The sequence below is a fragment of the Thiosulfatihalobacter marinus genome (assembly GCF_016019955.1).
Taxonomy (GTDB): domain Bacteria; phylum Pseudomonadota; class Alphaproteobacteria; order Rhodobacterales; family Rhodobacteraceae; genus Shimia; species Shimia marinus_A.
Window position 1 is genome coordinate 276221 of sequence record NZ_JAECRZ010000003.1, and the last position, 107242, is coordinate 383462.

General features: G+C 63.3%; 99 protein-coding genes and 1 riboswitch (1 of these 100 only partly in view). Of the genes, 38 read left to right on the forward strand and 61 right to left on the reverse strand.

Going from position 1 to position 107242, the window contains the following annotated elements:
- The 6 genes in view from I3253_RS06645 to I3253_RS06670 are tightly spaced (at most 56 nt apart) and all read right to left on the reverse strand, a layout consistent with a single transcriptional unit that may run on beyond the window.
- Nucleotides 1-769, reverse strand: partial view of a glycosyltransferase family protein gene (locus I3253_RS06645; protein ID WP_197916854.1) — the 5' portion only. The gene continues 374 nt to the left of window position 1, outside the view; only the first 769 of its 1143 coding nucleotides appear in the window; the start codon lies at nucleotides 767-769; the stop codon falls past the left edge of the window.
- Nucleotides 766-1353, reverse strand: coding sequence for a histidine phosphatase family protein (locus I3253_RS06650; RefSeq protein ID WP_197916855.1), 588 nt, complete (start codon nucleotides 1351-1353; stop codon nucleotides 766-768). Before I3253_RS06650 ends, I3253_RS06645 begins: the two co-directional genes overlap by 4 nt.
- Nucleotides 1350-2354 carry a glycosyltransferase family 4 protein gene (locus I3253_RS06655; RefSeq protein WP_332262117.1) on the reverse strand — a complete coding sequence of 335 codons (1005 nt, stop codon included), beginning with the start codon at nucleotides 2352-2354 and terminating at the stop codon, nucleotides 1350-1352. Before I3253_RS06655 ends, I3253_RS06650 begins: the two co-directional genes overlap by 4 nt.
- 56 nt (nucleotides 2355-2410) lie before the next feature.
- The gene (locus tag I3253_RS06660; protein WP_197916857.1) at nucleotides 2411-3664 is read right to left on the reverse strand and encodes a glycosyltransferase family 4 protein; all 1254 of its coding nucleotides are present in this window, start codon (nucleotides 3662-3664) and stop codon (nucleotides 2411-2413) included.
- Complete coding sequence (locus I3253_RS06665) at nucleotides 3661-4866, reverse strand: glycosyltransferase family protein (protein WP_197916963.1); 1206 nt, start codon at nucleotides 4864-4866, stop codon at nucleotides 3661-3663. Before I3253_RS06665 ends, I3253_RS06660 begins: the two co-directional genes overlap by 4 nt.
- Nucleotides 4867-4908: 42 nt before the next feature.
- The gene (locus tag I3253_RS06670) at nucleotides 4909-6186 is read right to left on the reverse strand and encodes a nucleotide sugar dehydrogenase (RefSeq protein ID WP_197916858.1); all 1278 of its coding nucleotides are present in this window, start codon (nucleotides 6184-6186) and stop codon (nucleotides 4909-4911) included.
- 226 nt (nucleotides 6187-6412) lie between these two features.
- Between I3253_RS06670 and I3253_RS06675 the strand changes: the two genes are divergently transcribed.
- The gene (locus tag I3253_RS06675) at nucleotides 6413-8761 is read left to right on the forward strand and encodes a mechanosensitive ion channel family protein (protein ID WP_197916859.1); all 2349 of its coding nucleotides are present in this window, start codon (nucleotides 6413-6415) and stop codon (nucleotides 8759-8761) included.
- A 298-nt stretch (nucleotides 8762-9059) separates the two neighbouring features.
- Here the strand turns inward: I3253_RS06675 and I3253_RS06680 are convergent, their stop codons facing one another.
- The 4 genes from I3253_RS06680 to I3253_RS06695 are packed head-to-tail and all read right to left on the reverse strand — an operon-like array spanning nucleotide 9060 to nucleotide 14918.
- Nucleotides 9060-10211: an ABC transporter permease gene (locus tag I3253_RS06680; RefSeq protein WP_197916860.1), complete on the reverse strand. Its 1152-nt coding sequence runs from the start codon at nucleotides 10209-10211 to the stop codon at nucleotides 9060-9062.
- Nucleotides 10208-11236 carry an ABC transporter permease gene (locus I3253_RS06685; protein ID WP_197916861.1) on the reverse strand — a complete coding sequence of 343 codons (1029 nt, stop codon included), beginning with the start codon at nucleotides 11234-11236 and terminating at the stop codon, nucleotides 10208-10210. Before I3253_RS06685 ends, I3253_RS06680 begins: the two co-directional genes overlap by 4 nt.
- Before the next feature lie 9 nt (nucleotides 11237-11245).
- Nucleotides 11246-13147, reverse strand: a complete 1902-nt coding sequence (locus I3253_RS06690) for an ABC transporter substrate-binding protein (RefSeq protein ID WP_197916862.1) — start codon at nucleotides 13145-13147, stop codon at nucleotides 11246-11248.
- A complete protein-coding gene (locus I3253_RS06695) occupies nucleotides 13140-14918 on the reverse strand; it encodes an ABC transporter ATP-binding protein (protein WP_197916863.1) in 1779 nt (592 codons plus the stop codon). The genes I3253_RS06690 and I3253_RS06695 overlap by 8 nt, the downstream gene beginning before the upstream one ends.
- A gap of 224 nt (nucleotides 14919-15142) precedes the next feature.
- Between I3253_RS06695 and I3253_RS06700 the strand changes: the two genes are divergently transcribed.
- The 8 genes from I3253_RS06700 (at nucleotide 15143) to I3253_RS06735 (ending at nucleotide 22745) form a co-directional block, all read left to right on the forward strand.
- Nucleotides 15143-15634 carry a class I SAM-dependent methyltransferase gene (locus I3253_RS06700; RefSeq protein ID WP_197916864.1) on the forward strand — a complete coding sequence of 164 codons (492 nt, stop codon included), beginning with the start codon at nucleotides 15143-15145 and terminating at the stop codon, nucleotides 15632-15634.
- A gap of 176 nt (nucleotides 15635-15810) precedes the next feature.
- Complete coding sequence (locus I3253_RS06705; RefSeq protein ID WP_197916865.1) at nucleotides 15811-17037, forward strand: aminotransferase class I/II-fold pyridoxal phosphate-dependent enzyme; 1227 nt, start codon at nucleotides 15811-15813, stop codon at nucleotides 17035-17037.
- 50 nt (nucleotides 17038-17087) lie between these two features.
- Nucleotides 17088-17675 carry a DUF4833 domain-containing protein gene (locus I3253_RS06710; RefSeq protein WP_197916866.1) on the forward strand — a complete coding sequence of 196 codons (588 nt, stop codon included), beginning with the start codon at nucleotides 17088-17090 and terminating at the stop codon, nucleotides 17673-17675.
- Nucleotides 17672-18793 (forward strand): inositol-3-phosphate synthase, encoded by a 1122-nt coding sequence (locus I3253_RS06715; RefSeq protein ID WP_197916867.1) that lies wholly within the window; start codon nucleotides 17672-17674, stop codon nucleotides 18791-18793. The genes I3253_RS06710 and I3253_RS06715 overlap by 4 nt, the downstream gene beginning before the upstream one ends.
- Nucleotides 18793-19587, forward strand: coding sequence for an SDR family NAD(P)-dependent oxidoreductase (locus tag I3253_RS06720; protein ID WP_197916868.1), 795 nt, complete (start codon nucleotides 18793-18795; stop codon nucleotides 19585-19587). Before I3253_RS06715 ends, I3253_RS06720 begins: the two co-directional genes overlap by 1 nt.
- On the forward strand, nucleotides 19584-20465 hold the full coding sequence (locus tag I3253_RS06725) for a phosphatidate cytidylyltransferase (protein WP_197916869.1): 882 nt from the start codon (nucleotides 19584-19586) through the stop codon (nucleotides 20463-20465). Before I3253_RS06720 ends, I3253_RS06725 begins: the two co-directional genes overlap by 4 nt.
- 40 nt (nucleotides 20466-20505) lie before the next feature.
- Nucleotides 20506-21621, forward strand: coding sequence for an LptF/LptG family permease (locus tag I3253_RS06730; protein WP_197916870.1), 1116 nt, complete (start codon nucleotides 20506-20508; stop codon nucleotides 21619-21621).
- Nucleotides 21618-22745: an LptF/LptG family permease gene (locus tag I3253_RS06735; protein ID WP_197916871.1), complete on the forward strand. Its 1128-nt coding sequence runs from the start codon at nucleotides 21618-21620 to the stop codon at nucleotides 22743-22745. The genes I3253_RS06730 and I3253_RS06735 overlap by 4 nt, the downstream gene beginning before the upstream one ends.
- Here the strand turns inward: I3253_RS06735 and I3253_RS06740 are convergent.
- Nucleotides 22742-23488: a phosphocholine cytidylyltransferase family protein gene (locus I3253_RS06740; RefSeq protein WP_197916872.1), complete on the reverse strand. Its 747-nt coding sequence runs from the start codon at nucleotides 23486-23488 to the stop codon at nucleotides 22742-22744. The genes I3253_RS06735 and I3253_RS06740 overlap by 4 nt on opposite strands.
- 89 nt (nucleotides 23489-23577) lie before the next feature.
- On the opposite strand from I3253_RS06740, the gene I3253_RS06745 reads away from it, so the two are divergent.
- From I3253_RS06745 to I3253_RS06760, 4 genes are all read left to right on the forward strand, one after another.
- Complete coding sequence (locus tag I3253_RS06745) at nucleotides 23578-24246, forward strand: hypothetical protein (protein WP_197916873.1); 669 nt, start codon at nucleotides 23578-23580, stop codon at nucleotides 24244-24246.
- Nucleotides 24243-25376: a glycosyltransferase family 4 protein gene (locus tag I3253_RS06750; RefSeq protein WP_197916874.1), complete on the forward strand. Its 1134-nt coding sequence runs from the start codon at nucleotides 24243-24245 to the stop codon at nucleotides 25374-25376. Before I3253_RS06745 ends, I3253_RS06750 begins: the two co-directional genes overlap by 4 nt.
- Nucleotides 25377-25442: 66 nt before the next feature.
- Complete coding sequence (locus I3253_RS06755) at nucleotides 25443-26966, forward strand: xylulokinase (protein WP_197922239.1); 1524 nt, start codon at nucleotides 25443-25445, stop codon at nucleotides 26964-26966.
- 25 nt (nucleotides 26967-26991) lie between these two features.
- The gene (locus tag I3253_RS06760; RefSeq protein ID WP_197916876.1) at nucleotides 26992-27603 is read left to right on the forward strand and encodes a CDP-alcohol phosphatidyltransferase family protein; all 612 of its coding nucleotides are present in this window, start codon (nucleotides 26992-26994) and stop codon (nucleotides 27601-27603) included.
- On the opposite strand, the gene I3253_RS06765 is transcribed toward I3253_RS06760, so the two are convergent.
- From I3253_RS06765 to I3253_RS06775, 3 genes are read right to left on the reverse strand one after another with little or no spacing between them, the layout of a single operon-like run.
- On the reverse strand, nucleotides 27588-28340 hold the full coding sequence (locus I3253_RS06765) for a hypothetical protein (RefSeq protein WP_197916877.1): 753 nt from the start codon (nucleotides 28338-28340) through the stop codon (nucleotides 27588-27590). The two genes, I3253_RS06760 and I3253_RS06765, sit on opposite strands and share 16 nt — an antisense overlap.
- On the reverse strand, nucleotides 28337-30097 hold the full coding sequence (locus I3253_RS06770) for a cyclic peptide export ABC transporter (protein ID WP_197916878.1): 1761 nt from the start codon (nucleotides 30095-30097) through the stop codon (nucleotides 28337-28339). The genes I3253_RS06765 and I3253_RS06770 overlap by 4 nt, the downstream gene beginning before the upstream one ends.
- Nucleotides 30094-31059: a hypothetical protein gene (locus tag I3253_RS06775; RefSeq protein WP_197916879.1), complete on the reverse strand. Its 966-nt coding sequence runs from the start codon at nucleotides 31057-31059 to the stop codon at nucleotides 30094-30096. Before I3253_RS06775 ends, I3253_RS06770 begins: the two co-directional genes overlap by 4 nt.
- A 107-nt stretch (nucleotides 31060-31166) precedes the next feature.
- Between I3253_RS06775 and I3253_RS06780 the strand changes: the two genes are divergently transcribed.
- The 3 genes from I3253_RS06780 (at nucleotide 31167) to I3253_RS06790 (ending at nucleotide 35412) form a co-directional block, all read left to right on the forward strand.
- Entirely contained in the window at nucleotides 31167-32732 is a 1566-nt protein-coding gene (locus tag I3253_RS06780) for a glucosamine inositolphosphorylceramide transferase family protein (RefSeq protein WP_197916880.1), read from the forward strand.
- Between the two features lie 96 nt (nucleotides 32733-32828).
- The gene (locus I3253_RS06785) at nucleotides 32829-34376 is read left to right on the forward strand and encodes a trimethylamine methyltransferase family protein (protein WP_197916881.1); all 1548 of its coding nucleotides are present in this window, start codon (nucleotides 32829-32831) and stop codon (nucleotides 34374-34376) included.
- A gap of 85 nt (nucleotides 34377-34461) precedes the next feature.
- Nucleotides 34462-35412, forward strand: a complete 951-nt coding sequence (locus I3253_RS06790) for a GlxA family transcriptional regulator (protein ID WP_197916882.1) — start codon at nucleotides 34462-34464, stop codon at nucleotides 35410-35412.
- A 2-nt stretch (nucleotides 35413-35414) separates the two neighbouring features.
- On the opposite strand, the gene I3253_RS06795 is transcribed toward I3253_RS06790, so the two are convergent.
- From I3253_RS06795 to I3253_RS06840, 11 genes are all read right to left on the reverse strand, one after another.
- A complete protein-coding gene (locus I3253_RS06795; protein WP_197916883.1) occupies nucleotides 35415-37421 on the reverse strand; it encodes a sensor histidine kinase in 2007 nt (668 codons plus the stop codon).
- The gene (locus tag I3253_RS06800) at nucleotides 37414-38799 is read right to left on the reverse strand and encodes a sigma-54-dependent transcriptional regulator (RefSeq protein ID WP_197916884.1); all 1386 of its coding nucleotides are present in this window, start codon (nucleotides 38797-38799) and stop codon (nucleotides 37414-37416) included. Before I3253_RS06800 ends, I3253_RS06795 begins: the two co-directional genes overlap by 8 nt.
- Before the next feature lie 5 nt (nucleotides 38800-38804).
- Nucleotides 38805-38930 (reverse strand): hypothetical protein, encoded by a 126-nt coding sequence (locus I3253_RS20585; RefSeq protein ID WP_269648228.1) that lies wholly within the window; start codon nucleotides 38928-38930, stop codon nucleotides 38805-38807.
- Nucleotides 38927-40231, reverse strand: a complete 1305-nt coding sequence (locus I3253_RS06805) for a c-type cytochrome (RefSeq protein ID WP_197916885.1) — start codon at nucleotides 40229-40231, stop codon at nucleotides 38927-38929. The genes I3253_RS20585 and I3253_RS06805 overlap by 4 nt, the downstream gene beginning before the upstream one ends.
- The gene (locus I3253_RS06810) at nucleotides 40232-41419 is read right to left on the reverse strand and encodes a formate dehydrogenase subunit gamma (RefSeq protein WP_197916886.1); all 1188 of its coding nucleotides are present in this window, start codon (nucleotides 41417-41419) and stop codon (nucleotides 40232-40234) included. It lies immediately after the preceding gene.
- A gap of 128 nt (nucleotides 41420-41547) precedes the next feature.
- On the reverse strand, nucleotides 41548-42141 hold the full coding sequence (fdh3B, locus tag I3253_RS06815; RefSeq protein ID WP_197916887.1) for a formate dehydrogenase FDH3 subunit beta: 594 nt from the start codon (nucleotides 42139-42141) through the stop codon (nucleotides 41548-41550).
- Nucleotides 42142-42153: 12 nt separating this feature from the next.
- Nucleotides 42154-45048: a formate dehydrogenase subunit alpha gene (locus tag I3253_RS06820; RefSeq protein ID WP_197916888.1), complete on the reverse strand. Its 2895-nt coding sequence runs from the start codon at nucleotides 45046-45048 to the stop codon at nucleotides 42154-42156.
- A 150-nt stretch (nucleotides 45049-45198) separates the two neighbouring features.
- Nucleotides 45199-45393, reverse strand: coding sequence for a ubiquinol-cytochrome c reductase iron-sulfur subunit N-terminal domain-containing protein (locus I3253_RS06825; RefSeq protein ID WP_197916889.1), 195 nt, complete (start codon nucleotides 45391-45393; stop codon nucleotides 45199-45201).
- Nucleotides 45394-45446: 53 nt separating this feature from the next.
- A complete protein-coding gene (locus tag I3253_RS06830) occupies nucleotides 45447-46055 on the reverse strand; it encodes a TorD/DmsD family molecular chaperone (RefSeq protein ID WP_197916890.1) in 609 nt (202 codons plus the stop codon).
- Entirely contained in the window at nucleotides 46052-46705 is a 654-nt protein-coding gene (locus tag I3253_RS06835) for a DUF3306 domain-containing protein (protein ID WP_197916891.1), read from the reverse strand. Before I3253_RS06835 ends, I3253_RS06830 begins: the two co-directional genes overlap by 4 nt.
- Nucleotides 46702-47259 carry a DUF3305 domain-containing protein gene (locus tag I3253_RS06840; RefSeq protein WP_197916892.1) on the reverse strand — a complete coding sequence of 186 codons (558 nt, stop codon included), beginning with the start codon at nucleotides 47257-47259 and terminating at the stop codon, nucleotides 46702-46704. Before I3253_RS06840 ends, I3253_RS06835 begins: the two co-directional genes overlap by 4 nt.
- 338 nt (nucleotides 47260-47597) lie before the next feature.
- Between I3253_RS06840 and I3253_RS06845 the strand changes: the two genes are divergently transcribed.
- Nucleotides 47598-49559 carry a 4Fe-4S binding protein gene (locus I3253_RS06845; RefSeq protein ID WP_197916893.1) on the forward strand — a complete coding sequence of 654 codons (1962 nt, stop codon included), beginning with the start codon at nucleotides 47598-47600 and terminating at the stop codon, nucleotides 49557-49559.
- Here the strand turns inward: I3253_RS06845 and I3253_RS06850 are convergent.
- Nucleotides 49553-50326 carry a hypothetical protein gene (locus I3253_RS06850; protein ID WP_197916894.1) on the reverse strand — a complete coding sequence of 258 codons (774 nt, stop codon included), beginning with the start codon at nucleotides 50324-50326 and terminating at the stop codon, nucleotides 49553-49555. The two genes, I3253_RS06845 and I3253_RS06850, sit on opposite strands and share 7 nt — an antisense overlap.
- Nucleotides 50327-50413: 87 nt before the next feature.
- On the opposite strand from I3253_RS06850, the gene I3253_RS06855 reads away from it, so the two are divergent.
- From I3253_RS06855 to I3253_RS06870, 4 genes are read left to right on the forward strand one after another with little or no spacing between them, the layout of a single operon-like run.
- Complete coding sequence (locus I3253_RS06855; RefSeq protein WP_197916895.1) at nucleotides 50414-50614, forward strand: DUF6494 family protein; 201 nt, start codon at nucleotides 50414-50416, stop codon at nucleotides 50612-50614.
- Complete coding sequence (locus tag I3253_RS06860) at nucleotides 50615-51679, forward strand: Mrp/NBP35 family ATP-binding protein (RefSeq protein ID WP_197916896.1); 1065 nt, start codon at nucleotides 50615-50617, stop codon at nucleotides 51677-51679. It abuts the gene before it with no gap.
- The gene (locus I3253_RS06865; RefSeq protein WP_197916897.1) at nucleotides 51676-52401 is read left to right on the forward strand and encodes a biotin/lipoate--protein ligase family protein; all 726 of its coding nucleotides are present in this window, start codon (nucleotides 51676-51678) and stop codon (nucleotides 52399-52401) included. Before I3253_RS06860 ends, I3253_RS06865 begins: the two co-directional genes overlap by 4 nt.
- Before the next feature lie 2 nt (nucleotides 52402-52403).
- Complete coding sequence (locus tag I3253_RS06870) at nucleotides 52404-52883, forward strand: DUF6505 family protein (protein ID WP_197916964.1); 480 nt, start codon at nucleotides 52404-52406, stop codon at nucleotides 52881-52883.
- Nucleotides 52884-53051: 168 nt separating this feature from the next.
- On the opposite strand, the gene I3253_RS06875 is transcribed toward I3253_RS06870, so the two are convergent.
- Complete coding sequence (locus I3253_RS06875) at nucleotides 53052-54020, reverse strand: sodium-dependent bicarbonate transport family permease (RefSeq protein WP_197916898.1); 969 nt, start codon at nucleotides 54018-54020, stop codon at nucleotides 53052-53054.
- Nucleotides 54021-54118: 98 nt separating this feature from the next.
- Between I3253_RS06875 and I3253_RS06880 the strand changes: the two genes are divergently transcribed.
- Nucleotides 54119-55066 carry a LysR substrate-binding domain-containing protein gene (locus I3253_RS06880; RefSeq protein ID WP_197916899.1) on the forward strand — a complete coding sequence of 316 codons (948 nt, stop codon included), beginning with the start codon at nucleotides 54119-54121 and terminating at the stop codon, nucleotides 55064-55066.
- Here the strand turns inward: I3253_RS06880 and I3253_RS06885 are convergent.
- From I3253_RS06885 to I3253_RS06895, 3 genes are read right to left on the reverse strand one after another with little or no spacing between them, the layout of a single operon-like run.
- A complete protein-coding gene (locus tag I3253_RS06885) occupies nucleotides 55050-55853 on the reverse strand; it encodes a substrate-binding domain-containing protein (RefSeq protein ID WP_197916965.1) in 804 nt (267 codons plus the stop codon). The two genes, I3253_RS06880 and I3253_RS06885, sit on opposite strands and share 17 nt — an antisense overlap.
- Nucleotides 55853-56572, reverse strand: coding sequence for an ATP-binding cassette domain-containing protein (locus I3253_RS06890; RefSeq protein ID WP_197916900.1), 720 nt, complete (start codon nucleotides 56570-56572; stop codon nucleotides 55853-55855). The genes I3253_RS06885 and I3253_RS06890 overlap by 1 nt, the downstream gene beginning before the upstream one ends.
- Nucleotides 56566-57270: an ABC transporter permease gene (locus I3253_RS06895; RefSeq protein ID WP_197916901.1), complete on the reverse strand. Its 705-nt coding sequence runs from the start codon at nucleotides 57268-57270 to the stop codon at nucleotides 56566-56568. Before I3253_RS06895 ends, I3253_RS06890 begins: the two co-directional genes overlap by 7 nt.
- 412 nt (nucleotides 57271-57682) lie before the next feature.
- Between I3253_RS06895 and I3253_RS06900 the strand changes: the two genes are divergently transcribed.
- The 10 genes from I3253_RS06900 (at nucleotide 57683) to I3253_RS06945 (ending at nucleotide 68058) form a co-directional block, all read left to right on the forward strand.
- The gene (locus I3253_RS06900; RefSeq protein WP_197916902.1) at nucleotides 57683-58726 is read left to right on the forward strand and encodes a TRAP transporter substrate-binding protein; all 1044 of its coding nucleotides are present in this window, start codon (nucleotides 57683-57685) and stop codon (nucleotides 58724-58726) included.
- A gap of 252 nt (nucleotides 58727-58978) precedes the next feature.
- Nucleotides 58979-60517 carry a benzoate-CoA ligase family protein gene (locus I3253_RS06905; protein ID WP_197916903.1) on the forward strand — a complete coding sequence of 513 codons (1539 nt, stop codon included), beginning with the start codon at nucleotides 58979-58981 and terminating at the stop codon, nucleotides 60515-60517.
- Nucleotides 60517-61338, forward strand: a complete 822-nt coding sequence (locus I3253_RS06910; protein WP_197916904.1) for an alpha/beta fold hydrolase — start codon at nucleotides 60517-60519, stop codon at nucleotides 61336-61338. The genes I3253_RS06905 and I3253_RS06910 overlap by 1 nt, the downstream gene beginning before the upstream one ends.
- Nucleotides 61335-61766 carry a DUF309 domain-containing protein gene (locus I3253_RS06915; protein ID WP_197916905.1) on the forward strand — a complete coding sequence of 144 codons (432 nt, stop codon included), beginning with the start codon at nucleotides 61335-61337 and terminating at the stop codon, nucleotides 61764-61766. The genes I3253_RS06910 and I3253_RS06915 overlap by 4 nt, the downstream gene beginning before the upstream one ends.
- Nucleotides 61767-61930: 164 nt before the next feature.
- Nucleotides 61931-63592, forward strand: a complete 1662-nt coding sequence (boxC, locus tag I3253_RS06920) for a 2,3-epoxybenzoyl-CoA dihydrolase (protein ID WP_197916906.1) — start codon at nucleotides 61931-61933, stop codon at nucleotides 63590-63592.
- 87 nt (nucleotides 63593-63679) lie between these two features.
- Complete coding sequence (gene boxB / locus I3253_RS06925; protein WP_197916907.1) at nucleotides 63680-65131, forward strand: benzoyl-CoA 2,3-epoxidase subunit BoxB; 1452 nt, start codon at nucleotides 63680-63682, stop codon at nucleotides 65129-65131.
- A gap of 53 nt (nucleotides 65132-65184) precedes the next feature.
- Nucleotides 65185-65355 carry a hypothetical protein gene (locus tag I3253_RS06930; RefSeq protein ID WP_197916908.1) on the forward strand — a complete coding sequence of 57 codons (171 nt, stop codon included), beginning with the start codon at nucleotides 65185-65187 and terminating at the stop codon, nucleotides 65353-65355.
- 57 nt (nucleotides 65356-65412) lie between these two features.
- Nucleotides 65413-66600 (forward strand): benzoyl-CoA 2,3-epoxidase subunit BoxA, encoded by a 1188-nt coding sequence (gene boxA / locus I3253_RS06935; protein ID WP_197916909.1) that lies wholly within the window; start codon nucleotides 65413-65415, stop codon nucleotides 66598-66600.
- Entirely contained in the window at nucleotides 66601-67035 is a 435-nt protein-coding gene (locus I3253_RS06940) for an acyl-CoA thioesterase (protein ID WP_197916910.1), read from the forward strand.
- A gap of 105 nt (nucleotides 67036-67140) precedes the next feature.
- Nucleotides 67141-68058 carry a helix-turn-helix transcriptional regulator gene (locus I3253_RS06945; RefSeq protein ID WP_197916911.1) on the forward strand — a complete coding sequence of 306 codons (918 nt, stop codon included), beginning with the start codon at nucleotides 67141-67143 and terminating at the stop codon, nucleotides 68056-68058.
- Between the two features lie 30 nt (nucleotides 68059-68088).
- On the opposite strand, the gene I3253_RS06950 is transcribed toward I3253_RS06945, so the two are convergent.
- The 5 genes from I3253_RS06950 to I3253_RS06970 form a co-directional block, all read right to left on the reverse strand.
- Entirely contained in the window at nucleotides 68089-68874 is a 786-nt protein-coding gene (locus I3253_RS06950; protein WP_197916912.1) for an enoyl-CoA hydratase-related protein, read from the reverse strand.
- Between the two features lie 66 nt (nucleotides 68875-68940).
- Nucleotides 68941-69633, reverse strand: a complete 693-nt coding sequence (locus tag I3253_RS06955; RefSeq protein WP_197916913.1) for a thiamine ABC transporter ATP-binding protein — start codon at nucleotides 69631-69633, stop codon at nucleotides 68941-68943.
- Nucleotides 69620-71173 carry a thiamine/thiamine pyrophosphate ABC transporter permease ThiP gene (locus I3253_RS06960; RefSeq protein ID WP_197916914.1) on the reverse strand — a complete coding sequence of 518 codons (1554 nt, stop codon included), beginning with the start codon at nucleotides 71171-71173 and terminating at the stop codon, nucleotides 69620-69622. Before I3253_RS06960 ends, I3253_RS06955 begins: the two co-directional genes overlap by 14 nt.
- Nucleotides 71149-72126 (reverse strand): thiamine ABC transporter substrate binding subunit, encoded by a 978-nt coding sequence (gene thiB / locus I3253_RS06965; RefSeq protein ID WP_197916915.1) that lies wholly within the window; start codon nucleotides 72124-72126, stop codon nucleotides 71149-71151. Before thiB ends, I3253_RS06960 begins: the two co-directional genes overlap by 25 nt.
- 34 nt (nucleotides 72127-72160) lie before the next feature.
- Nucleotides 72161-72271, reverse strand: a riboswitch (TPP riboswitch).
- A 115-nt stretch (nucleotides 72272-72386) separates the two neighbouring features.
- On the reverse strand, nucleotides 72387-73079 hold the full coding sequence (locus tag I3253_RS06970) for a COQ9 family protein (protein ID WP_197916916.1): 693 nt from the start codon (nucleotides 73077-73079) through the stop codon (nucleotides 72387-72389).
- Nucleotides 73080-73187: 108 nt separating this feature from the next.
- Here I3253_RS06970 and rpsU point away from each other — a divergent pair, with 108 nt between their 5' ends.
- Entirely contained in the window at nucleotides 73188-73394 is a 207-nt protein-coding gene (rpsU, locus tag I3253_RS06975) for a 30S ribosomal protein S21 (RefSeq protein WP_005614280.1), read from the forward strand.
- A 153-nt stretch (nucleotides 73395-73547) separates the two neighbouring features.
- Here rpsU and I3253_RS06980 read toward each other — a convergent pair whose 3' ends face one another.
- The 13 genes from I3253_RS06980 to I3253_RS07040 form a co-directional block, all read right to left on the reverse strand.
- Nucleotides 73548-74876 carry an APC family permease gene (locus I3253_RS06980; protein ID WP_456300820.1) on the reverse strand — a complete coding sequence of 443 codons (1329 nt, stop codon included), beginning with the start codon at nucleotides 74874-74876 and terminating at the stop codon, nucleotides 73548-73550.
- 190 nt (nucleotides 74877-75066) lie between these two features.
- Entirely contained in the window at nucleotides 75067-75768 is a 702-nt protein-coding gene (locus tag I3253_RS06985) for a ferric reductase-like transmembrane domain-containing protein (RefSeq protein WP_197916917.1), read from the reverse strand.
- A 19-nt stretch (nucleotides 75769-75787) separates the two neighbouring features.
- The gene (locus I3253_RS06990) at nucleotides 75788-76930 is read right to left on the reverse strand and encodes an NAD-dependent epimerase/dehydratase family protein (RefSeq protein WP_197916918.1); all 1143 of its coding nucleotides are present in this window, start codon (nucleotides 76928-76930) and stop codon (nucleotides 75788-75790) included.
- Nucleotides 76930-77382 carry a c-type cytochrome gene (locus tag I3253_RS06995; RefSeq protein ID WP_197916919.1) on the reverse strand — a complete coding sequence of 151 codons (453 nt, stop codon included), beginning with the start codon at nucleotides 77380-77382 and terminating at the stop codon, nucleotides 76930-76932. Before I3253_RS06995 ends, I3253_RS06990 begins: the two co-directional genes overlap by 1 nt.
- Before the next feature lie 116 nt (nucleotides 77383-77498).
- Nucleotides 77499-77936 (reverse strand): hypothetical protein, encoded by a 438-nt coding sequence (locus I3253_RS07000; RefSeq protein ID WP_197916920.1) that lies wholly within the window; start codon nucleotides 77934-77936, stop codon nucleotides 77499-77501.
- A 135-nt stretch (nucleotides 77937-78071) separates the two neighbouring features.
- Entirely contained in the window at nucleotides 78072-78554 is a 483-nt protein-coding gene (locus I3253_RS07005; RefSeq protein WP_197916921.1) for a c-type cytochrome, read from the reverse strand.
- 84 nt (nucleotides 78555-78638) lie between these two features.
- Entirely contained in the window at nucleotides 78639-78929 is a 291-nt protein-coding gene (locus I3253_RS07010; RefSeq protein WP_232236946.1) for a DUF2933 domain-containing protein, read from the reverse strand.
- On the reverse strand, nucleotides 78926-79519 hold the full coding sequence (locus I3253_RS07015; protein WP_197916922.1) for a hypothetical protein: 594 nt from the start codon (nucleotides 79517-79519) through the stop codon (nucleotides 78926-78928). The genes I3253_RS07010 and I3253_RS07015 overlap by 4 nt, the downstream gene beginning before the upstream one ends.
- Nucleotides 79516-81825, reverse strand: a complete 2310-nt coding sequence (locus tag I3253_RS07020; RefSeq protein WP_408647782.1) for a copper-transporting P-type ATPase — start codon at nucleotides 81823-81825, stop codon at nucleotides 79516-79518. The genes I3253_RS07015 and I3253_RS07020 overlap by 4 nt, the downstream gene beginning before the upstream one ends.
- Nucleotides 81826-81913: 88 nt before the next feature.
- Nucleotides 81914-82828: a ribose-phosphate diphosphokinase gene (locus I3253_RS07025; protein ID WP_197916924.1), complete on the reverse strand. Its 915-nt coding sequence runs from the start codon at nucleotides 82826-82828 to the stop codon at nucleotides 81914-81916.
- The gene (locus tag I3253_RS07030; protein WP_197916925.1) at nucleotides 82825-84333 is read right to left on the reverse strand and encodes a thymidine phosphorylase family protein; all 1509 of its coding nucleotides are present in this window, start codon (nucleotides 84331-84333) and stop codon (nucleotides 82825-82827) included. The genes I3253_RS07025 and I3253_RS07030 overlap by 4 nt, the downstream gene beginning before the upstream one ends.
- Nucleotides 84330-85712: an MBL fold metallo-hydrolase gene (locus I3253_RS07035; protein ID WP_232236947.1), complete on the reverse strand. Its 1383-nt coding sequence runs from the start codon at nucleotides 85710-85712 to the stop codon at nucleotides 84330-84332. The genes I3253_RS07030 and I3253_RS07035 overlap by 4 nt, the downstream gene beginning before the upstream one ends.
- Nucleotides 85709-86074, reverse strand: coding sequence for a DUF5676 family membrane protein (locus tag I3253_RS07040; RefSeq protein WP_197916926.1), 366 nt, complete (start codon nucleotides 86072-86074; stop codon nucleotides 85709-85711). The genes I3253_RS07035 and I3253_RS07040 overlap by 4 nt, the downstream gene beginning before the upstream one ends.
- Here I3253_RS07040 and I3253_RS07045 point away from each other — a divergent pair.
- Nucleotides 86073-86330 carry a hypothetical protein gene (locus I3253_RS07045; protein ID WP_197916927.1) on the forward strand — a complete coding sequence of 86 codons (258 nt, stop codon included), beginning with the start codon at nucleotides 86073-86075 and terminating at the stop codon, nucleotides 86328-86330. The genes I3253_RS07040 and I3253_RS07045 overlap by 2 nt on opposite strands.
- 116 nt (nucleotides 86331-86446) lie before the next feature.
- Here the strand turns inward: I3253_RS07045 and I3253_RS07050 are convergent, their stop codons facing one another.
- The 11 genes from I3253_RS07050 to I3253_RS07100 all read right to left on the reverse strand — a co-directional run bounded on the left by I3253_RS07050 (nucleotide 86447) and on the right by I3253_RS07100 (nucleotide 94815).
- Nucleotides 86447-87142, reverse strand: coding sequence for a CBS domain-containing protein (locus I3253_RS07050; protein ID WP_197916928.1), 696 nt, complete (start codon nucleotides 87140-87142; stop codon nucleotides 86447-86449).
- Nucleotides 87143-87184: 42 nt separating this feature from the next.
- Nucleotides 87185-87784: a ubiquinol-cytochrome c reductase iron-sulfur subunit gene (petA, locus tag I3253_RS07055; RefSeq protein ID WP_197916929.1), complete on the reverse strand. Its 600-nt coding sequence runs from the start codon at nucleotides 87782-87784 to the stop codon at nucleotides 87185-87187.
- Nucleotides 87781-88626: an enoyl-ACP reductase FabI gene (gene fabI / locus I3253_RS07060; protein ID WP_197916930.1), complete on the reverse strand. Its 846-nt coding sequence runs from the start codon at nucleotides 88624-88626 to the stop codon at nucleotides 87781-87783. The genes petA and fabI overlap by 4 nt, the downstream gene beginning before the upstream one ends.
- A complete protein-coding gene (locus I3253_RS07065) occupies nucleotides 88619-88792 on the reverse strand; it encodes a hypothetical protein (protein WP_197916931.1) in 174 nt (57 codons plus the stop codon). The genes fabI and I3253_RS07065 overlap by 8 nt, the downstream gene beginning before the upstream one ends.
- 6 nt (nucleotides 88793-88798) lie before the next feature.
- The gene (locus I3253_RS07070) at nucleotides 88799-90589 is read right to left on the reverse strand and encodes a DUF3141 domain-containing protein (protein ID WP_197916932.1); all 1791 of its coding nucleotides are present in this window, start codon (nucleotides 90587-90589) and stop codon (nucleotides 88799-88801) included.
- Entirely contained in the window at nucleotides 90586-90915 is a 330-nt protein-coding gene (locus I3253_RS07075) for a hypothetical protein (RefSeq protein WP_197916933.1), read from the reverse strand. Before I3253_RS07075 ends, I3253_RS07070 begins: the two co-directional genes overlap by 4 nt.
- A gap of 93 nt (nucleotides 90916-91008) precedes the next feature.
- Complete coding sequence (locus I3253_RS07080; RefSeq protein WP_197916934.1) at nucleotides 91009-91632, reverse strand: RNA polymerase sigma factor; 624 nt, start codon at nucleotides 91630-91632, stop codon at nucleotides 91009-91011.
- A gap of 28 nt (nucleotides 91633-91660) precedes the next feature.
- Nucleotides 91661-92584 carry a prolipoprotein diacylglyceryl transferase gene (gene lgt / locus I3253_RS07085; RefSeq protein WP_197916935.1) on the reverse strand — a complete coding sequence of 308 codons (924 nt, stop codon included), beginning with the start codon at nucleotides 92582-92584 and terminating at the stop codon, nucleotides 91661-91663.
- Nucleotides 92585-92725: 141 nt separating this feature from the next.
- Entirely contained in the window at nucleotides 92726-93412 is a 687-nt protein-coding gene (locus tag I3253_RS07090; RefSeq protein WP_197916936.1) for a TVP38/TMEM64 family protein, read from the reverse strand.
- A 196-nt stretch (nucleotides 93413-93608) separates the two neighbouring features.
- Entirely contained in the window at nucleotides 93609-93995 is a 387-nt protein-coding gene (locus I3253_RS07095) for a DUF302 domain-containing protein (protein WP_197916937.1), read from the reverse strand.
- Between the two features lie 139 nt (nucleotides 93996-94134).
- Nucleotides 94135-94815 (reverse strand): EF-hand domain-containing protein, encoded by a 681-nt coding sequence (locus I3253_RS07100; protein WP_197916938.1) that lies wholly within the window; start codon nucleotides 94813-94815, stop codon nucleotides 94135-94137.
- A 370-nt stretch (nucleotides 94816-95185) separates the two neighbouring features.
- On the opposite strand from I3253_RS07100, the gene I3253_RS07105 reads away from it, so the two are divergent.
- The 4 genes from I3253_RS07105 (at nucleotide 95186) to I3253_RS07120 (ending at nucleotide 98541) form a co-directional block, all read left to right on the forward strand.
- Nucleotides 95186-95362 (forward strand): SHOCT domain-containing protein, encoded by a 177-nt coding sequence (locus I3253_RS07105; RefSeq protein WP_232236949.1) that lies wholly within the window; start codon nucleotides 95186-95188, stop codon nucleotides 95360-95362.
- 201 nt (nucleotides 95363-95563) lie between these two features.
- Complete coding sequence (locus I3253_RS07110) at nucleotides 95564-96577, forward strand: YncE family protein (protein ID WP_197916939.1); 1014 nt, start codon at nucleotides 95564-95566, stop codon at nucleotides 96575-96577.
- A 468-nt stretch (nucleotides 96578-97045) separates the two neighbouring features.
- Complete coding sequence (locus tag I3253_RS07115) at nucleotides 97046-97279, forward strand: hypothetical protein (RefSeq protein ID WP_197916940.1); 234 nt, start codon at nucleotides 97046-97048, stop codon at nucleotides 97277-97279.
- Complete coding sequence (locus I3253_RS07120; protein WP_197916941.1) at nucleotides 97279-98541, forward strand: AAA family ATPase; 1263 nt, start codon at nucleotides 97279-97281, stop codon at nucleotides 98539-98541. The genes I3253_RS07115 and I3253_RS07120 overlap by 1 nt, the downstream gene beginning before the upstream one ends.
- Nucleotides 98542-99255: 714 nt before the next feature.
- On the opposite strand, the gene I3253_RS07125 is transcribed toward I3253_RS07120, so the two are convergent.
- Nucleotides 99256-99537, reverse strand: coding sequence for a hypothetical protein (locus I3253_RS07125; protein WP_197916942.1), 282 nt, complete (start codon nucleotides 99535-99537; stop codon nucleotides 99256-99258).
- On the reverse strand, nucleotides 99534-107129 hold the full coding sequence (locus tag I3253_RS07130; RefSeq protein WP_197916943.1) for an LPD38 domain-containing protein: 7596 nt from the start codon (nucleotides 107127-107129) through the stop codon (nucleotides 99534-99536). Before I3253_RS07130 ends, I3253_RS07125 begins: the two co-directional genes overlap by 4 nt.
- Between the last annotated feature and the right edge of the window lie 113 nt (nucleotides 107130-107242).

The window sequence follows — 107242 nt, forward strand, 5'->3', positions numbered from 1 at the left end:
CTTTCAGCGCCGCAACCCGCGCCACCCTGTCACCCCCGCCAACAAGCAACCGCCAGGGCAAGGGTGACTGGCGCGCCGCCTCCAAAGCACATTCAAACAGCCCCTGCCCGACCGAACCGCCCCCTGCGCTGACCAACACTTCGCCCCACCCCGCCCCCAGCGGATGCAGGTCTGCCGCAGGAGGGGCGACATAGCCGGTATAGTGCAACATGGGCGCAACATCTTTGGCCACCGGCCAGCTTTGCCCAAGCTGCGTGATGGCCGGGTCGGAATGAACCAGAACGCCGTTATAAAGGCTGGTCAGGATCTCGCGGGTGCGCTCTGCCTTGGCCGGTTTGGAGGGCGGCGCAAGAATATCGCGGATCGACGACAAAACCACCGGGCGTGGCGTCTGGTCATGGGCCGCGCCGAGCAGGGCAAGGAATTCGCCCGCCAAAGCGCGGCGGCCAAACGGAAACAGCTCGGTGATCACGGCATCCGGCGCCACCTCCTGCAAGCACGCGACCATCCGGGAGGAGCGATCTTGCAAATAGCGCGCGTCCGCCTCCTTTCCACCCTCGTCAAGCAGGCGTGTGAAATTCGTGCCGTCCGAGGCCAATGGCGGAACCTGCACAAATCTGAAACCGGTCATGTCCAGATGATCTGCGCCGCGCCCGCCCGATACCAGCGTCACATCATGCCCGGCCTGTGCAAACGCCCGTGCCAGTGTGGCGGCCCGCGACAGATGTCCGGCGCCCAGAAGATGGGTGACGGCGATCAGAACCTTCATTGTGCCACCATGTCCAAACGCCGGATATCGGGGGTTGCCACGCGCAAACCCTGATCCGATATTTCCACCACGAACAGCCGGTTGCGCTTGATCCGGAACGGCGCGGGACCATCGAAATTCCACCCCGCTGCGCGCGCCAGAACAATCCGCATCGTGCCGATATGGCACACGGCAACGGTGTCACGGCTAAGTGAAAACAACCACGGTTCCAGCCTGGTCCAGACATCGACCGGGCTCTCCCCATTGGGTGGCCGATAGTCCCAGCCCCACTGTTCTATATCCCGGAAACCGGACAGGGGGTCGGCGCGAAGATCGCCGCCCTTCATCCCTTCCCAATCGCCCCAGTCCATCTCGATCAGTTCCGGTGCGGTGTCCGGCTCCCTGCCGGCCACGATCCGGGCCGTTTCCTGCGCGCGCGACAGCGGGCTGGCCAGAAGATCGGCGTGGCGCCAGTCTTCCGGCAGGCAGAATCCCGCCAGATCGGCGCGGGCCTGATCATCCAGCGGAATATCCGTGCGGCCCTGTATCCGGCCAGCCCGGTTCCATTCCGTATGCCCGTGTCGCATCATGGCAAATCGTATCATGTGGCCTCCGGTATCAATGGCGACAGAGCGCTCCATAGCGTGTCGCGGGCGCCGCCCAGCAGGTGCCGCGCGGCGATCCTCTCGCGCGCGGCGCGGACACGCGCGGCCCTGTGGACCGGATCATTCAACAGCGCCTGCAAACGGTCGGCAACGGCCTGTTCATCTCCGACCGGACAAAGCCCATCCGGGGCGACCACGTCGCGCACCCCATCGCGGTTTTCGGCGATAACCGGCACGCCGGCCGCCTGCGCCTCCAGATAGACCATCCCGAACGCTTCGTTCACGCCCGGCCAGAGAAAAGCACAAGCTCGCCGATACGCCAGATCAAGCCCGCCCCGATCCAGCTGCCCCAGAAAACGGACCCTGTCGCCCAGAGGGGACATTGCCGCCTGCACCTGTGGCCGGGCAGGGCCATCTCCGGCGATCTCCACCTGCCAGTTGCCAGGCGGCAGGCGGCGCAATACGCGGGCCGCGATCTTATAGGATGCCAGCTTGTCACCTTCGCGCATCATACCCACCAGAAGGATCGTCGGGCCATCGGGCCTTGCCTGTTCCGGTAAGTCCGTACGCGCCAGGAACGGCGCCAGAGGCACCAATTTCTGGCCCGAACGCAAATGCCGGCGCAAAGCCACGGCATCGCGCGCGGTCACATGAAACAGCACATCCGCACGATCACATGCCCTGGCGGCATAGTGTTCGAACCGGTCCCATGGCCCACCCAACCGCTTGGAGGCGCGGGTGGCCTCGATGGCCAGATAGGGCAGGTTCAGCGCATCACACACGGCTGGTCCGATCAGGTCGGGCGCCTTGTAATAGCTGTGATATGTTACCCACGCAGCAAGGTTTCCGGCGGCGATCAGCCTGCCGGCCTCTTGCGTGGCGTCCTTGATCAACGCGGCCTGCGCCCTGGCATCGCCGCGCTTTTCCAGGCTGCGAAATTCGGACACAAGAGCGATTTCGTGACCCCGGCCCTCCAATGCCTGAAACAGGTTGCGGGCCATTTCACGCTCGCCCGAGGGGACCGGATGACGGGGCGACTTCAACGTTGCGTAAAAAGCTAATCGCGCCATGCGCCCTGGTTCCGTTGCATCTGTTGCAAGCGCGCATCCAGTTGACGAATGCCCGGCTGCATCAGGAAATCCGCCGTCAGGCGGGCATAGGCGGCCTCGGCCAAACGGCTGCGCAGCGCGGGATCCAGCGCAAGCCGTGACAGGGCGGCGGCAATTTCGGCAGGATCGTCCCCGGACAACACCCCATGTTGCCCGTCCGTAATGAACTCGGGTATCGCGGAAACCGGGGTCGACAACAGGCACAGCTTTTGCGACGCGGCCTCCATCAATACGTTTGGCAGCCCGTCACGGTCGCCATCGGCGGCAATCCGGCTGGGCAGAACAAAAACATCCGATCGCCGCATGGCCTCGATCACCTCGGGCTGATCACAGGCGCCGCGCCACGTGATCCTGCGGTCAATTCCCAGTTTGACAGCCTGCGCACGCAGTTGATCGCCAAGCTCCCCGCCCCCGATATGCTCCCATCGCCAGTCCAGGCCGGCGGGCAACTGCGCAAAGGCCTCCAGAAGGCGGTCAAAACCCTTCTTTTCCACAAGACGCCCCACGGACAGAAACCGTATCACATCAGTTTCAGAGCGGGCTATCGGCGGGGCCGGAAAGCGCGTCAGGTCAAGCCCATGATAGATCAGTTCTACCCGCCCGGGCCGATCGGCCAGTTCTTGCAGATGGCGCGCACCGACGCCGGTACAGGTGGCCAGGAACCGCGCGCCGTGGGTGGCATCCTGCAACTTTTCGCGCTTTTCCCATTCGGGCGATGTCCAGATGTCCTTGGCATGGGCCGATACCGCCCAGGGGGTGCCGCGAATAACGGCCGTGTAGCGGGCAACGGATGCCGGGGTGTGCAGGAAATGGGCATAGATCGCCGCCGTGTCCCGTGGCATTTCGGCAGCCATCACACAAGCCTGCCCAAAGCGGCGCACGCGATTGCGGGTTGGATCGCGGCGCAAATCGCGCATCCACAACCGGGCCGCGCGCCAGAACCCCTTGTGAAACATGGTGCGCAGCACGGCGCGCAGCACCCTGACCGGCTCTTGGTGCAGATATTCCGGCAGGTAGCGTACCCGGGCCTTCAACCGGTCATGCAGCGGGTGGCGCTTTTTGTCGGTCGGGAACCGCAAAGACCACAGATCCAGCTCATGGCCCGCCTCTTCCAACGCAACCAGTTCCTGGGCGATGAACGTCTCGGACAGGCGGGGCCAGCCCTTGACGACCACCGCCAGCTTGCGCGTTGTGGAAGTCATGCAACGCCTTGGGATTTCTCGAGCCCCAGCAGAGTTTGCGTCCGGCCCGACACAAAATCCAGTCCATCCAGCAACCCCGGCACAAAGGCCGAAGAGGGCCTGGCCTGTGTTGCGAGGCCACGAATGGCGGCAATCATGGATTCTGTCGTCAGACCGTCGCGGTTCCGATCCAGCACGCGCACAAGACCCAGCGCCTCGGCCTGGCTGGCGCGGATATATTGTTCCATGCGCGGGCGCGTGCGCGGCACGATCACCGCCGGTTTGTCAAAGCTCAGGACTTCGCAGAACGTGTTGTAGCCGCCCATGCAAACTATGCCCTGTGCACCCGCGAACAGGTTTTCCATCCGGCTTTCAAAACCCACGGCCTGGACCCGGCCATTCAGGCGGGCCACACGTTCCTCGAATTCGGCGCGCTGCGCGCCGGACAGGAAGGGGCCATAAACCAAAAGCGCGTTCGGCCCCAGCCCGGGGTCGCGCTCATAGGCGGACAGCACCAGATCGACCATCCCCGCCCCGTCACCTCCACCACCCGGTGTGACCAGGATATAGGGGTCCAAAGGCGCTTCTCCGTCCGGCAATTCTTCGCGCCGCAGATATCCGGTGAACTTCATGCGGGATCGGAAACTCGCGGAAAGGTTCAATCCGGCAGTCGGGTCACAAATTGACCGGAGGCCATAGACCCACGCTTCGTCATAGTAGGTTTCCGCCGCCTTCAGTGCCTCCTTGCGGTCCCATTCCACCGCCAACACCTCGGGATCGTCCAACACGTCGCGCAGTCCAAGAACGATACGCGCCTTGCGTTTGCGACGCAGCCAGTCCAGTGCAGGCAGCAGCTCGCCACGAAACCCCGTGGGTTCCTTGTCGACAATCAGAAGGTCCGGATCGAAATGCTCGACCGTAGCCTTGATCAGCCCGGCCCGGAGCGCGGTTGTTTCATCGATATGCAGGCCCAGCCGCTCGGACCGGTAATCGCCGTCCGGCGTCTTGGTCACGCCGGGAAGGCGGATATGGTCTACCCTTTCGGGGAACACAAAACGCCCCGCGACCGGCGAGCCGGTCATGATCAGGGCCGAAATACGCTCGTCCGCCTGCGTGATGGCACTGGCAAGCGCGCGCGACCGGCGCAGATGCCCAAGGCCATAGGTGTCATGGCTGTAAAACAGCACCCGAGGCGATGTGCCCAGGGTGCCATTGACGGCCATGGAATACGCTTCAGACAAATCTTCGCCCCGCATCACGCAAATCTACAACCGCAAATCCGACTCGGATTTGGGCAATACCCCCTTGATATCGTAAAGCAAAGCTTCGGGTTTTCCGAGTGCCCTAATTGCCTCGCTGCCCATTTGGATAAAATCGGAATGTGCAACAGCAATCACGATGCCGTCATAGCTCCCGGCATCGGGTGCCGACACCGGCGCGATTCCGTATTCGCGCTGCACATCTTCCGCGTTTACATGCGGATCCCAGACATCCACCCGAGCAGAGTAACTTTGTAGCTCGTCCACGATATCGGCCACGCGCGTGTTGCGGGTATCCGCGCAGTTTTCCTTGAACGCAAAGCCCAAGATCAAGACACGCGCGCGCACCGGATTTTCCTTGCGCGCCAGCATCGCCTTGATCAGTTCCTGCGCCACGTGACGGCCCATGTGATCATTGATCCGCCGTCCGGCCAGAATGACCTCGGGGTGATAGCCAAGCTGTTCGGCGCGAAAGGTCAGATAGTAGGGATCCACCCCGATACAATGCCCACCGACAAGGCCAGGGCGGAACGGAAGAAAGTTCCACTTGGTACCTGCCGCTTCAAGCACCTCCAGCGTATCCAGACCAAGACGAGAGAAGATCAGGGCAAATTCATTGACCAGCGCAATGTTCAGATCGCGTTGCGTGTTCTCGATCACCTTGGCGGCTTCGGCCGTCTTGATCGAACTGGCTCGGTACAATCCCGCAGTGACAACAGGCGCATAGATCGCCTCGACCCGGTCTAACGTCGTGTCATCCTGGGCTGCGATCACCTTGATCACACTTTCCAGAGAATGTTCGGCATCGCCCGGGTTCACCCGTTCGGGCGAATAGGCCAGCTTGATATCCCGGTACATGGCCAACCCGGTCGCCCGTTCCAGTTCGGCCCCGCAAACCTCTTCGGTCACACCAGGATAGACAGTGGATTCCAGGATCACCAGATCGCCGCTCGCCAAATGCGGCGCGATGGTGGCGCAAGCCGAGCGCACCGGACCAAGATCCGGGGCTTTTGCATCGGTGATCGGGGTTGGGACCGAAATAATGTAAACGCTGGCGTCGCTCAGGTCGTGCGCCTTGTCCGAGAATCTGGCCCGGCTGGCCTGGATCGACTCGGGCACCACCTCGCCATTGGTGTCATGCCCGTCGCGCAACGCCTGCACATGCTGGCTGTCGGTATCAAAGCCAACTACGTCGAAACCAGCGCGGGACAGAGCCAGCGTCAATGGCAGCCCCACATAGCCCAGCCCCAAAACGGCAATTCTGTCGTGTTTCGTTTTGTCCATGGGTTGCCCTGCCCCAACAGTGGATAGGTGTCTGTCCGGCTCTCTTCGTGCGCTACAGAACTTGGCAGGGATTGTCACGTGCAAAGGGAAATTTTCCAGCGCCGCTCTCCGGTGACAAGGTGTATTGCACCCGATACAGAGGTTCCTCCCGGGACGATCTGGATTTGCCCGTCTGGCAAAGTCACTGTAGTGCTGAGGGAAACCTGGACAGGGATTCATGACCGTGATGCGCCGTTTTACACTTGCCCTGCTGACAGTGATCCTCCTTCCGTTGCAATTTGCAGCGGCGCAAGCCACGAATGATCCAGCGCCCGCCGATCCCATGGCGCGGATTATCCGGGAAGCCTCCGAGGCCGGGATGAGCGTGATCATCCTTGATGCCGAAGGCAATCCCGCATCTGTCGAACCCAAGCCGGCCGCCCCAGGGCAGGCAGCGCAGGACAAGGCACAGAAAACGGCGTTGATGGAAGCGCAGTCCAAGGTTGACGATTTTCGCGCGGTGCTCGCCAACCGGCTGGAGGCGTTACCCGCGGCGATCAACGAAGTGCTGTACATATTGCGCGCCAGTAGCCCGGACGGCACCATTACCGCCTTTGTGCGCACCCTGATCTGGATGCTGGTTCTGTTGGGTGTGGGCATGGCGTTCGAACGGTATGTCTACGGGCCGAAGCTGGCAGGACGCTTCATTGTCCCGTTGATCAAGGACACCCCCCAAGGCTATTCCGAGAAGCTGCCCTTTCTGGTGTACCGCTTTGTCGGTGGTGTCGTCGGCGCTGCAAGCTCGATGCTGATTGCCTTTGTCCTGTGGCTGATCCTGCATGGCCCGGCCGAGGACACAGCGATCCGTTTTACCATCGTGACGATAAACGCCGCCTACGCACTGTGCCGGGTGGTGTCGCTGGCCTGGCGCATGATCCTGTCTCCCTATCTGGAACAATACCGCATTCCGGCGTTTTCGACGCCAGATGCGAAACGTCTGCACAACTGGGCCTTTTCCATCGCGATACTGGATATTTGTTCCATGTTTCTTGGCGAATGGCTTAAGGAACTTGGGCTGAACTACGATGTTTACGCGTTGATGTCTCTGGCCCTGGCAATCGCGCTGGCAATGGCCAACATCGCCCTGGTTCTGGTCAACAAGCGGGCGATCTCGCGCGCGCTTCGAAATGGGCGGGCGCCGGAAAATGTAAGCCCGCCGACCAGATGGATCAGCGTGTTGTGGGCCCCGGTCTTCATCCTCTACATACTGTACGGCACCGCTGAAATCGCATTTGACCTAGTGCTGGGGCAACCCACGTCGATCCCGTTGATTGCCGGAGCCTATTTCATTCTGACATCGATCGCGGTTGTCTATGCCACGATCAATTTCGCCATCGAGCGGTATTTCGCGCGGCGACGCGGGATGCGCAGCATGACGGAAACCGCCGAGGCGCTGCGCGACTCGGTCGCCGAATCCGATGGGAATTCAACGGATCAAGCCGAAGAACTGCGGACGATCGAGCGGCTTCTGGATCACCGCCAGATCAGCACATTCGAAGATCTGGCGCGACGGGTTTCTGGAATCATCGCCGTTGTTGCGGGGCTTTACGCCGCGTTGCGCATCTTTGGGGCACAAGGCATCATGGCGACAGGCAACCAGGCGTCAGACCGGTTCCTGGATGTCGCGGTCATTATCTTCATCGGGTACATCATCTTTCATGCCTTCCGCATCTGGGTCGACACCAAGATCCGAGAAGAACAGGGCGACGACTTGGACGAGGCCGAACTGGGCGACGAAGGCGGGGCCAACAGCGCCAGCCGCCTGGCCACCCTGCTGCCGCTGTTCCGCAGCGTGATCCTGCTGGTGATCATTGTGACCATCGCCCTGATTGCGCTGATGGAGCTGGGTGTCAACGTCAGCCCGCTTTTTGCCGGTGCGGGTGTTGTTGGCCTGGCGATCGGGTTCGGCGCGCAATCGTTGGTGCGCGACATCTTTTCCGGCGCGTTTTTCCTGTTCGATGACGCCTTCCGCAAAGGCGAATACATCGATATCGGCAGCGTCAAGGGTACCGTCGAGAAGATATCGGTCCGCTCGTTCCAGCTGCGCCATCACCTTGGGCCTCTGCACACGATCCCCTTTGGGGAAATCCAGTTTCTGACCAACTATTCAAGGGATTGGGTAATCATGAAACTGCCTTTGCGGGTGACATACGACACCGATGTCGAGAAGGTGCGCAAACTGATCAAAACGCTGGGGATCGAGCTTCTGGACGATCCGACCATCGGGCACAACTTCATTCAGCCATTGAAATCACAGGGCGTGGTCGAGATGCAGGACAGCGCCATGATCATCCGGGTAAAATTCATGACGAAACCCGGCGACCAGTGGTTGGTTCGCAAGAAAGTGTTCCAGGATATCCGCGACCTGTTCGAACGTGAGGGCATCAAGTTCGCCCATCGCGAAGTCACTGTGCGCCTGGCGGATGGCAACGCCGAAAACCTGTCCGAGCAACAGCGCGAGGCCATCACCGGGGCCGCGCAGGCCGCCATTGACGAGGATGATCTGATAGGCGACGAAGGCGGCGATGACCGCTGAAAGGCGGTTCGATGGTTAACGGCCCTGTTTTGCAGATATTCGCGCGTCGGTATCGCGTCGGTATTGCGTCCGCATCATGTCGGTCCGCACCCTTTTTTCGCCTGGCGTGAACGCTACGACCCTCGTGTTAACGGGGGCCAGCCCCCGCCGCCGCAAGCGGCGACTCCCCCGGGATATTTTCAGCCAAAAGAAGCATGGGCGGCCTTGGCTTCTTTTGGCAATAAATATCCCGGGGGGCTCCCGAGCTTGTCTCGGGAGGGGGGCAGCGCCCCCTCTTGGTTTCTTTTTCAGGCGAAACTCAGCTGCGGTTCGGATCAAGCGCGTCGCGCAGCCCGTCACCAAAGAAGTTGAAGGCAAGAACCACCACGATGATCGGCAGCATGGGGATGGCGGTCCAGGGATAGATCTCGATCGACGCCAGGTTCTGCGCATCATTCAGCATGACTCCCCAGCTGACAGCCGGAGCGCGCAGGCCAAGGCCTAGGAATGACAGCGCGGTTTCCCCAAGGATCATCGCGGGGATCGACAGGGTGGCCGACGCGATCAGGTGGCTGAGGAAGTTGGGCAGGAGGTGTTTTCTGATCACGCGGCCGGGTTTCGCGCCCATCATCTCGGCGGCGCGCACGAATTCCTCTTCGCGTAGGGACAGGAATTTACTTCGCACCGCGCGGGCCAATCCTGGCCAGTCGAGAATTCCCAGGATGATCGAGATGATGAAGAACACCGAGACCGGCCCCCAATGCGAGGGCACCGCGGCCGAAAGCGCGAGCCAGAGCGGCAACTCGGGCAGGCTTCGCAGGATTTCGATCACCCGGTTGATGATCCAGTCCAGGAAGCCGCCGAAATACCCGGCGATGGAGCCAAGTACGATACCAATCACGAAAGACACGGTGATACCGACAAGGCCGACGGTCAGCGACAGTTGCGCCCCGTAGAAGATCCGGCTGAACACGTCGCGGCCCAACCTGTCGGACCCCCACAGGAAAATGGTGGCACCCTCGGGGGCGCAGAAAAGGCGGGTGTTGGCCTTGAACAGGCCGGCAAAGCGGTAATCCGAGCCTTCGCAGAAAAACTCCAGCCTGGCCGGCTTGTCGGTGTCGGGCACGTATTCCCAGGCGAACTCTTCCAGGTTCATTTGGGCAGTGGTTTCATAAACGTAGGGTCCGATGAATTTGCCGTCGTAAAAGAACCGCACCATCTGGGGCGGGTGATACAGATAATCCTCCAGCCGCTCGTTGGGTGTGTAGGGCGAGATGAACCCGGCGAAGGGCAGGATCAGGTAGGAGAACAGAAGAAACAGCCCCGCCACCAGGCCCAGCCGGTGCTGTTTGAAACGCAGCCACAGAAGCCGGGTGTTGGACATGTCCAGCTCGGCGTGGCGCACCTCGGCACCGGTATCGCGTTCATAGGGGGTGTCATCAACATACCGTCCGTCGGGCAAGGTGGTCATTTCTCACGCCCTCCGAAGCGAATGCGGGGATCGAGCAATGCCAACAGCACATCCGACACGAGTGTTCCAATCAGGGTAAGCAGGGCCACGAACATCAGCACGAAAGCCGACAGGAACAGATCCTGCGATTTCAACGCCGTCAGAAGCACGGGACCGATGGTTTGCAGGCCCAGCACCACCGACACCAGAACCGAGCCGGATACCAGCGAGGGCAGCAACGTGCCGATATCGGCCACGAAGGGATTGAACGCGACGCGAAGCGGGTATTTCACCAGCATCGCGCTTTCTTTCATGCCCTTGGCGCGGGCGGTTTCGACATAGGGTTTGCCCAATTCGTCCAGCAGGTTGGCGCGCAGGCGCTGCATCATGGCCGCGGCACCGGATGTCCCGATGACGAAGGTGGGAATGATCAGGTGGACCAGGACCGATTTCATCTTTTCAAATGTCATCGGCTCGCCTTCGAATTTCGGGTCCATCAGCCCGCCGATAGGCAGATTCAGGTACCGGTTGCCGTAGTAGAACAGGATCAGCGCCAGCAGGAAGTTGGGCGTGGCAAGCCCGAGGTAGCCGACAAAGGCCGAGGTATAATCGATCCACGTCTTGGAGCGGGCCGCCGCGATGACGCCCAATGGGAGCGCGATGGCATAGATGAACAGCACGGCGGCAAGGTTCACCAGCACAGTCATCCACAGCGCCCCGCCCACCAGATCGGCAACCGGTTTGTCGAATTCGAAAGACCAGCCGAACTCCCCCTGGATCATCCCGGCAAATCCGTAGGGGCCGGGCAGAAACCCCATCCAGATCATGTATTGTTTCCACAGCGGTTGATCGAGCGAGTATTCGCGGCGCAAAAACTCGGCCTTGTCGATACCCGAGGACTGCCCGGTGGCGCGCAATTCATTGATCTGGTTGGACAGGTAGTCGCCCGGTGGCAGGTTGATGATGATGAAGATCATCACCGACACCACCAAAAGGGTGATCAGCATGGTCACAAGTCGAAAGACTGCAAAGCGCAGTATGGCCATCATGCGCTCCTAGTCGGTCATGAAGAATTCGTCGGGACGGTGCATCCCGAAATGTGCCCCCGGCGACCAGGCCCAGATCGCCTTTTCCGGGACGTTCCTGACGCGGTTGGAAACAACGACCGGCTGTGGTGCCTGGTTGAGCAGGCCAATGGCAAAGACCTGATCGGCGTGGATATCAACCATTTCCTGCCAGATCTGCCCCCGTTCCACGGCCGAGTAGGCGCGGTTCCAGGCATCGGCCAATTCGTCGAGCCGGATCGCGGCGGGCAGGTCGGGCGGCTCGCCTGCATCGCCATTGGTTTGATGATACTGGCCCCATTTCGGCCAGGCGAAGAACTCTTGCTGGCGCGGCGCGACATAGGCGGGCGACGTATAGGTTTGGGGAAGGCCATTGTCCCAGCCGAACCACACAGAGGCCATGGATTCGCCAGAGTAGACCCGGTTGCGCAGAATGTCGCGTTCAAGCGGGCGCATGATCAGCTTGATGCCGATGTCCTTCCAGTTGTCGATGACGATCTGAAGCGCGTTTTCAACCTCTTGCCGCTCGCCGGCGGTTTCGACCACGATCCACATCGGACGCCCGTCGGGCAAAACGCGAAAACCGTCTTTGTCACGGTCGGTCAGGCCCATTTCATCCAGAATGGCATTGGCGCGGGCCGGGTCATAATCGGCCCAGGCCCGACGGTTTTCCTCTTTGTAGAACGGGCTAAGGGGCAGCACGGTCATCGCGCCCTCTTTTGCAAGACCGAAATACAGGCTTTTGTTGATGATCTTGCGATTGATCGCCAGCGACAGGGCGCGGCGCAGGCGCGCATCGCGCATGATCTCGCGCCAGCCATCGTCATTGTAGTTGAGATTGAGGTAGATCGCGATCTGCGAAGCGGTACCGTTGCCCCAGAGATAGGTCGTGTAGTTCCCGCCGGCCTCGCCCTTTTTCAGGATGGCGGTGTCCTTGAAATCCAGCCCGCGGGCCTGAAGATCGACCTCGCCCGCATTGGCCTTGGCCGCGACAAGACCCGGCGCGACGACCTGCATTTCCACAACGTCGATATAGGGCAGTTGCACGCCATTCGTATCGGCCCGGTGGTAATAGGGGTTGCGTACGAAGAGGAAGCGGCTTTTGCCGTCCTTGGTGGCCAGCATCCAGGGTTGCAGCGTTGGCAGGTCCGGGTTGTCGAACTTGTACATATTGTCGCTGCGATTGTGCAGCGCGGGCCAGCTGCGCACGCGGGCCTCGTAGAGCAATTCGCTCAGACCCTCTTCATCGGCATATTTGGCGTGCAGTTTCTTGAGAAAATGCGACGGGCGGTAGATGAAGGGCGGGCGGGCCTCGGCCAGCATTTGCAGGAATTGCGGGTTGGGTTTCTCCCATTCGTAAATGATGGTGGTTTCATCAGGGAACGTGACAGTCGGCAGCTTGCCATCGACCCGCAGGAAATCGATCGGGCCGGAGGGCGACAGAAGCTCGTTATTGGCCACGTCCTCCCACCAGTAGCGGAAATCCTCGGATGTGAAGGGCGCGCCATCCGACCAGCGGTGCCCCGGACGCAGGCGCATGGTGAACTTGCGGTCATCGACATTGTCGAGGGATTGCAGGATATCGGGCACCAGTTCGTAGCGTTCATTGTAACCCACCAGGCGCGCATAGCCGTAGACCACCATCTGGCGCACATCCTTGGCGCGCGTGACCATGGTGCGCAGCGTCCCGCCCTGTTGGCCGAACTCGCGCCCTTTCAGGCTCAGATCGACCAGCAGCGGCGCAGAGGGCATACGTTCGGCCACTGGTGGCAGGTTGCCGGTGTCCACTTCGCTCTGCCAGAAGGCGCTTTCCTGCAACTCCTGGGCGGACAGGGGTGCGGCCGACAGGGTTGCCAGGGCAAGACCAGCGGCAATCAGATAACGTTTAAGCATAGCGGCGTACCTTATGTCCGGGCCCCGTCACCGTGAGCGGCGGTGTGTCCAGCCCGTCAAAACGGAAGGCCTCGGGCCAGCTTGAGGGCTCGCCCGCGCCCTGGGCAACGATCCGCAGGTTGATCGGACGGTTGATATCCGGTTCCGGCTGGGCGGCAATCAAGGCCTTGGTATAGGGATGCTGGGGATTGTAGAACAGCTGATCGGGTGGCCCCTGTTCCACCACCAGACCGGCGCGCATGACGGCGACCTCGTCGGCGATGCGGGCCACGACGGCCAGATCGTGGCTGATGAACAGGTAGCTGAGATTAAGCCGATCGCGGATTTCTTCGAGCAGTTGCAGCACCTGTTCCTGCACCGACACGTCAAGCGCCGATGTGGGTTCGTCGCAGACCAGGAAGGTTGGCCCAAGCATCAGCGCGCGGGCGATCGACAGGCGCTGGCGCTGACCGCCGGAAAAGGCGTGCGGATAACGGGTGAGCATGTTTTCCGACAACCCCACCCAGCGCAGCATTTCAACGGCGCGTGCGGTGCGGTCGGCATTTGTTCCAATGCCGTGAATTTCCATCGGCTCGGTCAGCGCGTCCTTGACCCGCATCCGCGGGTTCAGCGTGGAATACGGATCCTGGAACACCATCTGCGCCTTGCGCTGAAAGGCAAGCCGATCGGCATTGTCGAGCTTTTGCAGATCCACGGTTTCGCCACCGGTTTGCGCGCGAAACAGGATTTCGGCCCCCGGATCGGCCCGTTCGGCGGCCAACGCCATGCGCGCGCAGGTGGTCTTGCCCGAGCCGCTTTCGCCGACCACGGCCAATGTCTTGCCGCGTTCAACGCCGAATTCGATGCCGCGCACGGCGTGAACGACGGTCCTGGGTTTCCAGGGCGAAGACCCCTTGAGCGTGAACGTCTTGGACACGTTGCGCATTTCCAGGATGTAGTCGCGATCGCTTTCCTTATCCTTGTCCATCGGCGTGGCAGGGATTTCCGGCGCGGCGGCCATCAGATCGCGGGTATAGCCATGCCGGGGATCGTTGAGGATTAGCGGCGCCGGGCCGGATTCGACCACCCGGCCGCGATTCATCACCACAACGCTGTCGGCCATGTTGGCGACAACGCCCAGATCGTGCGTGACAAGGACCACGGCCATGCCGAAATCCTTTTGCAGATCCTTGATAAGGCCCAGCACCTGGGCCTGGGTCGTCACGTCCAGCGCGGTTGTCGGTTCGTCCGCGATCAGCAGTTCGGGTTTGCCCACCATCGCCATCGCGATCATGGCGCGTTGCCGCATCCCGCCGGACAGTTCGAACGGGTATGAATCGTAAACGCGGTCAGGATCCTTGAAGCCGACGCGCTCGAACATGGCCAGAACGCGCTTGCGCTGTTCGGCCCTGTCGATGTTCTTGTGCAGGCGCAGCACCTCTGTCACCTGATTGCCGATCCGGTGCAGTGGCGACAACGAACGCATGGGCTCCTGGAAAATCATCGAGATGCGTTCACCCCGAATGCGGCACATATGACGTTCGCTGACATCCATCAGGTTGATCAGCGCCCCGTCACCGCGCCCCGGAAACAGAACACGGCCGGACCGGACCTGGGCCATTTCAGGCAGAATGCGCAGGGCGGCACGGCAGCTGAGTGTCTTTCCAGAGCCGCTTTCCCCGACAAGGGCAAGGGTTTCGCCCGGCTGCACCGAGAAATTGACATCATCGACGACGGGCGCGGCATCGCCAAAACCGATCGTCAGGTTTTCAACAGTCAATAGTGCCGACACGCCCAATTCCCCTGCCTCGCCCCAAATTCCTTCCCGTTCCGGGGCGAGGCGCTGTTTCCGAGTGAACATGATTATCCGCATTGTCGCAAGCGTCTAGGACGGTCCGGGCGCGAACCCATGAAGTTCCGTGCATTTGCACGGTTTCCCGACACCCGGACGCGGCGGGGGTGACATCGACCGCAAAACCGGTATGAGGAAGCGGCAAGAGCACTTGAGGAAACCTGATGAGCCGACTGGATGTCTTTATCAACCGTATGGCGTCACAACGCGCCTGTATCGATTTCGCGGCCCGACAGACCCGCGAACGGGGCGGGCCGGTGTTCGAGTTGGGGCTGGGCAATGGCCGCACCTTCGATCATCTGCGCGAGCAAATGCCCGAGCGCGATATCTATGTATTCGAGAGGGAAGTTGCATCGAACCCGGCCTCAACCCCGGCCCCGGAAATGACCATTCTGGGCGACGTGCGCGAGACACTGCCGGCGGCGCTTGCCCGGTTCGGCGCCACGGCCAGCGTGATCCACGCCGATCTGGGTGGACATGACCTGGCCAGGAACGACCGGTTCGCGCGCGATATTTCGCCCCTGATCGAGCCCTTGCTGGGTCCGGGCGGCATCATGGTGTCGTCGGACCGCATGTATTTCGCCGGCCTGCGCGAACTGCCGCTTCCGCCCGACGCGGTTGAAGGGCGGTGCTTTGTGTACCGTCGGGACGCGTAGAACTGTCTGGATTCCGGGCGGTTGCACCGGTAATAGGCGCAAAATTGTAGACCGTGCTGATTTGTACCTTCATATTGGCGGAACACCGGTTTAAGGGTGTAGCCGTTAAATGGGATACTCAGCGGCGCGTTCGAGCAGGCGCCACAAGCTTTAGTCTGTCCAGGACGGTGAGGGACATGGAAGAAAACAAATCCAGCTTTCTGACGTTTGCCGAGCGGTTCTTCCGGCTGGGCGGCGGATTCCTGGTTGCCGAAGACAACCCGTATTTCGTTCCGACCGATGCCCTGGAGGACAGGAGCGGCGAGTGGCCCGACGGCTATCTGTCGATGGCGCATTACGATTACCTTGGCCTGCTGCATCACCCCGAAACCACCGCCGCCGCAAAGGCGGCGATTGACCGTCACGGGACCGGCGTGGGGGCCTCGCGGCTGGTGGGCGGAGAGCGCCTGGCGCATCGCGCCTTTGAAGAAGACATGGCGGATTTCCTGGGAGTCGGCGGCGTGCTGACAATGATCTCGGGCTATCTGACGAATGTCAGCGTGATCGGTCTTTTGGCGCACCACAAGGATCTGATCATTGTGGACGAGCTGGCGCATAATTCGATCATGGTCGGGGCGCAGGGGGTCAAGGCTGATCTGCTGTCGTATCCGCATAATGATCTGGACGCGTTGGACAAGCTGCTGGGCGAGAAACGCGGCAGCTATAACCGGGTGTTGATCTGTACCGAGGGCCTGTTCTCGATGGACGGCGACATCACTGATCTGCCCAGGCTGCTGGAGATCAAGGATCGCCATGACGCGTGGCTGCTTTTGGACGAAGCGCATTCCTACGGCGTGCTTGGTCCCACGGGGCGCGGCCTGTGCGAGCATTTCGGCATCGACCCGGAGCGCGTGGAGCTTTCGATCGGGACATTGTCCAAGAGCTTTGCCTCGGCCGGTGGGTTTGTGGCGGGCAACAAGAAGGTCATCGAGTGGATGCGGTTCGGCATCGCCGGGTTCATCTATTCGGTGGGCTTGCAGCCGGCAACGGTGGCCAGTTCGCACCAGGCCCTGAAGATCTTGCGCGACGAGCCGGACCGGGTGACACGGCTGCGGCGCAATTCCAAGCTGTTCCTGCGCAAGGCGCGCGAGGCCGGGCTGAACACCGGCACCGCGATCGGCGAGGCGGTGGTGCCGGTATTGTTCGAGTCGCCCATGGAATGCATGCTGGCGGCCAAAGCATTGATGGATCAGGGTATTTATGCCCCGCCTGTCATCCAGATCGGCATTCCCAAGGACTTGCCGCGCATCCGCTTCTTCCTGTCGGCCACCCATACCGAAACTGATATCGACCGCGTGATCAACGCGCTGGTCGCGGCGTCAGGCGGGGTGCATTCCGTACGGAACCGATTGAGCGCGGAATAATCCCGATGCTGCGCATGTGCCTGTCCCGACTGCCGTTGCCGTGCGTTTTTATGCTGGTGGGTCTGATGGTCGTTGCGGCGGCGCTGCCCGCCCAGGCGCGGCCGGGCATCCGGCTGACGGAAAGCAGCGTGTCATACTCCCTGCCCCGGGCTCGCGCCGAGTTCCCGCATCCTGACGAACCGCGCCAGCTGTTCTTTGTTCAGCGCACGCCAAACGCCAACACCGTTGTCTATGCCGCCCGGTTCACCGCCGACGGGCGTCTCGACCCGCGCCGCCCGGTGGTTGCCTATTGGCGCCGCTATGCCAGCCAGGGGCAGACCATGCGGCTGCGCTGGTACGAACGGTTGTTCGGCTATGGTGTCTGGAGCCGGCCGAACCGCAATGGATCGGGCTATCTTGTGGGCGTCAACGCGATGCGGAACACAAGCGTGGAGCTGCGCCAGACCGGTCCGTTTCAAGCCGCGCTATGGACACGGGTCGACAATCGTGATTTTCAGCTGGTCTATGGCTACCTGGACCTTGACGAAAGTGGGATGCTTCCCAGGGTCGAACGCCTGCGCCTATACACCACGGACCCGGAAACGGGCCGCTATGTCACACATTTTTTTGCAGTTTCCGGTGGAGAATACCACGAATGACTTCGCAGACGACGAAAACCCCCATCCGCACCGTGATCGTGGGGGTTGGCAATTGTGCCAGTTCGCTGATCCAGGGCGTTTCCTATTGCAAGGCGACGGGCGCTGAGGCCGTGGGGGTGAGCTTTCCCGAGCTGGGCGGCTACCGGCCCGAGGATATCGAGCTGGTTGCCGGGTTCGACGTGGATCTGCGCAAGGTTGGCAAGCCGCTGGGCGAGGCGGCTTTCGCGGCGCCCAACTGCACCGAACGGTTCCACACCGATCTGGAGGACCAGACCGCACCGATCCATCGCGGGCCCGATCTGGACGGGGTGGCCTGGCATATGTTGCAGAACCCCGAGGATCGTTCGTTCCGCCTGTCGCAGGAACCGGCGCTGAGCAAGGACGACGTTGTGGCCACGCTGCGCGCGCTGGAAGCAGAGGTCATGATCATCTTCCTGCCGGTGGGATCGCAGAAGGCCGTGGAATTCTACGTGGAATGCGCATTGGAGGCCGGGGTGGCCGTGGTAAACGGCATCCCCGTGTTCATCGCCTCGCATCCGGTCTGGGCCGCGAAATTCCGCGCCGCGGGCGTGCCGATCCTGGGCGATGATTTCAAGGCCCAGTTCGGCGCCACCATCGTGCACCGCACATTGGTCAATCTGGCCCGGATGCGCGGTGTCGAGATCGACCGCACCTATCAGCTGAACGTGGGCGGCAACACCGACTTTCTGAACATGACCGAGCAGGAACGGCTGACCAACAAGCGCGAGAGCAAGACCGAGGCGGTACAGGCCGCGTTGAACAACCGACTGCATGAAAATGACATCCGCATCGGCCCGTCCGACTATGTGCCCTGGCTGAACGACCGCAAGGTTGCCTATGTGCGCATGGAAGGCCGCCTGTTTGGCGGGGCACGCACCAATATCGAGGTACGGCTGGATGTCGAGGACAGCCCCAATGCCGCCGCCGAGGCGCTGGTGGCGATCCGGCTGGCGCGGATTGCGCGTGATCGCGGAATGGCCGGGCCAATCGCGGATGCCAGCGCGTTTCTGTTCAAGCACCCGCCAGAACAGATCGAAGACACTGATGCCCATGACGTGATCCTGAATTTCGTCAAAGGGGACGGGGCAGGCGCCTGATGCGCCCGGCCTTTGTCACCGGCGGATCAAGCGGCATCGGACTTGCCGCTGCTGTACTGCTGGCGAAACGAGGCCATGACATTGCGCTTTTCGCCCGCGATCCGGGCCGGCTGGCGGCGGCGCGGCAGGTCATTCTTGACGCGGCGCCCGACATATCCGTGCGCGAGTTTCCCGTTGATGTCAGCGATCGCGCCGCGGTGGAAAGCGCCGTGGCCGAGGCCGTTGCGGCGATGGGCGTGCCGGGATTCGCCATTGCCAGCGCGGGCATAGCCGAACCGGGCCTGTTTGCCGAACAGCCAGTCGACCTGCACGAACGCCATATGGCGATCAACTATTTCGGAGCGCTCTATTTCGTCAGAGCCCTGACCGGCCCGATGGCCGATGCCGGCGGCGGCAAGGTCGGGCTGGTCTCGTCGGGGGCGGCATTTTTCGGGATCTACGGCTATTCCAGCTATGCGCCGTCGAAATTCGCGCTGCGTGGATTGGGCGAAGTGCTGCATGTGGAACTGGAACCGCGGGGCATCGACGTGACGATCTGTTATCCACCCGATACCCAAACGCCAATGCTGGAGGCCGAGATGGCCACCAAGCCCGCCGCGACGGTCGAGATTACCAGGGGAGGCGGGCTTTGGCAGGCCGAGGCCGTGGCCGCCCGGCTGATCGCCGGGATGCAGGCCGGACGGCTGGTGGTGGCGCCGGGTTTCCAGATGGCGGGGCTAAACCGGTTCACAAGCCTGATCGCGCCGATCCTGCGCTGGCATCAACGGCGGCTGATCCGCAAGTTCAGCGAATGAACGGGCTGAGCGCCGAAGGTCTGGCGCTGACCGGGGCCGTGCTTTTGGCGGTGGGTTATGGCGTTTTGGGTGCGCTGTGGCTGATCCCCGCGACCCGGGCGATTGCACGCGATCTGGCGCGGGTGTTTTTCAGTGCCACGATTGTGGCCGTGGTGCTGATCGCCGCCCTGCTGGCGGGCACGGCGGGGCTGGTTCTGTTGATGGTGGCCGTATCGCTGCGCGTCGGGTACGAGGCGGGCCATGTTCGTCTTGGCGCGGGGCGCCCAGCCTGGGGCATGGCGATTGTGGCATTTGGTGTGACAGCGGCGGCCATGGCAGAGCCACTGGCCGCGGTGGCGCTGGCCGGAGTGTGGCCGCTGTTATTGTTGCGCGCCCTTATGGCACGAGGCGGCGGGACGGGACGGGGTTTGTTGGATTTGCTGGTCTTCCCGGTGATCCCGATGGCGTTGCTGGCGCATGGATTGACCGCGCCGGAATGGCGTATTGCCAGCGCCGGGGCCTATGCGCTGGTCGAGATTTTCGACAGTTGCGCGCTGCTGGCGGGCAAGCTGTTCGGCCGGCGCAAGGCGTTTCCGGTGCTGTCACCGGGCAAAACCGTCGAGGGGCTGATCGGTGGCGGGCTTGGGCTATTGGCGCTCAGCGCGGGGGGGGCGGTTCTGCTGGGGTTGGATGGTGGTGCGCTTATCCTGACGGCATCGCTGGTTGCCGGGCTGGCGGTGGCGGGTGATCTGGCCGCCTCGCGGCTGAAACGCATGGCCGGGGTCAAGGATTACCCGGTCCTGATGCGGCGCCAGGGCGGCGTGCTGGATTCGCTGGACAGCTGGATTGCCGCCGGCGCCGGGCTGGTGGCGTTGAATATTATCCTGACGTGGCTGTGACGGGCTTGCACCGGGGGATCGCAGGGGGAATGGTTGCGCCATGAGAGTTCTTCGCCCCCTCATACGGATTCTGGCGTGGCCGGTGCTGGCGCGATTGCTGGTGATCCTGGCGGTGGTCGAGGCGATTTTCCTGGCCGAGAGTTTCACGACGCTGCTGGAAGAGGCGCTGCGCAACGATGCGTTGGCGGCGGATGTGGGGATTTTGCTGGTGTTCCGAATGCCCCAGATCCTGGATCTGGCACTGGCGGTCGGGGTGTTGATCGCGGTCTATTTCGTGATCTCGGATGCGCGCAACCGGGGCGAATTGATCATCCTTGCCGCCAGCGGCATCCGGTGGCGGCAGGTGGTGATGCTGATGGTGCTGCTGGGCCTGATCGGCGGCGCGGTAAGCGTGGCGACGGCGGGATATCTGTCGCCCTTGGCGCGCTATGCCAGCCGCATCAAGATGGCCGAGCTGAAAACCGAATACATCGTGTCGCGCATCGAACAGGCCGGGCCGTTGAACAGCCGGCAGACGATCCGCGATGTAACCTTCATTGCCACCCCGCCCAGGGATGAAAAATTCCGGCGCGGACAGTTGTTCGTGTTCCAGCCGGATGTGGACGGCCAGTGGCGCGCGGTGCAGTCCAGCAACTGGCGCGTGACCGATCCGGACAAGGACGGACAGCGCGCGATCGTTCTGGACTCGCTGTCGGCGCTGGAGGCGCGTTATCCGCGCGACGGCGCCCCCATGACCCATATCAACGCGTTCAACGTGAACCAGGCCGAGTTTGGATTTGGTCTGGCGGATGTGACCGAGGCGCCGGACCGGGAGCGCAGCAAGGCCGAGCGGCTGCTGAATATCTCTCCGGCGCAAACCCCGCGCCTGACACGGATCGTGACGCGCGCCCTGATGGTGCCGATGGCGGCGCTGCTGGCGCTGGCGGCAATCGTGGCCGGCGGGGCCGGGATCAGGCGCTATGTGGCGCTGCCCATCGCGGCGGTGATCCTGATGGCGGGGGATGTGGCCGCGCGCTCGGTATTGGCGGGGGCGGTCGAGGCGATGTCGCCGTTCCTGCTTTTGGGGCTGGCCGTGGCGTTGTATCTTGGGCCGCCGCTGGCCTATCTGGGCTGGCGTGGCGAGGCGCTGATGATCCCGGCGGCGCGGCGGGCATGAACTGGCGCGCGCATACCGGCGTGGCGGTGCGCGCCATGGTGCGCGGTTATCTTGCCGCTATCGGGTTTGTTCTGTTTGCGCTGCTTGTCATCGCGCTGTCGATCGACCTGACCGACAGCCTTGACGGGGTACGCGACCGCGCGGCGGCAACGCAGACCCCGCTGTGGCGTGTGTTGATGCCCTATCTGGGCTATCGCGCGGTGGACATCGTGACCCGGCTTTTGGGAATGGCGGCGCTGATCGGTGCCGGGCTGGCGGCGTCGCTGCGACATCAGCGGCTGGAAGACGTTGTGTTGAGTGCCGCCGGGGCGACGCCGGGATTGATGCTGAGCGCATTGCTGATCGTGGGGGTGATCACCGGGGCGGTGCAGGCCTCGTTCCAGAACTGGCTGCGCCCGGCGGCGGTGGAACGCCAGATTGCGGCACAGTTGGGGCGGTATGGCCGTTGGTTCGGCAACACTGACCTGGAGTACCGCTGGATCACGGATGGCAGCCGCGCCATGCGGGCACAGGTAACGCGCGGTGCCGATCCGGCGTTGCGCGACATCCAGTATTTCGAGGGCATCGACACACCGGCGCTGAGCCGTGTCATCTTTGCCGAGCGGGCGGTTCCGGGCGCGCGCGACGGGGCGTGGGTTCTGGAAAACGCAACCGAATGGGACAGCGACGCCGGGATCGGCATGGCCACGACGACGCGCGACCGGATCGGGATCGACCTGCCGCTGAACCGTGCGCGGGTGCGGTGGTTCGGGATCCATGGCTATTACATCCCCAACCCGGCCCTGAAGAAGATCGCCGGGATCGAAGGGCTGTTTGCCGCCAATGACGCGGCCACGTCGCTGGCGTTCCGGCGGATGTCCTTTTTCCTGCCCGGAATCTTTGCCTTGCTGGGCGCGAGCCTTGCGCTGGCGGGGCGGCGCGGGCGGCGCTGGGCGCCGTTTCGTCTTATGGTGCTGGCGACGGTGGGGTATGTGATCCTTGTATCGGTCAAGGTGTTCTGGGCCTTGGGGATTCACGGGCGGATTCCGCCCTACCCGGCGGCCACGATCCCGCTGGTGGTGGCGCTGTCCTTGTCGGCTTTGTTGCTGTTGCACCAGGGCGGGTATCTGCGGCGCCGCGATTAGGCGGGATCGCGGGACTGTATCACCGGCCAGACCGCTTCCACGGCACGTGCATACATTGCCTCGTTATCGATCTCGGTCCAGGCGAGATCCCTGAGCAGAACCGCCTCGATATCGGTATCCCTGGCAAGCGCGCAGACGGCATCTTCGTAATCGGCGCCGGGATTTTCGGCCAACACCGCCTGCCCGGCGGTACGCAAGGCCGCGACCTGGGGAGCGGCAAAACAGGTGATGCCCATCAGTTCGCCAAAATGCGCGCCGGTGCGCGCCGAAATGTCCTTGGACATGAAATCAAAGGCGGGTGTGCCATTCATCCCCTTGCGCGACCAGACGTAAACCTCGTCTGTGGCGCCTGTCTTGCCCGACACCATCAGCCGCGTGACACCGGGTTCCACGGGCGACAGGGCGCGCGATTCGTAGATCACGTCGGATTCCAGCAACACCACATGGCCCGTCAGCCCATCCAGCCCGGTCAACAGGGATTTCAGGCTGCCGGTTTCGGCATAGGCGGGGTTGTGGATCAATTCGACATCCGGCTGCCCGCCAAAGTGATCGCGGTACTGATCGTCCAGATGTCCGGTCACGATGCGAATGCGGGGAATGCCGCGGGCGCGCAGCAAATTGATGGAGCGGGCCACCAGCGGCACCCCGTCGATTTCCAGCAGGCCCTTTGGCCTGAGTTGCCCCCGGGGCCCCATGCGGATGCCACGCCCGGCAGCAAGGATCAGTGCGCTCAAATCTACCATGTTGCCCGTGTCCGAAAGCCAGTAAGAATGAGCCGGACCCTATGTGAGGCCGGTGGCATCCGCAAGCCACCCGAACCGGAGGACTTTCCATGGCCCATTCCCTGCGGCAGGTGGCCGCGGCCAATCGAGAAACCGCGCGGGCGGAGAAGCTCAGCAACTGGTCGGTCTATCTGTTGTATCGCCACCCCGGAACGGTGTTGGCGTGGCTTCTGCTGAAGACACGGCTTAGCCCCACCAACGTGTCGGTCATCGGGCTGGGTGTGGCGGGTTTGATGCCGCTGGTTGCCGGGCTTTTGCCGATCGGCGCGGCGGGCATCGTGCTGTTCTGGCTGGCGGTGCTGTTCCAGATCCTGGATTGCAGCGACGGTGCCATGGCGCGCGCCGGGGGTACGGGCAGCGCGGCGGGCGCGCGCTATGATTTCCTGATCGATATGTTCCAGTGGGGTGTTCTTTATGCCTCGATGGGACTGCTGGCGGACCGGATGGCGGATGGCGGCGCGTTCTGGACCATGCTGGGCTTTGCCGCCGGGTGGCTGCGGCTGTTTGCGCGGGTGTGCAACGACGCGGCCCCCGAAAAGACCACCGCGCCGGAGGGGGCGAGCCTGCGATTGGGCAGCTTGATGTGGTTTCTCAATGGTCTGAGCGGGCTGATCCCCCTGTTGTTGCTTTCGGGGCCTTACATGTATGTGGCCGTTATCGCGGTGCTGGTTTACAGCATCGGCGACGTTCTGGATGCCTTGAGCCGGGTTGTTGAATGAAAATCGTTCAGATCACACCCTATGCGATGGACCGCCCCGGCGGGGTGCAATCGCACATTCGCGACCTTGCCACCTGGCTGCGGCTTCGCGGCCATGACGTGCGCATCGTGGCGCCGCCGGGCGACGCGGACGTACCGGGGCTGATGACGCTTGGCGCCTGCCGGTCGGTATCGTTGCATGGCACCCGGTTCGAGCTGACGCGGGCACGGCGGGCCGAACTGGCGGATTGTGTCGAACGGTTGCGCGCCTGGGGCGCAGAGGTTACGCATCTGCACACACCCTGGACACCGATGCTGCCATGGCAGGTGTGGCGCGCGCTGGATCTGCCTTCGGTCGCGACATTCCACGCAACATTGCCCGCGACAACCGGGCTGGACCCGGTGGCGTGGTTCCTGCGCCAAAGCGCGCATCGCTTCAACAGGCACCTGAAGGCGGTGGTGGTGCCATCGCGCGCACCGCTTGCGCAATGGCGTGCCGCCGGGGCCGATCCCCTGCCCCGCATCCTGCCCCCGGCGGTGGATCTGACGGAGTGGCGCAAGGCGGCAGAGCAGGCCCGCCCGGGCACCGGTTTGCGGGCGATCTATATGGGGCGCCTTGAAGAGCGCAAGGGCGTTGCCGTCTTGCTGGAAGCGTGGAAGCGGGTGCACGAGGAGCGGCCTGACGCCAGGCTGACCATCGCCGGCAGCGGCCCCGAAGAAGGCCTGCTGCGCAACCGGGTGATCCACTCCAACATCGGCGGCGTCAGCTTTGCGCCGCCGCCGGACAACGCGGCGGCGCGCGAAATGGTGGCGGCGGCGGATCTGTTCATCGCGCCGGCCCTGCATGGCGAGAGTTTCGGGCTGGTTCTGGCCGAAGCCATGGCGGCGGGCACGGTGCCCGTGGCGGCGGCCAATGCCGGGTTTGCGACGGTTCTGACGGGGGCGGGGCAGGGCCTGTTGGTACCACCGGGCGAAACCTGGCCACTGGCGCGCAGGATTCTGGATCTGGCAGAGCATCCGGCCAGGCTGGAGCAAATGCGGCGCTGGGCGATGAGCCAGGCGCAGCGGTTCGATATCGCGACCGTGGGACCGTCCTATGAGGCGCTGTTTGCCGAGGCTCTGGGCGGAACGCGGTTGCCAAATAAGCAATAACCGTGCCAGACCGATCAGGCGGGCCGTGGCGCATCCAGGGCAAAAGTAATTCGGAACAGGGTATTGGTGCACGGCGATCTGGTGATTTCAGCGGATTTCGGCACGTCGGGTGTCAAGGTCGGCGTGGTGGATGGCGATCTGCGGCTGTTGGCGCGCACGACCGAGAGTTATCCCTTGCATTTGTCGCCGCCGGGCGGTGCCGAGCAGGTGCCCGACGATTGGTGGGCCGCGCTGGTACGGGCGCTGGGCGTGCTGCACGCGCAGGTGCCGGATCTTGATACGCGCGCCGGGGCGCTGGTGTTCTGTGCCCAGGCCTGTGGCGTGATCTGCGTGGATGCGCGGGGCATGGTGCTGCGCAACTGCCTGACCTGGATGGACAAGCGCGCGGTGCGTCAGGGACGACGGATTGTGGGCGGCTGGCCCGCGGTGCGGGGCTATCGCGTTGACAAGGGGCTGACCTGGCTGGCGCTGGCCAATGGGGCGCCCGCGCAGAACGGCATGGACCCGACCGCCAAGCTGGTATGGTTGCAGGAGAACGAGCCCGATCTGTTCGCCCGCACACGCTGGGTTCTGGATGTGCGCGACTGGCTGGTGTATCGCGCCACCGGTGAAATCACGACCTGCCCCGAAAGCGCCAATCTGAGCTGGATCATGAACACGCGCGCCGGGCGCGAGGGCTGGTCGCCCAGGCTGGCGCGCATGGCGGGAATCCCGCTGGACAGGATGCCGCCGATCGTGATGGGGCATGTGCCGGTGGGCCTGTTGCGCCCCGACGCGGCGGCCGAACTGGGGCTGACGGCGCCCGTCCAGGTGGCCGGCGGCACGGTGGATGTGACCGCCGCCGCGCTGGGCACTGGCGAGGTACAGGACGGGGCGCTGCATATCAGCGTGGCCACAAGCGCGTGGATTGCGGGTTTTTTCGACGGGCGGCGCGTCAGCATCCCGCATGCCTATGCCACGATCACCTCGGGGCTGGACTATCGCCCGCTGCTGATCGCAAGCCAGGAAAACGCCGGATCGGCGCTGGAATGGGCGGCGAGGGCCACGGCGGGCGCTTTCCCCCCCGACATGGCGGCGGATGGCGCGCTGCGGGCCGATGACCCGGTGTTCCTGCCCTGGATGACGGGCGAGCGGGTGCCGGTGGATGATGACCGGCTGAGAGGCACGTTCCACGGACTGGGGCTGGAGCATGACGGCGCGGCGCTGCGCCGGAGCGTGGCGGAAGGTGTGGCCCAGAACCTGCGCTGGGCCTTTGGCAAGGTGATCCGGGAACGCGGCGCGCGGCGCGACGGGCCGGTTGCGATGGTGGGTGGCGCGGCAGCCAATCCGGGCTTTGCCCAGCTGATGGCCGATACGCTGAACCGCGAAGTTCGCGTGGGCGCGGCGCGCCATGCCGGGGTATTGGGTGCGGCAACGCTGGCGGCGCCGATGATGGGCTGGGCAAATTCGCCGGAGGCGGCGGCGGAGCGTCTGCAAGGGCGGGTGACGGCCAGCTATCACCCCGATGCGGCGCGCGCGGAACTGCTGGCAAACCGCGCCGCGCGTCTTGACAGGCTGCGGGGCGACGTGATCCGAAGCTATCGGCGCTGACGCGGGGCACAGGAAGGGCAAGAGCATGATCGACGGACTGTTGAAATCGAAGATCGATCCGATCTGGGAAGCGATGTCCACGCCGCTTGTGCGTGCCGGGCTGACCCCCAATCAGGTGACATTTGCCGGGCTGGTCCTGATTCTTGTGGCCTCGGGCGCCTATCTTCTGCACGGGCTGGCATTGATATATGGCATCTCGCTTGCCTTTGCTTTTGCCTTTGACGCGCTGGATGGCGCGGTGGCGCGGCGCACGGGGCTTTCAAGCCGCGCCGGTGGCTATTTCGATGCCATGGTGGACCGGTATCAGGAATTGATCGTGCTGGCGGCGATTGCGCTGGTGAATGACCAGTGGCCGCTGGCGCTGGCCTGTTTTTCGGGCAGCGTCATTACATCCTATGCCAAGGCTCGCACGGCGCTTGAGATCGAGGTGAGCAACGATGACTGGCCCGATTTCTTCGAGCGGCTGGAGCGGGTGATCTACCTGTGCGCCATGCTGATCGGCGCCGGTGTGCTGGGCGGTTGGGTGATCACGCTTGGGCTGACGGGGTTCGCAATCCTGTCGCATTTGACCGCGCTGCAACGGATGCGCCGGGCCACCGCGCTTTTGCGCGCCGTCGACGATCAGGCGCGCAAATAGCGGCCCAGTGCCAGCACGCTTTCCGGGATCCATGCCAGAAAATACAACAGAAAGGACGAGATCAGCAGCAATTCGACCGAGACATAGGTTTGATACAGCAGGGGCGCGGCAGGGCCGGTATCAAGATCCTTGACGATAAAGAGCGCAAGATAGGCCACGCCCAACGCTGCCGGAACCAGGATCAGCCAACGCCGAAACCGGCAGGTGGCCACACCCAGGAGCCGGCCGCGCAGCGGCGGCGCATCGCAGCTGCGCGACAGCATTTCGCCAATGAACACCGCGAAGGCCTGGGAAAAGAAGAACAGATAGCTGCCGGCCATATGCAGGGCGTTGTGGGTGGGAAAGCGGAACTGGCTGAGCATCACCATTCCGACCGAGGCCAGCGCCTGAAGCAGGATGACCACTCCGGACAGCCCCACGATCCATCCCAGCTGGCCACGTGGCATGGCCCCGGCCTGACGCCTGGCCGATCGCACGAGCACCGTCATAAGCACGGCAACGGCAATGAACAGCAAAGGCGCGCTTATCAACATCCAGTTGGCAAACGGCTCGCCCACCGCCGGTTCGGATATGGCCCGGCTGATTGTGGGGGGCTTGCGCGCGACATAATCCGGGCGCAGCAGGGCAAAGCTCCACCGGGATGTATAGATCAGGTAGTTGACCACCGTGGCGACAAAGACCGTGAACACGATGGAACACACCAGCGCGACGGCACCAAGCCGGGATACCGGGCTCATGCGAGGGCCTTTCGATTGGGTTGCCGTAGATCGGAAATCACCTTGCCACCTTCCATCTTGATCAGCCGGTCGCATTTGGAAAACTGGTGGTCGTCATGGGTGACGGCCAGCACCAACCGCCCCGACGCGGACAATTCCGGCACCAGCACGTCATAAAAGAACGCCCGGTTGGCCGGATCCTGATCGGCGGCGAATTCGTCCAGAACGATGATCGGGCGCTGCTCGGCCAGCGCCACGGCGAGCGCCAGCCGGCGGCTTTGCCCGGCGGAAAGCGACGTCGAGGAAAAACGGTCATCGTGCAGTTGCACCCGGCTGGACAGGCCCAGCTGGGCAATACGGGTTTCCAGCGCGCGCAGTTCGTCCGAGTTCATGCCATAGGCACGATCAAAGAGGTGAAACCCGCTGAAAACGCCCGAGAACAATTCGCGATACACCGATGTTGTGTCCTCGGTCAGGGGGGCGCCGTCCAGCAGGATCTCGCCCTGCTCGGGGTGGCGCAAGCCGGTGATCAGCGACAGGAGCGTGGTCTTGCCCGACCCGTTGCCGCCACAGATGAACACGGTTTCGCCGGGGCGAAAGGACAGATCGATGGGACCAAGGTGAAACGCCTCGGCATCGGGTTTTTCCAGTTCGCGAACCGTCGCGGTGACGCCCTTGAGTTCGATACTGTCGAATCGTTGCTGCGGCGTGGCCGGGGTTTTGAGCGATTTCGATTGCGCGTTTTCCAGGGTCTCTTCGATCTTCTGGATCTTGTAATAGGCGTTTTCGGCCCGCGACAGGCGCGGCATCAGATTGAACAGCAGTTCGATTGGCCCGGTCGTAAGGAACACGATGGTCAGGACCTGGAACATCACCGTGGTATCGCCGCCCTGGATCAGCGGGATTGCGATGACCACGAAACACAGCAGCATGATGACCGCGCTTTGGCTGACGATGGCATTGCCCGCGAACAGCCGTTCGACCTTGCGCCGCACGGCCATGTGTTCGGCGATGGTGTCCAGCACTTCGGCCTCGAGCGCGGCACGGCGGGTGCCACGCTGACGCAATTCGCGCCAACCGGCAAGCATGTCCCCGACACGGTCGCAATACTGCGCGAAAAGCTGGGAAGAGCGCAGGTTGTGACGGCGGGCGGGCATATCAAGCACGAAATAGCTGATCATGCCCAGGACCACGGCGAAGATCGCGGCCATGCCCGCGCTCCAGGATACGTAGAACAGGTAGGGCACGGCGATGGCCAGCACGATGACGGCCTCGACCGCTTCGATCACGTTGATGACCGAATTGGACAATTCGCCCACCTCGTTCGTCATCGCGGCATAAACCTGGCCATGCGGGCTGGACGACAGGAAATCGACATTGGCGCGCAGCAGGCGCCGCGCCATGCGGTTGCGCAGCGCGGCGACGATCCGTGTGGTCAGGATAAAGGCGCGCAGGCGTTTGTAATAGCCCGCCGCCAGCAAAGTTGCGGCCGACGCCAGCAAAAACAGCACCGACCATCCCATGCCCTGGTCCGCCGTGCGGGCGGTTTCGTTGATGGCAAATATCATGCCAGAGCGGCTGAAGCTGGCCAGCAGCGTGAGCACGACAATCGGGTCGCGGATCACGCCGCTTGTGACAAGCAGAAAGCGCAGCACGGTCACACGGCGCGCGATCATGGCCGAAAGGCCGCGTTCTTCGGGGTCGGGAATTTTCCTGAGGTCGATCTTCACGGCAGTCTCGGAGTGGTTCGGGGGCACGCTAGCGGCTTTGTCGCTCATGTGCCACCCGCCTTCATTGTCGGCCCGCCCACCTGCCAGCGATCGCCATAGTGGCGAATGGCACGGGTGTTGTTGCGGTCTTCGGGATCTCCGCCGCCATTGTTGATACGCGACAGGGCAGTCAGCCGGTAATGCGCGGCACGCGCCTTGGGCAGGCAGCTCAGGCCGCGATTGGGAATGACATCGATCGGTGCCAGGCAGAGCGCGCTGGAGCGCACATCGTCCACCAGGAACGCGGCGCGGGGGGTATCGGAAAAATCGGCAAGATCGGTCTGGTCGAAGAACCGCGGGCGCACGGCATAGCCGAACACACCCAGGAACACATCCACGGTGCGCGCCCGACGCAGCCGGTGGCCGCGCAGCGGCGCGGGCGGGCGTTGCAGCAGGTTGGACAGGACAGTGGTGGGCCGGTCGGTCAGATCGGCGGGCACGATCCAGCCAGCCATGGTCAGCGCCCTGTCCGGGGTTTCGGCGGCGGCGCGTTCGAAGGTTTCCAGGAAATCCGCCGGGTAGATCCGATCATCGTCCACAACCACGATCAGCTGGTCGGGATCGGCGGTCAGCACCGTGGGGATCAGCTTGGTCGCCGGGCCCCAATCCCTGCCCCGCCGGATTTCCACCGAGGCAAGGCCCGCCAGATGCGCGGGAATGTCATAGCCGGTTTCCTCGCGCAGGGAATGGTCCGGCACGTTCAGCACGATACGGGCCGGTGGGCGGGTCTGGGCCAGCAGCCCCTTGAGCACCGTATCGATATGGGCGATGCGGCTGGGGATCGTGGTGAGCGACACGACGATGTCGGCCTTGTCAGCCGAGGCCCAGAACGACTCGAGCGTGGCCAGATCAACCCGGGACAGGCGCCATTCGCGGATCAGGTCCGGCAGGAACCGCTCGCCTTCGAACAGGTGGTGCAGCCAATAGGCGGCGGCAAGGGCCGCCAGCACCGCTGCGAAAAAAATCAACACGTTGTCGCCGTCCGCCATGATTTCGTGGCGCGTGGGCTTGGCAACTGGCCAATCGCGCCCGGCACCGGTTAAATGGGTCCAGAGCAATTAACCGCTGGACCCCGCCAATGCAAAGGCCCAATGACGCTATTTTCGTGACCGGCGCCGATGCGGGGTTCGCGCGCTGCCTGTATCAGCAGCTGCGCGGTGTCGCGCGCATCGGCTGGCACACCGGTGCGCGCTGGATTGTTTTCGACATGGGCATGACACCCGCGCAGGTGGCCGATCTGCAAGCCCGGTTCGGCTGGGCAGAGTGGCGGCGCCTGCCGCTTGAGGATCTGCCACCGCATTATGTGCCGTCCAGTGGATCTTATGCGTTCAAGCCCCATATCCTGCGCGAGGTGATGGCCGAGGCAGGCGGCCCGGTGATCTGGAGCGACAGCGCCAACCTGCCGCGCGGAGCGCCTGACGCGATGCTGGACCATGTGCGCCGCCACGGGTTCTACATCCTGCGGGGGCAAGCCCCGTTGCAGGAGCGTTGTGACCCGTCCATCCTGGAACGGATCGGCACCCCGCGATGGACATGGGGGATGCGCGAATGCGTCGCCTGTTTCCTGGGGTTTGACGCGGGCAACCCGCAAATGCGTGCCCTGATCGACAGCTGGGCGGACTGGGCTACGCATGAGGACGTGCTGTGCCCGCCCAACAGCATTCCCCGGCACATGAACGATCAGGCGGTGCTGAACGCGCTGCTGGCCGGGCCGGTCTGCAAGGGCGAGATCGTGCTGCCCGAACGCGACGTGGATATCAGCTCGGGCAATCCGGCGCGGTTCCTGTCCACGCGCAACAAGGTCAAACCCGGCCTGCCCCATTGGTGCGATCCGCTGGCGCGGCTTTACTGGCGCGTTTACAAGGTGGCGGATCAGGCCGCGCATCGGCGCGCGGCCCGCGCGCGCGCCCGTACACCGGCGGCGGCAACGCGCATCACCGTACAGACGCGCGATGGCGGGCAGTATGAAGTACCGCTACCCGCCGGGACACCATGGTCGCATCCGGTTTTGGCACCCGGCCATGTCTTGCTGCGGGAAGGGGCCGGATCGGTCGCCGTTTCGTTGCCCGATGGTAATGCGCAGCCGGTGCCGCTGGCCGGTCTGGCGGCGGTTTTTCACCATGAAGGCAGGATATGTGCGGTGACAGAGCCACAGGGACGGGGCGACGTTACGCTTTGGCGGTGTGACGATTTTCCCGGAAAGTGGCGGCAATGGAAAACCGTGGTGAACAATGTTTCGTGCCGGGGCAGCAGCGTTTTCGGGCATGACGGGCGCTGGTGGCTGATCACGGCGATGGAAAGCCCGTTCAGCGACGGCAGCTATCGCTATCTTGCCCTGTTTCACACGGACGACCCGGTCAACGGCACCTGGCAGGCCCATCCGGTGAACGCGGACGGGCCGGGCATCACCGCGCGGGACGGTGTTGGCGAGACCGTGGGGGCGGTGTTTCATTGGCAAGGCAGGTTGCTGCGCTGTGCGCGTGCACCGGGCGGCGGGATCACGCCATACGCCATGACGCTGACCCCGGACCGGTTCACGCAAAGCACCCTGCCCCCGCCACCCCGCCTTGAAGCCGCGTGCGGCGCCGGGGCCATCCGCGTGGCCGTCAGCGACGAACTGGTGGTCTGGGAACACGCCATCTAGCGGCGTCGTTTCCTGCATCGCCAGTTCGGTTTCCGGTCAGTGGCGGCATGGACACGCGGCCTAGACTGGCATCAACTCAACATCTGGAGAGAGCCTATGGCCCTGGATTCCCGCCGCCGCGCCGGGGGGCGCGCCGCTCGTCGTGCTGTGCGTACCGCCCATGATTTTTCGATGCTGCCCGGCCTGGAAAACACCCTGCCCCATTGCGAGATCATGTCCGGCGCGCAGGTAGAACGCATCGACGCGGCCTCGATGGATATTCTTGAAAACGTGGGCGTGGTGTTCCGCGACGATATCGCGCTGGACGACTGGCGCCGCGCCGGGGCCAGGGTGATCGGCGAGACCGTCTTTCCCGACCGGGGGCTGATCCGCGACCTGATCGCGACGATCCCGTCGGATTTCACCTATACGGCCCGTAACCCGGCCCGAAATCTGCGGCTGGGAGGGCGACACGCGATGTTCATCCCGATGACCGGGGCGCCCTTTCTGCGCGACCTGGACGATGTGCGCCGCAACCCGACGCTGGACGACCTGGCGATGTTTCACAAGCTCAGTCACATGTTGCCGGCGCTGCATTCTTCGGCCCATCACATTGTCGAGCCTTACGATCATCCGATCAGCCAGCGGCATCTGCGGATCACCTATTCGTCGATGAAACATTCCGACAAGACCTTCATGGGCATGACCACCAGCCCGAAGAACGCCGAAGACGTGATCGCGATGTGCGCCATCCTGTTCGGAGAGGATTTCATCGATACGCACCCCGTCGTCACCGGCAATATCAATGGCAATTCGCCGCTTGTCTGGGACGAAACCATGCTGGGTGCCATGCGCGCGTTTTGCCGGCGCAACCAGCCGGTGCTGTGCTCGCCCTTTGTGCTGGGCGGGGCCAATACGCCGGCGTCTGTTGCGGCGTCAGTGGCACAGTTGAACGCCGAGGCGCTGAGCGCGCTGGCCTATAGCCAGCTGATCCGCAAGGGCGCCCCGGCGATCTATGGCCACTACCTGTCAACCGTCAGCATGAAGTCGGGCGCGCCGATGGCGGGAACGCCGGAAATCAGCCTGATGAATTTCATGATCGGCCAGATGGCGCGGCATTACGGGGTGCCCTGGCGCACGTCGAACACGTTGGGCGGGGCAAAGACGTTTGACGCACAGGCAGGATATGAAAGCGCCACGACGCTGAGCGCGGTGATGCACGCCGGAGCGAATTATATCTGGCATTCCGCCGGCTGGAACGAGGCCGGGATGCATTGTTCGACGGCCAAATTCATCGTGGATGCCGAGCAATGCGCAATGGCCTATCGCATGGCGCAGGGTGTGCAGTGGGACGATTTCGATACCGCGCTGGCGGCGGTGCCGGATGTGGGGCCGGGCGGGCATTACCTGGGCCACCCGCACACGCAGGACAATTTCCAGACGGCATTTTTCATGCCCGGGATGTTCGACAACAACGCGATCGAACAATGGATGGCCGAGGGCAGCAAGGAGATCACCGCGCGCGCGCTGACCCATGCGCGAAACCTGCTGGATGCCTATGAAGAGCCGCTGCTGGACCCGGCCAGGGACGAGGCGCTGCGGGACTATATCGCGCGGCGCGAACGCGAGATTCCGGCGGCGGATGCGTTGAACCAGGAATTCTGACCAGTGCTCAAGAGAGCTTGCGCGATGCCACGCTCCGGCGCAGAGTGACTGTGGAAACCCGCGCCCCTTGCAAAGATCTGCGCCCATGGATCGCCCCGAACGATTTGCCTTTCTTCTGGTTCCGGAATTCACGCATATCGCGTTTTCCTGCGCGATCGAACCACTGCGCATCGCCAATCTGATCACGGGGGAAACCCTGTATGAATGGGTGCTGGCCAGCGGGGATGGCGCCAGCGCCACCTGCTCGAACGGGATCGTGTCGCTGGTGGATTGCCGCTATCGCGATGTACCGCCCAGTGACCGGCTGTTTGTTCTGTCCGGCATCAATGTGCACAACCATTTCGATCCCGATCTGTTGGCCACGGTGCGGCGCGAACGCGTGCGGGGCGCGCGGATCGGGGCGTTGTGCTCGGCGGCGTTCATCCTGGCAAAGGCGGGGATGCTGGAAGGAATGCGCGCGGCGATCCACTGGGATTTCCACGACGGATTCATGGAGGACTTTCCCGGCGTCGATCTTGTCAGCAGCGTGTTCGTGGCCGATGAGCCGATCATCACCGCCTCGGGCGGGACCGCAACGGCGGATCTGATGCTGCACCTGATCGGGCAGACCCACGGCGACGACCTGGCCATCGCGGTGGCCGACCAGATGGTTTACAATGCCGTACGCGAGGGTACGGCGGAACAACGCGTGTCGCTGCAATCGCGTTACGGGATGCGCAATCCGCATCTTGTCAAGGCAATCCAGATCATGAATGACAGTATCGAACGGCCCCGGTCCCCGGCGGTGATCGCCGCCGAGATCGGCATTTCCACCCGCCAGCTGGAGCGGCTGTTCGGAAGGCATCTGAATTGTTCACCCAAGAAATACCTGATGGATTTGCGCCTGCAACGGGCGCGCAACCTGCTGGTCCAGACCGATCAGAGCGTGACCGAGGTGGCGCTGGCTTGTGGTTTTGAAAGCCCGGGCCATTTTGCGCGCGTCTACCGCACGCGATTTGGCATCACCCCCACGGCGCAACAGGCCAGGCTACGCTAGCATCAGCTATCGGCCGCCCCGGTATCGGCACGTTCCAGCGGGAACCACACGACAAAGCGCGTTCCCTCCCCCGGTATGCTGTCGGCGGTGATTGTCCCGGAATACAGCTCTACCAGCTTGCGGGTGATCGACAGGCCCAGACCGGTGCCTTCGCCCTGTTTGGTGGTGTAGAATGGATCGAAAATGCGCTCCAGCACCTTGGGCGGCATACCGGTGCCGGTATCCTGAACACAGATGGCCACCCCGGTTGCGCCGTCTTCCGCCGCCGTGCGCACCGACAGCGTGAGCGCGCCGCCGTCGGGCATGGCGTGAATTGCGTTGACGATCAGGTTGATCAGCACCTGTTGCAGTTCGGTGCGGTTTATGGCGATGGCGGCGTCACAGTTCAGATCCAGCGCCAGATCGATCTCGGCCTTGTTCAGAAGGTGCTGCACAAGCGGGATCGTATCGGCCAGCACCTCGGACGGGCGGTGATGCTCCATGCTGTCGGCATATTCGTCGGGGCGGGTGAATTGCAGCAGCTTGTTGACGATCAGGAACACCGTGTGCACCTGTTCATCGATCAGGCGCAGTTCGGTGCGGACCGCTTCGGCCTTGTCGCCCAGTTCGGCGCGGATCACATCAAGATTGCCCTGGATCACCTGAATCGGGTTGTTGACCTCATGCGCGATACCGGCGGCAATCTCGCCCACGGCGGCAAGTTTTTCAGAGACCACCAGTTGTTTGGTCGTCGCCTCCAGCCGCTGGTTGGCCTCCTTCAAGTCACGGGTGCGTTCGGCGACGCGGCGGTTCAGCTCGCGGTCGCGCTCCTGAATCTGGTCCAGCAACTCGTCCATCTGCGCCGCCACGCGGCCAATCTCGTCTCCCGCATTGTGCACCCCGGTGCGCGCGCCCAGATCGCCGCCTTCGACCCGGACAATGGTGCCCAGCATCCGTTCAAGCGGGTGGAATATCTGGCGCGCCCAGCGCAGAAAGATCGGCACCGAGATCGCCACGATCACGGCAAAGGCAATCGCGAATGTCAGGATCGTCGAGAACTTGGCATCGCGAAACGGCTGATCGAGAAAGCCGACATACAGCATCCCCACCCGGTTGCCGAAACTGTCCACGATCGGTTCATAGGCCGAAATGTACCAGTCGTTGACCACGAAGGCCCGGTCCAGCCAGACCTCGCCCCGCTCCAGCACCGTGTCGCGCACCACCGCCGACACCCGCGTGCCCAGGGCGCGTTCGTCGCGAAACAGGCGCACATTGGTGGACACGCGCACGTCTTCAAGGAACAGGGTCGCGGTGCCCTGGCTGCCCTCTGTCAGGCTGGCCGTGGGATAAACAAGATCGTTGATCGTGTCGATGAATTCCAGGTTGCGGTTAAGCAGCAGACCGCCCACCAGAACGCCGCCCGCCTGCACGGGCGTGGCGGTGTGCACGACCATGCCGCTGGTTTCCTCGGTGCGGTCGGTGGGGACGGCGGCCTCTGTCGGGACAAGGCGGATGCGGGCCCGGTTGGCCAGATCTTCGGAAATGGCCATCAGATCGTCACGCGCGAAAATGTCGATCTGCGCGCCTCCCTGCCCGGCCAGCGCATCGCGCACCACCGGCCACTTGACGATATCGCCCAGGCCCGCCATGCGAGGAGAGGACAGAACCCGGCCATCGGGTGCCATGTAGTTCAGGAAATCCAGCCCCAGAGCGGCGCGCCGTGCATCAAGCATATCAAGGATCTCGATGGGCGCACCGGTTTCCGTTCGCGCCACGAACTCGGCCGAATTGGCCACCGCGCGCACCTGAAGCTCGCTGTTCTCCAGGATCCGCGACAGGTATTGGTGGGCAATGGTCAACTCGCCATTGACCTTGGCGATCAGCAGGTTGTCAAAGCGCGACGACCAGTTGACCGCCGTGACCATGAAGAACAGCGGCATCACCACCAGCGTGGGCAGCAGCGCGATGGACAACAGCCGGATGCGCACGGAATTGGTGCGCCTTGTGCGGGTCACGGTCCGGTCAGACATTCCACATGGCGCATTTGCGATCAATCGTCTTGCGCGACACGCCCAGCCGCCGCGCGGCCTCGGCGCGGTTGCCTTCGCAGGCATCCAGAACGGTAAGGATATGGCGGCGCTCGATCGCGGCCAGGCTGTCGGCGGCCTCGATTTCCTCGCCCGAATTGGACGACGTGAATTCAGCGGGCCATTCCCCCACGATCAGCGAGCGTTCGATCAGGTTGCGCAGTTCGCGCACATTGCCGGGCCAGTCATAGCGCGACATGTTCAGCAACACACCTTCGGTCAGCGTCAGCGGCGGCACCCCCAGCGAGCGCGAAATCTGCTGGATGAACATCAGCGCCAGTTCCCGGATATCGCCCGCGCGGTCGCGCAGCACCGGCATCGCGATATTGAGCACGTTGATGCGGTGATACAGGTCTTCGCGAAAGCGGCCATTGGCCACCGCCTCTTGCAGGTTGCCGTTGGTGGCAAAGATGAAGCGCAGGTCCAGCGGCACCTCGCGGGCCGATCCCACCGGGCGGACACGGTGGTTTTCGATAACCCGCAAAAGCGCGGCCTGCACCGGGGGCGGAAGCTCGATGATTTCATCCATGTAAAGCGTGCCGCCATTGGCATTCATGAACACCCCGTCCTGACGCAGGGTGCGCCCGGCAGGATCCTGCCGGATCTGGCCAAACAGCTCATGTTCGACGCGCTCCACCGAAATCGTGGCGCAGTTGATCGGCACGAACGGCTTTTCCGCGCGGTCCGACATGATATGCAGCGCGCGTGCGGCGACCTCCTTGCCGGTGCCGGTATCGCCGGTCAGCAGGATCGGCGTGGGCAGCGGCGCGGCGCGTTCCAGCGTGGCGCGGATGTTCTCGATCACCGCCGACTGGCCCAGAAGCCGCGCGCGCACCTGGGTATTGCCCGAGGCCAGTTCATATTTCAGAAGATAGTTCTCGCGGCGCAGATTCACCTTGTCGACACAGCGTGCCACGGCATTCAGGATCTGGTTTGACCGGAACGGTTTCAGCACGAAATCCACGGCCCCGGCGCGCATGGCCTCGATCGCGGTGTCCATATCGGCAAAGGCGGTGATCAGGATCGTATCGGCGAAAAAGCCCAGCCTGCGCTGTTCGGTCAGCCATTCAAGCCCGGTGGTGCCGGGCATGACATTGTCCAGGATGACGATATCGAAATGGTTGGCATCCAGCAGGCGGGAGGCGATTTCGGTATTGGCGGCCTGTTCGATCCGGCCCACGAGCGGTTGCAGGATCTTGACGATGAAATTGCGGATGCCGGGTTCGTCGTCCACCACCAGCACCGATGCCGTTTTCAGGCCGATACCGAATTCCGACTGCCCCTTGGGCGAGGGCGCGAATTTGCGCTGGGCCTGCTGCATTCGGATCAGTCCAGCCGTACCGAAGCACCGGTTGTGGCATCGGCGGTGGAAAAGCCGACCGCGTTGAGGCCGTAATAGGCGCCAACCGCGACTACGACGATGGCGACGCAGGACAGGAGAAAGGCTTTCATTGTAGGTTTTCCTTGGTTTCGCTGAAGTGACTCAGATATTCGATCAGATCGGCGCGGTCCCCGGGGCGCGTGATGCGCTGCACCGGCATCTTGGTCCCGCGAATATACACGTCCGGCCCCTGATCAAAAAGGGCATCGATGGTCGCGGCGCTCCAGATGATCCTGGATTGTTGCAGGGTCTGGGAATAGCTGTAATCCGGGACACTGCCCGCCCTGCGGCCAAACAGGTTCGCAAGCGATGGCCCGGCGCGGCGCGCGCTGTCGCCGGTGAGCGTGTGGCAGATCGCGCATCTTCGGTGGAACAGGTCTTCGCCATTGGCGGCGCTATGGGTGCCCGACGCCGGACTGCGGTCCTGAAGTTCCATTTTCGGCGCGTCGCGCGGATCGGCCAGAGGCCAGGAATAGAGGGTATCGTCCAGCCCGCCTGCGTGGATGTTTTCGCCATCCGCGGAAAAGGCCAGCGCCCAGATCGGGCCGCGCAGGGTGGCGCGGAAATCGGCGTGAACGGACCAGTCGGCGCTGTCCAGCAGCATGATGTAGCCTTCGCCATCACCAATGGCGAGGTAGCGGCCGTCGCCGCTGGAAGCCAGGGCCAGGATCGGGCGGCGGCCCAGCGTGACATCCCTGATCAGTTCGCCAGTCACCAGATCGACGATCTGCGCGCCCCCGTCCACCGCCCCGAAGACCAGCGTGCCGCGCGCCTCGTCCACCAGCAGCCGGTTCACACCGAACCCGTTGGACAGGACCAGACGAAGCGGCGCGCCGGTGATGGTATCCCAGCTGCGAATGCGCCCATCCGCCGACGCCGACAGAATCGACCTGCCGCCGTCCAGAAAGGCCACATCGTTTACATTGGCGCCAGTATCGATAAAGCGCGGTGCAGAGCCGTCCAACGGCCAGAGGCCGATGCGCCCGTCCCAGCTGGCACTGGCCACGGTACGGCCATCCGGCGAAACCCGCAGCGACAGAATCTTTCCCTTGTGGCGGCCCAGCCTTTCGCCCTGCCCCGTGGCCAGATCCCAGAGGATCACGGCAAAATCATCACCGGCGGACACGGCGCGCAGATTGTCCACGAACCGCACCGTGGTGACGGCGGCCTCATGGCCTTCGAACCAACGCGGCGCGCCGCCGGCCCACAGGCCCAGCGACGTGTCAAAGCTGGCCGTCAGGATGCGCTGGCCATCAGGTGATACAGCAATATCCCGGATCGGGCCGCCGTGACCCTTGAGGGTAAAGAACTCTCCCGCCAGCGCCAGGGCGGGCACCAGCCAGAAGCCAAGGATCAAGCCGCCCAGCCACATCTATTCAGCGGGCGCCGCCCGTTCCGGCGGGGCCGTCTTGCGGGCCATTTCCTCTTCGTACCAGATCGAATGGTGCTCTTTGGCCCATTGCTCCTCGACTTCCCCCGAGCCCATGGCATCAAAGGCGCCCTCCATACCGACGCTCCCAAGATAGATATGGGCGATCACAATGGCGATAAAGACAAAAGCCACGATTGCGTGCCAGGCCTGGGCAAGCTGCATCTCCTGGTACGGGGTCAACATCTCGGGCAGCGGCGCACCCAGGATCAGATTGGGCAGGCCGGTGGCGTTAAGCGCGATAAACGTCTTGGCAAAGACCGGCAATTCAAAAGGAAACAGCAGCGACAGCCCGGACAGCGAGATTGAAAATCCAAGCAGCACAACGGACCAGAACACCACCTTTTGACCGGCGTTGAATTTTTTCGCGGGCGGGTGGACACCTTTGGAAAACAATCCGCCCGCCTTGGCCATCCAGCGCAGATCGGTCATGTTGGGAATGTTGTGGGCGACCCACAGGACGAACACCAGGACCAGCGCCAGCATGAAAGCCCAGGACACGTTGTTGTGCACCCATTTTCCAGCCAGCGCCACGACGGAAAAGGCCTCTTTGCCCATCCATGGAATGATGAAGGCGCGCCCGGCGATCAGCACCAGACCGGTTGTCCCCAGAAGGATAAAGGATACACCCAGCGTCCAGTGCGCAAACCGTTCAATGCCGATAAAGCGCGTGATCTTGTGCCCGGATTTCTCGCCGTCGATACGGATCTTGCCGCGCAGCAGCCAGAACAGCGCAATGACGACGATCATGGCGCCCAGCACATAAAAGCCATAGCGGGTCAGAGGGCCTTCGCGAAAGGCCATCCAGGTCATGCCGCTGTCCTGGATCAGCATCCCCACAGCGGGGCCGTTGGCATTTGTGGTCGTGGCCGCCGATCCGTAGCGCAGTGCCCGGTATATTTCGGAATCCGACGCCACGCCGCGCGTGCCAAGCTCGCCGATCAGGGCCTCGACATTGCCCTGCCCGGTTGCGTTCCGGCGGAAATTGTCATCGATCTTTTCGCCCCGCTGACGGGCCATGATATCTTCGAGTGTTTGCGCCCCGCCAGTGGCGGAACGGTCTGGGGTTTGCTGTGCCGTGGCGGGCAACGCCAGGGCAAGGCACATGACGAGCCAGAGAAGAGCGCGCATCGGGTCCTCGATCTGTCTTAAGGTTCAAAGGGCCGTTTCCCGACGGGAATACGGACCGGGGAGTCAAATTCAATTCCAAAGGGGTGCATCGGCGGCCACAAACCGGGCCGCCGAAACACCAGGCAGCGTCAGCCGCCCTTTTGCTCATAGGCCGTGCCCCAGCCCCAGGCGCCCGAGCCGAAGCCGCGGGCGACAATGCGTTCGCGGTAGATGGCAGACACCACGTCGCCATCCCCCGCCAGCAGGGCCTTGGTGGAACACATCTCGGCACAGATCGGCAGTTTGCCCTCTGCAATCCGGTTGCGGCCGTATTTCGAGAACTCCGCCGCCGAATTGTTTTCCTCGGGGCCGCCGGCGCAGAAGGTACATTTGTCCATCTTGCCGCGCGATCCGAAATTGCCTGCCTGCGGATATTGCGGCGCGCCGAAGGGGCACGCAAAGAAACAATAGCCGCAGCCGATGCAAAGATCCTTGGAGTGCAGCACGATGCCCTCCTCGGTCTGGTAGAACACGTCCACCGGACAGACCGCCATACAAGGCGCATCCGAACAATGCATACAGGCCACCGAAATCGAGCGTTCACCCGGCTTGCCGTCCTGGATCGTCACCACCCTGCGGCGGTTGATGCCCCAGGGCACTTCGTTCTCGTTTTTACAGGCCGTCACACAAGCGTTGCATTCGATGCAGCGCTCGGCGTCGACGAGAAACTTCGCTCTTCCCATGGTTTGTTCTCCTTACGCTGGCATGATCTTGCAGAGAGTCACTTTGGTCTCCTGCATTTGCGTGACGCTGTCATAGCCGTAGGTCTGGGCGGTGTTGGAAGATTCACCCAGCACATAGGGATCCGCGCCCTCGGGATATTTCGACCGAAGATCCTCTCCCTGGAAGTGGCCCCCGAAATGGAACGGCATGAAGGCAACACCTTCGCCGACCCGTTCCGTGACCATCGCCATGACCTTGACCTTGCCGCCCTCGGGGCCTTCGACCCAGACCTGAGATCCATCGCGCACCCCGATATTGTTGGCGTCACGCGGGTGGATTTCAACGAACATGTCCTGCTGAAGCTCGGCCAACCAACGGTTGGACCGGGATTCTTCGCCGCCGCCCTCGTATTCAACAAGGCGCCCCGAAGTCAGGATCATAGGATAGTCCTTGCTGAAATCCTGTTTCTGGATCGAGGCGTACATCGTCGGAAGACGATAGAACTTGCGGTCCTCGTAGGTCGGGTAGTCGGCCACCAGATCGCGCCGCGGCGTATAGAGCGGCTCGCGGTGCAGCGGGATCGGGTCCGGGAATGTCCACACGACGGCACGGGCCTTGGCATTGCCGAAGGGCGCGCATTCATGCTTGATCGCAACCCGCTGGATACCGCCTGAAAGGTCGGTTTTCCAGTTGGTCTTGGGACCGGCCACCGCATCGATCGCGGCGCGTTCGTCGTCGGTCAGGTCCTTGTCCCACCCAAGGTCCATCAGCATCTGCATGGTGAATTCCGGGTAGCCGTCCTGGATTTCGGAACCGACCGAATAGACACCTTCGGCCAGAAGGTTGTCGCCATCCCGCTCGACGCCGAAACGCGCACGGAAGGTCAACCCGCCCTCGCTGACACGTTTGGACATGTCATAAAGGTTGGGCGTACCCGGATGGCCCATTTCTGCCGTGCCCCAGCATGGCCATGGCAGGCCGTAATATTCGCCGTCCACCGGCCCGCCAACGGCGCGCAGCGTGGTGCGGTCGAACGTATGCTGGTTGGCCATGTGGGCCTTGATCCGCTCGGGTGACTGGCCGGTATAGCCGATCGTCCACAAGCCCTTGTTGAATTCGCGGGTAATGCTTTCAACATTGGGGGTGTTTTCGTCTTCCATTTCGATATTGCGGAAGAGGCGATCAGCCCAGCCGAACTTGTTCGCGAACAGGCCCATGATTTCATGGTCAGTCTTGCACTCGAACAGAGGTTCTACAACACGGTCACGCCACTGGAACGACCGGTTGGATGCCGTGACAGAGCCGCGGGTTTCGTACTGGGTCGCGGCCGGTAGCAGATAAACGCCATCGGTCCGGTCGTGCAGTACGGCGGAAACGGTGGGATACGGGTCAACCACGACCAGCATGTCCAGCATCTCCATCGCCTTCTTCATCTCGACCCCACGGGTCTGCGAGTTCGGCGCGTGCCCCCAGAGAACCATGGCCCGGACGTTATTGGGCTGGTCCATGTTCTCCTTGTCTTCAAGGACACCGTCAATCCAGCGCGATACCGGGATGCCGGTAAGATTCTGGAGGGGCTTTTCCTTGCCATCGGCGCCGGTGATGCTGTCGAACTGGCCGGCAAGCCATTCGGGATCTTCCTCCCATACGCGCGCCCAATGTGCCCAGGCGCCCTTGGACAGACCATAATAGCCAGGCAGCGTGTGCGACAGAACACCAAGGTCGGTCGCGCCCTGCACGTTGTCATGGCCGCGGAAGATGTTGGTGCCGCCGCCAGTCGTACCCATGTTGCCCAGCGCCAGCTGGAGGATACAATACGCACGCGTATTGTTGTTGCCGTTGGTGTGCTGCGTACCACCCATGCACCAGATTACGGTGCCGGGGCGGTTGTTCACCAAGGTCCGGGCCACGCGGCGCAGCTGGGTGCCGGGTGTGCCGGTAACGCGCTCGACCTCTTCCGGGGTCCACTTGGCCACTTCGGTGCGGATCTGATCCATGCCCCACACCCGGGTGCGGATGAATTCCTTGTCTTCCCACCCGTTCTCAAAGATGTGCCACAGGATACCCCAGATCAGCGCGACATCCGTACCCGGACGGAAACGCACATATTCGTCGGCATGGGCTGCGGTGCGTGTGAAACGCGGGTCACACACGATCAGCGGCGCGTTGTTCTGTTCCTTCGCACGCAGAACATGCAGCAACGAAACGGGGTGCGCCTCGGCGGGGTTGCCTCCGATAATAAAGATCGCGCGGCTGTTGTGGATGTCGTTGTAGCTGTTGGTCATGGCGCCGTAGCCCCATGTATTGGCAACACCCGCAACGGTGGTCGAGTGACAGATCCGGGCCTGGTGATCCACGTTGTTCGTGCCCCAATAGGCGGCGAACTTGCGGAACAGATAGGCCTGTTCGTTGGAATGCTTGGCCGAGCCGAGCCAGTAGACGCTGTCAGGTCCGCTTTCTTCGCGGATTTTCATCATGCCGTCGCCGATCTCGTTGATCGCCTGTTCCCAGCTGATGCGCTTCCACTCGCCGCCCTCTTTCTTCATCGGGTATTTCAGACGGCGCTCGCCATGGGCATGTTCACGAACCGATGCCCCCTTGGCGCAATGGGCGCCCAGATTGAACGGGCTGTCCCAGCCGGGCTCTTGCCCGATCCAGACGCCGTTGCGCACCTCGGCCACGACGGTACAGCCGACCGAGCAATGCGTACAAATGGATTTCACGGTGTCCACGGCCGTGTTCGCGGCGTCCTGCGCCTGGGCCTGTGTTACCGTGCCGCCGGTCACACCGATCGCGGCCAATCCGCCAATGGCGAGGCCCGATCCGCGCAGGAACGTACGGCGATCGACAGCTGTCTCGGCTGCCGCAGACAGGATACTTGTCCGCTGGGGGCGTCGCGCAACCCCGTTGGTCTTTTTCCTAAGCATGTTTCCCTCCCTTGCTCCCCGTTCCGGGGTGGCTGGGTTAGATTTCGAAGACCCGACCGGTGGGCGTCACGCAACCGGTGGTCGGGGGCGGGGGTGTCAGTGTCCGTTTCCGGGCGTCGGTCCCGTGATGCCACGAGACCCGAACCGCGTTCAGAAGCGGGCGCTGTCGTAGTAGGCGCGGGTATGCGCGGTGTCCTGCATCTTGTCGCTGGACAGATCGACGGGCTGTGCCTCGGCGCTTTCAGGTGCCATCACGGCCACGGCCGCGGCGGCAGGCGCTGCGGTGGTGGCGATTTTCAGAAAATCACGCCGCGATGTGCCCTTGTCTTCGGTTGGTTTGCCCATGGCTTCCTCCTTGGTTCTGGCCGGTCCGGGGCCCGGCGATTTCTTGAACGCGCTTAGTCCGCCCCCATGCGGAACGCCTGAGTCTCGATCTCCAGAAACGCCTTGCCGACAGTGCCGACCGGCGCATAGAACACCGAAGATTTCGCGCCTTCGAGATCCGAGAAGAAATGCTCGGCCCAGGGTGCGATATGTTTGAAGAAAAAGTCCTTTTGCCGTTGCAACGGCACCGGCGCGCCGAAACGGCCCCGGATCATGCCCGCCATCATTTCCAGAAGCGAGGCGATGTTGTCCTCGGGTTCGTAGACATTGGGCGCGCGGGTGATGCGCAGCGCCGCCATGTCGCCGCGCAGCGTGGCCAGCGGCTTTTCGTTCAGGAACCCGGTCAGATAATAGCTGGCATAGGGCATCAGCTCGCCACGGGCGAGACCGATGAACAGGGCATTGAACTCGCGTTCAGCCCCGATTTCATTGGTCACTTTCGCCACCCGCGCCAGCGTGGCGATGGCCTTGCCCAGATCGCTGTCATCCCCCGTCAGCCCGGCGGCCTGACTTAGCAATGCCTTGGCGGGCGGCCCCGCGAGAAGGGCCGAAAGAAAATCGTATAGATCGGCGCGCAGCGCGTCTTCTTCGGCGATCAGGGTTTCGGGTGCAGCGTCGGTCATCCCGCCTCCGTCATGGTTGGGGTCGCGCCGGGCTTGCCGGCAAAATCAAAACGCAGCCTGCGGCGGCGTGGTTGCGCGGGCGTATCATCTTTGGTCGGGGGGGCAACGGGGGCCCGGGAAGCGGTGGCAGGGGCGATATGTTCCAACGGCATGTCGGGGGCGTCAGCTTCGGATCCACCTTCGGACGACGCGGCGGTTTCAACCTCTGGCTGGTCCGGATTCTGGCCCTCGTCGTGATCCCGGTCCTGATCGGTATCCTCATGCGTGAGATGCTTCAGCATCCCCTTGCCGACCTGATAGGCGGTCTGCATTCCCTCAACGACCATGGCCTTGTCGGTGAAGTCCTCGCCGTAATCGACCAGCTCGTCGACATTGGCCAGGATCGGGTTGCTCAGCCACAGCTTGCGCAAGGCCCGGCGACGAATGCGTTCGGGCACGGCCTTGGCCAGAAAGGCGGAAAAATCGTCACCCTGTTCCAGAGTGTCCGGGTCCGGCAGGTTCAGTTCCTCCAGGATCTCGGCCTCGGTCCGGTCCTCCAGCGACGCCTGTTCGGCGACGGCTTCGGCCTGCGCAACGGCACGGCTCTCGGCCTCGGCCTCGGCGGCAACGGCGGCCTTGCGGCGCGCCCAGAAATCAGACCGCGCGCTCAATTTGCCCTCCGTACGCGCGGGGCGCGATACACATCTGTCAGCTGGGAAATCCGCGGATCGCCGCGCCCGTCCTCGACAAGGTCGACTCGCTTCTTGTCGCGGCGGCGTTTGACGAACACTTCGTCTTGGTGATGCTCCTGTGCAAAATCGCGGATCAGGGCCACCAGACCTTCGGGCATGGGAACAAGTTCGACGAACTCCTCGCCGCTGTCGGCATAATCCTGGTATTCGTAGGGCGAGGCCGTGGCCAGCACCACCTCGAAAGGGTGGTCATCGTTGCGGTCGGTTGTTTCACGCATTACCACGCCGATCGAGGGCACGCGCGCCGCCAGGCCGGTCAGGTACGCTTCGGTATCGGTATGCCAGAGTTCAAGCGACACGGTGGCGGCATGGAATTCGATCACGTCGCCCTCTTGCCGGAGCACCTGCCAATCCGCCTGTGCCGCACCGGGCAGAACACCCACGGCTTTCCACGCCCACCGCGCCCACCGACTGGTCGATGGGGTACGGCGGATCACGATGCCCAAAGGCAGGGATACCGGCGCGTGCCGCATGTTTGCGTATGTCCTCCCGTTTCCGCGACCTGGCACAAGTCAATGCCGGTTCGCGGTTATGTCCTGATGATCGACCCACCAGCCCGAATTGCCAAAGGTTTTTGCAACCATGTCGCATTGGGATGCGCAAATTGGACATTTTGGACCGGTTGACCGGCTGACGCGGGGTCAAACGGACAGATTGTCCACAAACCACAATTCCCAAGCGATTCTCTTGGTTTCCCCTGTGGTCGATTCGCCGAATCACGCTAAGCCGCAGGGGTTTACGCGGCTGGGAAATTCTGCATTGCTGAGCGGTGCGGGACAGATGACACGCCGCGAGGCATTTGGGGGGAAACATGTCCAAGTCATTGATATTGTGCAGCTGTTCAGGCAGTTTGCCAGTGGATCACGACGCATTGTCCACGGTTGCGGGCCTCACCTGTTCCAAGCTGCACAGCGGGTTGTGCACGCACCAGGCAGAGCAAGCCGCCACAGCGATCCGCCAGGGTGACGCGGTGATCGCCTGCCAGCAGGAGCGCGATTTCTTTTCCGAACTGGCGGCCGATCTGGACGCGCCAGAGCCGCAGTTTGTCGATTTGCGTGACCGGGCGGGATGGTCGGATGAGGGCACCATGGCGGGGCCGAAGATGGCTGCGCTGGTGTCCGATTCGCTGCTTATTACCCCGGCCACAAAGTCATTCGACATTACATCCGATGGCCGGTGCCTTGTTCTTGGCCCCCCGGATGTGGCCCTGGACGCGGCCCGGCGGCTTTCGGACCACCTGAGCGTGACCGTGTTGCTGGAGCCCGGCAGCGAGCCGCCGATGGAGCGGGGATTTGACACGATTGCCGGACAGCTCGGAACAGCAGCAGGGGCCCTGGGCAACTTCACGTTGCGCATCGACGCCTTGCAGCAGGTGGATCCTGCGGGGCGCGGGGCGCTGGCATTCGGCCCCCCGCGTGACGGCGGCCAGACGATCTGTGACATCATCCTGGATCTGCGCCGCGACGCGCCGCTGTTTCCGGCGCCCGAAAAGCGCGAAGGCTATCTGAGGGCCGATCCGAACCGCCCCGATGCCGTAAGCGACGCGATCACGACCGCGTCGCATCTGATCGGGACATTCGAAAAGCCTCTGTACCTGAATCTGAACCCGGCCATATGCGCCCATTCGCGGGCAAGACAGACCGGGTGCAGCAAATGCCTGGATGTCTGTCCGACATCCGCAATCCGCCCCGACGGCGATCACGTGGACATTGACCCGTCGATCTGCGCCGGGTGCGGCAGCTGCGCCGCGCTGTGCCCTTCGGGGGCAATCACCTATGACGATCCACCGGCAGACTTTCTGTTCCAGCGTATTGCGGGCATGGCCGGGGCCTATCGCGCGGCGGGCGGCAGCGCCCCGCGCCTGTTGGTACATGACCACAGCTTTGGCGCCGAGATGATCGCGCTGGCGGCCCGGTTCGAACGCGGCCTGCCCGCCGACGTGATCCCGATCGGTCTGGAACGGGTGTCCGGCTTTGGCCATGCCGAGTTCCTGGCCGCGCTGGGCTGTGGTTTCGTGGGTGTTGATGTGCTGGTGTCGCCAACGACCGAGCGCACGGCGCTGGACAGCGAACTGGCGCTGGCCCGGGCCTTGTGCGGCGCGCCGGATCACCTGCGGCTGATCGAACCACAAGAGCCCGCCCAGCTTTGCGATCTGTTGTACGGCGGCGCGACCGGGCCGGAAGTGGCCGCCCCGATCCTGCCCCTGGGCACGCGTCGGCAAGTGACGCGGCTGGCGGTCAAGGCGCTGCAACCGGATCTGGACGCGCCCATCGCGCTGCCGGACGCGGCGCCCTATGGCGCCGTGCTGGTGGATACCGATGCCTGTACCCTGTGCCTCTCTTGTGTGTCGCTGTGCCCGGCGGGCGCGCTGGGCGACAACCCGGACCTGCCGCAGCTGCGGTTCCAAGAAGATGCCTGTTTGCAATGCGGACTGTGCACCCGGATCTGCCCGGAGAACGCGATCACGCTGACACCCCGGTTCGATACCTCCGATGCGGCGTTCGAACAGCGCGTGGTGCATGAGGAAGAGCCGTTCGACTGTGTGGAATGCGGCAAGCCTTTCGGCGTGCGGTCAACCATCGAAAGGATCGAGGAAAAGCTGGCCGGCAAGCACGCGATGTTCGCCACTTCGCAAGCCGCGCGCATGATCCGCATGTGTGACGATTGCCGTGTCAGGGCGCAGTTCCACCAGAAAGACAATCCGTTTACAGTGGGCGAGCGCCCCCGCGTCCGCACGACAGACGATTATCTGTCAAAGCGGCGCGATCACTGATGCTTGATCGGCGCCCCAAGATCGGCCGGCGCGATTTCAGCCGCGAAGGCCACGATGTCGTCCAGATCATCCAGGGTCAGGGTGATGGGATGAATGGGCGGTGGCCGGGACTGATCAAAGGGCAGCGACACATCGGGGATCACGGTAAAGGCCGGATGCGGGTTGCGCACATAGAAGGTTTCGAACCGTTCCTGCCAGTCGCCCAGCGCGCGCAGCACGGCAAAGGACGGGGTAGACCCGATGCCGGCCATGCGGTTGATCTCGCCGATGACATGACAGCGCCCGCAGGCGCGCAGCGAAGCGGCCTGCCCGCGCAGGGCGTTGCCGGACAGTGCCACGGGGGCCGCCACCACCTCTGTCACGTCAGGTTCGCGATACAGCGGTTGTCCGTCAGGCTGAAAGCCAAGCACGGTGCGCAGGCCGATCTCCGAGCGCAGCCAGTCGGAGAATTTCGCCACATGCGGATTATCGCCCAGGGCGGTGATGCCAAAGGTTTGCGCGCCTTGCGCAAAGACCGGCACCGCCCCGCCCACGGCCAGTTCGGCATCGGCGTCGGCTCCCGGCGCGACCGGCGTGACACGAACCCCGTGTTTCAGCATGAAACGCGGCAGGATATGTTGCAGAAAGCCGTTTTCCTGCATCTCGACAGGGGCGGCCAGCGTGATGCCCTTGCCTTGGGCGCGGGTTTCCGCGACGCTCAGGACAAACCCGGCAAGGGCGACCAACAGGACCGCCAACAGGCGGTCGGGAAGGGCTTGAATCGACATCCCCAAAGACTAGGCGCGGGCTTTGCGCGGCGTCAATGGGCAGATTTCCGGCTTTGAAAACAACAGGTTTTGCAAGAGGATGACACGATGAGTGACGATTTCAACATGACGATGCGCAAGTTCCTGAAACAGGTGGGCGTGACATCTCAGCAAGCCATCGAGGATGCGATGCGCGCCGCCGGGACCGAGGCGACAGACGGGCGGACTTTCGATGCAAGGGTGGTTCTGACCATCGACGGGCTGGACATCGAACATGTCGTGACCGGCAAGATCGCGGGGCGCGGCTGAATGACGACACGCGAGCAGGTTCTTGAAGTTCTGAAAACGCTGACAGACCCGGCCTCGGGGGCCGATCTGGTGGCCAGCGGCATGGTGCGGGCGCTGAACGTGGACGGGGGCGAGGTGCGGTTCGTGATGGAGATCGATCCGGCCCACGCAGCGGCGCTGCAACCGGTCAAGGCCGAGGCCGAGACGCGGCTGGGCGCTTTGGAGGGCGTGGACAAGGTGTCGGTGGTGATGACCGCCCACGCCGCGCCCAAGGCGCCGCCCGATCTGAAACCGTCGCGCCCGGCCCAGCCGCAGGGACCGCAGAAGATCCCCGGCATCGACCGGATCGTCGCGGTGGCGTCGGGCAAGGGCGGGGTGGGAAAATCCACGCTGGCCGCCAACCTGGCCGCCGCGCTGGCCGCCGAGGGGCGACGCGTTGGCCTGCTGGATGCGGATGTCTACGGACCGTCGCAACCACGTATGCTGGGGGTCAGCGGACGCCCGTCCAGCCCGGACGGGAAAACCATACTTCCGATGCGGAATCATGGGGTTACGATGATGTCCATCGGCCTGATGACGCGCGAGGAAGAGGCCGTTGTGTGGCGCGGACCGATGCTTATGGGGGCCTTGCAGCAGATGCTGAACCAGGTGCAGTGGGGGGCGCTGGACGTGCTGATCGTCGACCTGCCGCCGGGCACCGGCGACGTGCAGATGACCCTGGCACAGAAGGCCGAGCTGAGCGGGGCCATCGTGGTGTCGACCCCGCAGGACATTGCGCTGCTGGATGCACGCAAGGGGATCGACATGTTCGCGAAACTGGGCACGCCGATCATCGGCATGGTCGAGAACATGAGCACGCATGTCTGTTCCAATTGCGGGCATGAAGAGCACCTGTTCGGCCATGGTGGCGTGGCCGCTGAGGCCCGTAAACTCGGGGTGCCGCTGCTGGCGGAGATTCCGCTGTCGATGAACATCCGTGTGGCCGCCGATGGGGGGGCGCCCATCGTGGTCTCCGACCCGGAATCAGCGCAGGCCAGGGCGTTTCGCGATCTGGCCAGAACGCTGGTGGCGCAGGGGGCGGCATGACCGAAGCACCGCAGTTTCCGCCTCTTTTTCAAGGACTTGCGCTGGATGGCGGGGCCGATCCCTTTGCCAAGGCACAGGTGCAGGCGGTGATGGGATGCGACGCCGGGCTGGTGGTGTACAACCTGGCCGCCGACCAGATGCGCGCCGCGATCGTGTTCGCGCCCGAGGTGCCCTTGCGCGCGGCGATGCCGGTGCTTGTAGCCTGTGGAATAGGTTTCCAGAACGCGCTGGGGGCGCTGGCGCCGCCGGAAGTGGCGGTGCATCTGGACTGGACCGGCGGCATCCGCGTGAACGGGGCGGGATGCGGGCGGCTGCGGGTGGCGGCATCAGGGGACGATCCGGATGCGGTGCCTGACTGGATCGTGGTGGGGCTGGAACTGCCGTTGATCCCGTTTGACCCGGAGGCGCCGGGGGCATTGCCGGACCAGACCTGTCTTTACGAAGAAGGCTGTGTGGAGGTGGCGCCGGAGGATTTGCTGGAGGCCTGGGTGCGCCATACGCTGATCTGGATCAACCGGCTGATGGACGAGGGTACGAAGCCGCTGAATGACGGCTGGCGCGGGCTGGCCAGGGGGCTGGGCGAAGAGATCGCATGGACCATCCAAGGCCTTGAGGAAAAAGGGATTTTCATGGGTACTGACGAGCATTTCGGGGCGTTGCTGCGAACCGGAGAGGATACCCGGCTGGTGCCGCTCACAACGCTGTTGGACAAAGGGGAATGACCATGTTTCTGGCGCGCGCCATACATTTCGACGAGAGCGACCAGAGGGTCTATTTCAATCCGGCGCGCACCGGGGAATGGGCGATCAGCGGCGGATTCGAATTCTCGAACTGGGGCGAGGCCGATCTGACCGGCAAGGCGCGGCAGGCCTTTGCCAATGGCTGGCTGGGGATCGAGACCTTTGGCCGGGTTACGTTTGTGGCGGTCACACAGATCGAGCCACCCGAGATGGAGCGGCTGGAACAGGCGCTGGCACAACATTTTGTGGATGTCTATGGCGCGCCCGATGCCGAGGCGGCGCTGCCCGTCGCGCGCGAGGAACTGCGGCACATGGCGGAACTGTGCGCGGAACACGATCCGAACACTTTGCTGACCGTCGCGCGCGAACTGACCGAAGCAGGAGTACGCGAGCAATATCACGCGATCAAACCCGCCGAGGCCGAGCTGGAACAGTTCGCGATTCACGCCACGCCGGACAGCTGATCGGGCGACTCAGGTTAACGGCCTTGTTTTACACGGCGCCCCGCCTTGGCAGCACAGCGGTATCACGTCGGTATTGCGTCGGTATCGCAGCCGCGAAACGGCCCAAATCGCGATGATGAACGCAGCGGGCGCCATGACGCGAGGGAAAGGCAACGGCGCGGCGCGGCGCTATCCCGCGGCCCAAAGATAAAGCGGCAGGCCAATGGTGATGTTGAAGGGGAAGGACACCCCCAGCGACAGGGTAAGGTAGACCCCGCTTTCGGCCTGTGGCAGGGCGATCTTCATCGCGGCAGGAACGGCGATATACGAAGCCGAGGCCGACAAACCCATCAACAGGAAAAGGCTGCCCGGCCCAAGACCGATGACGCTTCCGGTGATCCAGCCCAGCGTGGCGCCAACCAAGGGCATGACCAGCCCGAAGGCGAACAAACCCGCCGACAGCATGTGCCGGTTCCCGAGCAGGCTGCGCCCCGCGGACAGACCCATGTCCAGCAGGAACAGGCAAAGAATACCGGTGAAGGGCGTGACGATGAAGGGAGCAATCATTTCCATCCCCTCGCCCCCTGTCACCGCGCCGATGGCAAAGGCCCCGGTCAGCAGGACGATCGAGCCATTGGCCAGCAGGTCGCGCCACAAACGGCTGTCGGAACCGGGCGCCGCGCCGCCCTTGACCCGATGCGCCAGCCACAGCGCGGACAGAATGGCGGGCACCTCCATCGCGGCGGCAACGGCCACCATGTAGCCATCATGGGCCAGCCCGACGAGATCCAGAAGGCTGGTGGCGGTGACGAAGGTGACGATCGAGATCGAGCCATAATGCCCGGCGACGGCCGCGGCATTGAGCGCATCGAGCCGGGTCATGGCGCGCAGCAGGGCAAAGGCCACAAACGGGATGGCAAAGGACAGCGCCACCCCGGCCGCGATGGCGACGAAGAGATCGGGGGTGATGCCGTGGGCCGCCAGGCTGGCGCCGCCTTTGAAGCCAATGGCCAGAAGCAGGTAGAGCGACATGAACCTGGCCGCGCCCTCGGGGATCGAAAGGTCCGAGCGGACAAAGGCGGCAAGCAGCCCCAGAGCGAAAAACAGGATCGTGGGTACCAGCAGGCTGCTGGCCAGCGTGTCGAGAATATGCGGCATGGACCACCCGTTTCTTAATGTTCCGGGGGCAATGCCTTGAGTTCCAGATTTTTGGAAATACTATGTTACTAAGTATTAAATAGGTATAGGCTATGTAAATGCGCCCCACCCTGCGCCAGCTTGAATATGTCGTGACCGTGCATCGGCTGGGCCGGTTCGGGCTGGCGGCCGAAATGCTGAATGTCAGCCAACCCAGCCTGTCAGCGCAGATCGCGACGGTAGAGGCCGAGATGGGTTTGCGGATTTTCAAGCGGGATCGCGGAGGAGTGCAGACCACGGCGCGGGGTGAGGAATTCGTGCGCCGCGCGCGGCGCATTCTGCGCGAGTTCGAGAATCTGCGCAGCGCCATGTCGAGCGACCTGCCCTTTGCCGGGCGGCTGCGGCTGGGTGTGCTACCGTCGATCGGGCCTTACCTGTTGCCGCCTGCCGTCAAGGACATTCACGCGCAGGTGCCGGGTCTGCGGGTGGTGGTGCGCGAAGAAAACACCCGCGACCTGGAACTGGGGCTGAAATCGGGGCGGTTCGACGTGATCATCTCGACCCCCGAGGATCACCCGAACACGCATCAGCGCCGCCTGTTCAACGAGCGGCTTTGGATCGCGGTGGCCACGGATGATCCGCTGGCCACGCTGGCCCGCGACGCGCTGGCCGCCGATCTGGAAGGGCGGCTTTTTCTGACGCTGGACCAGAGTCACCGGCTTTCGCGGATCGCCTATGCGCTGGCGGCGGAATGCGGCGGCGTGGTGTCGGACGACTATGAGGGCACGACGCTGGATTCGATTCTGCTGATGGCGGCGTCGGGCACCGGCGTGGCGATTCTGCCGGAACTGTTCGCAAGGCGGCAGGCGGTGCATCGCGACGAGGTTGTGGTGCGGCGGCTTGACGTAGCCAATGCCAATCGCGATCTGGCACTGCTGGTGCGGCGCGAGGACAGCGCCGATTCCGGGCACGACCTGTTGACTACCGCCCTGCGCCGGGTGGCGCGGAAGTATGGGCTTGGGGCCGTGCCCGCGCCCGACACCGGCGGGATCACGGCGCGGCGTTGAAGGTAAAGAGCGTTTCGCCGTTCAGTTTGTAGCCGTCAATCAGCGCCTTGGCGCGGTCGCTGGTCAGCCAGGTTTCCAGCCTGGCGGCGAGATCGGATTTCACATGGGGATGTTTGGCCGGGTTCACCGGCAGGTAGGCATATTGGTTGAACAACACCGGATCGCCCGCGTACAGCAGCGCCAGATCGCCCTTGTTGCCGAAATTCAGCCAGCTGGCGCGGTCCGACAGGATATAGGTGTTCAGGCCCGAGGCGGTGTTGAGCGCCGCGCCCATGCCCGCGCCGACCTCTTTGTACCAGGCCACGTCGCGCGCATCCGCGCCTACGCCTGCCGCATCCCACAGGGATTTCTCTTTCTTGTGGGTGCCGCTGTCATCGCCCCGGCTGACGAAGGGTGCCTGCGCGGCGGCAATCCGGCCCAGCGCGTCGGCGGCAGAGCTGGCGGATGCGATCCCGGCCGGGTCGGCGGCGGGGCCGATCAGGACAAAATCGTTATACATGATCTCGGTCCGATGGGTGCCGTTGCCGGCGGCGATGAAATCCTCTTCGGCCTTTCTGGAATGCACGAGGATGGCATCCACGTCACCCGACGCACCCAGGCGGATGGCCTGGCCGGTGCCCACGACAAGCAACTGCACCTCAAGCCCAAGATCCTTGCGGATCTCCGGCAGCAGCACCTCGGCCAGCCCCGAATTGTGGAACGACGTGGTCACGGCCAGTTTCATCTGATCGGCAAGGGCGCCGGTGGCGGCCAGTGACAAGAGGGCGACAAGCAGGGTTCGTAGCATCATTCGACAATATCTCCGTTGATGAACGCGGCGGCCTCGCGGGTTCGCGGGGCGGCAAAGAATTGATCGGCGGGGGCGGTTTCGTGCAGGGCGCCGCGATAGACGAACCACACGTCGCCCGCCAGGCGACGGGCCTGGCCGATGTCATGCGTGGCCATGACAACGCGGGTGCCACCGGCATGGGCGGCGGTCAGGATCTCTTCGAATTCGCGGGTGGCGCGACCGTCGAGATTGGCACAGGGTTCGTCCAGGAACAGGATTTCCGGGTCACGGATCAGGGCGCGGGCCAGCGCGAGTTTCTGGCGCTCGCCGCCGGACAGGACGGTGGCAAGCTTGGTCGCGCTGTCCGCAAGGCCAACCCGGTCCAGCCAGGTGGCGGCCCGGGCGCGGGCGTCCTTGCGCGGGGTGCCGTGCACGATCAGCGGATAGGCGACATTGTCCAGCGCAGAGCGGCGCATCATGATCGGGGTCTGAAAGACAAAGGCCTGGCGGCGGCGCGCCTGGGCCTCGGGCACCTGCCAGGCGAGCGTGCCGCGCGCCACCCGTTCCATGCCGTGCAGCAGGCGCAGAAGCGTGGATTTGCCCGCGCCGTTGGGGCCCATGACGATGGTCAGCCCCGAAGGCGATACCGACAGCGAAACCGGGCCGACCAGCACCTTGCCCCGGCGGCGCACGGTGGCATCGGTGACGGTGAGCGGCAGGATAGAGGGATTTACCATCGGTCGCTGACCTCTGTGCGCGACAGGCTGTGCACGCCGAGATTCACCAGCACGGCCAGCCCGATCAGGATAAAGCCCAGCGCCAGCGCCAGCGCGAAATTGCCCTTGCCGGTTTCCAGCGCGATGGCGGTGGTCAGCACGCGGGTGGCGTTGTCGATATTGCCGCCCACGATCATGATCGCGCCAACCTCTCCGATGCCGCGCCCGAATCCGGCCAGCGCCGCCGTCAGCAGCGCCCGCCGCCCGTCCCAGAGCAGCGTGGCGATGCGCTGGAACCGGGTGGTGTTCAGCGAGATCAGCAGATCGTGATATTCGGCCCAAAGCTCGCGAATGGCCTGATGCGCGATCGAGGCGATCAGGGGGGTGAGGATGATCACCTGTGCGATGATCATGGCGGTGGGGGTGAACAGCAGGCCAAACACCCCGAATGGCCCGGAGCGCGACAGGAAAAGATAGACGATCAGCCCCACCACCACCGGCGGCAGGCCCATCAGCGCGTTCAGCGTGGCGATGACGAACCGGCGCCAGCGGAACCGGCGCACCGCCAGCCAGCACCCCAAAGGCAGGCCGATGGCGCTGGCGATCACCACCGCCGAAAGGGTGACGCGCAGCGACCGCAGCGAAATCTCGATGAGATCACTGTCCAGTGTGACGATGAGCCGGCCTGCCTGAAGCAGCCCCTGGAGTATTTCGTTCATGGGTTCAGTCTGGCCGTTCTGTCCCGTTGTTGCGCGGTCCGGTTCGTCCGGTTCCGGTCGAAAACCGGCAGCCGCGGCTGTTTTCTTCTTGATTGTTACATTTTCGCGGTTTGACAAGGGGGGAAAGGAAATTGCGCGAACAGGGGCGGGATACGCATGTTTCAGACCCAAAATGTCCGTGCCGCCCGGGGTGGCGCGCCAAAAAGTCCCGCACGGGGCTGCATTGAATTTGGGGTTACAAGATTGGAAAGGCGTCGGCTGGCTTGCGTGCAAAGGGGTTCCCGGCTTTGATGGCGGAACCCATGTCGGCGCAGGAATAACCGGTACTGACACAAAAATAGTGCTTGGCATTATTATGCACATCATGCAATAAATTGGCATTATATTGCCAATGGTCATTTGGGAGGAAATCATGACCACTCGCAGAACAGTTCTTAGTCTCATCGGTGGGGTCGCCGCCGCGGCAATCACCGCAGGCGCAGCCATGGCTCAGGAAGTCACGCTGCGGATGCACCAGTTCCTGCCGCCACAGGCCAATGTGCCCAAGCTGGTGCTGGATGTCTGGGCCGACGCGGTCGAAGAGGATTCGGGCGGCCGGATCAAGGTTGAACGCTACCCGTCGATGCAGCTGGGCGGCAAGCCGCCCGAATTGATGGATCAGGCGATTGACGGCGTGGCCGACATCGTGTGGACCGTGGTCGGCTATACGCCGGGCCGCTACCCGTCGACCGAAGTGTTCGAACTGCCCTTCATGGTCGAGGATGCCCGCGCGGCGTCTTATGCCTATTGGACGATGTTCGACAAATACATGAAGGACGACGAGTTCAGGAATGTGAAGATCCTGGGCACCTGGGTGCACGGGCCGGGCATGTTCCACACCAACAAGCCGGTCGAGAAACCCGCCGACCTGCAAGGCATGAAGATCCGGGGCGGTTCGCGCCTGGTGAACGAATTGCTGACGCTGGTGGGCGCAACTCCGGTCGGGATGCCTGTGCCGGCGGTGCCAGAAGGCCTGTCCAAGGGCGTGATCGACGGCACCACCATCCCGTGGGAAGTGACCGCCGCGCTGAAAGTGCCGGAACTGGTAAGCAACCACACCGAATTCGAAGGCCCGGCGCTGTATAACCTGACCTTCGTTCTGGCGATGAACAAACCGCGCTATGATGCCCTGCCCGACGACCTGAAGGCGGTGATCGATCAAAACTCGGGGCTGGAATTCTCGGTCTTTGCCGGGGGCACCCAGGCCGATGCCGATGGCCCGGCGCGGGAACTGGCCGTGAAGCGCGGCAACAACATCATCACCGTGTCCAAGGAAGACGCGCAGGAATGGGTTGACCTGGTACAGCCGATCTATGCCAGCTGGATTTCGGACATGGCCAAGCGTGGCAAGGACGGTCAGGCGCTGATCGACGAGGCCAGGGCGCTGATGGAAGAATACGAAAAGAACAACATGTGATCCGGACCGGATTGGACATGGACGGGGGCCGCGACGGATGTCGCGGCCCCTTTTTGTTGGGGCAAGACACCGGGACGCTGCGCGGCCACAGACTTTCGAAATCGCATCTTCCGGCCCTGAATGTTGCATTATTTTGCCTATATGAGGCAAATTTTGCTACAAACACCTGCACAAATGTGCATTATCAAGCATAGGCGCGTTGGCCCGTCCGGGGAGGGATGTGCCGATTCGCAGCGCGAGGGAGGACCAGCCATGCCAGACAACGCAAACGCCGCACTGTATTTCGTGGACCGCCATATTGCCGAGGGGCGCGCCGACAAGGTGGCCTTTCGCGAAGCCGACGGTGCCCGGCGCAGCCTGACATACGGGCGGTTGGCGGATGAGGCCGCGCGGTTTGCCGGGGCGCTGTATGCCCATGGGGTGCGGCGCGAGGAACGCATCGCGATGATCGTGCGGGACCAGATCGAATTCCCGGTGATCTTCTGGGGCGCGATGAAGGCGGGGGCGATTCCGGTGCCGCTGAACACATTGCTGGCGGCCCCGGTCTATGACGCCATCCTGAGCGACAGCCGCGCCACGATCCTTGTGGTGTCGCAGCAGCTTTGGGAAACAGTCAAACCGGCGGTGCAGGACAATCGTCACCTGCGCGCGATCCTGGTGATCGGCGAGGCGCCCGAGGGCACCGAGAGCTATACCGCCTTTACCGCCGGCGCCCAGCCGATGGAGACCGTGGACGCGCATGAGGACGAGCTGGCGTTCTGGCTGTACAGTTCGGGATCGACCGGCACGCCCAAGGGTGTGCGGCACGTGCATTCCAGCCTGAAGGCCACCGCCGACACGTTTGGCGCGCAGGTTCTGGACATCCGCGAGGACGACACGGTGTTTTCGGTGGCCAAGATGTTCTTTGCCTACGGGCTGGGCAATGCGATGTCCTTTCCGATGTCGGTGGGCGCCACCACGGTGTTGCTGGGCGGGCGGCCCACGCCCGGCGGGGTGCTGGAGATCATGGCCGAAGAAAAGCCCACGATCTTTTGCGGCGTGCCGACGCTGTTCGCCGCGCTGGTCGCCGAGCAGGAATCCCGGGGCGGGGCACCCGACCACATGGTGCGGCTGTGCACCAGCGCGGGCGAGGCGCTGCCGCGCGAGATCGGCGAGCGGTGGGAAACGCTGTGGGGCTGTGGGATTGTCGATGGGGTTGGCTCGACCGAGATGCTTCACATTTTCCTGAGCAACGCGCCGGGTGATATCGTTTATGGCACCTCCGGCAAGCCGGTGCCCGGATACGAAGTGCGGCTGGTGGACGAGCATGACGAGGACGTGGCCGAGGGCGACGTGGGCGAATTGCTGGTGCGCGGCCCGTCCAGCGCCGAAGGGTACTGGAACCGGCGGCACAAATCGCAATCCACGTTCGAAGGACACTGGACCCGCACAGGCGATAAATACGAACGCGACGCGGCGGGACGATATGTCTATTGCGGGCGCACGGACGACATGTTCAAAGTCTCCGGTATCTGGGTCAGCCCGTTCGAAGTGGAACAGGCGCTGATCGAGCATCCGGCGGTGCTGGAAGCGGCCGTGGTGGCCCGCACGGATGATGACAACCTGATCAAGCCGGCCGCGTTTATCGTGATCAAGGACGGCGCCGACGCGCCCGAGGAGCAGGTTTTGAAGGATTTCGTGAAGGACAGGATCGGCATGTGGAAATATCCGCGCTGGATTTCGGTGGTCGGGGATCTGCCCAAGACCGCGACCGGCAAGATCCAGCGGTTCAGGCTGCGGGAGATTGCGTGATGGCATTGGACTGGAACGCGGGATCGGGGCGGCTGACGGCGGGCGGCAAATCGCTGGAATGGGCCTGTTGGGGGCCGGCACCGGGGGACGGCCCGGTGATCGTGATGCTGCACGAGGGGCTGGGATGCGTCGCCTTGTGGCGCGATTTTCCGGCCCGGGTGGCCGAGGCCACGGGCCTGCCGGTATTCGCGTATTCGCGCGCGGGCTATGGGCAATCCGAACGCGCCAAGCTGCCGCGCCCGCTTGACTACATGACGCGCGAGGCCGTGGATGTGCTGCCCGAACTGCTTGACGATCTGGGCGCGGCGCGGGTGATCCTGCTGGGCCATTCCGACGGCGCGACAATCGCCGCCGAATATGCCGGGCGCGTGGCGGATCACCGGGTGCGCGGGCTGATCCTGATGGCGCCGCATGTATTTGCCGAGCCCGAAGGGCTGGCCGCGATCGTCGAGGCCAAGCGGCTGTATCTGACATCCGATCTGCCGGGCAAGATGGCACAGTTTCACGCCCATCCCGACAATGCGTTCTGGGGCTGGAACGGCGCCTGGCTGCACCCGCATTTCCGCAAGTGGAACGTGGCCGAGGTGATCGATTATCTGCGTGTGCCGTCGCTGGTGATTCAGGGCCGGCAGGACCAGTATGGCACGCTGGCGCAGGTGGCGGAGTTCGAGGAACGCTCTTACGCGCCGGTGGATACGCTGATCCTGGAGGACTGCCAGCACGCCCCGCATCTGGAACACCCCGAGGCGGTGCTTGAGGCGGTGACGGATTTTGCCGCGCGCCTGGTGCGGATCGAGGCGGCCGAGGTCGAAACCGGATGACGGCGGCGCCCCGGTGGCGCCCCGCCTACGCCTATCTCCCCGGCAAGACCCCACGCCATGCCGAGGGCACGTTTGACAGGTTTGCCTTTGATCGCGCGGATCTTGCCGGTTCGGAACGCTGGCAACTGGCCCTGGCCTGTCTGCGCGAGGGGTATTTCTGGGAAGCGCATGAGTTGCTGGAACCGGTCTGGATGGACCTGCCCGAAGACGCGCCCGAGCGGGCGCTGGTGCAGGGGCTGATCCAGCTGGCCAATGCCGGGCTGAAACGGCGCATGGGCCGGGCCGGGGCGGTGGCGCGGCTGGAGATCATGGCGCGGGATTTGCTGCGCGGGGGGCTGGCGGCGGGCGCGGTGATTCCCGGGCTGGACCACGCCGGGATCGCCGAGCTTTGGCAGGCGGTGCTGGGCACGGAAATGGTGCCCAGGTAACTCATGTTTGCAATTTAATGCATATTTTCGCGCCGCCCTGCTAAGATTTCGCCAGCTTTGCCCCACTAATCTTGCGATTTATCGCATTATTGTGCACCAACGGGGTTTACCCGTCCTGCGATTGGCATTATCGTGCACCTTGTCTTTTGACTCGAGGAAGCGCCATGACCAAGCGGATTGATTTTCAGACCGACCCTTCGCATTACCGCCACTGGAAGGTGGACTATGACGGCCCGGTTGCCAGCCTTTACATGGATGTGGACGAGGATGGCGGGCTGTTTGACGGCTATCAGCTCAAGCTGAATTCCTATGATCTGGGCGTGGATATCGAACTGGCCGATGTGGTGCAGCGGATGCGGTTCGAACATCCCGAAGTGAAGGTGGTGGTGATGAAATCCGCCAGGGACAAGGTGTTTTGTGCCGGTGCCAACATCCGCATGCTGGGCGGCGCGGCGCATGGCCACAAGGTGAATTTCTGCAAGTTCACCAACGAGACCCGCAATGCGTTCGAGGCCGCCGAGGAAGATTCGGGCCAGAAATACATGGCCGCCGTCAAGGGCGCCTGTGCCGGGGGGGGCTATGAGCTGGCGCTGGCCTGCAACCACATCATGCTGACCGATGACAGCGCCTCGTCGGTGGCGCTGCCCGAGGTGCCGCTGTTGGCGGTGCTGCCGGGCACCGGCGGGCTGACCCGCGTGACCGACAAGCGCAAGGTGCGGCGGGACCGGGCGGATATTTTCTGCACCATCGAGGAAGGCGTGCGCGGCAAGCGGGCCAGGGAGTGGCGCTTGGTGGACGAGGTGATTTCCAACGCGAAATTCGACGAGGCTGTCGAGGAGCGCGCCAGGGAATTTGCCGCGGCGTCGCCCAAGCCGGACGTGGAAAAGGGCATCGCTCTGACCCCGCTGGCCCGCGAATTCGGCGAGGATGGCAGCGTGGCCTATTCGCTGGTCGAGGTGGCCGTGGACAGGAACGGGCGCACCGCGACAATCACGCTGCATGGCCCGGAAGACGATGCGCCGTCGGATATGGACGCGTTCACGGCGCAAGGGGCCGGGGCCTATATGCTGCGGCTGGCGCGCGAACTGGACGACGCGATCCTGCATCTGCGGCTGAACGAGATGGAGCTTGGCTTTTTGATCTTCCGCAGCCAGGGCGACCCCGCAAAACTGCTGGCGCATGAAAAGCTGTTGCTGGACAATGCCGATCACTGGCTGGCCAACGAGGTGTTGCAATACTGGAAACGGCTGCTCAAGCGGGTCGATGTCACGTCGCGCTCGATGATGGCGCTGGTCGAGCACGGATCCTGCTTTGCCGGCGTGCTGGCGGAACTGCTGTTCGCGGTGGACCGATCCTACATGATGGAGGACGCGTTCGAGGGCGACAATCGCCCGATGGCGGCGGTAACGCTGAGCGAAGCGAATTTCGGGCCGATGCCGATGGGCAACGGGCTGACGCGGCTGGAAACCCGGTTTCTGGGCGAGCCAGAGAGCGTGGACAAGGCCAAAGCCGCCATTGGCGCGGCGCTGGAGGCGGACGAGGCCGATGCCTTGGGCCTGGTGACGGAGATTCTGGACGATATCGACTGGGAAGACGAGATCCGCATCGTGACCGAGGAGCGCGCCAGCTTCAGCCCGGATGCGATGACCGGGCTGGAAGCGAACCTGCGCTTTGCCGGACCGGAAACCATGGAAACCCGGATATTCGGCCGCCTGACGGCCTGGCAGAACTGGATCTTCAACCGCCCGAACGCGGTGGGGGCCGAGGGCGCGTTGCAGCGCTATGGCACCGGCGTGCGCGGCAAGTACGACATGGAACGTGTGTGACGAAGGAGCGGTGCGCAGGATCTGCGCACCCTGCGACAGCCTGTAGGGTGTGCCCGGGGGCGCACCATCCCAATGAGGAGACCCCAAATGCTTGATTTGATCAATGTAAGCTACGACACCCAGATTCCCAACAACGTTGGGCTGTCGTCGGACAAGAAGGTATTGAAGGCGCTGGAGAAATGGCATCCCGGCTATATCAACTGGTGGAACGACCTGATCCCGCAGCAGTTCCAGAAATCGATGGTCTATCTGCGCACCGCCGTGAGCGTGGATCCCAAGGGATGGGCCAAGTTCGACTATGTGAAGATGCCGGAATACCGCTGGGGCGTGCTGCTGGCACCCGAGGTCGAAGGCCGCACCATTCCCTGTGGCGAGCATAGGGGCCAGCCTGCCTGGCAGGAAGTTCCCGGCGAATACCGCAACCTGATGAAGCGCCTGATCGTGATCCAGGGCGACACCGAGCCGGGATCGGTGGAACAGCAGCGTTTCCTGGGTCTGACCGCGCCGTCGTTGTATGACATGCGCAACCTGTTCCAGGTGAATGTCGAAGAGGGCCGTCACCTGTGGGCGATGGTTTACCTGCTTCAGAAATACTTTGGCCGCGACGGGCGCGAAGAGGCGGATGACATGCTGCGCCGCTCGTCGGGCAGTGAAGAGGCACCGCGGATGCTGGGCGCGTTCAACGAGGAAACGCCGGACTGGCTGTCGTTCTTCATGTTCACCTATTTCACCGACCGGGACGGCAAGATGCAGCTGGAATCGCTGGCACAATCGGGTTTTGACCCGCTAAGCCGCACCTGCCGTTTCATGCTGACCGAAGAGGCGCACCACATGTTCGTGGGTGAAACCGGAGTGGGCCGCACGATCGAGCGCACCTGCCAGGTGATGAACGAGCATGGCATCACCGACCCCTACGACACCGACCGCATTCGCGGTCTGGGGGTGATCGACCTGCCGCTGATCCAGAAGAAGCTGAACCTGCATTACACGCTTAGCCTGGACCTGTTCGGACAGGAGGTTTCGACCAACGCCGCCAACGCGTTCAACGCGGGCATCAAGGGGCGGTATCAGGAGAACAGGATCGATGACGACCACATGTTGCAGAGCGACACCTATGTCGTGTGGGACATGGTGGACGGCAAGGCGGTACAGCGCGAAGTGCCCGCGCTGACGGCGATCAACATGCGCCTGCGCGACGATTATACCCGTGACGCGGCGGGCGGTGTGGGCCGCTGGAACAAGATCATTGCCAAGGCGGGGATTGATTTCGAGCTGAAGCTGCCGCACGAGGCGTTCCACCGCAAGATCGGCGTTTTCTCGGGCCACAATTTCGATCCCGAGGGCCAGATCGTAACGGGTGCGGACTATGATGCGGGCCTGCCGGGCTGGCTGCCGACCCATGCGGATGGCGATTTCATCCAGTCGTTGATGAAACCCTGCCTGGAGCCGGGCCAGTATGCCCGCTGGATCGCGCCGCCCAAGGTGGGGATCGACAACAAGCCGGGCGACTTTGAATATGTAAAGTTGCATATGGCATAAAACCGGCGCCGGACGGGGATGACCTGTCCGGCGAAACCGTGTAGGGTGAAGACATGAGAATCGATCGCAATATCGGACATGCCCCGCGCGTCCAGGCCATTGGCCGCAAGCTGATGGAAACGCCGCTGCGCTGTGTGGATTGTACCGAATGCAAGGGCCTGTGCCAGGAGCTGATTGACGTTCTGATGCTGCCCGACATGGTTCTGAAGGCAAAGGACGGCTGACACCGCTCTGCGCCCTGCCCCACACTCTGACAGACCTTTGACCTGGAGCGCCCTTTCGTGACCCAGCCGATAAAACAACACCTGATCGACCCGGAAATCTGCATTCGCTGTTACACCTGCGAGATGACCTGTCCCGTCGGTGCGATCCAGCATGACGACACCAATGTCGTTGTCGATCCCGACATTTGTGAATTCTGCATGGATTGCATTCCGGTCTGTCCCACCGGGTCGATCGACGAATGGCGGGTGGTGGACACGGCCTATTCGCTGGAAGCGCAATATGGCTGGGACGAACTGCCCGAACAGGCCGAGATCGGCGGCGGTGACACCGACGAGGCCGAGGCGCTGGACCCGGCGATTGCCGCGTTGCTGGAGGATGCCCACAAGGGCGCGGGCGGCAAGGCGCGCGCGCCGGCCAGCGCGGCGCGGCCCAGCATCAACCTGTATACCATCGCCAGGCCGGCGACGGCGACGGTGCAGGGCAATTTCCGGCTGACGGCGCGCGATGCCGGAACCGATATCCGGCTGGTGATCCTGAATGTCGACGGGCAGGCCTTTCCGGTGCTGGAGGGCCAGACCATCGGCATTATCCCCCCCGGAACGGATGCGACCGGCAAGCCGCACCTGCCGCGCCTGTATTCCGTATCCAGCCCGCGCGACGGCGAGCGGCCGAATTATGGCAATGTCTCGCTGACCGTAAAGCGCGAGGCGCATGGCGTTGCTTCGAATTTCATCTGCGATCTGAAGGCGGGCGACAGGGTGCAGGTGACAGGGCCGTTTGGCGCGACCTTCCTGATGCCGGATGATCCCGAGGCGCGGCTGCTGATGATCTGCACCGGCACCGGATCGGCGCCGATGCGGGCCTTTACCCAGCGCAGGGCGCGCACGGTGGGCAACAGATCGGGCGGCATGACCATGTTCTTTGGCGCGCGCTCGCCCGAGGAACTGCCGTATTTCGGCCCGCTCAAGAAGCTGCCGGAAACGCTTTTGAAAACCCATATGGTGTTTTCGCGCCTGCCGGATCAGCCAAAGGAATACGTGCAGGACCGGATGATGGCCGAGGAAGAGGCGGTGGCCGCATTGTTGGCCGATCCCAGGACCCACATTTACATCTGCGGGCTGCGCGGCATGGAGGAAGGGGTGGAAAAGACCCTGACCAATATCGCCGAAAGCATCGGCACGCCCTGGGCGGCGTTGCGGGACACGATGCGCGAAGAAGGCCGGTATCACGTGGAGACCTATTGAATGGGCGCGGCACCGGCGTTCACCCATGAGATCCGCGTGACATGGGGCGACTGTGATCCCGCGAAAATCGTCTATACCGCGCGCATCCCGTGGTTCGCGCTGGATGCGATCAACGCCTGGTGGGAGGCGCATCTGGGCGGCGACGGCTGGTTCCAGATGGAGCTTGACCGCAATGTCGGCACGCCCTTTGTGCATATGAGCCTGGATTTTCACAGCCCGATCACACCGCGCCACCGGCTGAAGTGCCAGGTGGATCCGATCGCGCTTGGCGAAAGCTCGATCCGGTTCCGGGTGCTGGGCCGGCAGGACGGTGTCTTGTGTTTCTCCGGTGAATTTGTTTGTGTGTTCATTGTGGCGGACCAGTTTCGGAAACAGGCCGTGCCAGGCGACATCCGGGAGATCGTGACGCCTTTTTTGGTGGCGAAAAACGCATGATATTGCAGCTTTGCCCCTGATCTGCGCCCAATTTGATTGATTGCCCGGCATTTCCGCGCTAATTTTTGCACTATCTTACACCCTTCAGGGCACGAGCGCGGGACGATGGCGGAGATCACCAATTTCAGGGGCGACACCCAGCCGGTGGAACAGATGTCGTCGATCGACCGGGCGGTGCAACAGCTGATCCTGCGGGTGGGCGACCGGGTGCGCAAGGCGCGCGAGCGCAAGGGCATTCCGCGCCGGGTTCTGTCAGAGCGGTCCGGCGTCAGCCCGCGCTATCTGGCGCAGCTGGAGGCCGGGGCCGGGAATATCTCCATCGGACTGTTGGAACGGGTGGCGATCGCGCTGGATCACCGGATCGAGTGGTTCGTGGGCGAGGAAGACCCGTGGACATCCGAGGTGGTGAAGATGGCGAGCCAGTTCCAGACCGCCGACAAGGCCACGCAACAGGCGGTTATGGCGCTGCTGAGCAGTTCCGGGCCGGGCCAGCAAAAGGCACAGCGTATCTGCCTGCTGGGGCTGCGCGGGGCGGGAAAATCCACGCTGGGGCGAATGACGGGCGAAGCGCTGGACCTGCCGTTCCTGGAACTGAACCGCGAGATCGAGGATCACAGCGGGATGCCGGTTTCCGAGGTGATGGCACTGTATGGGCAGGAAGGGTATCGCAAGCTGGAGTCGCAGGCGTTGCAGCGGGTGATCGCCACCCATGACAGCGTGATCCTGGCGGTTGCGGGCGGCATCGTGGCCGAACCGATGACGTATAACGCGCTGCTCAGCCATTTCCACACGGTCTGGCTCAAGGCCAGCCCGGAAGAGCATATGGGGCGGGTACAGGCGCAGGGCGATGACCGGCCGATGGCGGGCAATCCCGAGGCGATGGAACAGCTGCGCGCCCTGCTGAGCAGCCGCGAGCCGCTGTATGACCGGGCCGATGCGCGGCTGGACACCACTGGCAACACGTTGCAGCAATCGACGCAGGCGCTGGTGGCGCTGATCGAAAGCGAAGGTTTTTTGGGATAGGTCGGGCCGGGCGCTGCCGGGGGTTTACCGCTACTCGAAGACCGGCTTGCGCTTTTCCAGAAAGGACAGCACCCCTTCGGCATAGTCGGGGTGCGACCCGGCGATGCCCTGCAAGGCGGCCTCCTGTTTCAGATAGTCATCCAGATCGGTTGCCGTGGCAACGGCGGTCATCGCCTGCTTGATACAGGCCAGCGCGGTGCGCGGCGTGGCGGCCAGCCTGGCGCAAAGCGCCGCCGTTTCGTCGCGCAGCGCCGGGTCCGGCACGGCCTTCCAGATCATGCCCATCGCGGCGGCCTCGTCCGCCGGGATCGCCTCGCCCAGCATCAGCGCCGCCTTGGCGCGCGGCAGACCGAGGCTGTTCACCAGCGCCAGACCACCGCCGGCATCCACCGACAGCCCGACCCTGGAAAAGGACTGGATGAACTTTGCCGATTGCGCGGCGACCACGATATCGCAGGCCAGCGCAAACGAGGCCCCTGCCCCGGCGGCAACGCCATTGACGCTGGCGACCACGGGTTTGGGTGTATTGGCGATGGCGCGCACGATCGGGTGGAACAGTTCGATCTGGATCGCCTCGACATCAAAGGGCTCGGTGCGCCCGCGCGGATCGCGCTCGCCCAGATCCTGCCCGGCACAAAAGCCGCGCCCGGCCCCGGTGAGGCAGATCACGCGGACCGCGTCGTCGGTGGCGACGGTTTCGAATGCGCCGCGCAGCGCCAGCAGCAGGTCGCGGGTGATGGCGTTCAGCCGGTCGGGCCGGTTGAGCGTGAGCGTGGCGACACCATCGGCGACGCGGATCAATACGGGTTCGGTCATGTCGGCTCCTCTTGTCTACGCGATAGCGCAGATTGGCGGAGGCACAAAGCCAAAATGGCGCGCCGCTCAGCCAAGATAGGCACGCAGCGCCGGGGGCGGGTTGTCCAGAAGCGTGGCGGTGTCCTGTGGCGGCAGGGCCTGCCCCCGGGCGACCAGCACGGTGTGCGGGGCGATGCGGCGGGCATCGGCGGGATCGTGGCTGACCATCAGCAGCGTGGCGCCGGACCCCTCCAGAAGCGCCGCCACCAGATCCAGCATCTCGCGCTTCAGCGCCGGGCCAAGCGCGGCAAAGGGTTCGTCCAGCAGGACCAGCGGGCGATCCTGTACCAGCACGCGGGCCAGCGCGACGCGGCTTTGCTGCCCCCCCGACAGCGCGGCGGGCCTGCGTGCGCCCATGCCCGTCAGGCCAACCCGGTCGAGCGCCCGAGCGACATGGCGGGTGTCGCCGGCGTCAAGCCGCAGATCGGGGCGCAGGCCCAGGCCGACATTCTGTGTCACCGTCAGGTGCGGGAACAGGTTGTTGTCCTGAAACAGCATCGCCACGGGGCGCGCGCCCGGCGCGGCGTCGGTGATGTCGGCGCCGTTCCACAAAACGCGCCCTCCCGAGGGATCGAAAAACCCGGCAATCACCGACAAAAGCGTGGACTTGCCCGCCCCGGATGGCCCGATCACCGCGACGCGCGCGCCGGTCGGGACCGTCAGGTTGGCGGCCAGGTGAAAATCGCCCTGGTCGATGCGCAGGTTGTCAAGCGTCAGCAAAACCGCGCCCTCCCTTGTCCATCAGCCAGAACAGGCCGAAGCTGAGTGTCAGAAGCAGCACCGCCGCGCCGGCGGCCGCCTCGATCCGGTAGGCGCCCATGAGGCGGTACATCTGTAGCGGCAGGGTGGCGGTTTCGGGATCGGCAAACAGCGCGATCACCCCAAGGTCGCCCATCGACATCGCCGCCGTGAGCCCGCAGGCAAAGCCAAGGCTGCGGCGGATGCGGGGCAGCAGCACAAGGCGCAGCCAGAGCAGCCCGGTCAGGCCCAGCGACGCGCTGAGCCGCCCGTAGCCCTGAACCACGTCGCGGGTGGCGGGCACAAGGATGCGCAGGGCAAAGGGCAGCGCCATGATCGCGTTGACCACGCCGGTCACGGGCAAGGCCAGCGCGACGGGATCGGCGACCGGATAGATCACGATGAACAGTCCGGTGCCGATCACCAGCGGCGACGCGGCGATGCCCAGCAGGCCAATCGCCTCCAGCCATCCGCGCCCGGTGGCGGCGGCGACAGCCATGGGCAGGGCCAGGGCCAGCATGAGGCCGGTCGAGCCAAGGGCCACCAGAAGCGAGACCCCGGCTGCGCGCCAGACGGCGGAAGGCAACCGGGCCAGACCGGGCAGCCCGTCGGCCAGCACCAGCGCGATTGGCAGAATGAGAAACAGCGCGGCCAGCGCGATCCAAAGCGTGTCGGTGACGCGCAGCGTGGCGGTTTGGGCGTCCCAGCGGCGCGCAGGGCGGTCCAGCCCCGCGCCAAACGTGTCGCGGCGCGACAAGCGCAGCGCGATCAGCGCCGCCATGCCCACAAGCGCGATCTGCACACTGGCCAGCAGCGCCGCGCGCCCCAGATCGAAATCGAAGCGGAACGCCTGATAGATGGCAAGTTCTACGGTGGTGGCCCGTGGCCCGCCTCCCAGGGTAAGCGCGACGGCAAAGCTGGACAGGCAGATGGCAAAGATCACCGCCCCCGCGCCGGGGAGCACGCGGGCCAGCATGGGCCGTTCCAGCGTGCGAAAGATGTCGCGCGGGCCAAAGCCCAGCTGCGCGGCAAGGCGGAAGCGTTCGGCGGGGATGTCCTGCCAGCCTTGCAGGATCAGCCGGGTGGCCAGCGGCAGGTTGAAGAACACATGCGCCAGCACCACCCCGTGCAGACCGTAGATGCTGATTTCCGCCAGCCCGGCCCAGCGCAGGGCAACATTGACAAGCCCGGACCGCCCAAACACGGCGATCAGCCCCATGACGGCCACGATCACCGGCAGGATGAAGGGCGCGCCCAGAAGGGTGATCAGCAGGCCGCGCCCGGCAAAGCGCCGCCGCGCCAGCGCGCGCGCCACGGGGATCGCCAGCGCCACGCTGATCACGGCCGACAGCACGGCCTGCACCAGGGTAAAGCGGATGGCGGCCCATTCCGCCGGGCCCAGCCCGCGTCCGGCCTCGGCCCGAAGGACCACGGCCAGCAGCGTGCCCAGCACGAGCGCGGCAACCAGCGCCGCCGCGACCGCGCCGGGCCAGCGATTTATCGCGACAGCGCGCTCAGCCATTCCGACAGCGCCTCTTCGCGCAGCGCCTGAACCTTGTCCGGCGCCACAAGCAGGCCCTTGTCGGGCACCACGAGGGTTTCAAAGCCCTTGGGAAGGCCCGAGGCCGGGGTGACGGCCGGGTACATCCAGTTGGTGGTGGGGATGATCGACTGGAACCTGTCGGAGACCATGAAGTCCAGGAACCGATCCGCGAGTTCGGGGTGGTCGGAGGTTTTCAGTTTCCCGGCCACCTCGATCTGCATGTAGTGGCCTTCGCTGAATTTCACCGCGTCCTTGGAGGCGTCTTGCTCGGCGATCAGGTGATAGGCCGGGGAGGTGGTGTAGGAGAGCACCATGTCGGCCTCGCCTTCCAGGAACAGGCCATAGGATTCCGACCAGCCCTTGGTCACGGTGACGATATTGTCGGCCAGCGCCTCCCAGATTTCCGGGGCCTGGTCGCCATAGGCGGTCTTGATCCACATCAGCAGGCCGAGGCCGGGCGTGGAGGAGCGGGGATCCTGGATGACAATCCTGAGATCGGAGGCGCCCAGATCGCGGAAATTGGTGGGCGCGTCGAGATCGGCATTTTTCACGAAGGCAAAGACGCCCCAGTCAAAGGGCACGAATTGCGGGTCGTTCCAGCCCAAAGGAAAGGCATAGTCCGCCGACACGGAATGTTCGGCGAACAGCCCGGTATCGCGTGCCGCCGCCGTCAGGTTCGTATCGAGACCCAGCACGATGTCGGCCTGGCTGCGTTCACCTTCGAGCCTGATGCGGGCCAGCAGCGCCGCGCCGTCGCCCGCGCCGACGAATTTCACGTCGCAGGCGCAGGTTTCCTCGAAGGCTTTTTCCACCGCCGGGCCGGGGCCCCAGTCGGAGACAAAGCTGTCATAGGTGTAGATGGTCAGTTCTGGAGTGTCGGCCAGCGCAGTCGTGGCGGCAAACAATCCCGTGGCAATACTCAGATACTTCATGGCATCCTCCATTTGCGACGGGCGGAGCAAGTCGGAGCCATGTCCGTACCTTCCCTCCGCCGGTCTTAACCGGTTCAGGTTCAACGGGTTCGCGAACATCGCATCTCAGCCTTGCCGGACCGGCAGGGCACCCCGAGGTAGGGCGGGTTTTAGGTGGGCGGGCGGTGTGTGGCAAGCGGAATCGGTGGGGGCGCTGCCCCCATCGCGCGCCGGGGCGCGCGATTCCCCCGGAGTATTTCGGGCAAAATGAAGAAATGGGCCTATTTGGCCGGGGTATGCCATTGTCCGGGCATGTCGCGGGTGTCTTCGGGTGCGCGGATGCTGTCGAGGATCGCCAGCGGCGCGGTGAGCGCCTTGCCCAGCGGGTGCTGGCGGACCCGGGCCTTGAATTTTTCGAACTGCATGACGTTTTCGATGCGCCGGTCCAGAAAGGCCCAGGTGGCGGCGTGGCCTTCGCTGTCATCGCCGAGCCAGTAGAGCAGCGTTGCGCTGTAGACGCCCGACAGGGTGGCGCGTTTGGTGTACCAGTTCACATCGCGCGAGCTGTCACCGATGGCGTTCCAGATCGCGTCTGCCGTGCCCCAGATCAGTTCGGCCCCGGTGGGGGCGTGGGCGGGCAGGGAAAACAGGGTGGAGCCGCGACGCACGATCTCGCGGTCGGGGCAGATTTCCAGCCGGGTGCGCAGGGCGTGGGTGATCTTTTCGCGGATCCTGAGTTCGGAAAGGTCTTCGGCGGCGAGCCGTTCCAGCATCAGGGCATCGCCCTGTTTGTGAAAGGCAATGGCAAGATCCACGGCGCCGCGCGGGAACAGCGCCCGCGCCACCACCGGATCGACGCCCGATTCGGCCACGGCGGCGTCGAACGTGGCCTGCGACCAGCCATCGAAGGGCACATGCGGTTCGGCGGCGTTCACAAGACGCTGTGTCGGGTCGGGCGTGTCGGTGGCACTCATGAATGGCTCCTTTGCGGGGTGCATACTAGACAAAGCGAAAGGGCTTTGCTATAGGCCGGGTTCCTGCAATTCCTTGCAACTCCAACTTAGAAAGGTGGTGAAAACCACATGCAGGTTAGTGTTCGCGACAACAATGTCGATCAGGCGCTTCGTGCCCTGAAGAAAAAGCTCCAGCGTGAGGGTGTCTTTCGCGAAATGAAGCTCAAGCAGCATTTCGAGAAACCGTCCGAGAAAAAAGCACGCGAGAAGGCTGAAGCGATCCGTCGTGCCCGTAAACTGGCGCGCAAGAAAGCCCAGCGCGAAGGTTTGCTGTAAGCGCGGCCCGAATGGCGGGCAGCGGATTTCGGATCAAGCCACGCGCGATTCGAAACTGGCCTTTGATCCAGCTTTGGACACAAGAATTGACGACCCCCGTGGCCCGGCCCCGGGGGTTTGTCGTTTTCCGGGGCCGGAAATTTGCAGGGCGCGTCAGTGTTCGTGCGCGGCCTGCGGTGCCAGCCAGCGGGACAGGTACAGGCGTTCGAGGGCAAAAACCGCGACAATGCCTGTGGCCGCGTAAATCACGATCAGGGGATCGCTTTCGAGTTTCATCGCGGTGAACGCCGCCAGCACCACCGCGTCAAACGTCAGGGCCGTCAGCAATACGATCCCGGAGGCGCCGATGTCCTTGCGGCGATAGCGGAAGACGCCCCAGTGCACCACCATGTCCATGATGAGATAGAAGAAGGCGCCCAGCGAGGCGATCCGGCCCAGATCGAAGAACACCGCCAGTGTAGAGGCGATCACGACCGTATAGACCAGCGTGTGGCGCTGGATCGGGCCGGACATACCGAAATGGCTGTGCGGGATCATCTTCATGTCGGTCAGCATGGCCAGCATCCGCGACACTGCGAACACGCTGGCCAGAACGCCCGACGCGGTGGCGACGGCGGCGAGGATCACGGTCAGGAAAAACCCGGTTCGCCCCAGCGCGGGCTGTGCCGCTTCGGCCAGGGAATAGTCGCGCGCGGCAACGATCTGATCGATGGTCAGGCTGGATCCGACGCCGAAGGCGACCAGCAGGTAGACCGCCACGCAGATGCCGATGGAGAGCATGATCGCCCGGCCGACATTGCGGTTCGGGTGGGTGATCTCGGAACCGCTGTTGGTGATGGTGGTGAAGCCCTTGAAGGCGAGGATGGCAAAGGCCATGGACGCGATGAACCCGGTCAGGCCATAGGTTTGCGGGGTTTCCGAGGCGGCGGAGAAGCTGAAGCCGCTGGACCAGATCGCGGCAATGCCGAACAGCGCGATGCCGCCGATCTTGATCGCAGCCATGACCAGCGAGAACAGTCCGACCGAGCGATTGCCGGCGATGTTCACGAGAAACGCGAAAACGATCACCCCGACCGCAAGTATGGGCACCAGCGGACCGCCGTCGATGTCAAACGGGCGCAGGACATAGGTGGCGAATGTGCGCGCCACCAGGCTTTCGGCGATCACCATGCTGAGCGCCATCAAGAGCGCGGCCCCTGCCGCGATCGCGCCAGAGCCATAGCATTTCTGGAGGATCATCGCGATGCCGCCGGACGAGGGCCATTTGTTCGACATCCGGATATAGCTGTAGGCGCTGAAGCTGGTGACAACCGCGCCTGCGATGAACGCCAGTGGAAAGAGCGGCCCGGCCAGCTGGGCAACCTGTCCGGTCAGGGCAAAGATGCCCGCTCCGATCATCACGCCGGTGCCCATGGCGACCGCCCCGCCAAGGGTGATCGAGCCTTTCTGATAGGCGTCGTCGTCGTTCTTCATGTTCTGCATGTCGTTCTGCCTTGTTCGGTTATGCGCGTTCGCCAAGCCTGCCCGAGGGGATTTTGGCGCGTGTGGGCAAAGATAGAGATGTTCCAGATTGCCGGGCCGCCACGTGTGCGGCCCGGTCTTGCTGTGTCGCGCTGAAAGGCACTGCGGGCCCGCGCGCTGGCGGGCCCGAAAGGCTGGAACAAGCGTCCTGTTATTGGGCGGGCACGCCGCCGGATCGCCGGGTGCGTTGCATCCGCCATGTCGTTGTCATGGCGGCGGCTTGCAGCACGAGCACGACCCCGACAAGCCCCACAAAGGGCCACTGCGCCCAATTCGGTTCGGGAGTTTGCCGGTGGAAATCCAGGAAATGGAAGAACAGGAAATAGGCGGTGTGAAGCACCACCAGCCACCACAGCACATAGGCGCCTTGCTGGATGTATTTCCAGACCGAAGCACCCAGCCGTTTCTGGCTGAAATCGTTCGATGTTGCGGCAAGGACAAGCCCATAGACCAGCGCCGCGATCCCAAGCACATTGGCCAGGGCAAACCCGTGCTGCACCATCACATAGCGCCGCAGCTGGGGATGGAACTCGAAGCCGAACAGGCGGGCGAAGTCAAGCTCGACCCAGCCAATCAGGATGATCACGGTATGCACGATCGCGGCAACAACGGCATAGATGCCCAGTTCGCGCCGATATGGCAGGAGTTTCCTGAAAATCCGGGCGGACGACAGGCGTGCAAGCGGGCCAAGCGCCATGGCCACGGCCACAAGCACCATCGAAAGATCGCCCAGCGCCCGGTTGTAGCGGTGCATTTCCGACCATTCGGCCCGCGATAGCAACAGCAGATAGCCCAGCCCCGCGGATATCGCGATGACGAGAAGATGTCTGGTTAGCGTCGGCCTTTTTCTCATGACTCCGATTTCTCCGTTTTTAGTGATTCAGTGGGTGATGTGCCGTGATTTTTCCGGCCTTGGCGCCAGCCGGGCGACGCGGGCCGCCAGACCAGGTTTCGATCTCCATGCCGGGCAGAAAATGGCGCAGGCTTTCGATTGCGTCCGGCAGGGTCAGGTGATCCACGATCGTGGTGGCCCCGCGCGGCGGTGTTGCCGCCTCATGAACGGCGCGCAGGGTCGCGAGGATCATCGCGGCGGTGATTTCGGCCTGGTCTCCGGCGGCGAAATGCCGGGAGGCCAGAACATTGCCATCCCCCCCTCGGGCCTCGACCGCGATCCGGCTGTTGGTACGACCCATGGACGGCAAGCGCATCAGATTACGCGCGAGGCCGCGCTTGTTCCGCGCCAGCACCGGCCCGAGGCCGAGCCGCAGGAGCAGCCAGACAAGGCGTGTCGCGACGGGCGGATCAAAGGCCAGAAATGTGTGCGCGCGGACAGGCGCGCGGGCGTCCGGGGAGGATGCGATGCCCTGATGTGCAAAACCGATGCCAAACGCGAACCGCGCCCGGTCGCCTTGCCCAAAGGCAAAAGATTGGCTCAGCTCTCCCGGCTGCACCGTCGCGCTGTTCCCGTCGGCGGCCCGATAGGGCGCGCCCAGTGCGCCGATTGACCATTCCGTGGCGGCCACGCCATAGTGGCGCCCCATGCCCAGCTCGATACCGATATCGAGTGTTTCGCAGCCCTCGGTCCTGGCGGCGTCCGCGGCCAGAAGCGTGCTGAGCCCGGGCGCGGCCCCGACACACACCACCCCTGTGCCCGGACCACCGGCCTGTGCCATCGCCTGCTCTATCGCGGACACGTATTCAGGCGAAGCCGAAGTTTCCAGAAACAGCCCGCCCGTGCGTACGACATGGGCCGCAATGGAGGGTGGCGTGGCTTCGGTCAGGTTCACCACGGTGGCCCCCTCCGGAAGCCCGGCGGCGGCATCGGCTGCCGTGATATCGAGTTTCAGCGGGGTGACGCGATCATCGGGCGCCTGACCACGGCGCGACACGACGCGTATGTCGGTCCCGGCGTGGTCCAGAAGCAATGCCACAAGCCGGCTGCCGACATCGCCGGACCCGCCGATCAGCACGACCGGCCCCGGATTTGCCGGCGCAGGATCACCGCTGGAGGACATCAGTCGATACCATTGGCGCGTTGCAGTTCACGGACATAGGCCGCGATCAGAGTGACGGTTTCGGGGGTGATCCCCTCGACGGGCGGCATGTCGCCAAAGCCCCAGTGATGCGCCTGAACACCGCCCAGCGCGGCGCGCTGGAACGCCGTATCGCCATGGTGGCCGGGTTCGTAGATCGGATGCACAAGCGGTGGGCCGTTGCCGGTGCTGCCGGCTGCGTTCTTTCCATGGCAGGCCGAGCATTGCTGATCAAACGCGATCTGGCCGAAATAGGCGGGCGCGCTGAAGGTTTCTGGCACGATGATCGTGTCCGGGTCGGGGGCCGCCTGGCCGGCATTGGCGCCGTGCATTTGCGTGTTGACCCTTGGCTGGTCGCGCTCTTGGTCGGATGCGGCCACGGCTGTTGTGGCCAGCCCGCCTATGACGAGCAACACGGTTGCGAACGTCTTCATGGTATTTCCTTGCACTTCTCGCGATCCTTTTGGTTTCTTCGCACTAGTTTTCATTGATTTGCACCCCGGTCCTACAAGGTAGGCGGATGAACGCCGGAACCCGGGCTAACCCGGCATCAAACCGCGCGCCGATCCGCGAACGGCCCGTCGCCATAAAGGAACCAGCCATACAGCGCGCCCCCGACAATGGCGGGAATGACGCCTCCGGCGATGAACAGGGCGGTATATTCCAAACCGCCAAAATATCCCAGCCGGGCGTCGATCGTGCTGCACAGCCAAGCACAGTAGCCGCCCACCACAACCACCACACCCGCCGCGCGCCAGAGCGCCGCGCGATGCCCGCGCAACGGTTCGGCCAGCAGCAAGGTGCCAACGCCGATGACGGACCCCATGGCGATGCCGCAGGTCATTGTCCAGATCGTCTTGCCGGTCCAGCTGCCCGCCGGAAACAGCCACATGCCCCAGACCACGAGATAGGCCAGTTCAGCCGCCGTGGTCAGGGCCACGGCCACGCCGATGACCGCGTACAGGCGGTTTCTGGGGATCGCGGTCATTGCGGGATTATCCCCTGTCCCGGTTCCCGCCGTGCATGGGGGCGAAGGCCCCCACACACAGCGACAGGGGCTGCCGGATCAGATATCCGCGCGCCGAACGCATGTCAGGCATCCGTATCGGCGGCGCAGCGGATATCAGTCATGTTCCTTTCCTTCCTCTTCCTCTGCTTCCCCATGGGCCATCAGCGCCGCGATGTCTTCGGGGATATCCTCTTCGGAGAACTTGGCCTGTTCCGCCGGATCATGCACGAAGGCGATGATCGCGGCGAGTTCGTCCCCTTCCAGGCTGATCACATCGCCCAGTTCTTCACGCTGCATGGACACCATTGCCTCGGCACCGGCCCACATGCGGGCGGCGAAATCAAAGGGGTTCATCGGGTTGTCCATGAATTCCGCGTCCAGCATCGGTGCGTCTTCACCGCCGACGCCATTGACCGCGTGGCACACGACGCAGCCCTTTGCAGCAAAGAGTTCGCGTCCCGCGGCGGCATCCATCTGGGGTATGACCAGACCTCTGGGCATGATCGGCGCCGCGGCGTCACCGTGGCTGGATGCGTAAACAGGCGCGCCAATCGCAAGCGTTGCTGCGGCCGTAAGCAGGATTGCAAGATTTTTCATTATGTCCTCCGTTTTTGTTTTGTTCAGGGTCCGCGCGTTTTCGTTGTTGTTCCGGGAACCGGCATTGGCATTGGCATTCTTGTGTCAGTCGCCACCCTTGTCGCCGTGTCCACCGTGCCTGCCATGCATGAAGAAATGCATCCCCGCGCATAGCAGCAGAGGCAGCCAGATGATCAATCCGCTTGTCAGAATGACGGCCCGGTATTCGTATCCAAGAAGCAGACCGCTGGCGGCCAGTGCCACAATCAGGTAAAGGCCGGACCTGGACCGCCAGAATGACCGTCCATCGGCCCCAACCCCGTCACGTTGCCGCGCCGACCGATCGCCAGATCCATTCATGTTGTCAGTCACAACCTGTGTCGGACGTTCCGTCATCGTAGAGCCTCCTGCCAATCGACGCCACTGTCGGTTTCCCCCAGGGCGGATATCAGCCCCGCGCGCGGGGTGATCCCATCCAGCGGGCGGATAGCGAGATCCAGACGCCGCGCGGCGTTATAGCCCTGCGCCGCCGCCACGGTGGGCATCACGCCATAGGCATCCCGGTAGCGCGCGGCAAAAGACCCGGCCCTGTCCGGGCTGGCCCAGCTGTCCGGCAGGGCACCGGGGCGCAGCACAACGCTGTCGGGATCAAGATCGGCGGGTTCCGGCCCCGGCCCGAAGACAACCACGACACCGGGCGGATTCCGGGGTGTGCCGACAAGCCCGGAAACGCGCCCTGCCGCCGCCACGGGCAGCGGCAGAACCTGCACGTCGACCCCGCCAAGATGGCCGTCGGACGTTTCGTCGGAATGCCCGTCACGTTCATCGGCGGCCAACAGGAACCCGTTGACCGCCTCGGCAAGACGCGCCTCGCGCATCTCGCCTGTCATGTAAAGCGCCGCCGTGAACTCGTGCGCTGCCGCCGCATTCGCCGCGAGGATGGCCGCTGTTGCGGCCACCCCTGCAAGGGCACGCGCCGCCCTCATATTTTCGCGGCCCTCAGCCGCAACGAATTGAGCACGACCGAGAGGGACGAGGCGCTCATGGCAAAGGCGGCAAAGATCGGCCCGATCAGGATGCCGAAGAACGGGAACAGGATGCCCGCCGCAATCGGAACGCCGGACGCGTTGTAGATCAGGGCGAAGAACAGGTTCTGGCGGATGTTGCGCATGGTGGCGCGCGCCAGCCGGCGGGCCCGCACGATGCCGTCCAGATTGCCCCTGACCAGCGTGATCCCGGCGCTTTCGATGGCCACATCGGCACCCGTGCCCATGGCGATACCGACATCGGCCTGCGCCAGCGCCGGTGCGTCGTTCACGCCGTCGCCCGCCATGGCCACCTTGGAACCCTTTTCCTGCAATTCGCGAATGATCCGCGCCTTGTCTTCGGGCAACACGTCGGCGCGGATTTCATCGATCCCCAGCCGGGCCGCGATAGCCTTGGCGGTGCGCTCGTTATCGCCTGTGGCCATGATGATCTTGAAGCCAAGCTCGTGCAGATCGCGGATCGCCGCCGGTGTGGTTTCCTTGACCGGGTCGGCAACCCCGACGAGCCCGGCAATGGCCCCGTCAAGCACGACGAACATGACGGTTTCGCCCTCGTCGCGGCGGGCATTGGCCTTGTCGGTCAGATCGCCCGCTTCAAGGCCCAGCTCACGGATCATCGCCAGATTGCCCAGCGCCACGGCCTTGCCGTCAACGGTGCCTTTCACACCCTTGCCGGTCACGGCCTCGAAATCCTTGGCTTCGACCATGTCGACACCGCGCTCTTCGGCGCCGCGCACAATGGCCTCGGCCAGCGGGTGTTCCGAACCGCGTTCCAGCGAGGCCGCAAGCCGCAGCACCTCGGCCTCGTCATGGCCTGCTTCCGGCAGGACGGCGACGAGTTTGGGTTTGCCTTCGGTCAGTGTACCGGTCTTGTCGACGATCAGCGTGTCGATCTTTTCAAACCGTTCCAGCGATTCGGCGTTCTTGATCAGCACACCGACCTGCGCACCGCGCCCCGTTGCCGTCATGATCGACATCGGCGTGGCAAGGCCCAGCGCACAGGGGCAGGCGATGATCAGCACCGCAACGGCAGAGACCAGAGCATAGGACAATGCCGGATCCGGCCCCCAGAGTGCCCAGGAGATAAAGGAAAGGATCGCGATTCCGATTACGGCCGGCACAAAGAACCCGGCAACCTTGTCGGCATATTTCTGGATCGGCGCCCGCGACCGCTGGGCGTTTGCAACCATTTCGACGATCTGGCTGAGCATCGTGTCGGCCCCAACGCGGGTGGCCTCCATGATCAGGCTGCCGGTGCCGTTGATCGTGGCCCCGGTCACGGGATCGCCCTCGACCTTTTCGACCGGGACAGGCTCGCCCGAGATCATCGATTCGTCGATCGACGAGCGGCCATCCACAACGACGCCATCGACCGGCACCTTGTCGCCCGGGCGCACGCGCAGCCGGTCGCCCACCTGCACATCCTCCAGCGAAATCTCTTCTTCCGTGCCATCGTCGCGGATCACTCGGGCGGTTTTCGCCGCCATGTCCAGCAGCGCGCGGATCGCCTTGCCCGTGCCTTCGCGGGCGCGCAATTCCATCACCTGGCCCAGAAGGACCAGCGTGACAATCACTGCGGCGGCTTCGAAATAGACACCCACCTGCCCGGTTTCAGGATTGCGAAAGCCCTCGGGGAATATCTGTGGCGCGATCACAGCGACCATGGAAAAGGCATAGGCCGCCGCGACACCCATGCCGATCAGCGAGAACATGTTGAGGTTCATGGTGCGGAACGAATTCCAGCCGCGCACGAAGAATGGCCAGCCAGACCACAGGATCACCGGCGAGCCCAGCGCCACCTCGATCCAGAGCGTGGCGCGTTCGCCGAAGATTTCGCGCAGTTCCGGGAAACCCAGATAGGGTGACATGGTCAGGATCAGCAGCGGAATGGTGAGTGCCGCGCCAACCCAAAAGCGGCGGGTGAAATCCACCAGTTCGGGATTCGGCCCCTCGTCGGCCATGGCGCCGGATTCAAGTTCCAGCCCCATGCCGCAAAGCGGGCAGGAGCCGTGATCGGTCTGGCGGACCTGCGGGTGCATCGGACAGGTATAGACGGCGCCCGTCCAGCCTTTGGGGACAGTGTTGTATTTGCCGTCATCCGGTGCCGCGACCCCGTGATGGTCATGTCCATGGTGGCCGTGACCGTGCTGGCCGTGCCCGTGGCTTTCAACTTCGTTTTCGGGGACAAGGTGCATCCCGCATTTCGGGCAATCCCCCGGCCCGTCCTGGCGCACCTCGGGGTGCATCGGGCAGGTGTAGGTCACTGCCTCGGCTTCATGTGCGTTTATGCTTGCTCGGTCGTCCATTTGATGGTCCTTTTGAAGACGTTGGTTTCTATCTAGTCCTTCCAGCAACTGGAAGGTCAAGCCCTGTGGCCAGAGATCGGAGCGTCTCGGCAAGAATACCGGAAGTCCCGATCGCGTTTGTCGGATGAGGGATCGTGTCGGTTGATATGAGCCTTGCGGCACCGGCGGAATAGATCGTGTTCTGGGCGCCCGGCGCAAAGACCGCATGGATGACCACGCAGACCGGCGGCGACGTCCCGGCGTCAAGCAACCGTTCGACGGCACGCGCCATGGTCATGCCCGAAGAGGCGATATCATCCAGAATCACCGGCGTTCCCGCGCGCAGCGCCGGGCTTTCGGGCACGCTGACATCCACTTTGCGGTCGCCCGACCTGATCTTGCGCAAGACCTCGTAGGGGCGACCGGCCAGCCGCGCCACTTCGGCCACCCATTGCTGGCTTTCGCTGTCGGGGCCAAGCAGGACGGCATCGGGCAGGGTTTCCCGGATCCAGCCCGCCAGCAAGGGGGCGGCCACCACGCGCGTTGCGGGGATCGGGAAGACATCGTCCAGTCGCGCGATGCGGTGCAGATGCGGATCCACCGTAACCAGCCAGTCGAAACTTTGCCCCAGGAATCGGGCAAACAGCGGGGCGCTGACCGCCTGACCTTCCCGGAACCGGCGGTCCTGGCGCATATAGCCAAGATAGGGCGCGATCAGCCCGACACGGCGGGCGCCTTTTTCGCGCGCCGTCGCGGCGGCGAACACCAGCGGCAGCGCCAGACGGTCGGGATCGCGCAATGTTGCCAGCAGCGCCACATCGGCGTCCTCCAGATCGCCCGGAAGGGTGATCAGGCTTTCGCCATCGGGGAAGTGGTGCCATTCCAGCACGCGCAGTTCCGCGCCAAGGGTGGGCGCCAGTTCGCGAGCCAGCGGCGCCATTTCCGGAAATGAAACAAGGATCATGGATTTTCCTCGGACAATGTGAACACGCCGGTCTGCGCGTTGGCATAGGCCAGCGCATAATCCAGTTCGCCGGGTGTTTCGGCGTGAAGCTCATATAGCGGCTGGCCCTGATCAACATGATCGCCCACCCGCACCATAAGGCGGATGCCGGCCAGTTTCTGGCGCGGCGCGCCGGCCAGCTTGGCGATGCGGGCAATGCGCCGGTTGTCCACCGCGCCCAGCGTGCCTGCATGGGGGGCGCAAACCTCGATCCGGTGCGGTGCGGCGCCGGGCGCGCGGAACCCGCCCTGTGCCGCACAGATCGCCATGAACTTGGCCTCGGCCGCGCCGCTGTCCAGCAGCGCCACGGCGCGGGCGCAACCGGCGCCGGTCACGGTATCGGGCGCAAGGTCCAGCAGGTGCCCGGCCAGGTCCAGCGCCCGGTCGCGCAGATCCGGCGGCGCGTCGGGTGTACGACGCAAAACCGCCAGCACGTCGCGCGCCTCCAGCGCCGGGCCGATACCGCGCCCGATCGGGGCCGTTCCGTCGCTGACATGAACCGCCAGGGTCAGCCCCAGCGCGCTGCCCACCGATGACAGGCGGGCGCCCAGCGCCTGCGCGGCATCGTGCGAGCGCACCTTGGCCGTGGGGCCGACGGGCATGTCGATCAGGACATGGGTGGCGCCCGCGGCGGCCTTTTTCGACAGCACACTGGCCACCAGCTGACCGGTGGAATCAAAATCGAGCGGGCGTTCGACCTGGATGAAATGATCGTCCGCCGGGCTGAGCGCCAGTCCGCCGCCCCAGACGACACAGCCGCCCTGGGCCTCGACCACCCGGCGCAGCGCGGCGGTGTCCAGCGCCACCGGCGCCATCACCTCCATCGTGTCGGCGGTGCCGGCCGGGGACGTGATCGCGCGGCTGGATGTCTTGGGGATCAGATGGCCTGCCGCCGCGACAATGGCCACCACGATGGGGGTTGTCCGGTTGCCCGGCAAACCGCCCACGCAATGTTTGTCCAGCACCGTCCGCCCGCCCCAGCTCAGCGTTTGCCCCGCGGTCTTCATCGCACGGGTCAGGGCCACGGTTTCGGCCTCGTCCAGCCGGTCTCCGGCGCAGGCGGTGACGAAGGCGGCGAGGTCGATTTCCGAAAGCCGGTTGTCCAGCGTGTCGCGAACGATCGCGGCAAATCCGGCCTGATCCAGCCTGTCGCCATAGGCTTTTGCCCGGATCATGGACGCCGATTCGGGCGGGTCCGGATGCGAGAACGCGGCCCTGTCACCTTCGCGCGCACCAAGCGCCGTCCAGGCCGACGCGGAAAGGGCCGCGTGGTGTTCGGCCAGCCAAGCGCCGCGCCGCACGATATTCAGCGTGGCGATGATCCACCGATCACCGCAATCGACCCGCACGCGGGCCTGGGCCGCGAAGCCTTCGGAGCGGCAGACATGGCAATCCTCGTGCATGTAGACGACCGGCTGTCGGTAGGTGTCGATACCAGAGGGGACAAGGGCAAGCGTATCGGTCATCGCGGACGATCCAGATAGACGGATTCGAGATGTTCGGGTGCGCGCGCGGGCCGCCCCAGTTCGTGTTCGACGCGAAAGCGCAACGTGTCCGAGGCGCTGGGTTCCCCGTGGGTGAGGTAGGTCATTTCAGGAGCCGGTCCCGCGGACATCCAGTGCAGGATCTCGTTGGCGTCGGCATGGCCGGAGAACGAACCAAGCTGAACCACCTCGGCCTCGATCGCGACATCGCGTCCGAACATGCGCAACCGACGGGCGCCATCGGCCAGCGCCGCGCCGCGCGTCCCGCCCGCCTGGAACCCGGACAGCAGGATCGTGTTACGACGATCCCCGCCAAAGCTTTGCAGGTGATGCAGGATGCGTCCGCCGGTCAACATGCCGCTGGCGGAAATGATGATCATCGGGCCCTGGCGCGTGTTCAGCGTCTTGGAGTCTTCGACCGAGTTTACGCGCGTGGCGATCTCGAACATGGCGCGGCAATCGGCGCGGCTGACGTGATGTTCGTCATGATGCCGGTGGTAGATCTCGGTCGCGTCCACCGCCATCGGGCTGTTGAGATAGACCGGAACATAGGGAATGTCGCCCCGCCCCATCAAACGCGCGATATGCAGCATCAACCCCTGTGCACGGCCCACCGCGAAGGACGGGATCAGCGCCGTGCCGCCACGGGCAAAGGTGCGTTTCAGGATCGGCGCCAGTTCGGCCTCGGGATCGGTATCGGCATGCGCGCGGTTTCCGTAGGTGGATTCGCAGACCAGCACATCGGCCCCGCCGAACGGTTCCGGCACCCGCATCAGCGGATCCGGGTCGTGCCCCAGGTCGCCGCTGAAATGTACAACCCGCCCACCGATTTCCAGCCGAATCTGGGCCGCCCCCAGAAGATGCCCGGCCGGGATGAAGCTGGCCGTGACACCTTCGCCCAGAGAAACCGGCGTGTCGAAGGGGTGGCGGTCGAACCGCTCCAGCGACGCCAACGCGTCCTGCCGCGTATAAAGCGGTTTCGGGTTCTTGTGTTTGGAAAAGCCCTTGCGGGCGGCATAGCGCGCCTCTTCTTCCTGGATATGGCCGCTGTCCGGCAGGATCAGCCCGCAAAGCTCTGCCGTGGCATCGGTACACAGAACGCGCCCCCGGAACCCGCCCCGGATCAGCGCGGGCAGATAGCCGGAATGATCCAGATGGGCGTGGGTCAGCAGCACGGCGTCTATCGTGGACGGGCGCACCGGGAACGGCTTGCGGTTGCGGGCGCGCAGTTGTTTGAACCCCTGGAACAGGCCGCAATCCACAAGAATGCGCCGGCCCCCTGCCTCGATCAGATAGCGCGATCCCGTCACCGTACCCGCAGCGCCCAGAAAGCGCAGTTTCGTACGTCCCACCGCCATCATGATCTTGTCCCCCGGGCTGCGATGGCATTGAACAACCCGCCAAAGATCAGCGCACCATACCATCCGTAAAGAAAGCTTTCGACCAGGCCGATGACAAAGCCGGCCGGTGTCAGCCAGACAAATCCGGGAAGCAGGCCGGACCAGGTTTCGTACATGGCGTAGCCGGGAAAGATCAGATCGAACCCGACGCAGACAAGATAGGTGATGGCCAGAAACAGGCTAAGCGCCCATCCCAGCGGCACCACCGGCAGGCGCACCCGGCCAGCGACGGCTTCCCCCCCCATGACACAGGCCCCGCATGTCATGCGCAGGGCCAGAAAGAGGACAGCCGCAATAACGGCAAAATAGAGAAGGGGCATCATGGCGTATTCCTTTCTTGTCGGTGAATGGTCGAAACCGGTGCGCTCTTGCGGCGGCGCGCGGGATCTCAGGGCAATCGGCGCGGGACTTGCGTTCCGCGCCGATCCGCGTCAGTTGCGGGCGCAGCAGCACCCGGATTGGGCTGGTTTTGCGTCGACCCGCGGCTTGTCCTGCGACGTGGCCGGGGCAGGTGCGGGCGCGGCGCTCTTGCCGCCGCAGCAGCCGCCGGATTTTTCAACGGGGCCGTCCTGGGCCTGAATGTCGGTACGCTTGTCCATGGGAACCTCCTGTGTGTGTGTTCCTCCGGTAGACGCGGCGCGGCGCAGGTCATTACAAAAGTTTTCGGCGCCATACCCCGGCGCCGCGGTCAACGCTCAGATGCCGTAGGACCACGCCGGAAGCCGGCCGAGATGCATTTCCAGGCCGCGCACACCGGGCACGTTTTCCACGGCGACCCGCACGGCGTTTTCCTCGAAATCGCTATCGGCGACGCCCCAGACCGCCACCTGCCCGTCATCGACGGTGAAATTGACCAGGTTGACCGCCGCGCCCGGGACTTCCTTGAGCGCCTGATCGATCCGCGCGCGCAGGACGCGATCATCCTCGGAAGGCGCGCGCAGGGCGTCGTCGGGCATGGCCGACAGCGCATGAAGCAGGTTGGCACGGCTGACAATGCCCACCACATGGCCATCGCGCAGCACCGGCGCGCGCTTGATGCGGTGTTTTTGCAGAAGACGCGCGATTTCGGCGACCGGGGTTTCTTCCTGCACCGAAATGACATCGCGTGTCATGACATCCTCGATGCGGTGGCTTTTGAGCTTGATGAAGTCCCTGGCCGAATCGTCGACCCCGCCCAGGATCTCCAGCCACCAGGACCGGCGCTGATCGTCAGGCGAGCGGAGGCGGCGCATCAGATCGCCTTCGCTGACCAGCCCCTTGAGCGCGCCATCCTTGTCCACCACGGGCACCGCGCTGACATGATGATCCAGCATCAGGCGGATTGCCTCTTCGATTTTCCCGTCAGCCGGGGCCGTGATGACATGGGTTGTCATGATATCCTTGGCTTGCATCGAACTGTCTCCTTTTTTGACAACGACCGGCCCGTTCGCCCGTCAGGTACCGATCACCAGTTCCAGGTCGCTCCCCAGCACATAAGGCGGAATGTCCAGGTTGCGCGGCGCCGGGCCTTTGCGGATGCGGCCCGACGTATCGTAATGCGATCCGTGGCAGGAGCAGAACCAGCCGCCATAGTCGCCCACGGCCGCACCGTCCTGTCCCTGGGGGATACACCCAAGATGGGTGCAAATGCCGATGACGACAAGCCACTCCCCGGTTTCGTCCGACGCCCGATTCTCATCCAGAGCGGGCATGTCGGCGGAAAGATTGGGATTTTCGCGCGTGCTGTCGCTCTGGTCGATCAGTTCCGCAAGATCCACGGCGCGCGCGGCGGCGATCGCTTCCGGCGTGCGGCGCCAGACGAAAATCGGGCGGCCCTGCCACTTGACGGTCAGGCGCTGGCCCGGCTCGACCCCGGAAAGGTCTACCCGGATGATGCCGGTCGCGGTGACATCGGCAGAGGGATTCATGGAATCGATCAACGGCCAGACCGCCGCGCCGGCGGTCACGGCGCCGGTTGCAGCCGTTGCGAAGTAGAGAAAATCGCGCCGGGCCTTTGCCGGCGGTACATCGGGCGGATTGGTTGCGGATGTCATTTGGGCTCTTCCGGTGGGTTGGATGTGGCGCTGGCCGGAACGGGGCCTTCGATGTGAACCCCCGCATCGACATGAAGCACTTCTCCGGTAATGCCGCTGGTATAGTCGCTGGCGAGCAGCAGGGCGGCACGTCCCACCTCGTCAGCCTGGATGTTGCGGCGCAGCGGGGCGGCGCGCGCGGTGGCGTCCAGAAGCCGTCCAAACCCCGTCAGACCCGAGGCCGCGCGGGTAGGCACCGGCCCGGCCGAAATCGCGTTGACGCGGATATTGGCCGGCCCGAGTTCATGCGCCAGATAGCGCACGCTCGCTTCGAGCGCCGCCTTGACCGGCCCCATCACATTGTAATTCTCGACCACCCGTTCGCCGCCCAGATAGCTGAGTGTCATCAGGCTGCCACCATCGGGCATCAGGGGCTCGGCCAGCCGCGCCATGCGGATCAACGAGTGAACCGACACACGCATGGCCTCGGAAAACCCATCCTCGGAACAATCGGTGAGGCGGCCATGAAGATCGGCGGGCGGCACGCTGCCAATGGCATGAAGCACGAAATCGAGCCTGCCCCAGCGTTCGGTGATGGCCGCGAAGACGGCTTCAAGCTCGTTCGCCGCGGTCACGTCGCAGGGCAGGAAGATTGGCGCCTCAAGCTGCTCGGCCAGAGGCGCCACATAAGGTTTGGCGCGCGCGTCGACATAGGTAACGGCCAGCTCGGCGCCGGCCTGACGGAAATGCATGGCAGCGGGCCAAGCGAGGCTGTGCTCATTGGCGATCCCGACCACAAGCCCCTTGCGGCCGCTCAGGTCCAGCAGCTCGCGGGGGTCGCGGCATTCGGCGAATTCAGGCATCGTCCGACACGGATTTCCCGGAGGTGTCTGCCGGTTTTCCGTCGGCAGATCGGTTCTCGGCCGTCTGCTCTTTCTTGTGCTTGCCGTGGCCGTGGCCAAAAAGGTGCATCCCGGCCATTGCGCCGATCACCAGAGCCAGGGTCCAGTTTTCTGAAAGCCATTCCATGTTGGTTCACTCCTTGTCTGTTGGTGTGTCTGTTGTGGTGGCTTGCGTGTTTCGGAGCGCCGGGGCGATGCCGTCAAACGGATTGCCGTAGATCGTCCTGAACCACAGCGAGACCCAGGCATCCCGCCCCTTGCGCCAGGCCGCCAGACCTTCGCCTGTGCTGGCCAGAAGCGCGCGTTCGGCACGGATCGCGGGGTGGTCGTCCGCCAGCGGCTGGCGGGTTTCACGCATCGTTTCGGCGGCGTTTTTCACCAGGGCCATCCATGGGTTTACCCGCTCGGAAAACATGGTGCGCGTCCAGCGCATCGGATGCAGTGCCCGCAACGCATCGGCGCTGGCCGGGGTTGACGCCGCGCGCAGCCATGGGCCGAGGAATGCCGAATAGGCGGATTCGTTGATCCGCGAAACCCGGGCGACCTGTTCCAGCACCGCATCATCGGATTCGATCCCGAGATCCGCAACGTCGCGCGGTTCAAAGCGGATATCGGCCTTGCGCGCCTTGCCTTTGGTGCCCTTGGCGGGCTCGGCAATCACCATCTCGTAAAGACCAGGCGCCAGCGCGTCGATCTCTTCAAGACTGCCCAGAATCGCCCGGTGGTAGCGCCGCGCAACAGAGCCGGACACGAATATGCCCAGATGCCCGATATCCTCGTGCGTCAGGTAAACGATACGCTGCCCGGCTGCCTTGAGTGCGGCGGTGTCGGGATACAGCCGCGCGATCCAGCCCAGCGCCTGTTGCGGCGGTGTGATGTTGTCGCCCCTGGAGGCAAACACGACGATAGGGTTACTGATCCGATTCAGATCGATGGTGCAATGCGCGTCAAGCTGCATTTCCCCCTGTTCCAGCCGGTTGCCGATGAACAGGTTTTCCGTGATGGCAAGAATTTCCTCGCGGCTGAGGGTGTAAAACCCGTTCCACCAGCGTTCGAACTCCAGAAACCGCTCGCGTTCGGTATCGGCATGGGAATACAGCGTGGCGTATTTTTCCCACACGGCTTTCTCGGGCTGGAGATTCTCGAAATTCTGCGCCAGCCACGCGCCGTCAAACCGCCCGTCGCCCAGATCGGCAACCATATGGGCGGCCCAGGAGCCACCGGTCAGCGCGCCCAGCATGCGCATGGGGCTGGATCCGGCCTCGCCCGACCAGTAGCTGAGCGGCGATCCGTTCAACACAACCGGCCCGGTCAGGCCCTGGCAATCGGCGGCCAGCAAGGTTGCGGCCCAGCCAGCCTGGCAGTTGCCATACAGCACCGGCGCGGTGTTCGGATGCCGCCGGGCCACCTCGCCGACAAAGGCGCGCAGCGCAAAGTGCACATCAGCCAATGTCTGTCCCGGCATGGGTTCGGGAAAGAAGATCACGAAATAAACCGGGTGGCATTCGTGCATCGCCATGCCAACTTCGCTGTCATGCTTGAAGCCGCCGATGCCCGGCCCGTGCCCCGCGCGCGGATCGATGACGATGACGGGCGGCTTTGCCTCGTCCACGCAATCCTCCCAGCAATCCTCACCCGCGCGGGTGATGCGCAGCAGGGCATAATTGGCGGGCCGCTTGAATGTGCGGGCATCCAGCAGGGTTTCATAGTCGAAATCCAGCAGCGGCGGCATTCCCTGGCGCTCGTGGGCGATCATGTTGTCGGCCCGTTCGCGCAACGTGTCGAGAAACAGGATCCAACGTTCGAACGCGTCCCAGCCATAGGGGGACGCGCCGGCCACCAGCTCTGTTTTCCCGGCAGGTGCCGGTTCAGGCGCCCGGGGGTGGGTCGCCTTGTCCTCGGCGGGTTTGAGTCGTTCCGTCATGTCCTGTTTTCCTTTTCAATTCTGGTGCCCGCCGGCACACGCCCGGTGCCCAGAAAAACGACAAAATCCTGTGCGACATCTTCGCGAATCCCGGCCAGAAGATAGAGCGCGTCACCCGCCGCGATACCCAAAGACCGTGCCGCCCGCTCTGGCGATTGCTTCAACACGTCGACGCGATGAAACAGCGCCCGCGCCACCGGTGCATCCGCATGGGCGCCGCTCTGTGCACAGGCGCATGTCATCTGCGAGACAATTTCGCGCAGGCCGGCATCCTCGAACCGGTCTTCGGGAGACTTGCGGGGTGTGCACGTGGCGATTGGCGTCATCGTCTGAATCCTTCTGGTGGCGTGCGCTTTTGCACCGTTATTCCTGAAGACGCCGGATCGCGGGAAACGTTACAGCCCGTGACCCGAAAAAGGTCAGGCTGTCCTGGTGTCGGCCTCGCAATGCGTGTCATGGGTTTCGTTCTCGCAGCCTTCGGGCGGACATGAGCAATCGTCGCGCCCCTCGGCCCGGCAGCAATCCCCGCAATGTTTTATCAAGGCATCGCGCAGCGCCGCGCGCGCGCGGTGCAGGCGAACGCCAAGCGCGTTGCGGCTTAGCCCCAGATCCTGCGCCACCGCCCCGCGTTCTTCCTCGCCAAAGTCGATCCGCCGGATCAATTCGGCGTCAGACGGGCGCAAATCGGAAATCAGCCCGCCGGGGCATGTACACAGTCGCGCCATCTGGGACGGAGCGTCCACAACCCATTCCTGGGGTTCGCGCGCAACGGCGCCAGCCAACCGGGTGCGCCGCGCGGATTTGCGGAAGTGATCGTTAAGGGTGGACCGCAGGATCGCGTATAACCAGGCATCCATCCGGTCCACCTCGCGCAGCTGATCCTTGCGGGCCAGCACACGCAGGCAGAATTCCTGCAACACGTCCTCCGCCTCGGCCCGGTTGCCAAGACGTTTGACCAGAAATCCCAGAAACGCGCCCCGTCCCTCGACCAGCGCGGTCACGGGCGATGCGTCTGTATTTCGCGCGTCTGATGCATTCGACATGTGCGTTCCTCCTTTTCGGATCGCTCGCTCAGACCGCCGTGTCGGGCCGGGGATCGACCGCGCCACGCGCGCGCCTGAACGCATAAAAAATCAGGGCCAGCCCCACCAGGATCATTGGCGCCGACAGGATCTGCCCCATTGTCAGCCCCCAGTTTCCGAAATGCAGGGCGTGTCCAACCGGGTTGCCGGGGGTCACGAACTGCATGTCGGGTTGCCGGAACAGTTCGACAAAGCTTCTGGACAGCCCGTAGCCGGTCAGGAACACCCCGGTCAGCGCGCCCGGCATCTTCAGCCATCCACGACGCCAGGCCAGAACCAGCAGCACGGTTCCAAGCAACAGCCCTTCGAGCAACGCTTCGTAAAGCTGCGACGGGTGGCGGGCGCACAGCCCGACAACGCCCCCGCACGCCTGCGCGGCCTCGCCCGGAAAGATCACTGCCCAGGGCACATCCGCGGGCCGTCCCCAGAGTTCGTTATTGGTGAAATTGGCCAGCCGTCCCAGGAAAAGGCCCGGCGGCGTAGCCAGCGCCAGCATGTCGGCGGTGCTGAGCAGGGGCGCCCTGAGACGCAGGCAGAAAATCAGAACCGCGATAGCCACCCCGGCAAAACCGCCATGGAACGACATGCCGCCCTGCCAGATCTTGAGGATTTCCAGCGGGTTGGCGAGATAGTATTCCGGCTGGTAGAACAGAGCAAAGCCCAGCCTCCCGCCTAGAATGACCCCCAGAATGATCCATGTCACCAGGTCTTCGATCTGGCGGCGGTCCAGCGGCGGCCCGGCGGGCGGCCAGATACCAGCACGGCCCACCGACACCACGCACAGGCGCCAGCCAATGAGGATGCCGACGATATAGGCAAGCGCGTACCAGCGCAGCGCGAAGTCGAAACTGCCGATCTGGACCGAGAACAACTCGGTACCGATGTCAGGGAATGAGAGTGCTGCGGTCAGCATGTATGACGTTCCTGTATTTTTGATGGAGTGCGGAATCGGAGCGCGATCGGGCGATCCGGTGATGTGCCTTGCGGCATGGCGGTGCCCGCCATGGCGCGCGAGCCGGAGGTGCGGATACCCCGAACGCGTGTTGTGTTTGACTTACCCATGGCGCAGCCTCTGCCGCCGCCAGTCCCGGACCCCGACAACCACCAGCGGGATCAGCGTGATCCCCCCCAGCCCGATCGCCGCCAGCGCCGCGCGGCTGGATTCGGCACTGGCCATTTCCGCGCCGAAATGGGCAAACACAAAGCTCGCGGGAATGATGCCCGCCAGGGTTGCCAGGCCGAAGCGCCAGAAATGCAGCTTGCTGAGCCCGGCGGCATAGCTGACGATATCAAAGGAGATAAAGGGCATGAGGCGGCTGGCAAACACCGTGACCGTCAGCGCGTTTTGCGAACCAAGCCAGCCGGTATCGATCTTGTCGCCGAACCATCGGTACAGCACGTCACGGCCCAGGAACCGGGCAAGTCCAAACGCGGCAAGCGCCCCGATTTCGGCTCCGGCCAGCACATAGTACGCGCCATAAACATGGCCATAGGCCGCGCCCGCGGCCAGGGCGATGGGGCCGCTGGGGATCGGGCTGGCCACCACGGCGGCGACCATCAGTGCGACAATCAGGACCGGCCCCCAGGGGCCAACCGCCGCGACCCAGGCGGAAATCCTGTCATTGTTCAGTTCGGCAAGGATACCGGAGAGCGGCCCGTAGGCAAACAGCAGCAAAAGCCCCGCGAAAATCAGCGCGGCGACGGGCTTGGCATAGGGGCGGAGACCCGCGGACATGTTCATCCCGGCCTCTTTTCGGCTTTGGGCCGAAGCGGCGGACCGGCCAGAGCATCGACGCAACGCGACCGCGCTCCTGGCGCGCCGGTCCTTTGCTTGTACGATGGTCTCTTCATATTGCTGGTTTCCGATCCCGATGGCTCTGCGTCCGCCAGAGTATGCGGCCTCCAGTTGCTGGAAGGTCAAGGGAATTCATCTGTCCTCAGGCGGCGTTCACGGCATTTTCAAGCAACTCGCGCCCTAGATCCGCGATGGGATGCAAGTCCTTGTTTTCAACGGCTTGCATAGAGGCCACCGGATCAATCACGCCGATCTCGACACCCTCCTCCACCTGACGCAGGATGACGTTGCACGGCAACATCGTGCCGATGCGCGACTCCAGCCCGATGGCTTCGTGGACCATGGTGGGATTGCAGGCGCCCAGAATGCGGTAGGGGGCGATGTCGACACCAAGCTTTGCTTTCATCGTTGCAGCCACATCAATTTCGGTCAGCACGCCAAACCCGTTATCCGCCAGGGCATTGCGGATTCGCGTCTCGGCTTCGTCGATATCCAGGTCACGCAGGATCCTGTTGTAGGTATAGGCCACGGGCGGCTCCTCTTGCGGGGCTGGCAGATGTCTGTGCCTGAAACAGCAAATCCGAACGCATCGCGCGTTCGGTTCCGGCTGATGCCTGCATCAGCAAGTGCCAGAATGTCGGCGCCGGGATGTCCCGGCGCCGCACCGATCAGTTGTCTTTCATCATGGATCCGCTGTCCATGTCCTTGTCCATGTCCTTGCCCATGTCCTTACCCGGCTTCATGTGCTTGGCGTCCTTTTTCGGGTGCGCTTTTTGCATCCGCTCCAGCTTGTCGGCGGGGGCGGTCATTTCTTCGGCAGTGACCGCACCGTCACCATCCGCATCCAGGTACTGGAACCGGTCCACCATCTTTTCGCGAATCGCGGCGCTGTGCAGGGCCTCGTATTCGGCGATCGACAGGGTTCCGTCACCGTCGGCGTCAAATTCCGTCAGTTTGGCCTGCAACTGGGCGCGCATTTCCTCGGGCGTCAACGTGCCGTCGCCGTCCGCGTCAAGCATCCGCATCATGTCGCCGCCCATCATGTTGCCATGACCCTTGCCCATCATGTTGCCCATCATGTTGCCGTGCATTTGCTGCATCATGCCCATCATGCCTTCCATGCCGCCCATCATCTTCATCATGCCTTGCATGTCCATCATGCCCTGGCGGTCGCCCTGCATCATGCCCTTGCCGTCCATCATGCCCTGACGATCGCCCTGCATCATCATTGCAGAGCCGGACTTGTCGCCCTGTTTCATGCCATGGCTGTTGTTGCCGTCCGCGAAGGCAACGCCACCCAGAAGAGTTGCCGTCAGCGCAGTGGCCGCGAGAAGAGTCGTGCGTTTCATGTCAGTCACCTCTTGTTCAGTGTTGTGATGGGCAACATATGGCGCGTTCCGGTTCCAATGGAATGCCCCCGGGGGCGCTCTTTTGTATCGGGAGTTCACGAAAACCCCCCGCTGTTACACTTCGCGACAAATCTCTTGGGAAAGGCGCCTTACAATTGAATACACAGGTACCTGGAACCATGCCGTACGGGCAGGAATTGTCCGAACCTGAAGGAAAGGCAGATGTCGTGTTCAGAGAACTTCGCTTTGTAACGCCACCAATCCCGGGACGCGCGGCAGGGACGCGGCGCGGCAATGTCGTGGACGGTAAAACCGGCGGAGGCCTGGCGTGATGTGGGGTGGCGGGTATGGCATGTCCGGCGGAGTGATGATGTTTTTGATCTGGGGGGCGGTCATCGCGGTTATCGTGCTGGCGGTTCGCGGGTTTTCCGCACGATCCGGCCCTGAAGACACGCCGGACGCCGCCGCAATCCTGCGCCGTCGCTTTGCCAGGGGCGAAATCGACGGGGAAGAATATGAGCGGCGCAAGGCGGCACTTGAAGACTGACATGTGGACAGGCCCGACGCCCGCGCCTGCGCTGTCGTGCCGCCTGCCTGACGGGCGCCGGATGCCTGTTTTGTCGCAGACTGTAACGCAAACCCGTTCTGCGACACGGCGTTACCCGATAGTTCCGGCCCGGCGCTTGCCGGGCCTCTCGAATATGTTACCCAGAAACACGCAAAAAATGGAATATGAAAGGATCGCCTGATGAGACGGTATCTTCTCCCAGTAACCGCAGCCCTGATCGCCGGCAGTGCCGCTCAGGCGGATGTTTATGTCCCCGAAGGAGATGGCGGCACGGTGCTGCATCTTGACGACCAGTTCAACGTGGTCGGTCGCGTCAGCGGGCTGGACAACGTGCACGGCCTGGCCGGTGCACCCGGGCGCGGCCTTCTGGTGGCGGGCAGCCTTTCGGAAACAACCCCCGGCATGGTCGAGAAACCGGCGGGCGTGTCCGAGGGCGATCATAACGCGCATCACGGAGGCGGTGCCAAGCCGATGCCGGAATCGGCCAGCCTGGTAACGCTGGTCGACGCCAAGAGCCACGAGATCGTGCGCCGGATCGAGGTGCCCGGCATCGTGCACCATGTCGAGGTCTCGGCGGACGAGCGCTATGCCGTTGTCACCCATCCGGCCCTTGATGCCATCTCGGTGATCGATCTGGAGAGCGGCGAGGTGACGGCAACGATCGCCACCGGACCGATCCCCGAATATGCAACGGCAGACCCCAAGACAGGCCGGTTCTTTGTGTCCAATGCGGGCAATGACACGGTGAGCGATGTTGACCCTGTAGCCGGAATCGTGGAGCGGAACTTCAAACTCAAGGGCGCGCCCAAGCACATGGAGCTGAATGCCGACGCCCGGCAGCTGATCGTCAGCGAGGCCGAGGGCGGCACGGTTGCCGTTCTGAACGCGGATACCGGAGAGACCCTGGAGCGCTACGAGATCGGCGGTGGCCTGCACGGTGTCGCGGCAGATGAAAATGCGATCTGGTCCAGCGCGCGCGAACGCGAGCGGGTGGTCCGTATCGATCGCGCGTCGGGCAAGCGCATGGAAGCGGATATCGGCCCCGAGCCCTACCATATGGCCAGTGTTTCAGGCGCGATCCTCGTCAGCAGCGCATCCGAAAATGTGTTGTGGGTCGTGGACCCGGCCACGCTGGAATTGCGCAAGACGATCGAAACCGCGCAAACCGGCCACCAGTTCTTGGAAATGAACTGAACCTCCACACCCCGAAGGCGGGCGCTGCGCCGCCCGCCCTCCCCTGTTCCAGCACTCTTGTGCACCGCCAACCCATTCCATGGGCAAAGGTGTTCGCGTGCCCTGGGATCCTAAGGACACGCCCGTTTCCAAAAGGGAAACCGCGACGAGGCGAGGCTATCGCCTTGGTGTTTCGCCCTTGTATCCAGTGAACTCTGAAATTTCGTGACCGCGGCAGCACTATCAAAAAGCCGGATTCTGTGAAGAAAATCAGCCCCCCGTGCGGGACACAACCGGCGTTTACCCCCCTAATCGGAACAATGGGTTAGAAACCCGTTCGGGACACACTTCCAACCAATCGACAAACGAAAACCCCGGCGCGACGGCAATCGCATCCGGGGTTTGTAGTGCTGCTTGCGTCCAACATAGTGCACTCCCTGAATATACCGCAGCTTTCCCCAATTTGGCAGTGCATTGGGGGGCGCTGGTATGAGCAATCGCAAAGCCCGCCGCGCATGGTCTGCCGCGCTCCGCAAGCACTGTCGCCCTGGTCGCGTTCTGCACGTCGAGCTGCGCCACGATCCGGCCTGTCTGATTTACTCGAATGCGCGGGTCTGTACCTGCAACCCCGATCGGGTGCTGATGGATGATGACCGAAAGCCGCTCGCGACTGTCGAGGGCGTGGGGCCCTACGACCCCCTGGAATTGTCGGGGGTGGCGTGATGGACGGCGCATTTGCACGCTCGCCCCTGGACCTGGCGCTTGAGCTTGCGGACACTTACGGCTGGAATGTCTTTCCGGTGAAGCTGGTTCCCAAGGAGGGCGGCAAGCACAAGAAAATCTACCTGTGCAAATGGGGAAGCGAGGCATCCAATGCCCCCGAGGTAATCGAAGCGCTGAACTGGCGCGAGGCCACGCATGTTGGCGTGTCCTGCAAGCCGTCTGGCGTTTGGGTTGTCGATGAGGACAGAGAGGGGGCTGCCGATGGGCTGGGGCTGACGGAAACGCTGGTCATGGCCACACCGCGTGGCCGACATTTCGTGTATCGTTCAGCCCAGTTCGATCAACGCAATACGCAGAGTGATCCGGCCCCAGCGGTGGATATTCGCGCCAATGGCGGCATGTTCGTCTGTTATGGCGACGTGATCCATGACGCTGACATTGCCCCCTGGCCCTTTTCGAAACTGATCGGGAAGGCCAAGGAGGCACCCGACACTGGGGCGACTCGGGACAGTTACAAGACTGTCGAGGATTACCAGCGCCTATTCGAAAACGCCGGTACCGATGGCGAGAAACATGCGGCAACCCGCGATCTTGCAGCTTCCCTGGCTGCTCAGGGCGTCAGTAAGGACTTTGCGACAGGTCTGATCCAGTTCGTTTGCCCAGTCTGGGACCGAAACCTGATCAACAGCATCGACAGCGGTTTCGCCAAGTTCGCACCGGCGGGGCGTGAAAGCCGGTTCTTTCCGGCCGAGACGCTCAAGGGCAAGCCTGTGCCACCGCGAGAGTGGTTGGTGCAGGGTCTGGTGCCCCAGAAGACCGTCACGCTGTTCAGCGGCGACGGAGGCACCGGTAAGAGCCTGCTGGCCCTGCAACTGGCCGTGGCCGTTGTGGCCGGCACGGGTTGGGTTGGCAACGCTACCCCAACCGGTCATGTGATCTTCCTGTCTGCCGAGGATGACGCCGACGAGTTGCATCGGAGGCTCGATGACATACTCCGGTCAGAGGGCCGGGACTATGACGACCTAGAGGGACTAGACGAAACGCCGGTCACGGTCTTGAACGCCTTCTTGCCAGCAACGGCGGTTGTGCCGTTCAGGGTGATGGATTCGACAACAGTGTTCCCGTACTCATCGGTGCCGGTAAAGGTCAAGACGGCGGTATCAACGCCGCCAGAGTCGACCACGATATTGCGCGGAACGTCGAGAGTTGCCACGCCACCAGATACCAGCGCGCCATCAAGGGCAGGAGTCGATCCGGTATAGGCTTCAAGAATGCCGTCAACGTCAGCGACATCAGGTGCGCCAAGATCGATTTTGATGACCTCCATAGCGGTCATGTTGGCGCTGGAAGCCAGCGCCTCGGCGGCATCGGTTACACTTCCGTCGCCTTCGGCGCGATCGAGGTTCAGGTAAACCGTCTCGCCACTCACCAGAGACACGGCGGTCTGCATGGTGAAAGTGATGTTCGAAGCGCCAAAGGTCAGAGTAAACTCGCCATCTTCCTGAGACAGCGGTTTGTGCGACTGACTGTAGAGCATGGATTCCGAGCCGCCAAGATAGTCAGTTGCGGTGCGACCGGTGGGATAGGATGCGGTGAAGGTGCCGCCAAAGCCGACATCCGCGCTAAGCGTAACCGACACCTCGTCAAACTGCGAACGAGCCATGATTTGTCCTTTCAACAATGGATTTTCGTCGTGCTGGGACACCGTGGCAGGGGCAGGGCTGATTGTGCGGCGGGATGAAATAGTGCAAAATGCACCCGTGCAAGATGTGCGAGGGTGCAGAGCATGAAGCGAATGCGCGGCGCGGAATTGAAGTCACAAGCCAAGGCTTGGTTTGGCGAGGAAAACTGGCGGTCTCCGCTGGCCGGTGCACTTGGGGTTGCGCCCTCAACTATCTATCGCATGATTTCAGAAGATAGGGTTTCCGGCCCGGTGGCGGCGGCGGTCAGGGCATGGCAGGAACACGGCTTGCCAGTCAGCGTGAAGCGGGTTCGCGCGCCAAAACCTCGGCGGCCCATTCCCCCTCGATAAGATCCCGCGCCCGGTCGATCATGTCGACACAGAACGCCCGGTGTTCTTCAGGGAAATCGGCGCCATCGACAATCGCGTCCAGATACTCGCTATATCGTGCGGCTTCGCGCTCGGACGCCTCGATCAATCCCGGCGCATCCGACAGTGCGCGGTCATAGCCGGTGTTCCAGGCGACGTAGACGGCGAGGACAAAGCCCGCCCCTACAGTGGCGATCATGCGGGTCATCGTCCGCTTCCATTTTCTAGGGCCGTCTGGCGTTGAATGAAGGCACGGTTGAATTTCAGGAACATGGCGGCCTGCTCCTTTTCGATGGCCCTATATTTGTCCGCGCGCTGTGCTTCGGTCAAGTTTGGGTCCAATCGAACCGACATGCGCTGCTTGTTCCGAGCGGAAACCGCGCGCTGCGCTTGAGTAGCAACGCTCGACAAGCCGCTGTAAATGCGCGTTTCTTTTGTCGCGGCCTCGCCCGTTTCCTTGCTGGCCTTCATGCGCGCCTTGGCGTCTCTTACAATGTCGAGGCGCTTATAGAAGCGGTCACGGTCCAGCCAAACGCCGGTATCAAGGGCAATTTCGGACACGAATGGAATGTTGTTGTCTTCAACCATATCCGCGCGGCCGGTGGCAGCCTTGATAGCAAAGTCTAGACTGTCTGTCCAAAACTTACCTGAGCTGCCTGTCGCGGTTCCAATCGCGTGATCGAGGTATTCCGGGCTGATGTCGATCAAACCACTGGTCGCTGCATTGCCGCCGGTTGCCCGGTTCAGCCAATCCGCCGCCTGCCGCGAAATCTCCGAAACTCCGACATAATGCTTATAGGCCATCGGTCCATAATCGTTGAACTGATATTCCGGCCGAATGGGCCGGTCCAGCCAGTCGCGGTTGTCACGGAATTCGATCATGTCTTTCAGAAGCGTCGGCGTCACCATATCAACGGGTTCCGAGAAGCCTACCGGGGAAATGTCCGTCGCGGCCGCTAGAGCGACATCAAGGATCGCCTCGTCCGGGTCTTTTACCCCGCGCGCAACCTTGCCGATTTGGCGTCCCGCATAGACGAACACCGAATAGACATAGGGCATGGGAATCTTGATCGCATCGCCCATTTCGCCCATGCCACCTTCGCCATCTTCGCCCTTGCGCACCATCCACATGAAGTTGCGCTGCGACTGGTAGTCGGGGATCTTGTCATAGGCCAGTTCGCCGTCATCGTCTTCTTCAGACAGTGAGGCGTTCAGAAGGTCTTCGATCAGGCCATAGGCCACCATGCCGCCGCCAACCATCGCACCGTATTTCGAGAACATGACTCGGCCAAACACCTGCAAGCCTTGCGCTGCGGCGTTGAAGAACAGGAAGACGCTGTTGAGCCACGTCTGTTTGCCGCGGCGATTGAAGTTGACGGTCAGGTTTTTGGCAAGGGTCGCGGCGTCCTGCTTTGACCATCCGCGCTTGCGTGCCTCAACGAAGGCTGCGAGGCGCACGGCATTGTCAACCGCAAGGTTGGCGCGCTCGATCGACCCCAGGATAGCGTTGTCGCGCGTGGAAAACAGCGCACGCGGGCTGGTGGCGGCCTTGAGGATGCGCGCCGCCTTGTTGCCGCGGGCAAGGTCGATGCGGCGCCCGATGTCGCCCGATGTCGAAACAGGGTTGTCCAGCGTCCAGAACGACACGCGCCCGCCAGCTTGTTCGAACTCTTTCCAGTGCTTCGACCAGTCCGTGTCAGTCTTGTTCTTCATGCCACGCCACGATCCGGCCAGCGCTTTCGGCCAGGTCTTGGCAACGGCAGCACCGAACCCTTTTTCGTCGGTCATTTGCGGAAGGTTGATCTGCGCGGCCTGGAAGTCACGGAAGGCGTTCCGCACCACGAATTCCGGGTTCAACATGGTCAGCACCATCGACTGATAGCGCGTGTACATACCAAGAACGCGGGTGATCCCGGCCATTTCATCGGCGCCGACTTGACCAAGGGCGTCCGTCAGGCGCTCATCGTGCAGGACAATCCGGTGTTCCTGCCCGTCGATCTTGACCGCGAATTCGTTCTTCTGCATCCGGGATGTTGCGGCGGGTTCAATGCGGGTTTCCACGAGGCCGGTCGTGCGGTTGTAGTAGCGCTTCTGCTTTGGCGTCTTCACAGACCACAGGGCTTGCGACGGGTGGTCCTTGGCCAACCGGTAAAGGTGCTGTGCAACACGGTTCTTTTCGGCCCGAATGGATACCTCCTTTGCCTGCGTGATCGCTGCGACCAGCGGATTGAATGCCATCGAGGACCGGCCAAGGGCGCGCATGGATTCCGGCCCGCGCGCATTGTAGCGGCGGCCAAGCCCGGTCATGTCAAGCGTTGCCTCGGCATGGTCGCTTTCATCAAACCCCTTGAGAGGTACGTAATGGTCATACTGGTTTTTCCACATCACGTATTCTTGCGGCGACAACAGGCCGGCATTCCGGCGTTGTTTCAGCGTGCGTTCGCGAAGCTGGTTGATCAAGTCCGCAATCTGGTCAAGTTCCGCCTGATAGGGGCTTGCCGCCATCTGGTTCAGGTATGCGTCTGCTTCGGCGTCGGTGATGCCTGACCCGCCATCCGGCATGGACGGGTTGATCGAGGCGATGCGCGCGTTGCGTTCCTTGGCATGGCGCGCGGCCAGCCAGTCGCCCACATTCTCGGCGGTCAATCCACCATTGGTGGACGCGATGATCTGGATGATTGGCTTGGTGTAATCCTCGTCAATCTCGAACAGATGGCGACCTGCGCGACCGCTGAAGGTCGTTTCCGCAGCATAGGCGTTGTGATGATCCGGCAGGCGCTGGCCAATGGCGCGCTCAATTGCCTCTTGCGCGCGTAGCACCGGCAGGAACCGGTCCTGAACCTGATAACGCGCGCGATCGACCATATCATAGATGGCGCCGCCAGCGCCCCGGATACGCTCAAATACGCTTGCACCAGTGCGCGACAGTTCATCCCAAACGCGGCGATCCGGGATGTGAACCGGAAGCGCTTGTGAACCACCTTGTCCTTGTCGTGCGCGCTGGATGCGGGGCAGGGCCGGGTTGCGCTGCTCTTTGATCCCCTTGAAAATATCAGCGCGGGTGAGTATCTTCTTGTTGCGCGGCGGGGTTAGATCAGCCTTGCGCTGGACAGAAGCGGAATTGGACCGTGGACGGTTCGCACTGCCCCCCGCGCGCTTCCCGTCTCGATCATAGAGCAACCTTCCAGAAGATACTTGCCTGTCCAGCCACTTGGAGTCATCTTTCATATAGACGCTTGTGATTTCGTTGGCAGGCTTCCCGTTCCGATCGGTTCCGTCCCTCTTGATCGAAACGACCATTGGCATGTCTCCGATCATAATCGGCACGCTGACGATGCTATCCTTGCGCGTTGCTGAACTCAGAACAAACTCCGGGTCGCGCAGCTTGGTTGCGAGGTTTTCCAGCACCTTCCAGGTGATGCTTGGGTGATCCCTGACAATCGCCTTGGCTCTTGCCGATTTTAGAACAATCGGGTGGTTCGGGTTTAGGAAATTTGCCAGAACAGGACCGACATCGCCTAGCCGCGCATCATCTGTCGCCGCCGCTTTGCCCATTTTCATCCGAGTAAGACCCGTGATCCACTGGCGCAGATCATCAAATCGACCACGTTGATCACGTAAGGTCGCAGCGGCCCCGGTGTTCCCTGCATCACGCGCCCCGATCTGACCCGCCATCGCTTTGCCAAACACATCTTCGGCGGTCTGGAAGCCAGCGCCGCGCACGGCATTGCGAAGCGCCCGGAGAAGGCGGCCGATCTTGTTGAACGCCTGCACAAGAAGCGGGCCGCGCGGCGCCTTGCGGCTGGCGGCGCGCTCCGCGAATTCCTCAGCAATCGCTTCCTCGATCTGTTCCGATGGCGTCAGATCAGGATAGCGTTCCTTGATGTCATGCTTGTCGACCCACTCGCGTTGCGCGGCCAGCCCCAGCGCTTTCCATTCCTTCGGCGTGAACAGGTTCATCGAGCGCATGGCGTGGATGGCTTCGTGATAGAGCGTAGCTTTGGGATTGATGGCCTGCCCGATCAGGATTGCCAGACGGCCTTGGGCGGCGGTGAATGCGCCCTGGGTCTGCGACCCCATGTCGACATTGGCGAGATCCACCCGCTTCAGGTTCAGGCGGTCCAGTTCGGCGCGCAGGCTCGGCATGATGGCCGCGACCACATCACGGTCAAGAGCCGCCAGTTCCTTCATCTCTTCCGCGGCAAAAGTACCTGGGCCTTCGTTGAAATCTGAAGCACTTTCCTCAAAGCCCTGCACGGGCTTGCCGAGATCATCCATGAAGGCGCGGCGCTGCTCATCACTCGGGAACAGGAACCCGCGCTTTGCGCCTGCGGCCTTGTTCTGGAATTTGGAATAATAGCCGTCATGCTTCTTCGCGACCGCGACAACAGCCTTGAACCGATCACCAAGGTTTTCGCGCACCTGCGCGCCATACATCATCTCACCGGTCTTCGTGTTGGTGAATTCGAATACGTCGAACTTGCTGGCGGCGGGCGCATCGCTGGTCAGCGGCGCGGAAACCTGCGTTGGTTGGCCATCCGCTTCCGCTGCCGCGTCCATGTCCTCTTCCACACCACTCTTGCCGATCTGGTCGGGGCGGGTCGGGGCGGCGATACCTTCAAGGCGGTCGAAGAGTTCAGTAATCGTCTTGGGCGCGGAAAGGTTCATGTTCGCTGTTGGGGATGTCTTTTCGACATCCATGATCCGGTCAAAGATGATAACCCGGCCAGCAACACTTGTGCCGGCGCGCTCAAACGTCACAGACGGCAGGGTGATATTGGCGGTAAAATTCCACTCCAACGCGCTCTTACCCATTTCATCCATCATCTTGACGAATTGCTTGTCGGCTGCGGGGCCGCTCGGCACCAGCGCAACCACGCGACCACCGGGGCGCGTGTGCATCATGGCCTTGCGCACATGCTCATATGCCGTCTTGCCACCGTGACCGAAGGGCGGGTTCATCACCACGACATCATACTTGTTCACGATGCTCAGGTTTTCGAACGTGTCATTGACCACGCGAGATCCGGGCGAAAGCAATTCCGCCCGCGACGACAATTCCGTCGATGGCTCGACAATCGTCCGGTCGGCATGGCCAGGGAAATACCGTGCAATTGCGCCATCACCGGCGGAAGGTTCCAACGCCTTGTCGTAGGCACGCACCCCGGCCCATTCGACCATTTTGAGGCCAAGCGGTTCGGGCGTCGGGAAGAAGTCGATACCTTTGCGCTGGTCGCGCTTGCCCTTCATCTTCTGGCGGCCGAAGTAATGGGTCTTGGCCTTGTCGAATTCGGACGTGTTGTGGCTGACCGCATCCATCTCGCGCCCGCCTGTGCCATCCTCTGAGGAAGGCGCGTTCCGGTCTGCGCCCATATAGGCGTCGATGAAGGATTGCTGGATCGCGCGCGCCTCGTTGCCCATAGCGAGGTTTTCCACGGCGCCGGATTGCTCGGCGATGCGGCGGGCAAAGGCTTCGCGCTCCCATGTCGTGCCGATGGTGTAGTAGCGATATGGGGCGTTCGAGACGCTACCCACGCGCCGGGTGCGCCCCTCGGCCTGCAAGCTGGTCGTGGGCTTCACCGGCATACCGAGATTGACAAGAACACGCTGGTGGCCGCCGGTGGTGTCGTGCAGCGAGATGCCGCCAGACCCGGCGTCGGATTGCACCAGCAAGACCTTCACACCGGACGCATCGTCGTTGAACTCGTCCTTGTTGGCCAGACGCTGTTTCTTCGGGACGGTGCCGTTGAACTCACGAGCGCTGTCGCCAAAGGCTTCCATGATCTGTTCGCGCGGGGATGCCAGTCGGCCAAAGTCGAGGTCTTTCAGCCACGGCAGTTCGCGGTGCATGATGTCCAGCGCCGCCATCATGTCCGGGTCGCCCTGGACCTCGAACGGGCTTGTCGCGCCACCTTTGTTGAAATCGTGGAAGACAACAACCTTGCGGCCCATCGCCAGGTGTTTCTTGATGTCAGGGATTGCGGCCTCTGCCTTCATTGCCTCAAGAAGCTGCATCCGCTTGTGGTACGAGAAATTGCGCTTAATCGCTTTTTCCAGATTACCCCATGCCTGCGCAGATGCTGCCAGTTTGTCTTGCGCCTTAACCGACACGTTGGAATCTTTCACCGCCTTGTGCAGAGCGGTGCGCGCGGCGCTACCCTTCTCCCATAGATACTTGAGTGCGTCGTCAATCTTGTTGCCCAGGTCATACTCGACCATGACAAACTTGCGATCATAGTCCACAGGGACTTCAAGTTTCCGGCCCCAAAGAGCGCCATCTCGCTTCAGTCGCTCATGGAACTCGCGGTGGAACACACCCCTGTCAACAGCCGCTTCCGGCTGCGTCAGTTTGTGATAGCGCACCCTGTATCCGAAGTTCTCGACCATGAACCAGGTTCGACCATCCTGCCGTGATCCCTCGCGCGTCTCGCCCTTGCCGTAGTCGAACAGATAACCCTCGCCATAGTCCACGGCCATGTCATAGGCCCAGGGTGTTGCCGACATGAACAGGACGTTGGATTGCTTCGGTGGCTTGGTCTGGGCGGCGCTGGCTGCGTCTCGGGCGGCTTGATAGATCGACGCCAGCGCCTCGGTGCGCTTCTCGTCATCCTTGATCTTCTTGGCGCGCACGATCTGCTTGTCATGCTGCATCAGGTATTTTTCGAACGCATGGGACGGCTTGTTGCCGATCGCGCGCAACGCCTTCAGCGCGGAAGTCTCATCGCCCCTCTTGTTCTGGGTGAGCATGTGCGCTTCATCGGCAATGACCAGATCCCAGTCACGATGCGCGAGGGACTTGTTCTGACCGAAGTTCGCGTAGGTGGTTACCACAACCTTTGCACGGCCCTCGCCGTTGTCGTTGGTGTCGCGCAGTTGCTCGACATCGAGGTCAATCAGTTCAGACTCCTTGACCCAATTCTTGGCCTCGGTGTCGGTTTTGACCGCGACAATGACGCTTTTTGCACCCCTGTCGACAAACCGCTTTGCCGCACCAAGGCCAGTGAATGTCTTGCCGGTCCCGACCCCGTTGGTGATGAGCATTCCCAGCCCGGTGTTCTTGCCGTCCTCGGGTTTGAAGAACCGGCGTTCGATCCGAACGACATCATCGACCTGTTCCGCGCGCAGGGCTGGAACGGCCTTTGCAACCGCCGCATGGTGGCTTGTCGGTGGGGTGTATCCGTCGCTTACGCGGCTGGCATTTCCCGCAGCTTCTTTTCGAGTTGCGCTTGTTCCCGCGTCGTCAGGCTGTAGTCCCGGCTGGCGGCGATCACCGCTTGCTGCACGGTCTCCATCACCGTCACGCCGTCCGACAGGTAGTGACCGCTTGCCTTGAACGCCTGCACCGCTGGGGCTTCCCACAGTGTCGGCATCACGGCCAGGTACGCCATCGCCAGTCGATCGCTTCCCATTTCCTCGGTCAGTCTCGCCTGCTCGCGATCCATCGCCACGTCCAGTGCTTCTTGGGGCATCGGAAACATCTGTTCCGCCCAATCCGTCTGAAGGGGTTGCATCTCCGCTATCGCGTTCCACACCGGGGCCGGGTGCTGGTGCATTGTCCTGGTCTCCTATCAGGTCGATCTTGCCAGCGCGCGCATCGGCAAGGAACCGTTCGAAATACGGGCGCATCTCATAGTAGGCTTCACGGGTGAGACCGGCATCAACGAGGGGCCGCGCCATAGCAACATAAGCCTCTTCGTCGGAAATTGCATCCAGATTCACGCCTTCGACGTTGCGCGCGAAAATGGGAACCGCAGCCTCATACCGGGCATCATCGAAAGATGCCTCATCCTCGCGCAACATGCGCGGGTCATTCGGGTCGAAGTTGCCGCGGTTGAATGAAGTGGTCCCGGTTTTTCGGACAGCTCAGCGGCTGATCTAAGGTGTATCCGGGTTGGTTTTCATGCCGCCAATTT

Excerpts from the sequence above, each read along its gene's own strand:
- I3253_RS06990 (WP_197916918.1), bottom strand. The coding sequence starts at position 76,930 with ATGTCCTCCAGCGGTGATCCTGCGCCGGCAAATCCGGGGCCGGTCGTG.
- I3253_RS06760 (WP_197916876.1), top strand. The coding sequence starts at position 26,992 with ATGATCGACGGACTGTTGAAATCGAAGATCGATCCGATCTGGGAAGCG.
- petA (WP_197916929.1), bottom strand. The coding sequence starts at position 87,784 with ATGACATCCGCAACCAATCCGCCCGATGTACCGCCGGCAAAGGCCCGG.
- I3253_RS06865 (WP_197916897.1), top strand. The coding sequence starts at position 51,676 with ATGACCGAAGCACCGCAGTTTCCGCCTCTTTTTCAAGGACTTGCGCTG.
- I3253_RS06930 (WP_197916908.1), top strand. The coding sequence starts at position 65,185 with ATGAGAATCGATCGCAATATCGGACATGCCCCGCGCGTCCAGGCCATT.
- I3253_RS06790 (WP_197916882.1), top strand. The coding sequence starts at position 34,462 with ATGGATCGCCCCGAACGATTTGCCTTTCTTCTGGTTCCGGAATTCACG.
- I3253_RS07025 (WP_197916924.1), bottom strand. The coding sequence starts at position 82,828 with ATGATCCTTGTTTCATTTCCGGAAATGGCGCCGCTGGCTCGCGAACTG.
- I3253_RS06915 (WP_197916905.1), top strand. The coding sequence starts at position 61,335 with ATGACGGCGGCGCCCCGGTGGCGCCCCGCCTACGCCTATCTCCCCGGC.
- I3253_RS06960 (WP_197916914.1), bottom strand. The coding sequence starts at position 71,173 with ATGGCTGAGCGCGCTGTCGCGATAAATCGCTGGCCCGGCGCGGTCGCG.
- I3253_RS06690 (WP_197916862.1), bottom strand. The coding sequence starts at position 13,147 with ATGCTTAAACGTTATCTGATTGCCGCTGGTCTTGCCCTGGCAACCCTG.
- I3253_RS06805 (WP_197916885.1), bottom strand. The coding sequence starts at position 40,231 with ATGTGGCTGGGCGGCTTGATCCTTGGCTTCTGGCTGGTGCCCGCCCTG.
- I3253_RS06900 (WP_197916902.1), top strand. The coding sequence starts at position 57,683 with ATGACCACTCGCAGAACAGTTCTTAGTCTCATCGGTGGGGTCGCCGCC.
- I3253_RS06850 (WP_197916894.1), bottom strand. The coding sequence starts at position 50,326 with ATGTCGATTCAAGCCCTTCCCGACCGCCTGTTGGCGGTCCTGTTGGTC.
- I3253_RS07035 (WP_232236947.1), bottom strand. The coding sequence starts at position 85,712 with ATGATGGCGGTGGGACGTACGAAACTGCGCTTTCTGGGCGCTGCGGGT.
- I3253_RS20585 (WP_269648228.1), bottom strand. The coding sequence starts at position 38,930 with ATGAAAGCCTTTCTCCTGTCCTGCGTCGCCATCGTCGTAGTCGCGGTT.
- I3253_RS06710 (WP_197916866.1), top strand. The coding sequence starts at position 17,088 with ATGCTGGTGGGTCTGATGGTCGTTGCGGCGGCGCTGCCCGCCCAGGCG.
- I3253_RS07075 (WP_197916933.1), bottom strand. The coding sequence starts at position 90,915 with ATGACGCCAATCGCCACGTGCACACCCCGCAAGTCTCCCGAAGACCGG.
- I3253_RS06715 (WP_197916867.1), top strand. The coding sequence starts at position 17,672 with ATGACTTCGCAGACGACGAAAACCCCCATCCGCACCGTGATCGTGGGG.
- I3253_RS06740 (WP_197916872.1), bottom strand. The coding sequence starts at position 23,488 with ATGGTAGATTTGAGCGCACTGATCCTTGCTGCCGGGCGTGGCATCCGC.
- I3253_RS07065 (WP_197916931.1), bottom strand. The coding sequence starts at position 88,792 with ATGGAATGGCTTTCAGAAAACTGGACCCTGGCTCTGGTGATCGGCGCA.
- I3253_RS06650 (WP_197916855.1), bottom strand. The coding sequence starts at position 1,353 with ATGATACGATTTGCCATGATGCGACACGGGCATACGGAATGGAACCGG.
- I3253_RS06940 (WP_197916910.1), top strand. The coding sequence starts at position 66,601 with ATGGGCGCGGCACCGGCGTTCACCCATGAGATCCGCGTGACATGGGGC.
- I3253_RS07010 (WP_232236946.1), bottom strand. The coding sequence starts at position 78,929 with ATGACGGAACGTCCGACACAGGTTGTGACTGACAACATGAATGGATCT.
- I3253_RS07050 (WP_197916928.1), bottom strand. The coding sequence starts at position 87,142 with ATGCAAGCCAAGGATATCATGACAACCCATGTCATCACGGCCCCGGCT.
- fabI (WP_197916930.1), bottom strand. The coding sequence starts at position 88,626 with ATGCCTGAATTCGCCGAATGCCGCGACCCCCGCGAGCTGCTGGACCTG.
- I3253_RS06985 (WP_197916917.1), bottom strand. The coding sequence starts at position 75,768 with ATGAGAAAAAGGCCGACGCTAACCAGACATCTTCTCGTCATCGCGATA.
- I3253_RS06885 (WP_197916965.1), bottom strand. The coding sequence starts at position 55,853 with ATGCTACGAACCCTGCTTGTCGCCCTCTTGTCACTGGCCGCCACCGGC.
- I3253_RS06770 (WP_197916878.1), bottom strand. The coding sequence starts at position 30,097 with ATGAGCGACAAAGCCGCTAGCGTGCCCCCGAACCACTCCGAGACTGCC.
- boxB (WP_197916907.1), top strand. The coding sequence starts at position 63,680 with ATGCTTGATTTGATCAATGTAAGCTACGACACCCAGATTCCCAACAAC.
- I3253_RS07080 (WP_197916934.1), bottom strand. The coding sequence starts at position 91,632 with ATGTCGAATGCATCAGACGCGCGAAATACAGACGCATCGCCCGTGACC.
- I3253_RS06720 (WP_197916868.1), top strand. The coding sequence starts at position 18,793 with ATGCGCCCGGCCTTTGTCACCGGCGGATCAAGCGGCATCGGACTTGCC.
- I3253_RS06745 (WP_197916873.1), top strand. The coding sequence starts at position 23,578 with ATGGCCCATTCCCTGCGGCAGGTGGCCGCGGCCAATCGAGAAACCGCG.
- I3253_RS06735 (WP_197916871.1), top strand. The coding sequence starts at position 21,618 with ATGAACTGGCGCGCGCATACCGGCGTGGCGGTGCGCGCCATGGTGCGC.
- I3253_RS07125 (WP_197916942.1), bottom strand. The coding sequence starts at position 99,537 with ATGACCCGCATGATCGCCACTGTAGGGGCGGGCTTTGTCCTCGCCGTC.
- I3253_RS07115 (WP_197916940.1), top strand. The coding sequence starts at position 97,046 with ATGAGCAATCGCAAAGCCCGCCGCGCATGGTCTGCCGCGCTCCGCAAG.
- I3253_RS06895 (WP_197916901.1), bottom strand. The coding sequence starts at position 57,270 with ATGAACGAAATACTCCAGGGGCTGCTTCAGGCAGGCCGGCTCATCGTC.
- I3253_RS07015 (WP_197916922.1), bottom strand. The coding sequence starts at position 79,519 with ATGAGGGCGGCGCGTGCCCTTGCAGGGGTGGCCGCAACAGCGGCCATC.
- I3253_RS07040 (WP_197916926.1), bottom strand. The coding sequence starts at position 86,074 with ATGATGCCCCTTCTCTATTTTGCCGTTATTGCGGCTGTCCTCTTTCTG.
- I3253_RS06830 (WP_197916890.1), bottom strand. The coding sequence starts at position 46,055 with ATGACCGACGCTGCACCCGAAACCCTGATCGCCGAAGAAGACGCGCTG.
- I3253_RS07090 (WP_197916936.1), bottom strand. The coding sequence starts at position 93,412 with ATGAACATGTCCGCGGGTCTCCGCCCCTATGCCAAGCCCGTCGCCGCG.
- I3253_RS06840 (WP_197916892.1), bottom strand. The coding sequence starts at position 47,259 with ATGCGGCACGCGCCGGTATCCCTGCCTTTGGGCATCGTGATCCGCCGT.
- I3253_RS07100 (WP_197916938.1), bottom strand. The coding sequence starts at position 94,815 with ATGAAACGCACGACTCTTCTCGCGGCCACTGCGCTGACGGCAACTCTT.
- I3253_RS07020 (WP_408647782.1), bottom strand. The coding sequence starts at position 81,825 with ATGCACCCCGAGGTGCGCCAGGACGGGCCGGGGGATTGCCCGAAATGC.
- I3253_RS06780 (WP_197916880.1), top strand. The coding sequence starts at position 31,167 with ATGCAAAGGCCCAATGACGCTATTTTCGTGACCGGCGCCGATGCGGGG.
- I3253_RS06890 (WP_197916900.1), bottom strand. The coding sequence starts at position 56,572 with ATGGTAAATCCCTCTATCCTGCCGCTCACCGTCACCGATGCCACCGTG.
- I3253_RS06660 (WP_197916857.1), bottom strand. The coding sequence starts at position 3,664 with ATGACTTCCACAACGCGCAAGCTGGCGGTGGTCGTCAAGGGCTGGCCC.
- I3253_RS06700 (WP_197916864.1), top strand. The coding sequence starts at position 15,143 with ATGAGCCGACTGGATGTCTTTATCAACCGTATGGCGTCACAACGCGCC.
- I3253_RS06795 (WP_197916883.1), bottom strand. The coding sequence starts at position 37,421 with ATGTCTGACCGGACCGTGACCCGCACAAGGCGCACCAATTCCGTGCGC.
- I3253_RS06845 (WP_197916893.1), top strand. The coding sequence starts at position 47,598 with ATGTCCAAGTCATTGATATTGTGCAGCTGTTCAGGCAGTTTGCCAGTG.
- I3253_RS06950 (WP_197916912.1), bottom strand. The coding sequence starts at position 68,874 with ATGACCGAACCCGTATTGATCCGCGTCGCCGATGGTGTCGCCACGCTC.
- I3253_RS07110 (WP_197916939.1), top strand. The coding sequence starts at position 95,564 with ATGAGACGGTATCTTCTCCCAGTAACCGCAGCCCTGATCGCCGGCAGT.
- I3253_RS06980 (WP_456300820.1), bottom strand. The coding sequence starts at position 74,876 with ATGCAGAACATGAAGAACGACGACGACGCCTATCAGAAAGGCTCGATC.
- boxC (WP_197916906.1), top strand. The coding sequence starts at position 61,931 with ATGACCAAGCGGATTGATTTTCAGACCGACCCTTCGCATTACCGCCAC.
- lgt (WP_197916935.1), bottom strand. The coding sequence starts at position 92,584 with ATGCTGACCGCAGCACTCTCATTCCCTGACATCGGTACCGAGTTGTTC.
- rpsU (WP_005614280.1), top strand. The coding sequence starts at position 73,188 with ATGCAGGTTAGTGTTCGCGACAACAATGTCGATCAGGCGCTTCGTGCC.
- I3253_RS07030 (WP_197916925.1), bottom strand. The coding sequence starts at position 84,333 with ATGACCGATACGCTTGCCCTTGTCCCCTCTGGTATCGACACCTACCGA.
- I3253_RS06880 (WP_197916899.1), top strand. The coding sequence starts at position 54,119 with ATGCGCCCCACCCTGCGCCAGCTTGAATATGTCGTGACCGTGCATCGG.
- I3253_RS06905 (WP_197916903.1), top strand. The coding sequence starts at position 58,979 with ATGCCAGACAACGCAAACGCCGCACTGTATTTCGTGGACCGCCATATT.
- fdh3B (WP_197916887.1), bottom strand. The coding sequence starts at position 42,141 with ATGGGAAGAGCGAAGTTTCTCGTCGACGCCGAGCGCTGCATCGAATGC.
- thiB (WP_197916915.1), bottom strand. The coding sequence starts at position 72,126 with ATGAAGTATCTGAGTATTGCCACGGGATTGTTTGCCGCCACGACTGCG.
- I3253_RS06800 (WP_197916884.1), bottom strand. The coding sequence starts at position 38,799 with ATGCAGCAGGCCCAGCGCAAATTCGCGCCCTCGCCCAAGGGGCAGTCG.
- I3253_RS06970 (WP_197916916.1), bottom strand. The coding sequence starts at position 73,079 with ATGAGTGCCACCGACACGCCCGACCCGACACAGCGTCTTGTGAACGCC.
- I3253_RS06680 (WP_197916860.1), bottom strand. The coding sequence starts at position 10,211 with ATGACCACCTTGCCCGACGGACGGTATGTTGATGACACCCCCTATGAA.
- I3253_RS06820 (WP_197916888.1), bottom strand. The coding sequence starts at position 45,048 with ATGCTTAGGAAAAAGACCAACGGGGTTGCGCGACGCCCCCAGCGGACA.
- I3253_RS06810 (WP_197916886.1), bottom strand. The coding sequence starts at position 41,419 with ATGCGCGCTCTTCTCTGGCTCGTCATGTGCCTTGCCCTGGCGTTGCCC.
- I3253_RS07005 (WP_197916921.1), bottom strand. The coding sequence starts at position 78,554 with ATGAAAAATCTTGCAATCCTGCTTACGGCCGCAGCAACGCTTGCGATT.
- I3253_RS06730 (WP_197916870.1), top strand. The coding sequence starts at position 20,506 with ATGAGAGTTCTTCGCCCCCTCATACGGATTCTGGCGTGGCCGGTGCTG.
- I3253_RS06945 (WP_197916911.1), top strand. The coding sequence starts at position 67,141 with ATGGCGGAGATCACCAATTTCAGGGGCGACACCCAGCCGGTGGAACAG.
- I3253_RS06665 (WP_197916963.1), bottom strand. The coding sequence starts at position 4,866 with ATGGCCGTCAATGGCACCCTGGGCACATCGCCTCGGGTGCTGTTTTAC.
- I3253_RS06675 (WP_197916859.1), top strand. The coding sequence starts at position 6,413 with ATGCGCCGTTTTACACTTGCCCTGCTGACAGTGATCCTCCTTCCGTTG.
- I3253_RS06685 (WP_197916861.1), bottom strand. The coding sequence starts at position 11,236 with ATGGCCATACTGCGCTTTGCAGTCTTTCGACTTGTGACCATGCTGATC.
- I3253_RS07105 (WP_232236949.1), top strand. The coding sequence starts at position 95,186 with ATGTTTTTGATCTGGGGGGCGGTCATCGCGGTTATCGTGCTGGCGGTT.
- I3253_RS06785 (WP_197916881.1), top strand. The coding sequence starts at position 32,829 with ATGGCCCTGGATTCCCGCCGCCGCGCCGGGGGGCGCGCCGCTCGTCGT.
- I3253_RS07000 (WP_197916920.1), bottom strand. The coding sequence starts at position 77,936 with ATGACCGCGATCCCCAGAAACCGCCTGTACGCGGTCATCGGCGTGGCC.
- I3253_RS06655 (WP_332262117.1), bottom strand. The coding sequence starts at position 2,354 with ATGGCCCGCAACCTGTTTCAGGCATTGGAGGGCCGGGGTCACGAAATC.
- I3253_RS06875 (WP_197916898.1), bottom strand. The coding sequence starts at position 54,020 with ATGCCGCATATTCTCGACACGCTGGCCAGCAGCCTGCTGGTACCCACG.
- I3253_RS06870 (WP_197916964.1), top strand. The coding sequence starts at position 52,404 with ATGTTTCTGGCGCGCGCCATACATTTCGACGAGAGCGACCAGAGGGTC.
- I3253_RS06910 (WP_197916904.1), top strand. The coding sequence starts at position 60,517 with ATGGCATTGGACTGGAACGCGGGATCGGGGCGGCTGACGGCGGGCGGC.
- I3253_RS06705 (WP_197916865.1), top strand. The coding sequence starts at position 15,811 with ATGGAAGAAAACAAATCCAGCTTTCTGACGTTTGCCGAGCGGTTCTTC.
- I3253_RS06725 (WP_197916869.1), top strand. The coding sequence starts at position 19,584 with ATGAACGGGCTGAGCGCCGAAGGTCTGGCGCTGACCGGGGCCGTGCTT.
- I3253_RS07130 (WP_197916943.1), bottom strand. The coding sequence starts at position 107,129 with ATGTTGCGCGAGGATGAGGCATCTTTCGATGATGCCCGGTATGAGGCT.
- I3253_RS07045 (WP_197916927.1), top strand. The coding sequence starts at position 86,073 with ATGGCGTATTCCTTTCTTGTCGGTGAATGGTCGAAACCGGTGCGCTCT.
- I3253_RS06860 (WP_197916896.1), top strand. The coding sequence starts at position 50,615 with ATGACGACACGCGAGCAGGTTCTTGAAGTTCTGAAAACGCTGACAGAC.
- I3253_RS07070 (WP_197916932.1), bottom strand. The coding sequence starts at position 90,589 with ATGACGGAACGACTCAAACCCGCCGAGGACAAGGCGACCCACCCCCGG.
- I3253_RS06855 (WP_197916895.1), top strand. The coding sequence starts at position 50,414 with ATGAGTGACGATTTCAACATGACGATGCGCAAGTTCCTGAAACAGGTG.
- I3253_RS06825 (WP_197916889.1), bottom strand. The coding sequence starts at position 45,393 with ATGGGCAAACCAACCGAAGACAAGGGCACATCGCGGCGTGATTTTCTG.
- I3253_RS06750 (WP_197916874.1), top strand. The coding sequence starts at position 24,243 with ATGAAAATCGTTCAGATCACACCCTATGCGATGGACCGCCCCGGCGGG.
- I3253_RS06995 (WP_197916919.1), bottom strand. The coding sequence starts at position 77,382 with ATGAAGACGTTCGCAACCGTGTTGCTCGTCATAGGCGGGCTGGCCACA.
- I3253_RS06765 (WP_197916877.1), bottom strand. The coding sequence starts at position 28,340 with ATGAGCCCGGTATCCCGGCTTGGTGCCGTCGCGCTGGTGTGTTCCATC.
- I3253_RS06670 (WP_197916858.1), bottom strand. The coding sequence starts at position 6,186 with ATGGACAAAACGAAACACGACAGAATTGCCGTTTTGGGGCTGGGCTAT.
- I3253_RS07120 (WP_197916941.1), top strand. The coding sequence starts at position 97,279 with ATGGACGGCGCATTTGCACGCTCGCCCCTGGACCTGGCGCTTGAGCTT.